At 62.9% G+C, this 111,471-nt stretch carries 110 protein-coding genes, 6 tRNA genes, 1 other RNA gene and 1 pseudogene (2 of these 118 only partly in view); 85 read left to right on the plus strand and 33 right to left on the minus strand.

Going from position 1 to position 111,471, the window contains the following annotated elements; all coding sequences use genetic code 11:
* The 4 genes in view from uvrA to AC8GDA_RS01965 are tightly spaced (at most 8 nt apart) and all read right to left on the minus strand, a layout consistent with a single transcriptional unit that may run on beyond the window.
* Window positions 1–1,627, minus strand: partial view of an excinuclease ABC subunit UvrA gene (gene uvrA, locus AC8GDA_RS01950; RefSeq protein ID WP_506556638.1) — the 5' portion only. 3,794 nt of this gene lie to the left of the window's left edge; only the first 1,627 of its 5,421 coding nucleotides appear in the window; the start codon lies at window positions 1,625–1,627; its stop codon lies off the left edge, out of view.
* Window positions 1,628–1,635: 8 nt separating this feature from the next.
* Window positions 1,636–2,067: a hypothetical protein gene (locus AC8GDA_RS01955; protein WP_506556639.1), complete on the minus strand. Its 432-nt coding sequence runs from the start codon at window positions 2,065–2,067 to the stop codon at window positions 1,636–1,638.
* On the minus strand, window positions 2,064–3,059 hold the full coding sequence (locus AC8GDA_RS01960) for an NAD(P)H-quinone oxidoreductase (RefSeq protein WP_506556640.1): 996 nt from the start codon (window positions 3,057–3,059) through the stop codon (window positions 2,064–2,066). Before AC8GDA_RS01960 ends, AC8GDA_RS01955 begins: the two co-directional genes overlap by 4 nt.
* 3 nt (window positions 3,060–3,062) lie before the next feature.
* Entirely contained in the window at window positions 3,063–4,808 is a 1,746-nt protein-coding gene (locus AC8GDA_RS01965; RefSeq protein WP_506556641.1) for a glutamine--tRNA ligase/YqeY domain fusion protein, read from the minus strand.
* Window positions 4,809–4,863: 55 nt separating this feature from the next.
* On the opposite strand from AC8GDA_RS01965, the gene polA reads away from it, so the two are divergent.
* Window positions 4,864–7,650 carry a DNA polymerase I gene (gene polA / locus AC8GDA_RS01970; protein WP_506556642.1) on the plus strand — a complete coding sequence of 929 codons (2,787 nt, stop codon included), beginning with the start codon at window positions 4,864–4,866 and terminating at the stop codon, window positions 7,648–7,650.
* A 27-nt stretch (window positions 7,651–7,677) separates the two neighbouring features.
* Window positions 7,678–8,592 carry a dienelactone hydrolase family protein gene (locus AC8GDA_RS01975; protein WP_506556643.1) on the plus strand — a complete coding sequence of 305 codons (915 nt, stop codon included), beginning with the start codon at window positions 7,678–7,680 and terminating at the stop codon, window positions 8,590–8,592.
* A gap of 60 nt (window positions 8,593–8,652) precedes the next feature.
* On the opposite strand, the gene AC8GDA_RS01980 is transcribed toward AC8GDA_RS01975, so the two are convergent.
* Window positions 8,653–10,848, minus strand: coding sequence for a PhoX family protein (locus tag AC8GDA_RS01980; RefSeq protein ID WP_506556644.1), 2,196 nt, complete (start codon window positions 10,846–10,848; stop codon window positions 8,653–8,655).
* Between the two features lie 124 nt (window positions 10,849–10,972).
* Between AC8GDA_RS01980 and AC8GDA_RS01985 the strand changes: the two genes are divergently transcribed.
* From AC8GDA_RS01985 to AC8GDA_RS02035, 11 genes are all read left to right on the plus strand, one after another.
* Entirely contained in the window at window positions 10,973–11,773 is an 801-nt protein-coding gene (locus AC8GDA_RS01985; RefSeq protein WP_506556645.1) for a ZIP family metal transporter, read from the plus strand.
* Between the two features lie 83 nt (window positions 11,774–11,856).
* A complete protein-coding gene (locus AC8GDA_RS01990) occupies window positions 11,857–12,150 on the plus strand; it encodes a hypothetical protein (RefSeq protein WP_506556646.1) in 294 nt (97 codons plus the stop codon).
* Window positions 12,147–13,505 (plus strand): hypothetical protein, encoded by a 1,359-nt coding sequence (locus AC8GDA_RS01995; RefSeq protein ID WP_506556647.1) that lies wholly within the window; start codon window positions 12,147–12,149, stop codon window positions 13,503–13,505. The genes AC8GDA_RS01990 and AC8GDA_RS01995 overlap by 4 nt, the downstream gene beginning before the upstream one ends.
* The gene (locus tag AC8GDA_RS02000) at window positions 13,502–14,230 is read left to right on the plus strand and encodes a hypothetical protein (RefSeq protein ID WP_506556648.1); all 729 of its coding nucleotides are present in this window, start codon (window positions 13,502–13,504) and stop codon (window positions 14,228–14,230) included. The genes AC8GDA_RS01995 and AC8GDA_RS02000 overlap by 4 nt, the downstream gene beginning before the upstream one ends.
* A gap of 8 nt (window positions 14,231–14,238) precedes the next feature.
* On the plus strand, window positions 14,239–14,796 hold the full coding sequence (locus AC8GDA_RS02005) for a hypothetical protein (RefSeq protein ID WP_506556649.1): 558 nt from the start codon (window positions 14,239–14,241) through the stop codon (window positions 14,794–14,796).
* A 155-nt stretch (window positions 14,797–14,951) separates the two neighbouring features.
* Complete coding sequence (gene cpaB / locus AC8GDA_RS02010) at window positions 14,952–15,800, plus strand: Flp pilus assembly protein CpaB (protein WP_506556650.1); 849 nt, start codon at window positions 14,952–14,954, stop codon at window positions 15,798–15,800.
* Window positions 15,797–17,179 (plus strand): type II and III secretion system protein family protein, encoded by a 1,383-nt coding sequence (locus AC8GDA_RS02015; protein WP_506556651.1) that lies wholly within the window; start codon window positions 15,797–15,799, stop codon window positions 17,177–17,179. Before cpaB ends, AC8GDA_RS02015 begins: the two co-directional genes overlap by 4 nt.
* Complete coding sequence (locus tag AC8GDA_RS02020) at window positions 17,172–18,683, plus strand: TadA family conjugal transfer-associated ATPase (RefSeq protein ID WP_506556652.1); 1,512 nt, start codon at window positions 17,172–17,174, stop codon at window positions 18,681–18,683. The genes AC8GDA_RS02015 and AC8GDA_RS02020 overlap by 8 nt, the downstream gene beginning before the upstream one ends.
* Window positions 18,676–19,377: a type II secretion system F family protein gene (locus AC8GDA_RS02025; RefSeq protein WP_506556653.1), complete on the plus strand. Its 702-nt coding sequence runs from the start codon at window positions 18,676–18,678 to the stop codon at window positions 19,375–19,377. The genes AC8GDA_RS02020 and AC8GDA_RS02025 overlap by 8 nt, the downstream gene beginning before the upstream one ends.
* Window positions 19,378–19,381: 4 nt before the next feature.
* Complete coding sequence (locus tag AC8GDA_RS02030; RefSeq protein ID WP_506556654.1) at window positions 19,382–20,248, plus strand: type II secretion system F family protein; 867 nt, start codon at window positions 19,382–19,384, stop codon at window positions 20,246–20,248.
* 287 nt (window positions 20,249–20,535) lie between these two features.
* Window positions 20,536–21,306 carry a TadE/TadG family type IV pilus assembly protein gene (locus AC8GDA_RS02035; RefSeq protein ID WP_506556655.1) on the plus strand — a complete coding sequence of 257 codons (771 nt, stop codon included), beginning with the start codon at window positions 20,536–20,538 and terminating at the stop codon, window positions 21,304–21,306.
* A 95-nt stretch (window positions 21,307–21,401) separates the two neighbouring features.
* Here the strand turns inward: AC8GDA_RS02035 and rpmG are convergent, their stop codons facing one another.
* The 3 genes from rpmG to radC are packed head-to-tail and all read right to left on the minus strand — an operon-like array spanning window position 21,402 to window position 22,490.
* Window positions 21,402–21,569: a 50S ribosomal protein L33 gene (rpmG, locus tag AC8GDA_RS02040; RefSeq protein ID WP_506556656.1), complete on the minus strand. Its 168-nt coding sequence runs from the start codon at window positions 21,567–21,569 to the stop codon at window positions 21,402–21,404.
* Window positions 21,570–21,581: 12 nt separating this feature from the next.
* Window positions 21,582–21,815, minus strand: a complete 234-nt coding sequence (gene rpmB / locus AC8GDA_RS02045; RefSeq protein WP_506556657.1) for a 50S ribosomal protein L28 — start codon at window positions 21,813–21,815, stop codon at window positions 21,582–21,584.
* A gap of 60 nt (window positions 21,816–21,875) precedes the next feature.
* On the minus strand, window positions 21,876–22,490 hold the full coding sequence (gene radC, locus AC8GDA_RS02050) for a RadC family protein (protein WP_506556658.1): 615 nt from the start codon (window positions 22,488–22,490) through the stop codon (window positions 21,876–21,878).
* 96 nt (window positions 22,491–22,586) lie between these two features.
* Between radC and AC8GDA_RS02055 the strand changes: the two genes are divergently transcribed.
* From AC8GDA_RS02055 to AC8GDA_RS02070, 4 genes are all read left to right on the plus strand, one after another.
* A complete protein-coding gene (locus tag AC8GDA_RS02055; protein WP_506556659.1) occupies window positions 22,587–23,063 on the plus strand; it encodes an FKBP-type peptidyl-prolyl cis-trans isomerase in 477 nt (158 codons plus the stop codon).
* Window positions 23,064–23,065: 2 nt separating this feature from the next.
* Window positions 23,066–24,004, plus strand: coding sequence for a 4-hydroxy-3-methylbut-2-enyl diphosphate reductase (gene ispH / locus AC8GDA_RS02060; protein ID WP_506556660.1), 939 nt, complete (start codon window positions 23,066–23,068; stop codon window positions 24,002–24,004).
* 29 nt (window positions 24,005–24,033) lie between these two features.
* Window positions 24,034–24,109: transfer RNA gene (locus AC8GDA_RS02065), tRNA-Thr, on the plus strand.
* A 113-nt stretch (window positions 24,110–24,222) separates the two neighbouring features.
* The gene (locus tag AC8GDA_RS02070) at window positions 24,223–24,753 is read left to right on the plus strand and encodes an SOUL family heme-binding protein (protein WP_506556661.1); all 531 of its coding nucleotides are present in this window, start codon (window positions 24,223–24,225) and stop codon (window positions 24,751–24,753) included.
* Between the two features lie 99 nt (window positions 24,754–24,852).
* On the opposite strand, the gene aceE is transcribed toward AC8GDA_RS02070, so the two are convergent.
* On the minus strand, window positions 24,853–27,414 hold the full coding sequence (aceE, locus tag AC8GDA_RS02075; RefSeq protein WP_506556662.1) for a pyruvate dehydrogenase (acetyl-transferring), homodimeric type: 2,562 nt from the start codon (window positions 27,412–27,414) through the stop codon (window positions 24,853–24,855).
* A 101-nt stretch (window positions 27,415–27,515) separates the two neighbouring features.
* On the opposite strand from aceE, the gene AC8GDA_RS02080 reads away from it, so the two are divergent.
* Entirely contained in the window at window positions 27,516–27,983 is a 468-nt protein-coding gene (locus tag AC8GDA_RS02080) for an Lrp/AsnC family transcriptional regulator (RefSeq protein WP_506556663.1), read from the plus strand.
* Window positions 27,984–28,036: 53 nt separating this feature from the next.
* Here the strand turns inward: AC8GDA_RS02080 and AC8GDA_RS02085 are convergent, their stop codons facing one another.
* The gene (locus AC8GDA_RS02085) at window positions 28,037–29,089 is read right to left on the minus strand and encodes a metal-dependent hydrolase (protein ID WP_506556664.1); all 1,053 of its coding nucleotides are present in this window, start codon (window positions 29,087–29,089) and stop codon (window positions 28,037–28,039) included.
* A 109-nt stretch (window positions 29,090–29,198) separates the two neighbouring features.
* On the opposite strand from AC8GDA_RS02085, the gene AC8GDA_RS02090 reads away from it, so the two are divergent.
* Entirely contained in the window at window positions 29,199–29,549 is a 351-nt protein-coding gene (locus AC8GDA_RS02090) for a surface-adhesin E family protein (protein ID WP_506556665.1), read from the plus strand.
* A 51-nt stretch (window positions 29,550–29,600) separates the two neighbouring features.
* On the opposite strand, the gene AC8GDA_RS02095 is transcribed toward AC8GDA_RS02090, so the two are convergent.
* Window positions 29,601–31,004, minus strand: coding sequence for a multicopper oxidase family protein (locus AC8GDA_RS02095; protein ID WP_506556666.1), 1,404 nt, complete (start codon window positions 31,002–31,004; stop codon window positions 29,601–29,603).
* A gap of 65 nt (window positions 31,005–31,069) precedes the next feature.
* Between AC8GDA_RS02095 and AC8GDA_RS02100 the strand changes: the two genes are divergently transcribed.
* The 4 genes from AC8GDA_RS02100 to cysM are packed head-to-tail and all read left to right on the plus strand — an operon-like array spanning window position 31,070 to window position 35,411.
* Entirely contained in the window at window positions 31,070–31,471 is a 402-nt protein-coding gene (locus tag AC8GDA_RS02100; protein ID WP_506556667.1) for a Rid family detoxifying hydrolase, read from the plus strand.
* A gap of 7 nt (window positions 31,472–31,478) precedes the next feature.
* Entirely contained in the window at window positions 31,479–33,524 is a 2,046-nt protein-coding gene (locus tag AC8GDA_RS02105; RefSeq protein WP_506556668.1) for an ATP-dependent DNA helicase RecG, read from the plus strand.
* A 13-nt stretch (window positions 33,525–33,537) separates the two neighbouring features.
* The gene (locus AC8GDA_RS02110; protein WP_506556669.1) at window positions 33,538–34,506 is read left to right on the plus strand and encodes a LysR substrate-binding domain-containing protein; all 969 of its coding nucleotides are present in this window, start codon (window positions 33,538–33,540) and stop codon (window positions 34,504–34,506) included.
* Window positions 34,507–34,508: 2 nt separating this feature from the next.
* The gene (cysM, locus tag AC8GDA_RS02115; protein WP_506557173.1) at window positions 34,509–35,411 is read left to right on the plus strand and encodes a cysteine synthase CysM; all 903 of its coding nucleotides are present in this window, start codon (window positions 34,509–34,511) and stop codon (window positions 35,409–35,411) included.
* On the opposite strand, the gene AC8GDA_RS02120 is transcribed toward cysM, so the two are convergent.
* The 3 genes from AC8GDA_RS02120 to AC8GDA_RS02130 all read right to left on the minus strand — a co-directional run bounded on the left by AC8GDA_RS02120 (window position 35,356) and on the right by AC8GDA_RS02130 (window position 36,806).
* Window positions 35,356–36,138, minus strand: coding sequence for a sulfurtransferase (locus AC8GDA_RS02120; protein WP_506556670.1), 783 nt, complete (start codon window positions 36,136–36,138; stop codon window positions 35,356–35,358). The genes cysM and AC8GDA_RS02120 overlap by 56 nt on opposite strands.
* A 176-nt stretch (window positions 36,139–36,314) precedes the next feature.
* Window positions 36,315–36,647, minus strand: coding sequence for a hypothetical protein (locus AC8GDA_RS02125; protein ID WP_506556671.1), 333 nt, complete (start codon window positions 36,645–36,647; stop codon window positions 36,315–36,317).
* Between the two features lie 83 nt (window positions 36,648–36,730).
* Window positions 36,731–36,806 (minus strand) — tRNA-Arg (locus AC8GDA_RS02130).
* Between the two features lie 50 nt (window positions 36,807–36,856).
* Here AC8GDA_RS02130 and dusA point away from each other — a divergent pair.
* Entirely contained in the window at window positions 36,857–37,921 is a 1,065-nt protein-coding gene (gene dusA, locus AC8GDA_RS02135; protein WP_506557174.1) for a tRNA dihydrouridine(20/20a) synthase DusA, read from the plus strand.
* Here the strand turns inward: dusA and AC8GDA_RS02140 are convergent.
* Window positions 37,897–38,112 (minus strand): annotated as a pseudogene (locus tag AC8GDA_RS02140) (DUF2069 domain-containing protein); the annotation flags it as partial. The gene dusA and the pseudogene AC8GDA_RS02140 sit on opposite strands and share 25 nt — an antisense overlap.
* An 86-nt stretch (window positions 38,113–38,198) precedes the next feature.
* Window positions 38,199–38,810, minus strand: a complete 612-nt coding sequence (gene wrbA, locus AC8GDA_RS02145; RefSeq protein ID WP_506556672.1) for an NAD(P)H:quinone oxidoreductase — start codon at window positions 38,808–38,810, stop codon at window positions 38,199–38,201.
* A 97-nt stretch (window positions 38,811–38,907) separates the two neighbouring features.
* Between wrbA and AC8GDA_RS02150 the strand changes: the two genes are divergently transcribed.
* Genes AC8GDA_RS02150 through rlmD form a run of 6 tightly spaced genes read left to right on the plus strand, consistent with a single transcriptional unit; the run spans window position 38,908 to window position 44,114 of the window.
* Window positions 38,908–39,381, plus strand: coding sequence for a CBS domain-containing protein (locus AC8GDA_RS02150; RefSeq protein ID WP_506556673.1), 474 nt, complete (start codon window positions 38,908–38,910; stop codon window positions 39,379–39,381).
* A complete protein-coding gene (gene surE, locus AC8GDA_RS02155; protein ID WP_506556674.1) occupies window positions 39,378–40,127 on the plus strand; it encodes a 5'/3'-nucleotidase SurE in 750 nt (249 codons plus the stop codon). The genes AC8GDA_RS02150 and surE overlap by 4 nt, the downstream gene beginning before the upstream one ends.
* Window positions 40,106–40,894 (plus strand): protein-L-isoaspartate(D-aspartate) O-methyltransferase, encoded by a 789-nt coding sequence (locus AC8GDA_RS02160; RefSeq protein WP_506556675.1) that lies wholly within the window; start codon window positions 40,106–40,108, stop codon window positions 40,892–40,894. Before surE ends, AC8GDA_RS02160 begins: the two co-directional genes overlap by 22 nt.
* Complete coding sequence (locus AC8GDA_RS02165) at window positions 40,891–41,859, plus strand: peptidoglycan DD-metalloendopeptidase family protein (RefSeq protein ID WP_506556676.1); 969 nt, start codon at window positions 40,891–40,893, stop codon at window positions 41,857–41,859. Before AC8GDA_RS02160 ends, AC8GDA_RS02165 begins: the two co-directional genes overlap by 4 nt.
* Complete coding sequence (locus tag AC8GDA_RS02170) at window positions 41,860–42,678, plus strand: 3'-5' exonuclease (RefSeq protein WP_506556677.1); 819 nt, start codon at window positions 41,860–41,862, stop codon at window positions 42,676–42,678.
* Complete coding sequence (gene rlmD / locus AC8GDA_RS02175) at window positions 42,639–44,114, plus strand: 23S rRNA (uracil(1939)-C(5))-methyltransferase RlmD (RefSeq protein WP_506556678.1); 1,476 nt, start codon at window positions 42,639–42,641, stop codon at window positions 44,112–44,114. Before AC8GDA_RS02170 ends, rlmD begins: the two co-directional genes overlap by 40 nt.
* A gap of 17 nt (window positions 44,115–44,131) precedes the next feature.
* Here the strand turns inward: rlmD and AC8GDA_RS02180 are convergent, their stop codons facing one another.
* Window positions 44,132–44,830: a Bax inhibitor-1 family protein gene (locus tag AC8GDA_RS02180; RefSeq protein WP_506556679.1), complete on the minus strand. Its 699-nt coding sequence runs from the start codon at window positions 44,828–44,830 to the stop codon at window positions 44,132–44,134.
* 157 nt (window positions 44,831–44,987) lie between these two features.
* On the opposite strand from AC8GDA_RS02180, the gene ndk reads away from it, so the two are divergent.
* The 13 genes from ndk to AC8GDA_RS02245 all read left to right on the plus strand — a co-directional run bounded on the left by ndk (window position 44,988) and on the right by AC8GDA_RS02245 (window position 58,602).
* Window positions 44,988–45,416: a nucleoside-diphosphate kinase gene (ndk, locus tag AC8GDA_RS02185; protein ID WP_506557175.1), complete on the plus strand. Its 429-nt coding sequence runs from the start codon at window positions 44,988–44,990 to the stop codon at window positions 45,414–45,416.
* Window positions 45,417–45,447: 31 nt separating this feature from the next.
* Window positions 45,448–46,530: a dual-specificity RNA methyltransferase RlmN gene (rlmN, locus tag AC8GDA_RS02190; RefSeq protein ID WP_506556680.1), complete on the plus strand. Its 1,083-nt coding sequence runs from the start codon at window positions 45,448–45,450 to the stop codon at window positions 46,528–46,530.
* Window positions 46,523–47,770, plus strand: coding sequence for a flavodoxin-dependent (E)-4-hydroxy-3-methylbut-2-enyl-diphosphate synthase (gene ispG, locus AC8GDA_RS02195; protein ID WP_506556681.1), 1,248 nt, complete (start codon window positions 46,523–46,525; stop codon window positions 47,768–47,770). The genes rlmN and ispG overlap by 8 nt, the downstream gene beginning before the upstream one ends.
* Window positions 47,770–49,092: a histidine--tRNA ligase gene (gene hisS / locus AC8GDA_RS02200; RefSeq protein WP_506556682.1), complete on the plus strand. Its 1,323-nt coding sequence runs from the start codon at window positions 47,770–47,772 to the stop codon at window positions 49,090–49,092. The genes ispG and hisS overlap by 1 nt, the downstream gene beginning before the upstream one ends.
* A complete protein-coding gene (locus AC8GDA_RS02205; protein WP_506556683.1) occupies window positions 49,082–49,735 on the plus strand; it encodes a YfgM family protein in 654 nt (217 codons plus the stop codon). Before hisS ends, AC8GDA_RS02205 begins: the two co-directional genes overlap by 11 nt.
* Window positions 49,736–49,737: 2 nt before the next feature.
* Window positions 49,738–50,928 carry an outer membrane protein assembly factor BamB gene (locus tag AC8GDA_RS02210; protein WP_506556684.1) on the plus strand — a complete coding sequence of 397 codons (1,191 nt, stop codon included), beginning with the start codon at window positions 49,738–49,740 and terminating at the stop codon, window positions 50,926–50,928.
* Window positions 50,929–50,947: 19 nt separating this feature from the next.
* On the plus strand, window positions 50,948–52,321 hold the full coding sequence (gene der / locus AC8GDA_RS02215) for a ribosome biogenesis GTPase Der (protein WP_506557176.1): 1,374 nt from the start codon (window positions 50,948–50,950) through the stop codon (window positions 52,319–52,321).
* A gap of 59 nt (window positions 52,322–52,380) precedes the next feature.
* Complete coding sequence (gene hfq / locus AC8GDA_RS02220) at window positions 52,381–52,617, plus strand: RNA chaperone Hfq (protein WP_506556685.1); 237 nt, start codon at window positions 52,381–52,383, stop codon at window positions 52,615–52,617.
* Between the two features lie 59 nt (window positions 52,618–52,676).
* Window positions 52,677–53,780: a GTPase HflX gene (gene hflX / locus AC8GDA_RS02225; RefSeq protein ID WP_506556686.1), complete on the plus strand. Its 1,104-nt coding sequence runs from the start codon at window positions 52,677–52,679 to the stop codon at window positions 53,778–53,780.
* Between the two features lie 17 nt (window positions 53,781–53,797).
* On the plus strand, window positions 53,798–55,132 hold the full coding sequence (gene hflK, locus AC8GDA_RS02230; protein WP_506556687.1) for an FtsH protease activity modulator HflK: 1,335 nt from the start codon (window positions 53,798–53,800) through the stop codon (window positions 55,130–55,132).
* Window positions 55,133–56,008 (plus strand): protease modulator HflC, encoded by an 876-nt coding sequence (hflC, locus tag AC8GDA_RS02235; RefSeq protein ID WP_506556688.1) that lies wholly within the window; start codon window positions 55,133–55,135, stop codon window positions 56,006–56,008.
* A gap of 66 nt (window positions 56,009–56,074) precedes the next feature.
* A complete protein-coding gene (locus AC8GDA_RS02240; protein ID WP_506556689.1) occupies window positions 56,075–57,250 on the plus strand; it encodes an ATP phosphoribosyltransferase regulatory subunit in 1,176 nt (391 codons plus the stop codon).
* A 23-nt stretch (window positions 57,251–57,273) separates the two neighbouring features.
* On the plus strand, window positions 57,274–58,602 hold the full coding sequence (locus tag AC8GDA_RS02245) for an adenylosuccinate synthase (RefSeq protein WP_506556690.1): 1,329 nt from the start codon (window positions 57,274–57,276) through the stop codon (window positions 58,600–58,602).
* 11 nt (window positions 58,603–58,613) lie between these two features.
* On the opposite strand, the gene AC8GDA_RS02250 is transcribed toward AC8GDA_RS02245, so the two are convergent.
* Window positions 58,614–58,700: transfer RNA gene (locus tag AC8GDA_RS02250), tRNA-Leu, on the minus strand.
* Between the two features lie 40 nt (window positions 58,701–58,740).
* Between AC8GDA_RS02250 and rnr the strand changes: the two genes are divergently transcribed.
* The 3 genes from rnr to AC8GDA_RS02265 are packed head-to-tail and all read left to right on the plus strand — an operon-like array spanning window position 58,741 to window position 62,671.
* A complete protein-coding gene (gene rnr, locus AC8GDA_RS02255) occupies window positions 58,741–61,023 on the plus strand; it encodes a ribonuclease R (protein WP_506556691.1) in 2,283 nt (760 codons plus the stop codon).
* A gap of 3 nt (window positions 61,024–61,026) precedes the next feature.
* Complete coding sequence (gene rlmB, locus AC8GDA_RS02260) at window positions 61,027–61,824, plus strand: 23S rRNA (guanosine(2251)-2'-O)-methyltransferase RlmB (protein WP_506556692.1); 798 nt, start codon at window positions 61,027–61,029, stop codon at window positions 61,822–61,824.
* Complete coding sequence (locus AC8GDA_RS02265) at window positions 61,781–62,671, plus strand: NUDIX hydrolase (protein ID WP_506556693.1); 891 nt, start codon at window positions 61,781–61,783, stop codon at window positions 62,669–62,671. The genes rlmB and AC8GDA_RS02265 overlap by 44 nt, the downstream gene beginning before the upstream one ends.
* Here AC8GDA_RS02265 and AC8GDA_RS02270 read toward each other — a convergent pair.
* On the minus strand, window positions 62,617–63,672 hold the full coding sequence (locus tag AC8GDA_RS02270; RefSeq protein WP_506556694.1) for a lytic murein transglycosylase: 1,056 nt from the start codon (window positions 63,670–63,672) through the stop codon (window positions 62,617–62,619). The two genes, AC8GDA_RS02265 and AC8GDA_RS02270, sit on opposite strands and share 55 nt — an antisense overlap.
* Before the next feature lie 130 nt (window positions 63,673–63,802).
* On the opposite strand from AC8GDA_RS02270, the gene rpsP reads away from it, so the two are divergent.
* The 6 genes from rpsP to ampE all read left to right on the plus strand — a co-directional run bounded on the left by rpsP (window position 63,803) and on the right by ampE (window position 67,619).
* Entirely contained in the window at window positions 63,803–64,063 is a 261-nt protein-coding gene (rpsP, locus tag AC8GDA_RS02275) for a 30S ribosomal protein S16 (protein ID WP_506556695.1), read from the plus strand.
* 169 nt (window positions 64,064–64,232) lie between these two features.
* Entirely contained in the window at window positions 64,233–64,706 is a 474-nt protein-coding gene (rimM, locus tag AC8GDA_RS02280) for a ribosome maturation factor RimM (protein ID WP_506556696.1), read from the plus strand.
* Window positions 64,703–65,494, plus strand: a complete 792-nt coding sequence (gene trmD, locus AC8GDA_RS02285; RefSeq protein ID WP_506556697.1) for a tRNA (guanosine(37)-N1)-methyltransferase TrmD — start codon at window positions 64,703–64,705, stop codon at window positions 65,492–65,494. The genes rimM and trmD overlap by 4 nt, the downstream gene beginning before the upstream one ends.
* A complete protein-coding gene (rplS, locus tag AC8GDA_RS02290; RefSeq protein ID WP_506556698.1) occupies window positions 65,491–65,904 on the plus strand; it encodes a 50S ribosomal protein L19 in 414 nt (137 codons plus the stop codon). The genes trmD and rplS overlap by 4 nt, the downstream gene beginning before the upstream one ends.
* A 149-nt stretch (window positions 65,905–66,053) precedes the next feature.
* Entirely contained in the window at window positions 66,054–66,638 is a 585-nt protein-coding gene (locus AC8GDA_RS02295) for an NUDIX hydrolase (RefSeq protein WP_506556699.1), read from the plus strand.
* A gap of 12 nt (window positions 66,639–66,650) precedes the next feature.
* Window positions 66,651–67,619, plus strand: coding sequence for a regulatory signaling modulator protein AmpE (gene ampE / locus AC8GDA_RS02300; protein WP_506556700.1), 969 nt, complete (start codon window positions 66,651–66,653; stop codon window positions 67,617–67,619).
* Here ampE and rsgA read toward each other — a convergent pair.
* Window positions 67,616–68,515, minus strand: a complete 900-nt coding sequence (gene rsgA / locus AC8GDA_RS02305) for a ribosome small subunit-dependent GTPase A (RefSeq protein ID WP_506556701.1) — start codon at window positions 68,513–68,515, stop codon at window positions 67,616–67,618. The genes ampE and rsgA overlap by 4 nt on opposite strands.
* Entirely contained in the window at window positions 68,512–68,802 is a 291-nt protein-coding gene (locus AC8GDA_RS02310; protein WP_506556702.1) for a 4a-hydroxytetrahydrobiopterin dehydratase, read from the minus strand. The genes rsgA and AC8GDA_RS02310 overlap by 4 nt, the downstream gene beginning before the upstream one ends.
* A 36-nt stretch (window positions 68,803–68,838) precedes the next feature.
* Here AC8GDA_RS02310 and orn point away from each other — a divergent pair, with 36 nt between their 5' ends.
* On the plus strand, window positions 68,839–69,408 hold the full coding sequence (orn, locus tag AC8GDA_RS02315) for an oligoribonuclease (protein ID WP_506556703.1): 570 nt from the start codon (window positions 68,839–68,841) through the stop codon (window positions 69,406–69,408).
* Here the strand turns inward: orn and AC8GDA_RS02320 are convergent.
* From AC8GDA_RS02320 to trxA, 4 genes are all read right to left on the minus strand, one after another.
* Window positions 69,363–71,156, minus strand: coding sequence for a hypothetical protein (locus AC8GDA_RS02320; RefSeq protein WP_506556704.1), 1,794 nt, complete (start codon window positions 71,154–71,156; stop codon window positions 69,363–69,365). The two genes, orn and AC8GDA_RS02320, sit on opposite strands and share 46 nt — an antisense overlap.
* A 10-nt stretch (window positions 71,157–71,166) precedes the next feature.
* Window positions 71,167–71,448, minus strand: coding sequence for a type B 50S ribosomal protein L31 (locus AC8GDA_RS02325; protein WP_506556705.1), 282 nt, complete (start codon window positions 71,446–71,448; stop codon window positions 71,167–71,169).
* Between the two features lie 134 nt (window positions 71,449–71,582).
* A complete protein-coding gene (gene rho / locus AC8GDA_RS02330; protein ID WP_506556706.1) occupies window positions 71,583–72,845 on the minus strand; it encodes a transcription termination factor Rho in 1,263 nt (420 codons plus the stop codon).
* Between the two features lie 86 nt (window positions 72,846–72,931).
* Entirely contained in the window at window positions 72,932–73,258 is a 327-nt protein-coding gene (trxA, locus tag AC8GDA_RS02335; RefSeq protein WP_506556707.1) for a thioredoxin TrxA, read from the minus strand.
* A 124-nt stretch (window positions 73,259–73,382) separates the two neighbouring features.
* Between trxA and AC8GDA_RS02340 the strand changes: the two genes are divergently transcribed.
* Entirely contained in the window at window positions 73,383–76,115 is a 2,733-nt protein-coding gene (locus tag AC8GDA_RS02340; protein ID WP_506556708.1) for a PD-(D/E)XK nuclease family protein, read from the plus strand.
* Window positions 76,115–78,829 carry a UvrD-helicase domain-containing protein gene (locus AC8GDA_RS02345; RefSeq protein WP_506556709.1) on the plus strand — a complete coding sequence of 905 codons (2,715 nt, stop codon included), beginning with the start codon at window positions 76,115–76,117 and terminating at the stop codon, window positions 78,827–78,829. Before AC8GDA_RS02340 ends, AC8GDA_RS02345 begins: the two co-directional genes overlap by 1 nt.
* Before the next feature lie 40 nt (window positions 78,830–78,869).
* On the opposite strand, the gene AC8GDA_RS02350 is transcribed toward AC8GDA_RS02345, so the two are convergent.
* On the minus strand, window positions 78,870–79,175 hold the full coding sequence (locus tag AC8GDA_RS02350; protein ID WP_506556710.1) for a hypothetical protein: 306 nt from the start codon (window positions 79,173–79,175) through the stop codon (window positions 78,870–78,872).
* Window positions 79,176–79,325: 150 nt separating this feature from the next.
* Between AC8GDA_RS02350 and ffs the strand changes: the two genes are divergently transcribed.
* The 18 genes from ffs to pstB all read left to right on the plus strand — a co-directional run bounded on the left by ffs (window position 79,326) and on the right by pstB (window position 98,769).
* An RNA gene (gene ffs / locus AC8GDA_RS02355) (signal recognition particle sRNA small type) lies at window positions 79,326–79,424 on the plus strand.
* Between the two features lie 19 nt (window positions 79,425–79,443).
* Window positions 79,444–81,192 (plus strand): DNA polymerase III subunit gamma/tau, encoded by a 1,749-nt coding sequence (dnaX, locus tag AC8GDA_RS02360; protein ID WP_506556711.1) that lies wholly within the window; start codon window positions 79,444–79,446, stop codon window positions 81,190–81,192.
* Entirely contained in the window at window positions 81,189–81,518 is a 330-nt protein-coding gene (locus tag AC8GDA_RS02365) for a YbaB/EbfC family nucleoid-associated protein (protein WP_506556712.1), read from the plus strand. The genes dnaX and AC8GDA_RS02365 overlap by 4 nt, the downstream gene beginning before the upstream one ends.
* A 9-nt stretch (window positions 81,519–81,527) precedes the next feature.
* Window positions 81,528–82,193: a recombination mediator RecR gene (gene recR, locus AC8GDA_RS02370; RefSeq protein WP_506556713.1), complete on the plus strand. Its 666-nt coding sequence runs from the start codon at window positions 81,528–81,530 to the stop codon at window positions 82,191–82,193.
* Window positions 82,190–82,582 (plus strand): MAPEG family protein, encoded by a 393-nt coding sequence (locus AC8GDA_RS02375; RefSeq protein ID WP_506556714.1) that lies wholly within the window; start codon window positions 82,190–82,192, stop codon window positions 82,580–82,582. Before recR ends, AC8GDA_RS02375 begins: the two co-directional genes overlap by 4 nt.
* Window positions 82,583–82,764: 182 nt before the next feature.
* The gene (gene carA / locus AC8GDA_RS02380; protein WP_506557177.1) at window positions 82,765–83,913 is read left to right on the plus strand and encodes a glutamine-hydrolyzing carbamoyl-phosphate synthase small subunit; all 1,149 of its coding nucleotides are present in this window, start codon (window positions 82,765–82,767) and stop codon (window positions 83,911–83,913) included.
* The gene (gene carB, locus AC8GDA_RS02385; RefSeq protein ID WP_506556715.1) at window positions 83,906–87,154 is read left to right on the plus strand and encodes a carbamoyl-phosphate synthase large subunit; all 3,249 of its coding nucleotides are present in this window, start codon (window positions 83,906–83,908) and stop codon (window positions 87,152–87,154) included. Before carA ends, carB begins: the two co-directional genes overlap by 8 nt.
* A gap of 16 nt (window positions 87,155–87,170) precedes the next feature.
* Window positions 87,171–87,647 carry a transcription elongation factor GreA gene (gene greA, locus AC8GDA_RS02390; protein WP_506556716.1) on the plus strand — a complete coding sequence of 159 codons (477 nt, stop codon included), beginning with the start codon at window positions 87,171–87,173 and terminating at the stop codon, window positions 87,645–87,647.
* A 5-nt stretch (window positions 87,648–87,652) separates the two neighbouring features.
* Window positions 87,653–88,303 carry an RlmE family RNA methyltransferase gene (locus AC8GDA_RS02395; protein WP_506557178.1) on the plus strand — a complete coding sequence of 217 codons (651 nt, stop codon included), beginning with the start codon at window positions 87,653–87,655 and terminating at the stop codon, window positions 88,301–88,303.
* Window positions 88,304–88,404: 101 nt separating this feature from the next.
* Window positions 88,405–90,300 (plus strand): ATP-dependent zinc metalloprotease FtsH, encoded by a 1,896-nt coding sequence (gene ftsH / locus AC8GDA_RS02400; RefSeq protein ID WP_506556717.1) that lies wholly within the window; start codon window positions 88,405–88,407, stop codon window positions 90,298–90,300.
* 9 nt (window positions 90,301–90,309) lie between these two features.
* Window positions 90,310–91,137: a dihydropteroate synthase gene (folP, locus tag AC8GDA_RS02405; RefSeq protein WP_506556718.1), complete on the plus strand. Its 828-nt coding sequence runs from the start codon at window positions 90,310–90,312 to the stop codon at window positions 91,135–91,137.
* 4 nt (window positions 91,138–91,141) lie between these two features.
* Window positions 91,142–92,482, plus strand: coding sequence for a phosphoglucosamine mutase (gene glmM, locus AC8GDA_RS02410; protein ID WP_506556719.1), 1,341 nt, complete (start codon window positions 91,142–91,144; stop codon window positions 92,480–92,482).
* Between the two features lie 102 nt (window positions 92,483–92,584).
* Window positions 92,585–93,634 (plus strand): ArsJ-associated glyceraldehyde-3-phosphate dehydrogenase, encoded by a 1,050-nt coding sequence (locus AC8GDA_RS02415; protein ID WP_506556720.1) that lies wholly within the window; start codon window positions 92,585–92,587, stop codon window positions 93,632–93,634.
* 39 nt (window positions 93,635–93,673) lie between these two features.
* Complete coding sequence (gene arsJ / locus AC8GDA_RS02420) at window positions 93,674–94,897, plus strand: organoarsenical effux MFS transporter ArsJ (RefSeq protein ID WP_506556721.1); 1,224 nt, start codon at window positions 93,674–93,676, stop codon at window positions 94,895–94,897.
* Window positions 94,898–94,996: 99 nt separating this feature from the next.
* The gene (pstS, locus tag AC8GDA_RS02425; protein ID WP_506556722.1) at window positions 94,997–96,022 is read left to right on the plus strand and encodes a phosphate ABC transporter substrate-binding protein PstS; all 1,026 of its coding nucleotides are present in this window, start codon (window positions 94,997–94,999) and stop codon (window positions 96,020–96,022) included.
* 82 nt (window positions 96,023–96,104) lie between these two features.
* Window positions 96,105–97,097 (plus strand): phosphate ABC transporter permease subunit PstC, encoded by a 993-nt coding sequence (pstC, locus tag AC8GDA_RS02430; RefSeq protein ID WP_506556723.1) that lies wholly within the window; start codon window positions 96,105–96,107, stop codon window positions 97,095–97,097.
* Between the two features lie 10 nt (window positions 97,098–97,107).
* Window positions 97,108–97,956, plus strand: coding sequence for a phosphate ABC transporter permease PstA (gene pstA / locus AC8GDA_RS02435; RefSeq protein ID WP_506556724.1), 849 nt, complete (start codon window positions 97,108–97,110; stop codon window positions 97,954–97,956).
* A gap of 18 nt (window positions 97,957–97,974) precedes the next feature.
* On the plus strand, window positions 97,975–98,769 hold the full coding sequence (gene pstB / locus AC8GDA_RS02440) for a phosphate ABC transporter ATP-binding protein PstB (RefSeq protein ID WP_506556725.1): 795 nt from the start codon (window positions 97,975–97,977) through the stop codon (window positions 98,767–98,769).
* Here the strand turns inward: pstB and AC8GDA_RS02445 are convergent.
* Both AC8GDA_RS02445 and AC8GDA_RS02450 read right to left on the minus strand, forming a co-directional pair.
* Window positions 98,750–99,793: a glycosyltransferase family 4 protein gene (locus AC8GDA_RS02445; protein ID WP_506556726.1), complete on the minus strand. Its 1,044-nt coding sequence runs from the start codon at window positions 99,791–99,793 to the stop codon at window positions 98,750–98,752. The two genes, pstB and AC8GDA_RS02445, sit on opposite strands and share 20 nt — an antisense overlap.
* Window positions 99,765–100,589 (minus strand): UDP-2,3-diacylglucosamine diphosphatase, encoded by an 825-nt coding sequence (locus tag AC8GDA_RS02450; protein WP_506556727.1) that lies wholly within the window; start codon window positions 100,587–100,589, stop codon window positions 99,765–99,767. The genes AC8GDA_RS02445 and AC8GDA_RS02450 overlap by 29 nt, the downstream gene beginning before the upstream one ends.
* Window positions 100,590–100,690: 101 nt before the next feature.
* Here AC8GDA_RS02450 and AC8GDA_RS02455 point away from each other — a divergent pair, with 101 nt between their 5' ends.
* Both AC8GDA_RS02455 and ppk2 read left to right on the plus strand, forming a co-directional pair.
* Window positions 100,691–101,059 carry a diacylglycerol kinase gene (locus AC8GDA_RS02455; RefSeq protein ID WP_506556728.1) on the plus strand — a complete coding sequence of 123 codons (369 nt, stop codon included), beginning with the start codon at window positions 100,691–100,693 and terminating at the stop codon, window positions 101,057–101,059.
* A 42-nt stretch (window positions 101,060–101,101) separates the two neighbouring features.
* Complete coding sequence (ppk2, locus tag AC8GDA_RS02460) at window positions 101,102–102,016, plus strand: polyphosphate kinase 2 (protein WP_506556729.1); 915 nt, start codon at window positions 101,102–101,104, stop codon at window positions 102,014–102,016.
* 76 nt (window positions 102,017–102,092) lie between these two features.
* Here ppk2 and AC8GDA_RS02465 read toward each other — a convergent pair whose 3' ends face one another.
* Window positions 102,093–102,857, minus strand: coding sequence for a GNAT family N-acetyltransferase (locus AC8GDA_RS02465; protein WP_506557179.1), 765 nt, complete (start codon window positions 102,855–102,857; stop codon window positions 102,093–102,095).
* A 298-nt stretch (window positions 102,858–103,155) separates the two neighbouring features.
* On the opposite strand from AC8GDA_RS02465, the gene AC8GDA_RS02470 reads away from it, so the two are divergent.
* From AC8GDA_RS02470 to AC8GDA_RS02480, 3 genes are all read left to right on the plus strand, one after another.
* Window positions 103,156–103,232: transfer RNA gene (locus AC8GDA_RS02470), tRNA-Pro, on the plus strand.
* Window positions 103,233–103,238: 6 nt separating this feature from the next.
* Window positions 103,239–103,315, plus strand: a tRNA-Arg gene (locus tag AC8GDA_RS02475).
* Window positions 103,316–103,368: 53 nt separating this feature from the next.
* A tRNA-His gene (locus tag AC8GDA_RS02480) sits at window positions 103,369–103,444 on the plus strand.
* Between the two features lie 52 nt (window positions 103,445–103,496).
* Here AC8GDA_RS02480 and AC8GDA_RS02485 read toward each other — a convergent pair.
* Window positions 103,497–103,901 (minus strand): YkgJ family cysteine cluster protein, encoded by a 405-nt coding sequence (locus AC8GDA_RS02485; protein WP_506556730.1) that lies wholly within the window; start codon window positions 103,899–103,901, stop codon window positions 103,497–103,499.
* Between the two features lie 46 nt (window positions 103,902–103,947).
* On the opposite strand from AC8GDA_RS02485, the gene rpiA reads away from it, so the two are divergent.
* Together rpiA and phoU are read left to right on the plus strand one after the other, a co-directional pair.
* Window positions 103,948–104,616: a ribose-5-phosphate isomerase RpiA gene (gene rpiA / locus AC8GDA_RS02490; protein ID WP_506557180.1), complete on the plus strand. Its 669-nt coding sequence runs from the start codon at window positions 103,948–103,950 to the stop codon at window positions 104,614–104,616.
* 78 nt (window positions 104,617–104,694) lie between these two features.
* Window positions 104,695–105,372, plus strand: a complete 678-nt coding sequence (gene phoU / locus AC8GDA_RS02495; protein ID WP_506556731.1) for a phosphate signaling complex protein PhoU — start codon at window positions 104,695–104,697, stop codon at window positions 105,370–105,372.
* Window positions 105,373–105,375: 3 nt separating this feature from the next.
* Here phoU and AC8GDA_RS02500 read toward each other — a convergent pair whose 3' ends face one another.
* Complete coding sequence (locus tag AC8GDA_RS02500) at window positions 105,376–105,657, minus strand: oxidative damage protection protein (protein WP_506556732.1); 282 nt, start codon at window positions 105,655–105,657, stop codon at window positions 105,376–105,378.
* Between the two features lie 15 nt (window positions 105,658–105,672).
* On the opposite strand from AC8GDA_RS02500, the gene AC8GDA_RS02505 reads away from it, so the two are divergent.
* The 3 genes from AC8GDA_RS02505 (at window position 105,673) to AC8GDA_RS02515 (ending at window position 108,279) form a co-directional block, all read left to right on the plus strand.
* On the plus strand, window positions 105,673–106,797 hold the full coding sequence (locus AC8GDA_RS02505) for a CaiB/BaiF CoA transferase family protein (RefSeq protein ID WP_506556733.1): 1,125 nt from the start codon (window positions 105,673–105,675) through the stop codon (window positions 106,795–106,797).
* Window positions 106,794–107,531 (plus strand): enoyl-CoA hydratase/isomerase family protein, encoded by a 738-nt coding sequence (locus tag AC8GDA_RS02510; RefSeq protein ID WP_506556734.1) that lies wholly within the window; start codon window positions 106,794–106,796, stop codon window positions 107,529–107,531. The genes AC8GDA_RS02505 and AC8GDA_RS02510 overlap by 4 nt, the downstream gene beginning before the upstream one ends.
* 178 nt (window positions 107,532–107,709) lie before the next feature.
* Entirely contained in the window at window positions 107,710–108,279 is a 570-nt protein-coding gene (locus AC8GDA_RS02515) for a phasin family protein (protein ID WP_506556735.1), read from the plus strand.
* 68 nt (window positions 108,280–108,347) lie between these two features.
* On the opposite strand, the gene AC8GDA_RS02520 is transcribed toward AC8GDA_RS02515, so the two are convergent.
* Both AC8GDA_RS02520 and AC8GDA_RS02525 read right to left on the minus strand, forming a co-directional pair.
* The gene (locus AC8GDA_RS02520) at window positions 108,348–109,331 is read right to left on the minus strand and encodes a sodium-dependent bicarbonate transport family permease (protein WP_506556736.1); all 984 of its coding nucleotides are present in this window, start codon (window positions 109,329–109,331) and stop codon (window positions 108,348–108,350) included.
* A gap of 17 nt (window positions 109,332–109,348) precedes the next feature.
* Complete coding sequence (locus AC8GDA_RS02525; RefSeq protein ID WP_506556737.1) at window positions 109,349–109,852, minus strand: ribonuclease H-like YkuK family protein; 504 nt, start codon at window positions 109,850–109,852, stop codon at window positions 109,349–109,351.
* 233 nt (window positions 109,853–110,085) lie between these two features.
* Here AC8GDA_RS02525 and AC8GDA_RS02530 point away from each other — a divergent pair, with 233 nt between their 5' ends.
* Both AC8GDA_RS02530 and AC8GDA_RS02535 read left to right on the plus strand, forming a co-directional pair.
* Entirely contained in the window at window positions 110,086–110,757 is a 672-nt protein-coding gene (locus tag AC8GDA_RS02530) for an ABC transporter ATP-binding protein (protein WP_506556738.1), read from the plus strand.
* 11 nt (window positions 110,758–110,768) lie between these two features.
* Window positions 110,769–111,471, plus strand: the 5' portion of a protein-coding gene (locus AC8GDA_RS02535) for an ABC transporter permease (RefSeq protein WP_506556739.1). 515 nt of this gene lie beyond the right edge of the window; the window shows 703 of its 1,218 coding nt (coding positions 1–703); its start codon is at window positions 110,769–110,771; its stop codon lies beyond the right edge, outside the window.

Below are 111,471 nucleotides of genomic sequence, written 5' to 3' on the forward strand. Positions count from 1 at the left end.
CGCGCTCGCCGGGCCCGGGCCCCATGTCGATGATGCGGTCGGCCGCCTCCATCACCGCGGGGTCGTGCTCGACCACGAGCAGGCTGTTGCCGGCGTCGCGCAGGCTGTGCATGACATCCACCAGCCGTTGCAGGTCGCGCGGGTGCAGGCCGATCGATGGCTCATCGAGCACAAAGAGGGTGTTCACCAGGGAGGTGCCCAGGGCGGTGGTGAGGTTGATGCGTTGAACCTCTCCACCCGAGAGGGTGCGGGACTGGCGATCGAGCGTGAGATAGCCCAGGCCCACCGCACGGCAGAACTGCAGGCGGGCCGACATCTCTTTAAAGACCAAGTCGGCGGCTGCGGCCTGCCCCGCAGACAAGGCCATGGTCTGAATGGACTGCAGCCATGCCCAGGCCTCGTCGATCGACAAGGCCATGACCTCGGCCAGGGTCTTGCCCATCAACTGCCACTGCAGGGCCTCGGGCTTGAGCCGGGCCCCTTTGCAGCCGGGGCACTCGGTGTAGGAGCGGTAGCGCGAGAGCAGCACGCGCACATGCATCTTGTAGGCCTTGCCTTCAAGGTACTCAAAGAAGCGGTGCACCCCGTACCACTGCTTGGTCCAGTTGCCCTTCCAGTCGGCATCGCCCTGAAAGACCCAGGCGCGATCGTCGGCGGGCAGGTCCTTCCAGGCGATGTCGGTGGCCACGCCGCGTCGGGCCGCATGCATCAGCAGTTCGGCCTGGCAGTCCTCATAGGATTTGGTCTGCCAGGGCTTGATGGCGCCGGCCGCCAGGCTCAGCCGCTCATCGGGCACCACCAGGCCAGGGTCGATGCCGATCACGCGGCCAAAGCCCTTGCAGGTCTCGCAGGCACCAATTGGTGAATTGAAGGAGAAGAGGGCGGGCCGAGGCTCTTTGAAGGAGAGGCTGCATCCCGCGCAGGCCAGGCTGCTCGAGAAGCGGCTCACAGTGTCGGTCTCCAGGAGCACCATCTGGCATTGGCCTTCCCCGAATCGCAGGGCGGTCTCGATGGCCTCGGTCACTCGGGCCCGCTCGAGAGACTCGTTGCAGACAAATCGGTCGGTGATCACGCGCACCGAGTCGCTGGTTCGGGCATGCACCTTGTTGAAGCCCTGGGTGGAGAGCCACTGCAGCAGGTCGTCTTCCGACAAGGACTCGGGTGCGTCCCGCTCAAAGCACAGGGCGAGCTTCGTGCCCGTGGGCTGCGACATGACCAGGGTGGCAATGCCCTCGGCCGTGTCGCGATGCACAGGAACCGCGCAGCCGGGGCAGATGAGGTCGGCCACCCGCGCATAGAGCAGCTTGAGGTGGTCGGTCAGTTCGGTCATGGTGCCCACGGTGGAGCGCGAGGTGCGGACCGGATTGGTCTGGTCGATGGCAATGGCCGGTGGTACGCCATCGATCGCATCGACCAGGGGCTTGTCCATCCGATCGAGGAACTGTCGGGCGTAGGCGGAGAAGGTCTCGATGTAGCGGCGCTGACCTTCGGCATACACGGTGTCGAAGACCAGTGAACTCTTGCCCGAGCCCGAGACGCCAGTGACCACGATGATCTCCCCGAGGGGGAGGTCTACGGAGAGGTTCTTAAGGTTGTTCTGCCGAGCGCCCCGGACCTGAATGGCCATGGCTGCGGTCAGTGACCGTGCTTGTGGTCGTGGTCGTGCTGGTGGTCGTGCGTGTGGCCATGGCCGTGATCGTGATCGTGGCTGTGGTCATGGGCGTGGCCGTGATCGTGGTGATGATCGTGGGCGTGGCCGTGGTGATGGCTTGGGTCGTCGCAGCAGTGTTGGGCCTGTTCGGCCTGCTCGGCGGCCAGTGGTGCCGCCACCCGTTCAGCCAGGTTTGCATCGGTCTCGGCCTCGAGGGCGTCGATGGAGGGCAGGGGTCGAAAGCCCATGTCCTTGAGGCGGGCCGCTGCAGCATCCGCCGCAGCCTCCCCCCGGGGGAACTTCACGAACTGGCTGCCGCATTCGATGGGGATCTGCTGGGCTGCAAGGAAACGCACAGCACGCATGAGGGCGGCCGGCTGGGTGCAGCTGATGACATGGAGTTTGATGCGGTTCATGGGTTCACGCTCAGGACGATCTTGCCGACATGTTGGGAGGATTCCATCAGGGCATGGGCCTTGGCCACATCGGCCAGTGGGAATTCCGCATGCATGAGGGGGCGCAGGTGGCCACGGGCAAGCTCGGGCCAGAGGTTTTGTTGCATGGTGCGGGCAATGCGGGCCTTTTCCTCATTGGAGCGCGCACGAAGGGTGGATCCCGTGAAGGTGAGCCGCTTGATCATGAGCAGCGTCCAGTCGAGCTTGACATCGGCGCCGTTCAGAAAGGCGATGGACACCATGCGTCCGTCGGCGGCCAGCACGCGAAGGTGCTTGGCGATGTAGTCGCCCCCCACCATGTCGAGCACCAGGTGAACGCCCTGGCCGTTGGTCTCCTCCTTGATGACCTTCTGAAAGTCTTCGCTGCGATACAGAATGGGCCGGTCGGCGCCCAGCTCCCGGCAGGCCTGGGCCTTGTCCTCGCTGCCCACGGTGGTGAAGATGCGGCTCGCACCCGCCCACTTGGCCAGCTGAATGGCGGTGGTGCCAATGCCGCTGGAGCCACCATGGATGAGCACGCGCTGGCCAGCCTGCAGCTGGCCCCGTTCAATGAGGTTGGCCCAGACGGTCATCATGGTCTCGGGCAGGCATGCGGCCTCGCGCAGGCTGATGCCCTCGGGCACGGGCAGGCAGTGCCCCGCCGGTGCCGTCACGAAGTCTGCGTAGCCACCGCCGGGCGTGAGTGCGCAGACGCTCTCGCCCACGGCTGGCTCGCGCACGCCCTCGCCCACGGCGGTGACGGTGCCGCTCACCTCCAGGCCCAAGAAGGGACAGGCATCTGGCGGTGGGGGGTAGCTGCCCGATCGCTGGAGCAGGTCGGGCCGATTCACGCCGGCGTAGGCCACCTTGATGAGCACCTCGCCGGGCCCGGGGGTGGGGATGGTGTCTTCGATGAGGCGAAGGCAGTTGATGTCGCCGCCAGGTTGATGGTCGATGCGTCGCATGCGGGTCATGGGTCAGGCGCCTTTCTGTGGTGAGGAGGACCACGTGTCACGCAGGGTCACGGTGCGGTTGAAGACCGGCTGTGTTGGCTGTGAATCGCGGAGGTCGGCCACGAAGTAGCCGTGCCGTTCAAACTGAAACTGGTCTTCAGGCTGGGCCTCGGCCAGGCAGGGCTCGAGTGCGGCCTCGATCTCGGTGAGTGATGTGGGGTGAAGGTCGTCCTTGAAGTCGCGCTCGAGTTCGGGTGGATCCCCCTCTCGGCGGCCACCCGGATGGGGCTGGGCAAAGAGCCGGTCGTAGAGTCGCACGCGGGCCATCAGAGCATGGGCGGCTGAGACCCAGTGAATATTGCCCTTCACCTTATAAAGGTCTGCGCCGGCTGTGCCGCTCTTGGAGTCTTCGAAGATCTTCACGCGCACAAGCGAGACCTCGCCGTTGGCATCGGTCTCGTAGCCGGTGCACTCCGCCACGAAGGCGTACTTCAGGCGCACACGCCCGCCGGGGGTGAGCCGGAAGAAGCCTTTGGAGGGGTTCACCATGAAGTCCTCGCGCTCGATGAAGAGGCTGTTCGAGAACGGCATGGTGCGTCGGCCCTGGGCTGGGTCTTGCGGATGGTTGGCGGCTTCGCAGTCGATAACCTCGCCATCGGCCAGGTTCTCCACCACGAGTCGAAGTGGGTCGAGCACGGCCACCCGCCGGGGCGCCACCTCGTTGAGGTGGTCGCGCATGCAGCCCTCGAGCACCGAGATGTCGATCCAGCCATCGGACTTCGAGACCCCAATCTGTTCCACGAAACGCCGAAAGCCCTCGGGCGTGTAGCCACGTCGGCGTGCGCCCACCAGGGTGGGCATGCGCGGGTCATCCCAGCCGCAGACCACACCGCTTTGAATGAGGTCGACGAGCTTGCGCTTGGAGAGCACGAGGTAGGTGAGGTTGAGCCGTGAGAACTCGTACTGGTGTGGAAGCGAGGCGGGGTTGAAGAAGCCGGCCTCGGCCACGCGGGCCACCACCCAGTCGTAGAGGGGGCGGTGGTCTTCGAACTCGAGGGTACAGATGGAATGGCTGATGCCCTCGATGGCGTCGGAGAGTGGGTGGGCGTAGTCGTAAAGCGGGTAGATGCACCAGGCTGAGCCAGTTCGGTGGTGCGACTCATGCCGAATTCGGTAGAGCACTGGGTCTCGCAGGTTGAGGTTGGGCGAGGCCATGTCGATCTTGGCGCGCAGCACATGGCTGCCATCGGGGTGCTGGCCTGCCCGCATCTCTCGCAGAAGGCCAAGGTTCTCTTGCGGGCTGCGGCCTCGGAAGGGCGAGTTCTCGCCGGGCTCGGTGAGGCTGCCACGGCGGGCACGGATCTCCTCGGCTGACTGGGAATCGACATAGGCATGGCCCGCCTCGACCAAGGCCTCTGCGAACTGATAGAACTGCTCGAAGTAGTCGCTTGCAAAGTGGTGGTGTGCACCCCAGTCGAATCCGAGCCAGCGCACCGATGCCTCGATGGCATCCACATACTCTTGGTCTTCTTTGGTGGGGTTGGTGTCGTCCAACCGCAGGTGGCAGCGGCCCTGATAGCTGGCGGCCAGGCCAAAGTTCAGGCAGATGGACTTGGCATGGCCGTAGTGCAGGTAGCCGTTGGGCTCCGGCGGAAAGCGGGTGACCACGCCCGCCACACGGCCGCTGGCCAGGTCGTCTTCGATGATGTGCTTGAGGAAATTCTTCGCCTCGGGCAGGGCGGGCGCGTCGGGGTGGCTGGCGGCAGACATGGCGGTTTTCGAGTAAACCCTGATTTTACCGGAGCCAACCCCGCATAATCGGGCCATGAATGTGCCAACCCTTTTGCTGGTGGATGCCTCTAGTTTTGTCTATCGGGCCTTCCATGCCATGCCAGACCTGCGCAGTCGCAGTGGTGCGCCCACCGGGGCCATCACCGGCGTCATCAACATGCTGCGCCGGGTTCGTCAGGAGTGGCCCGCCGATTTCATCGCCTGTGTGTTCGACCCCAAGGGCCCCACCTTTCGGGACGCCATCTATCCCGAGTACAAGGCCAACCGATCGGCCATGCCCGATGACCTGCGACTGCAGATGGCCCCCATTTTTGATGCCGTTCGGGCACTGGGCTGGCCCTTGGTGGTGGTCGATGGCCTGGAGGCCGATGACGTGATTGGCACCCTGGCCACGCAGGCCCGGGCGCAGGGCATGCGAACGGTGATTGCCACTGGAGACAAAGACCTCGCCCAACTGGTCTGCGATGAGGTCACGCTCATCGACACCATGAGCCGCGACGGGGGCCCTGTGAAGGTGACGGATGCGAAGGCGGTGGAGGAGCGCTTTGGCGTGCCGCCCTCGCGGATCGTGGATTACCTCTCGCTCGTGGGAGACGCGGTGGACAATGTGCCCGGGGTGGAGAAGGTGGGCCCCAAGACTGCGGCCAAGTGGCTGCAGACCCACGGATCGCTCGAGGCGGTGATGGCCCAGGCCGATGCTGTGTCGGGGGTGGTGGGCGAGAACCTTCGCAAGGCGCTCGACTGGCTGCCCACGGCCCGCGAGCTCGTCACGGTCAAGTGCGACGCAGACCTCTCTGCCGCGGTGCCCAGTTTTGAGTCGGCCCTGCGGCCCCAGCCTGTCAGCCCCGAGGGGCTGGCGGTCTTGAGAGACCAGTACGACCTGGGCAAGAGCCTGCGCGGTCTCTTGGATGAGACCAGTGTGGGCGCAGCAGGGGGCGGGCTCCGGCCAGCAACCGTGGGTGAGGTCCGTTGGGCAGGCGAGCAGGACTTGCCGGCGCCGGTCTCCGCGGTGGGCCCGGTGTCCTACAAGACGATTCTGAGCACCGAGGATTTGGCCGAGCTGGTGACGGCCTTGGCGGCTGCGCCACTGGTGGCCTTTGACACCGAGACCACGGGGCTCGATCCACGACAGGCCGACCTGGTCGGGCTGTCCTTCTCCTGGGCCGTGGGCCAGGCGGTCTATGTGCCGGTGGGCCATCGCTATGCCGGTGCGCCGGATCAACTGCCCCTGGCCGATGTGCTGGCTGCGCTCAAGTCCTGGTTCGAGGGTGCGCAGCATGCCAAGCTCGGTCAGAATCTGAAGTACGATGCCCACGTGCTGCGTCGGCATGGCATTCGGGTGGCGGGCATTGCCCACGACACCCTGTTGGCCTCGTATGTGCTCGAGGCCCATCGATCGCATGACCTCGCAAGCCTCGCCGAGCGCCACCTGGGCCGCAAGGGCCTCTCGTATGACGACGTGACCGGCAAGGGCGCAAGCCGCATTGGCTTTGAGGAGGTGGCCATCGATGTGGCCACTCAGTACTCGGGTGAGGATGCCGACTTCACTTTTCATTTACATGAGGTCTTGTGGCCCCAGATCTCGGCCGACCCTCATCTGCTGCGGGTTTATTCCGAGATCGAAATGCCCGCGCTCAGCGTGTTGTTGGAGATGGAGTCGGCTGGCATTGCGGTGGCCTCGGCCTTGCTCGACCAGCAGAGCCAGGAGCTGGCCGTCTCGATTGCCAGGCTCGAGGCCCAGGCCCATGAGCTGGCGGGTGGGCCCTTCAACCTGGGCTCGCCCAAGCAGCTGGCCGAGATTCTTTTTGAGCGCCTGGGCTACCCGCCGGTGAAGAAGACGGCCAAGGGTGCGCCCTCCACCGATGAAGACGTGCTCGCCCAGCTCGCCCAGGACTACCCACTGCCCAAGTGCCTGCTGGAGTGGCGTGGCCTCTCCAAGCTCAAGAGCACCTACACCGACAAGCTGCCCAAGATGGTGGACCCGCAGACCGGTCGTGTGCACACCACCTTCTCGCAGGCCGTGGCGGTCACGGGCCGGCTGGCCTCGAGCGAGCCCAACCTGCAGAACATTCCCATTCGCACGCCCGAGGGGCGGCGCATCCGACAGGCCTTTGTGGCACCGCCCGGGCATCGCCTGGTGTCGGCCGACTATTCCCAGATCGAGCTGCGCATCATGGCCCACCTCTCGGAGGATGCCGGGCTGGTGTCGGCCTTCGAGCAGGGCGAGGATGTCCACCGAGCCACGGCCAGTGAGATCTTCGGCACGCCACGCGAGGAGGTCACCGACGAGCAGCGTCGCTACGCGAAGGTGATTAACTTCGGGCTCATCTACGGCATGAGCGCCTTTGGCCTGGCCCAGAACCTGGACATCGAGCGGTCGGCCGCCAAGGTCTATATGGATCGCTACTTCGCCCGCTACCCCGGGGTGGCTCGTTACATGGAAGAGATCAAGCAGCAGGCTCGGGCGCAGGGCTATGTCGAGACCGTCTTTGGCCGACGACTCTGGCTGCCCGAGATTGCCTCACCCAATGGCCCGCGTCGGGCCGGGGCAGAGCGGGCGGCGATCAATGCACCCATGCAGGGCACGGCCGCCGACCTCATCAAGCTCGCCATGATTCAAATGGCCAAGGCCTTGGAGGCCGCAGGCCTGCGCAGTCGCATGCTCCTGCAGGTGCACGATGAATTGATTTTCGAGGTGCCCGAGCAGGAGTGGGGCGCCATCTCGGAATTGGTACCCTCTGTGATGGAATCCGTGGCAAGTCTTCGCGTTCCCTTGGTGGTCTCGGTTGGTTCCGGGGCCAACTGGGATGCGGCACATTGATGTGAACCCCGACCAAAGGAGATCTTGATGTCGCACGATTGGTTGCACCAAGCCCAACAAGAGGTGGACTCCCTCACCCCGCCCAATCCCGAGCTGCTGCCGGGCAGTCGCCGTGGCTTCTTACAGGCCTCTGCTCTGGCGGGCTTTGCCACGGCCGTGGCGCCCACTGGTGCCCTGCAGGCACAGACCATCACCACCGACACCCAAGGCCTGGATGCCGCCATGGTGAGCATTCCCACCAAGACAGGCCCGATTCCCGCCTACATGGCCAAGCCTGCGGGTAAAAAAGGCCTGGCCACGGTGGTGGTCATGCATGAAATTTTCGGCGTGCATGAGCACATCAAGGATGTCTGCCGCCGGTTCGCCAAGCAGGGCTACCTTGCGGTGGCACCGGAGTTCTTTCATCGCCAGGGCGATCCATCCAAGCTCACCGACATGGCCGCCATCTTTGCCAACATCGTGAGCAAGGCCACCGATGCTCAGGTGTTGGGTGACCTTCAGGCCGCCCTGGACTGGTCGGTCGGCCATGGCGGTGTGAAGGGCCTGGCTGGCACCACGGGCTTTTGCTGGGGTGGCCGCATCGTGTGGCTGGCCTCGGCTGCCATGCCCGATCTAAAAGGTGGCGTGGCCTGGTATGGCCGCATTCGCACGACGGTGAATGAGGCCAACCCCACGCACCCCATCGACATTGCCGAGAAGCTCAAGTGGCCGGTCTTGGGGCTTTACGGTGGCGCCGACAGTGGCATCCCGAACTCAGATGTCGATGAGATGAAAACGAAGTTGTCCTTCGGGACGGATGCGGCCCAGGCCTCCGAGATCATTCTCTATCCCGACACGCCCCACGCCTTCCATGCCGACTACCGGCCAAGCTATCGCAAGCAGCAGGCCGAGGACGGCTGGAAGCGTTGCCTGGCCTGGTTCGCGAAGACGCTCAAGGCCTAAGCGCTTCTGGGATAGAACACCTCGGGCTGCCGATCTGGTCGGCCCGAGGTTCCACTCAGACTAAAGGCCGATCAGGCCGCCGTCGTCTCGGGTGATGGCAATGGTGGCCGAGCGCGGCCGCCCGGCCTTTCCGTGTCCCTGGTTGCCAGGCCACTGGCTCTCATAGCGCTCTTGTAGGAGGTCGGCGGCACTGGTGTTCTCGCCCGGGTGTTGGATGTTCACGAACAGGGTCTTGCCATCGGGTGTCTCACACAGCCCGGTGATCTCTGAGCCTTTGGGGCCCACCAGGAAGCGTTTGAGCCGCTGCTCGTTGAGCGGTGCGCCCATGCGGGTGACCTGCTCGGCGGTCTGGCCATCGAGCTCGTTTTGCACCGTGACAAAGCGGCCATCACCGAGCCGGCCCGGCAGGGCGGCCACCATCATGCAGTTGCTCTCGTCGGTCATGGCGCCATCATCGGTCTGGATCCAGCAGATGCCCGTGGCCTGGCTGAACCAGATGCCATCGGGTGACGAGAAGCTGTTGTTGGCCGTGAGGCCCGAGAGGTTGGCGGGGCCCGCATCTTCCTCTGCACCGAATAGGAAGATGTCCCACGAGAAGCGCATGGCATCGGCGCGGCCCTGGTCTTCCATGAAGCGAAGGATGTGGCCATTGGGGTTGCCCGCGCGCTTCTTGCCGTCTTCATCTCGGAAGGCCCGGGGGTTCGCGGCGTTGGTCTTTCCAGGGGTGCGGTTGCGGTCGTTGTTGTTGGTCATGGCAAAGAAGATTTCGCCGTTGGTGGGGTGGCGCGCGCCCCACTCGGGACGGTCCATGGGGGTGGCCCCCACGGCATCGGCCGCAAGCCTGGCATAGACCAGCACCTCGGCCTGGCTGCGAAACCCAAAGTTTTTCTCGGCGGCAATGGCCGGGTTTTTGATATTGAGGGGCAGCCATTGCCCGGTGCCATCTGGCAGAAAGCGGGCGGCATAGAGGCTGCCTTCATTGAGGTAGCGATGGCCCGCCTCCAGGCCGCCCGCAGCGTCGGCCGGGTTCCAGCGGGCCTTGGACACGAACTTATAGATGTACTCGTTGCGGCCATCGCAGCCCATGTAGACCGAGAGCGGCTCACCCTTAATCGGCTTTCCGAAGACTGCAGCCTCGTGGACGAACCGGCCCAGAGACACCCGCTTGATGGGCGCCTTGTCGGCCCGGGTGGGGTCGATCTCGACCACATAGCCAAAGGTGTTGGGCTCTTGCCGATAGTCGTCTGCGGGGCCCTTGCCCGTGCGCGCGGTGTTCCAACGGGCGAATCGACTGTCGGTGGGGTTGGCCGTGTGCCAGCCCTGTGAACGGTTTCGGCCACCGTCCTTCACGGGCTCGGTGGTCACGCCGTAGCGGCGTAGGGCAATCTGGCTTCGGGGGTCGGGTGCCTCACCGCCGTCCGTCATGCTGAAGTAAGGGTAAAAGTTTTCCTCGCAAGTGAGGTAGGTGCCCCAGGGGGTGCGGCCCATGCCGCAGTTGTTGATGGTGCCGCGGCAGCGCTGGCCAGAGGGGTCGTACCGGGTGGCCAGGAGTGCTCGGATGGCGGACAGGTCCGCGGCCGGGCCGGCCACCAGGGCGGGCGTCTCTGGGGTGATGCGGCGGTTGAGCCGTGAGCCACGCACCATGTTCCAGCCGGCAGCGCCCTGCCGAATCTCGACAATCGAGACGCCGTGCAGGTTGATCTCTTTGAGGACTTCGGCCACGGGGCGTGTACCGCCATCCCACTGGCCAAATTGATTGAACTTCAGGCCTGTTTTGGTGCCACTGGTCTGGCCGTTTCGGTGCAGGAAGACGGCCTCGGCCGAGCTCTCGTGGTTGACCACCAGCAGGGCGCGGCCTGTGTTCTCGGTGGTGTACTGGCCTGCCTCGGTGATGAAAAAGATGTCCATGCCGTCGTGCTGATCACCCACGCGCTGGCTGAAGTCGTCTGTCTCCAGGCCCAGGCCGGTGAAGCTGGGCACCTCGAAGTTCAGGGCATCGCCCGTGGCATGAATGACCTGGTAGCGGTAGCCCGGTGGCAGCACCACGTTGTCGGTGAGCTGTTTGGAGACGGGCTCAAAGGGCAGGGCCTCGGGCTTGGTGCTGCCCTTGGTGGCCGACCACGCGGGATGTGGCCAGCACAGGGCCGAGGCGAGGCTGATCAGACCAGTGCCGCCCACCACCATTTGGCGGCGCAGCCGGCTGGGCGGGGCTTCTTCAAGAATGGATTGGAGGTGTGGTGCGGTGTTCGAGGTCATGGCGGCCGGCGTCATTGAAGGTGTGGGTTGGAGGCGCTATTTCTGACATGGTTCTGTTACCGCCATGTGATGCAAGCCGTTTCGGCGGTTTTCCCCTATGCTTGTGGGCTTTCTGCCGCCCCTCATGACCCTTCTCTACATCCTTCTGGCGTCCCTTGCAGCCACCAGCCTGAGCATTCTGCTGGCGGCCGCGGTGTCGCTTGGCCGACTCTCCTCGATGGTGGATCGGATGGTGAGCTTCTCGGCTGGCATGCTCATGGGCACCGCACTGCTGCACCTGCTGCCCGAGAGCCTGCACCTGGGCGGGGCCGATGTGCATGCCATTACAGCCACCATGCTGGGCGGGCTGATTGGATTTTTTGCGCTCGAGCGGTTCTCGCTTTTTCGACACGACCACCACCATGAGCACGATGGCCATGCCCATCCGAGCGGCCACGATGCCCATGTGGCGGGCAAGGGGGGTTCCACCCTGCTGGTGGGCAGCGCCATTCATGCGCTTGCAGATGGCGTGCTCATTGCGGCGGCCTTCCGGGCCGACACATTCCTGGGGGTGATGACGGCTGCAGCCATTGCCACCCATGAGGTGCCTCAGCAGATTGGCAATTTCTTTGTGCTGCTCAACAGTGGCTTTAGCAAGGTGCGTGCGTTGCTGTTCAACCTTCTCACCGGCCTTGGTGCCGTGGTGGGTGGGGTGGTGGGCTACTTTGCCCTGGCCGAGGCGGGCGGCTGGCTGCCCTATGTGGTGGTGGTGGCTGCGAGTAGCTTCATTTACATTGCGCTTTCAGACCTCATTCCCCAGTTGCATGCCCAGGCCGATTCCCACCACCATGGTGGCCAGACCCGCGCCGTCTGGCAGCAGCCCGTGCTCATGCTGGCCGGTGTTGCCATGGCCGCCCTGGCCACGCGGTTCTTGCACGGGCATTGAAACGGCCTAGTCCAAGGCGCTAATTCTCCAAGGGGCGCTCGCGTCCGAGACTTGCGGCTTCTTTCACAGAGGAGGAGCGCCGCATGTTCAGAGCTTGGATTTCCAAACAAAGGATTCGTCAGTCTGCTCATCGGCCGTCTGGCCAAGGGATGACGGAATACATCATCGTGGTGGCGGTGGTGGCCGTCGCCGCGATCGGGGTCTACAGCCTGTTGGGCCAGACGATTCGAAATCAGACGGCGGGCATCGCGCAAGAGATTGCCGGTAACGATGCTGGTTCGGCCATCAGCGCGGCCAATTCCAATGCCAACACCGCGCGCCTCACCGCCAACAATGCGAAGGGCCTTCGCAACTTCAACGAAGACAATCGCCCGTGAGCAGATCTGGCGAGGCACCTCGTGGCTTTGTGCTGGTGGCGGGGCTGGGCTTGGTGCTCATGTCCGCCATTGGCATGGTGGCGCTTCTTGCAGGGGCAGCCCTTTACGCAGACAAGCAAAAAGGGTCAGACCTCGCCGATGCTGCGGCCCTGTCGGTTGCAACCTGGTACGCGCAGGCGCTGAACTATCAGGCCTACGCCAATCGCGCGATCATTGCCAATGAGGTCATGATTGCCCAGAGCCTGACGGTCTTGGCCTGGATCAAGCACCTGGAGACGCTTACACGCAACACAGGTCAGGTGGCAGCGCTTTTCCCGGCTGTCTCGGGCGTGTCTGCCTGGCTGCAACAGGCAACGCTCTCGGCCAGGGGTGTCACCCAGATGGCAGTTTCTGCGGAGGTTCCCTTTCGCAGCGCCTACACCAGGGCATTGCAGGCCTCACAGGAGGCCATGCAGCTTGCGGCCAATCCGTTTGCCACACAGTCCCTGGTCAATGAGGTGATCTGGTCGGGTGACCCCCGCTTTTTTGGTCAGTACCTTCCGAGCTCAGATGTCTCCCGCTTTTACCGCGCGGTTCGCAGCTATTCGGGCCAGGAACGTCAGCTACAGGCGCAGCATGTGCTCTCGCAACTCGATCGCTTCACTCAGGCCCGGGGTTATGACCAACGCCTGTATCTGCTGCCATCCACAGGCTGCATCCCTACCAGCACCAACACCCTGTTCTCCCGCTTGGTTCGGCGCGGTGGAACAGGCCTCACGTCGGACTGGAGCGAGTGGGAATCGGTGGACACGTTGTCTGTCCACCGATGGCAACGGCGGAGTCGTTGGCGCCGCACCTGCAGTGGCCTGACGGAGTCATTCCCACTCGGCTGGGGGGCTGCCCAGGCAGGCACGCCCGTCGAGCGGAGTCTCATGGACCAGGCGGGAACAGGTGGCAATGGTCAGTCGCTCTCCAGGGCGAGGTCGGAGGGAGCCGCTGTTCACGGTTACCTTGGACTGTCGGCCTATCGAGATTTGTCTGATCAATCGGTGTCTGGGCGTCGAGCGTCTGCCTTTCGAATCCCCGTGCTTGTTCGGCTGGCCGACAACAAGAGGCTCGCGCCATCGGCATCGAATTCGCTCGAGCGCCTGCTGACGCCCGACTCCAGGGCTGATTCCACAGCATCCGGTGCGTTGCTGGGCCAGGCACTCTGGGCCATGTCGGTGGGTGAGGTTCGATTCATCGATCCAACGGCCGGTCCGGTGGAGCACCTTCCGAGTCTTCTCATGCCATTCTGGCAGGCCAATCTCACGTCGGTTCAGCCGCAGGATCAGGGCGCAGCAATCCTGGCGGCTGGAAGGCGCGCTGGCCCATGAGGGCGCCCCAGGGTCAGGCCTTGGTCGAGGGGTTGGTCGTCATGGGCGTCTTGGCGGGACTGCTGTTGGTGGCAACGATTGCATGGCGCATGGGTACCGATGCACAGTTGATCAGTCGGGTTGCACACCGTGACGCCATGGCCTGCCACTCCATGGGAGGCGAGTGCCGGCAGTTCTTGACCTCCCAGTCACCATGGATGGCCGACCCGCACGCTCAGATTCAGAGCCTCACGCTTGCAGAGGGCGCCGACCGGGCAGGCGGTATTCGTCGCCATGTGGACCAACCCATGGCTGAGGTGAGCGGTGTCTACGTGATGGACAGGCTCGCCCGGGCCTTGGGCGGGTTTCGGGATGAGGCGGCCTCCTCCTTGTTTCGGCTGCCCCCAAGCCACCGTCTGGTGCGCACCCATGCCCGGGACAGCCAGTTTGACCCTTCAGCCTCCACGGTTGGTCAGGGCCGAGTCTCTTCCCTCGCCCTTGCTGTCCATGACTGGTCATCCGAGAGCGATGCAGAGACGCTGTCGATGGTTCAGTCCGGGGCTGATCCTCTCCCGTGGCTGGCCGATGCGTGGCGATGGTCGTATGCACCGGTCACGGGGGTGCTGATGCCCACCCTGGAGTGGCTCGGCCTGGAGTCAGGGTCAGAGGCCCTGAGGTCACGATTCCACCAAGCTGATATCGGTGCCTTTCCTTCGACGACGGTCTCGCGGGGGGCAAGTCAATGAGTGTGCCCTTGGCTGCCTTGCTGACCATGAACCTGCTCGTGTCTGCGGGCCCGATGGAAACTGCCCTCTTGAGGTCTGAGCAGGCGGCGTGTTCGGTGCGTGATGCACAAGCGCTTGAATGGAGAAGGCAGGGCCTCGAGCCATTCATCTCGGTTGTACAAGATTGGTGTGTGGCCGCAGTGGTTGGGGCAGGCCGCTATGAGGCGGTGCAGTGGCGAGAGGCCGCCCGGGGCTCCGAGGGGTATCACGTTCGACTACCCATGCAGGCGCTGACCGACCCGATGCCCCCTCGACGGGGGGCGTTCGATCTCGGAATCGATGGTGCCCAAATCACTGTGACCCCAATCTCGAGCGGGCTGTCACTTGTCTTGGAGCACCGGGAGCATATCCGGCAGACCTATGGTGGCCCTCGCGCACAGGCCGAGTCGCTTGAGAGTTTGGCACTCGAGCATCCCTACGCCATCTCAAGGCTCTCCCATGGAGGGCAGCGTGTCACGGTCGTGAGCCTACGCCTCACCACGGGTGAACGCTTTCGGGTTGTTCTTCGTCAGGCTGCTTCGAAGTGAGTCGGCCGAGGGGCTCCAGCATGGTGGAGCACGTTCTTGCGATGGGCCTCGTGTCCGTTGCGCTGATGACCGCACACAGGCTTGAACTTCTGCCAGCCCTCTCGGAGGCCTGGATGCGATTTCTTTTTCTTGTTTCCTTACCAATGGGGTGATGCATGACCAAACTAGAGAAGATCAAGGCCCTCGGGGTCGGCCTTCGTGGCTGGTTCCGCGGGCGACGATGGTTCCTCTTGCCAGGAATTCTGGCAGGCATTGTGGCGGCTGGGGTCTCCTACCAAGATCGCCAGAGCGTCCGGGCAGAGGTCCTTCGTGACGTGCGAGCCGAAGAGAAGCTTGTTCAGGTGGTTGTGGCTGGAGAGCCCCACAAGGCTGGTGAGCCGATTCGACTGTCACGTCTGGCCATGCGTGACCTGCCGCAGGGCTGGCTGTCTGGAACGCCGATCCTTCCCAATCAGGCTGAAGCCCTGGAGGGGCAGCGGATCAGTCGTGACCTGTCGCCCGGCATGCCCATTTGGCAAGAGGATCTTCGGGGTGCCACGGAGACGAGGTCGGCGGATGCGGCCATTCCATCGGGTCACCGTGTGATCGGGCTCTCGACTGACATTGGTGGCATGCAGGGCTTGATCAGACCGGGGCAACTCATCGACCTCTGGCAGGTCGGCATGCCATCACGTCCTTTGCAAACAGATGGCTCTGGCATTGAGGTGATTGGTGTGGAGTCTCCAAGCAACGGAGGCCGTCTGATTGCGACTGGAATTCGGGTCATGGCGGTGGGAGGGCGAACATCCATACCCGATGGAACACATCATGGCACCGGGGGAGGTCTCTCCGTTCTTGTTCCAGCCGCCGCGGTCATGCCCATCATGGAGGCACAGTCCTCCGCGCGGCTCATGATTGCATTGCGTGGCCCCGGAGATACAGTCGCACCGCGCAAGACCAGCAATCGTCCCTCGGCAACTCCATCGGTCGAGATATTGGTCCATCAGAGGGGGCAGGCGTCATGAGCACCAACTTTAAATTCAGTGCGTTCGCATTCCGCCTTCTGGGATTTGTCTTTGGTGTTTTCATCACTGCGGCGAGCGCCAACGCAGCGTCCACCATCCCGGAGTCCCTGCACATTCAAGCTGGTCAAACACAACACGTGGACATTCCCGGGTTACGCCGGGTGGTGGTTGGTGACGGAGCTGTTCTGGGCGTCAAGGCCATCAAAGGCGGAGGCCTTCTTCTGGCCGGAAAGCGCGAGGGAGAGACCAGCCTTTTGCTGTGGGGAGATGGGATGTCTGCCAGGAAGGTCCTGGTACGAGTTCGATCTGGTGAGGCTGCCTGGGTGTCCGAAGACATTCGACAGGCGCTCGGTGGGGACGAGGGCCTGTCCCTCCACAGCATTGGCGACCAGGTGGTCGTTACCGGAACACCGAAGTCCGTTGAGCAGCAGGAGCGCCTCAAGCGCCTTTCAGAGCGCAACCCGAAACTTCTCAACCTCGCCAAATCCGAGGGAACAGAGCAGATGATTGCCATGGAGGTCCGGTTCTTGGAGATCAAAAAGAACGCCATGGAGAAGATCGGGGTTCAGTGGCAACAGAGCATGGCGGGCCCGATGGTGGGAATCGTCGGCGACTTCAAGACCAACAGCCATTTTCGGTCCACCTCAGATGGCGCGCTGAATGGCGGAAGCCCATCCGTATCGCCTAATTTCCCGGGCCTCGATTCCGATGTGTCGAAGCAGAAGGTCTCACCATTCGCGGTTTACATGGGGCTGCAGTCCACCCTGCTGTCCGTGATCAATCTCATGGAGCAGGAGGGTGATGCTGTTGTGCTGGCTGAGCCCATGCTCTCGACTCGAAGCGGGGGCACCGCAAAGTTTCTGGCCGGCGGAGAGATTCCACTGCCGGTTACATCGTCTCTGGGCTCTGGCACTGTGCAGTTCAAGCCGTATGGCATTCGGTTCGAGATTGCCCCTCGGGTCAATGAGCGTGGCGTGATCAGTGCGAACGTGCTGACGGAACTCTCCACTGTCGACCCGGCCATTCGCGTGGGTGATCTTCCCGGGTTCCTGTCCCGAATGACCGAGACACAGGTCAATCTGAAGCAGGGCGAGACTCTTGTCATGTCTGGGCTACTCTCAGAGGAGGGCAGCAAGGCGGTAGACAAGCTCGCTGGGCTCGGTGACATCCCCATTCTCGGGGCGTTGTTCCGTTCAAAGGATTTTCGAGACCGCCGAAGTGAGATGGTGGTCATGGTGACGCCACGGCTCATTTCCCCGCAAGACGCTTTTCACCAGAAGGTGCTTGGAGACGCCATGGGAAAGCTTGAGAAGGCTCGGTCTCGGATTCACGGTGAGAAGGAGGAACCGACTCCGGTGAAGGAGACCACAGATGATTGAGGTTCTTTATCGCCAGGGGGTATCGCCGTTTCGACAGGCTCAGTTTGAAAGACTGCCCATTCGACTCGGCCGCGGGAAAGACGCCGACCTCCGGCTCACGGGGCTTTCTGTCGCCCGAATGCATGCTGCGGTCGACACCGGGCCATCGGGACTCATGATCAGGGATGCAGGGTCTCTGTCCGGTATACAGGTCAATCAGCGCGCGGTGACGGAGTACGGACCCCTGTCGGCTGCCGACGACATTCGCATTGGGACTTGGCAGGTGCAGATCCGTCAGGCGACCCCTGGGCCAGGCCAGACGATGGCCCATGAGCCCAGCGTGGATCGGTTCTTGGAGGGACGGGAGCGTCTTCGGGGCTGCCTCGATGCCAAAAGCCGAGATTGGGGGAGCTTGACAGACGCCAGCCTCAGGCTGGAGGTCTATGCGCTCATTGAACGGGAGTTGAGTGATCTCCTGGAGGGGTTGCCCGAGTCGGAGGCCGAATCGTTGGCTGATCGTTGGGTAGCGAGCTTGGTTGGGCTTGGACCGCTGGAGTCGATCATGCGTGACCAGGATGTGACCGAAATCATGGTGAACGCATTCAATCAAATCTTTGTTGAGCGGTTTGGACGGTGCGAGCAAGTACCCGCAGCCTTCGACAGTCCAGAGGGCTTGCGCAGTGTGATCGAGCGGATTTTCCTGCCCATTGGCCGACGCATTGACGAGGCGTCCCCAATGGCGGATGGCCGCCTTGCGGACGGTTCCAGAGTGAATGCGGTCTTGTCACCTCCGGCCATCGGCGGGCCATGCCTCACCATTCGCAGGTTTACCCAAGGGGTGTACACGGCAGATCGAATGATTGCCGCAGGAACGCTTTCGCAGGACATGGTCGAGTACCTCAAGGATGCGGTCCTGAAGCGGCAGAACATTGTGGTCTGTGGGGGAACGGGCTCAGGAAAAACCACCACACTGAAACTCCTCGCCTCCTTCATCCCGGATGCGGAGCGGATCGTAACGGTCGAGGATGCCGCTGAACTTCAGCTCTCTGCCAAGAACATCATTGCACTCGAGGCGCGAACGGCCAACCAAGAGGGGAGCGGTGAGATCCGAATCAGGGACCTCGTCCGAAATGCGCTTCGCATGCGTCCTGATCGAATTGTGGTGGGCGAGTGCCGTGGTGGCGAGGCGCTCGACATGCTCCAGGCCATGAATACCGGCCATGAGGGCTCTCTCACAACGGTTCATGCCAACACACCTCGGGATGCCCTTTATCGCCTCGAGGTCATGGTCTTGATGGCAGGCTTTGACCTTCCGGTTGCAGTCATTCGTGACCAGATTCAGTCGGCCATCGGTCTGATCGTCCATCAGCAGCGTTGCGGCGACGGTGTTCGACGGGTTGTTCGAATTGAAGAGGTCGCTGGAATCGAGAGCGGCGTGGTGCAGCTGCAGCCCATTTATGAATGGACCGGCTCCGCGTTTCGCTCGGCAGAGTGGTCATGGAACGAGGGGGAGCGCCATGCATGACATCTCCTTGGTCTATGTGCTTTGGGGGTTATCTGTTGCCATGTTGTTCTTCTCCTTGGCGCCGGCGGAGTTCTCATTGCAGCGCCACTGCCATGAGCGGCTTCGAAGCCTTCGCACCCGCCTCAGTGGCCTCTTGGCCGCCCGTCACACGAGAATGGACGAGTTTCACAAGGAACTCCCGCAGGCGACCGAGCTTCTGGCCGGTGCCATACAGGCTGGGTCCTCACTGCGTCAGGCCCTGGTGCAGGTGGCCGCCTTCTCCTCGCCTGTTGTGGCCAGGGAGTTTCGGGAAATCATCCGGCTGACCCAATTTGGTCATTCAATGGATGCCGCATTTGACCGTTGGTCCAGTCAGACCCGTTCACAGCCTGCACTCGATATGTCGTTCTGCATCCGCCTGTCTGTTCAGTCGGGGGGGAGTTTGTCCGAGGCTCTGAAGCGATTCGCAGAGGCGCTACGCCAGGAACTCCTTTTGGCCGAGAAGATGAAGACCCTGACCTCGCAGGGGCGTCTTCAAGCCCTGGTGATGCTGGCGATCCCAGTGCTTCTGGGCCTGACGCTTCTCATGATTGATCCGGAGTCTGCAAGGTTCTTCTTGCAAACCTGGCAGGGGCTCATGGTGATCGTCTTCGTGCTGACACTTGAAACGTTCGGTGCTCTTTGGATAAGACGCCTGGTTCGCGTGGAGATCTGATGTGATGAGCATTCTTTTGAGTCTGCTGATTGGGCTGTCTGCCTTCTGTTTGATGATGGCCGTGCCGGTCAATGAGGGGAGGGTGCTGTCGAAGATTCGAGCGATACGAGCCTCCTCGGCCAGGGAGTCACTCGTGACGCTGGCCAAGATGCTCTCACCCTGGGTGGCCCGTTGGGCCGTCGACCAGCCTGAGTTGCAGATCCGGTTGCTGGTGGCAGGGTGGAGAAAGCCAGTCGACGAGGCGACCTGGCTCGCTTATCGACTCCTGGTGGGCCTTCTATCCGGGCTGACTTGTGCGGTCCTTGCCATGGCCCCCGGTCTTGAGGTGCTCTGGTGGCTGGTGCCGATTTTTTTTGGGCTAGGCGCCCACTTGCCTCTTCAACGGTTGAAGGTGGCGCTCGCCTCTGAGTACCAGGCGGCCGAGAGAGGCTTTCCCGTCTTTCTGGACGGGCTTGCCCTTGCACTTGAAGGGGGTCAGTCGTTTGCGGCCGCTTTGTCTGTTGCGGCCGAGCGTCTCAGCGTGCGCGGCGGTCGGTCGTGGGGTCGGGTGCTTCAGAAGGTGGCCTCTGACATCCGACAAAACCGCGGCAAGACCGAGGCACTTGGCCTGCTACGAATGGCGCTGCCGATTCCTGCTGCTGAGCAGTTTGTGGCCACGGTGCTCTCTGCTGAGCAGAGTGGACTGAGTCTCGGACGAATCCTGAGGGATCAGTCCTCGCAGGCACGGCGATACTTTCAGCTGAGCATGGAGAGAAGAGCCCAGGAGGCCCCGGTCAAACTTCTTGGCCCGCTGATGATTTGCATCTTTCCGTGCACGTTCATCATTCTTTTTTCGCCACTGGCATTTCGGCTTGTGGAGCAGTTCTCATGACCAGGGTCCAAGGGTCGGGTCGAACCACGTTGACGGAGTGGTTGCGTCTGCGTACGACGCTTGAATTCTCCGATGCTCGGGTATGCAAGGCCACGAGGCCTTGGGATCGATTCTGGGGGCTTCTCCGCTTCCGTCGGTGTACTGCATTGGTGTTCCCGGCCTGCAATTCGATTCACCGTTGGTTGCCCACAGGCCCCTTTGATTTTGCATTCTTTGATTCGGAGGGATGCCTCATCCGTGAGGGGCGTTCCCGGCCTTTGGGTGTGTATCGGGAGTCGACGGCGTCGATGGTCGTGGAGGTTCCGCATCAAAAGCCTTGCCATGCCGCAGCCCGACCCTCGGGGGCTTCCATGGTGGAGGGCCTGCTCGTATTGCCGGTCCTGTTGCTTCTGGCCCTAGGGCTTGTGCAGCTTCTGCTCATTGGACTGGCCTCGCTTGTCATTCAATACGCGGCCTCGGAGGGTGCTCGGCAGGGTGCTGTGGAGGGTGGGCGGGCATCTGCAATCGATCGCGGGATTGCACGGGGTCTCGCGCCGCTCTGGTTTGATTCGAACACGCTGGTTCGCAACGTCACGGGTGCGGGCCTGGCGATTGTCGAGAGCATGCCCCGGTACCTGATTGCGAAGGGGCAAGGGCAGGTGAGTTGGTCGATGATTTCGCCCGTGAGAGATGCCTTTGAGGATTGGTCTGATCCAAAGACGGGTGCCATTCTTCCACCTGCTTGGGTTCAGCCATCCACGCTGCAGCCCCGAAGTGGTTCAGCAGCTGTGGTTGGTGGGCTTCCGGTTGGTCGGCGCTCGGGGCTTCATTACATAGATGCCGCGAGCATCAAGATTCACGTGAGCGTGGGCGTGCCCTTGATCGTTCCTTTGGCAGGTCCTGTCATGGCCAAAACACTGCGCCTGGTTCATGCCTGCGGTGCCGCAGACCTGCGGCGGGAGTGCCTTCTGCTGTCGGGGCGAGGAGGGTTCGGGCGATCCATCCCCATGATTGGAATCCGAGCCACGGGAATTGGCGTGGCCCAGTCGGCACTCCACTCAGAGATGGTGGGCCGCTAGAAAGCAAAACCCCCAGCTTGTGGCCGGGGGTTTTTTTCAAAGCTTCGAGGGTTGTGGTTGAAGCTGAGAACCTGGTGATGCCAGATCAGGCGTGCTTACTTGATCTTGGCTTCCTTGTACATGACATGCGCACGGGCCTTGGGATCGAACTTCTTGATCTCCATTTTCTCGGGCATGGTCTTTTTGTTCTTGGTGGTGGTGTAGAAGTGGCCGGTGCCCGCACTGGACTCCAGCTTGATCTTCTCTCGGCCTGACTTTGCCATGGAACCTGCTCCTTAAATGTCGCCGCGGGCGCGAAGGTCGGCCAGAACGGATTCAATGCCGTTCTTGGTGATGGTCCGCACGGCTGCGTTCGACACGCGCAGGCGAACCCAGCGGTTCTCGCTCTCAACCCAGAACCGGCGGTAGTGCAGGTTGGGCAGGAAGCGCCGTTTGGTCTTGTTGTTGGCGTGGGACACATTGTTCCCCACCATGGGTTTCTTACCGGTAACTTGGCAAACGCGTGCCATGACAATTCCTTTAAGGTGTACTCGCGTAATCCGCTAGTGTAGAAAAAACAAAGCATTGGGTCAACCGGAGATGCTCACCACCTGGTGTCCGGCCACCAGCAGGTGGTCCAGGAGCTGGATGTCGAGCTGGCCGAGCAGGCTGCGCAGCGTGGTGGTCAGGCGGATGTCAGCCAGACTGGCCTGGGCCAGCCCAGAGGGGTGGTTGTGAAAGATGATGAGGCAGGCCGCATTGAACTGAAGGGCTCGGCTGACCACCTCCCGTGGGTAGACGCTGGTCTGGGTGAGGCTGCCTCGAAACAATTCTTCTATTCGAATCAATCGCTTACGAGAGTCTAGAAAGGCAGCCCCAAAGATCTCGTGCGGCCTGGCCGCCAGATGGGCCACAAGCCACGGGGCCAAGTCCATTGGGGTGGAGAGGGGGGCTCCAAGGGCGGGGCTGTCCGCTGCCCGACGGGCGCTCTCGGCTGCGGCACCGATGGCGGCCACTTTTGCAGGCCCGAGTCCTGGAATGGCGAGCAGCTGGGCTGCGGGCGCAGCCAAGACCGCGGGAAGCCCTCCGAGTCTCTCGAGCAGGCGATCAGCGAGGTCCGCGCCACTGGCCTGAGCGCTGCCCGAGCCAATCAGAATTCGGAGCAGCTCTCCGTCCGTGAGGCTCGCGGGGCCACGTTGCAGCAATTTTTCTCTGGGCTGATCGGTGGGGGGTCTGGGGGTGGTCGATGTGCGGCTGGCGGCTGGGTGCATGTGGGTGGGTCCGGTGCGTAAAATCTCACTATGCAAAGCCCGCCGACTTCAAACCATTCGCCAAACGTCCACGTGAAAAGCGATTCTCACGTGACGTTTCACTACCGGCTTTCGGATCCGGATGTCGGTCGGGTCTACTTGAGCACCTTTGAGGCCAGCCCGGCCACGCTGCAGCTCGGTGCGGGTCAGTTTGCACCAGGGCTGGAGCGATGTCTTCTTGCCCTGCAGGAGGGGGAGACGCGGTCTTACGACCTTGGGCCCGATGATGCGTTTGGGCCGCGCAATCCGGACCTCCTTCAGCTGGTGGCACGTCAACTCATCGAGGCCCATGCCGATCCAGCGGACCCACTCGAGCCCGGCGACCTGCTCGAGTTCCCCACCCCGGACGGGGGACGGTTCGCTGGCGTGTTCAAGGGTTGGGAGGGCGATGGCGCCCTCTTCGATTTCAACCACCCGTTGGCGGGTCAGCCGCTGCGGTTCGAAGTTCAAATGATTGGGGTGCTGTGACCATGTCGAATTCGAGCGACGTTGAAATTGTTCTGGCCGAGCCACGCGGCTTTTGTGCGGGTGTGGACCGGGCCATCGAGATTGTGGAGCGGGCACTGTCCAAGTTTGGTGCGCCCATCTACGTGCGGCACGAGATCGTCCACAACGACCACGTGGTGAGCGACCTTCGTGCCAAGGGTGCGATCTTTGTGGAAGACCTTAATGAGGTTCCACTCGGAGCCCGCGTGATCATGAGCGCGCACGGTGTTTCTCGAATGGTTCGAGACCATGCCACTGCCCGGGACCTGGAGGTATTCGATGCCACCTGTCCGCTCGTGACCAAGGTTCATGTCGAGGTTCGCAAGCTGGCGGCAGAGGGCATGGAGGTGGTGATGATTGGCCATGCGGGTCACCCAGAGGTGGAGGGAACCATGGGCCAGCTCGACTCCGGAATTTATCTGGTGGAGGACGAGGAGCAGGCCCGGCAGCTCGAGGTTCGTACGCCGGACCGCCTGGCCTATGTCACGCAGACCACGCTCTCGATGGATGACACCGACTCCGTGGTCCGGGAACTCCAAAAGCGTTTCCCTGAGATTCGGGGCCCCAAGGTCAGCGACATTTGTTATGCCACCCAGAATCGTCAAGACGCCGTAAAGCTGATGTCGGGGCAGGTGGATGTGGTGCTGGTGGTGGGCAGCAAGACCAGCTCGAATACCAATCGGCTCCGAGAGGTTGCAGAGCGGCACGGGGTGCCCGCCTATCTGTTGAATGGCGCAGAGGAGCTCAATCCGGCCTGGTTGGATGGCAAGCAGCGCGTGGGCATCACGGCAGGCGCGTCTGCGCCAGAGGCCTTGGTGCAAGGGCTTGTGACCGCGGTGAAAGCCCTGGGGGCTACGGCGGTGAGACGCCTTCCCGGCGCCGAGGAGACCATTCGTTTTCCGCTGCCAAAGGGCTTGGCCTAACTTCCTCTAAAATGGTGCGCGTGTACTGTGCCGGTGTAGCTCAGATGGTAGAGCAGCGCATTCGTAATGCGAAGGTCGAGGGTTCGATTCCTTTCACCGGCACCATCCATGCCCGAATGGAATCCGCCGTGTCCATCAGGGCACCTCTGACTGGCCCCGCACGATGGGGCGCCATATTTCTCCTGCTCGCGCTGTTTATCTCTCCTTTGGGCGACGCCATGGCCGTTGAAGAACCGAAGTACGAAGTCATCTCGGCAGAAGGGCCATTCGAGCACCGGCGCTACGCGGGCTACCTCATCGCTGAAACGGAGTTGTCCGGGGATTTCGACGTGGCAAGCCGCACTGGCTTTCGGCGCGTGGCGGGCTATATTTTTGGGGACAACCAGGCGCCGTCTGGAGAGAGCCGAAAAATTGCCATGACGGCCCCCGTGACGGTCGAGCCCAAGCGCGATGGCTGGCGGCTGCACTTTGTGATGCCCAGCGAGGAGAGCTTGGAGACCTTGCCCAAACCGAACAATCCAAACGTCAAGATTCGCAGGGTGCCCGAGCACCAGATGGCCTCGGTGAGGTTCAGCGGCTGGACAACCGAGTCTGCCGTTCAGGAGCAGACGGAGAAGCTCAGGGCCTGGATGAAGACCAGCGGCCTTGTTGAGGGCGGTGCTCCTCAGGTGGCCCGCTACAACGACCCTTTCACGCTGCCATGGCGGCGCCGCAATGAAATACTGATTCCCTTGAAACCCGCGCCGTAGGATACTTCGCGACGGTTGTCACCCATCTGTCGAACTTCCTCCGGGGTACGTGTTCGAGGAGCGTTCAGGCATATGAAGCGGGGTCGAAAGGTGGCTGGTTCAGTGGTCTGACCGGAAGGCCTGAACAATCGCATCGGCACCAACCCCAAAGTGGTCCCGAAGCGCAGCCCGCGTGTCGCTGCGACCAAAGCCGTCTGTGGCCAACACGCGCATCGTGCGCTGCGGAGGCAAGAAGGCCCGAATCTGCTCTGGCAGTGCGCGCACCCAGTCGGTCACGGCAACAATTGGCCCTTGGCTACTTGCCAGGAGTTCGGATAGATAAGTGTCCTGACCAGCGCCACGCAGCGCTGCTTCTCGAGCCAGTTCGGTGTAGCTGGTGATGCTGTAGAGGTATACGGTGTGTCCGCTCTCGACCAGCCGATCAAAGGCCTGTAGGGCTTCGGTCATCAGCGCCCCCGAGGCCAGTAATGTGCAGGCTGGACCTTCTCCTCCAGACCTCAGCAGGTACCCGCCCCGCACCACGCCGTCGTGATGTTCGGGGCTAAGGCTTGGCTGAGCGTAATTGGCATTGGTCATGGTGATGTAGTAGAAGACGTCCTGCTGGTCGACGAGCATCTCTTGCAGGCCTTGCTGAATCAGCACGGCCAACTCTCCCGCGAAGGCTGGGTCGTAAGACTTGCAATTGGGGACGGTTCCGGCCCACAGCAGGCTTGTGCCGTCCTGGTGCTGGAGGCCTTCGCCGGCAAGCGTCGTGCGGCCAGATGTGGCACCGAGCAGGAATCCCCGGGGGTTTTGGTCCGCAGCCGCCCAAATCAGGTCACCGATGCGCTGAAACCCGAACATCGAGTAGAAGATGTAGAAAGGCACCATCGGCAATCCATGAACAGCATAGCTTGTGGCTGCTGCAGTCCAGCTCGAAATGGCGCCCGCCTCACTGATTCCCTCCTCGAGAATTTGGCCATCTTTGGCCTCTCGGTAACTGAGCACAGATCCAATGTCCTCTGGGGCGTACCGCTGGCCTACGCTGGAGTAGATGCCAACCTGTTTGAATAGATTTGCCATCCCAAAGGTGCGTGCCTCGTCGGCCACGATGGGCACAACCCGGGGGCCCAGATGAGGGTCTTTTAGCAGCGCAGCCAGTTGCCGCACGAAGGCCATGGTGGTGCTCATCTCTTTGCCGCTGGCATGGACTGCAAAACTTGCATGGGTTTCCAGGGACGGAATCTGAACCTTCGGTGCATTGGTCTTGCGCATGGGAAGGCTGCCCCCCAGTGCCGCTCTTCTCGCCAGCAGATACTGAATGTCGAGGCTCTTTGCGTCGGGCTTCAGGAAATGAAGGCCAAGCACCTGGTCATCTGTCAGCGGGAGTCGGAAACGATCACGAAAGGCCAGGAGGTCTTCATCCTCGAGCTTCTTGTTGCTGTGCGTGGTCATGCGGCCCTGGCCGGCCTGCCCCATGCCGTAGCCCTTTTTGGTGTGCGCGAGGATGACGGTGGGCTGACCGCTTTCGGTCATGGCCGCGGCGTAGGCTGCATGAATCTTCACCAGGTCGTGACCGCCACGCTTTAAGCCATCAATCTGCTCGTCGGTCATGCCTTGGACCAAGGCGGACAAGGCTGGGTGCTGGCCAAAGAAAGTCTCGCGGTTGAAGCGCCCATCCTTGGCTGCGAAGGTCTGCATCTGGCCATCGACGGTCTGCGCGAGGGCTTGCCCCAGCGCCCCGCTGGTGTCTCTTGCGAATAGACCGTCCCAATCACTGCCCCACAGCAGCTTGATCACCCGCCAGCCGGCGCCATTGAACAATGTTTCCAGCTCATCGATGATGCGGCCGTTGCCACGCACGGGTCCGTCGAGTCGTTGAAGGTTGCAGTTGACGACCCAGGTGAGGTTGTCCAAGCCTTCACGGGCCGCCAGGGTGAGGGCACTCATGCTCTCGGGCTCATCCATTTCGCCGTCACCAAAGATGCCCCAAACACGCCGGCCGGAGCAGTCCTGGAGCCCGCGGTGGCTCAGATAGCGCATGAACCGCGCCTGGTAGATGGACTGCACAGGCCCCAGCCCCATGGAGGCAGTGGGAAACTGCCAGAAGTCCGGCATGAGTCTTGGGTGGGGGTAGCTGCAAAGCCCTCGTGTACCCGGGGGGGCATCTCCAATGGCCACAGCCTTTTGAGCGGCCAACTCCCGGCGATAAAAGCCAAGGTCATGCTCAGAAAGACGCCCCTCGAGAAAGGCGCGCGCGTAAATGCCCGGGGCACTGTGCGCCTGCATGAACACCAGATCGCCGTGGCGGCCACCGCGCCAGAAGTGGTTAAAGCCCACCTCGAACAGATCGGCGGCGCTGGCGTAGCTGGCAATGTGCCCGCCCAGTTCACCGCTGATGCGGTTGGCCCGAACAACCATGGCCAGGGCATTCCACCGCATCAGTGATGCCAGTCGCTCTTCGACATCGAGATCGCCCGGAAAGGCTGGCTGGTCTTGCACTCGAATGGTGTTGGTGTAGGGGGTCACGGCTGGCGGCCGCCATTCGAGGTGGCCGGCCTGGGCCAATTGATGCAACTCATTGAGCAGAAAGCGCGCGCGGTCAGGGCCAGACTCTGAGACCACAGCCAGGAACGCATCCCTCCACTCCTGGGTTTCTTGGAGATCGATATCGCTGTTCATGCCAAGACGATAACGTTGCTTCGGAAGGATTTGATGCTCTATATGATCAGTAATGCCGATATAATTCAGCAGATAATGCTTCTTAAAATAAAGAATCCAGCATGAAATTCGATCTTATCGACTTGCGCATTCTCTCCGCACTCCAGGAGAACGGGGCTCAGTCCAATGTGGCGTTGGCCCAGAAGGTCAATCTGTCGCCATCGCCATGCCTCGCGCGGGTGAAGCAACTGCACGCGCGAGGGGTCATCCAGAAGACCGTGAGTCTTCTAGACGCTCACGCAGTTGGTCTGCACCTCAATGTGTTCATTAATGTGAGTCTCAAGGCACAGAGTCGAGAGGCCCTGGGGGACTTCGAGAGACGCATTCAGTCACACGATGAAGTGATGGAGTGTTACCTCATGACCGGCGATTCCGACTATTTGATTCGGGTGGTGGTGCCCGACATGCCGGCACTTGAGAAATTCATACTTGAAGAGCTCACACCCATTGCCAGCGTGGAGAAGATTCGCTCAAGCTTTGCCCTGAAGCAGGTGAAGTACAAGACAGCCCTACCGCTTCAGTGGGCCTAAACCCAGGGGATGATCATCCCCGGGGGGGGTGTGCCTAGACAGCACCCCTCCCATTATTTTGGATCCGTGAGGGTGGCCGTGGTTCTTCCCAATAGGCGTTCCCAGAGCCAGGGGAGTCCCTCACGAATGGGCAGTCGGGTGCCGGTCACACGCGTCACATCGATGGCGAGGTCACCGTCCTCGGAGAGCGTGCCCAGCCGAAACTGAAAGATGTAATTCGGCTCTTGGCCCATTCGGAGGTCTTTGATGAGCAGTGCATCTCCATCCATCTCGAGATCAAAGAAGCCATCACTGAAGCGAGCCAGTCGCGCAACGGGCACCTCTCGCATATAGGAGCGATGCAGAACCGCATCGCGCGGGAAGGCCTGCCAGCGAATGGTGTCTGTCTTGTCGAGCAAGGAATGCCAGCCCTCGTAACGCTGGTTGTCCGTCACGGCCACCAGTCGCCACAGCACGGTGTTGAAGGGGGCTGCGGTCACCAAGAGCCTCGCATTGGGCTCGGGCAGTTGTGATCGTGCCTGATGGACAACCCATTGCTGCGCAACCACCGACCACATCAGGTACAGGCTGCTCAGCCCAAGGCCGATCAGCAACCGTCGGGTGCCGCCGGCATCCTCCCGAACCAGTCCCAAAACCACCCCGAGCAGCAGCGGCAGCGTGTAGAGCGGGTCGATGATGAAAATGCTGCCCAGGCCAACCGCCTCTGTGTAGAAGGGCAGCCATAGTTGGGTGCCATAGACGGTGAGGCCATCGAGCACGGCGTGGGTGAAGAGAATGAGCGCGGTGGCGAGGAGCCATTGCGGATAGCCCGCGTGTCGGACGGGCTTGATGGACTGCCAGCCGGTGCGGCGGCCTCCCATCCAGGCCGGCCGCGCCGCGATGAGCACAAGCAGGGGAGCGGCCAGGGCCTGAAAGAAGAAGGCATGGGTCTGAGCCCGATGCTCGGTCATGTTGCGAATGGGATCGCCAAAGTCGAGCACGACATCGAGGTCTGGCAGGGTGCCGACGGCAGCCCCCCAAAGGGCGGCCTTCCAGGCCGGCGTTTTGTTGCGCAGCACGGCCATGCCAACGGCAGCACCCAATGTGGCCTGTGTGAGGGAATCCATCGAACAACTCTACCTATCGCGGAGCCGCGATGGCGAATGGCCTGCCACGGGCGCTACACTCCAGCATGTCGCCGGCACAGTGCCGGCCGTTGAGCGGTCGGAGGGCCCCATGCTGTTCAAAGTGCATGAAGATGACGAGATGACCGAGTATCTGGATTTTGAGTCGATTCAGGAGGTGGGCGTGGGGGTGCTCGTGGTCGAAGAGCTTCAGGACTTTCAAACGCCCCGGGCCACGAGCAGTGGCCTGTCTTTTCAGTCGATGAGGGTTCGCGCGGAGTACGACCCTCAGCGATTCATGCGCAGAACCCTGTGTAAGTTCGCTTGTGCGGACGCCATGGGCGGCGGTGATGTCGTGCTCGAAGACCACAAGCAAACAGACTGGGTTGCGGTTCCCCGAGACTCCACCCAGCACGACAAAATGAAAGCACTCGACAAGGCCCAGAAGCTCGGCTTTTGGTGAATTGTGTCGGCCAGCTCCGGCAGTCGGCCCGTGTTTTCTTGTTTTTCCCTGTCAGGCCTTGACCTCAAAGACGCCCATCAGCCCGGAGTTCTGATGCTCGAGCACGTGGCAGTGAATCATCCAACGGCCGGGCTCATCGCCCCGAAGGGCGATCGAAGTCTTCTCTCCGGGCCGCAGCAGCAAGGTGTCGCGCAGTGGCCCTCGCAATGCCCTGGCCTGCTCGTCAATCTGCTGGAAGACGACCCCATGAAAGTGCATGGGGTGTAGCCAGGCGGTCTGGTTGTCCAGGTTGATGCGGATGGTCTCTCCGCGCTCGATGACAAAGAGGGACTCATGATGGCCATGCCCGTGTTGGTGGTCATGCTCTTTCACGCTCTGCCCGTTGAGGCGCCAGATGGCATCGGGCCTGGCCACGGGGCTTCTCGCACCGCCTTCAATCGGCATGCTCACCGTGCGCATGGAGCGGCCGAGGACTGGAGGTGCCACTGGGTTGGCTGCAAGGGCCTGCGGGGCCCCTCGTGGCTTTGCGGGTGCCGAGGTGCCGGCCACCTGGATGCTGGCCAGCTTGTAGGCCTGTCGGCCATAGAAGTGGTCTTCAACTCGAAGCCCCCCCTTGGCAGGAATGTCGAGGATGAGGTCGGCCCGCTGACCTGGGGCGAGCACCAGGTCTTCCTCCAGCAGGCTCACAGGCGTTGGATGCCCATCGATGGCCACCAGCCAAGGCCTTGCCCCTTTAAAGCGCAGCCCAAAGATGCGGGCATTGCTTGCTGCGATGAGGCGAAGCCGGATGCGCTGTGGCGATGGAAAGAGAAAGTCGCTCTCGATGCTGCCGTTGATGAGCGTCACATTTCCGATGCGGCCCGCATGGGCTGCATCGTGTCGGCTTTGAAAGTCCTTGGTGATCTGGCCGGCGGCATCCACACGTAAATCTGAGAGCACCCAGGTGAGGTCCTGGTCGACATCGATGGGCTGGGCCTCTTCCACCACGAGTGCGCCAACCAGGCCGCGCCCCAATTGTTCGCTGCTGTTGTAGTGAGGGTGGTACCAGAATGTGCCCGCGTCGGGACATCGGAATGCGTACTGGAAGTCTGAGCCCGACTCGACAGCAGGCTGTGTGAGGCCGGGCACGCCATCCATGGCGTTGGGCAGGCGTATGCCGTGCCAATGAATGGTGCTGGGCTCTGGAAGTCGGTTTGCAAAGGCCACCCGCAGCTCGGTGCCTTGTTGGACTCGGATCTCTGGGCCAGGCAGTTGGCCGTTGAAGGCCCAGACCGCCGTGGGCCCCACCGAGGCAGGGCCAATCTGCAATTGCGTGGGCCGGGCTGATAGGCCAATGGCTGTCACCGCGCTCGACGGCGTGCCGGAGGTGCCTTGCTGCGCCCGCAGTGGGTCCGAGGGCAGCAGGCAGGACACTGCCGCAGCACCACCAAGTTGAAGAAGGGATCGTCTTTTCATGGGGCAGGCCATTGGAGGGGGTCCCGTTATGATGAAGGCCTCTTTCATTTTTGAACATCAAAACCATGTCAACTCGCGAGATTGTCTCCACGGCGGGCGCGCCTTCGGCCATTGGCACGTATTCTCAGGCGGTTCGGATGGGCCAGACGGTCTGGCTCTCTGGGCAGATTCCGCTGGATCCACAGACCATGACCTTGGTGGGCGACAACACACCCGAGGGTGTTGCCCAACAGATTCACCAGGCCTTTCGCAACCTGGCGGCAGTGGCTGAGGCCGCGGGCGGCTCCCTTCAGCATGCCGTCAAGGTGAATCTCTACCTCACCGACTTGTCGCACTTTGCCAAGGTCAACGAGATCATGGCCACCTATTTCACGCCACCGTATCCCGCACGTGCGGCGGTCGGGGTGGCAAGTCTGCCCCGGGGTGCTGCCTTCGAGGCTGAGGCGGTGCTGGTCCTGCCAGACTAATCAGCCCATGGCCACGAGCCGAGCCCCTTGGCCGGAAGGCCTTCGCAAGCTGGGGCTCATGCGCCCCATCGACCTGCTGCTCCACCTGCCGCTTCGCTACGAGGACGAGTCTCAGGTGTGGCCGCTGGCCCAGGTGGCCGCAGGGCAGTCGGTGCAGGTGCAGGTGCGAGTGGTGCTCGCCAAGGTGGTCTTCAAACCACGCAGAACATTGATGGTGAGTGTGGAGGACGACACGGCGGAGGCCAGCCTTCGTTTCATCTACTTCAATCAAAGCATGCTGCAGTCCTTCACGCCGGGGCGAGAGATTCGTGTGCTGGGGGAGGCACGCCGATCGTTGGCGGGATTGGAATTCATTCACCCCAAGGTGCGGTCGGGCTGGCTCTCGGCGGAGGCGCTCGAGTCGCAGCCCCTGCTGCCGGTCTACCCGACCACCCAAGGGCTCGCCCAGGCGGTGATCCGTCGCCATGTGGCCCGAGCGCTGCAGACCGACTTGCCCGAGGAATGGCTCTCGCCGCAGACACTGCGGGAGCTGGGGCTCACGCCTTTGCCCCAAGCCATCGAGCGGCTGCACCGACTTCCTGCGGGCGATGCACAGAGAACCACCCGCGAGGCCATTCTGAGGGCCGAGGGCGGGGAGTGGGATCGACTGAGGCTCGATGAACTCCTGGCCCAGCAGGTGGCGCTCCAGCATGCTCGCAGTCGTCGTGCCACGAAGCAGGCCCCTGCACTGATCGATCGAGCAGGACTTGTCGATCAGCTCATGGCTCGACTGCCCTTTGCGCTCACGGCAGCCCAGTTGTCGGCCTGGCGGGGTGTTCAGGCCGACCTCGTGCAGTCACGGCCAGCCCATCGCCTCATTCAGGGGGATGTGGGCAGCGGCAAGACCGTGGTGGCCGCCTTGGCTGCAGCCCAGGCGGTGGGTGCAGACCATCAGGTGGCTGTCATGGCCCCCACTGAAATTCTGGCTGCGCAGTTGTTCTCGAAGATGCATGAATGGTTTGAGCCCCTGGGTGTGGCGGTGGTCTTTCTCAAGGGCGGCCTGCCGGCGGCTGATCGGCGTGGTCGACTCTCGGCCATTGCCTCGGGAGCAGCCCAGGTGGTGGTGGGCACCCACGCCCTGATTCAGAAGGATGTGGTCTTTCATCGCCTGGGGCTCTCGATCGTGGATGAGCAGCATCGCTTCGGAGTGGCCCAACGGCTGGCCCTGCGGGACGGCAGCCCCCATGTGCTGGGCATGACGGCCACGCCCATCCCCAGGAGCCTCGCCATGACCTTTCTGGCGGACCTCGACGTGTCGGTCATTGATGCCCGGCCGCCGGGCCGGCAGCCGATCCGCACACGGCTTTTGTCCCAGTCGCGTCGAGAGGAATTGGTGGAGCGGCTGCTGAGCTTCATTGAGACCGAGGGTCAGGCCTACTGGGTCTGTCCCATCATTGATGAGCAGACCGATGCAGAGCGTGCCCTGGTCGCACTCACGCAGACGGAGGCCTGGCTGCGGCCCCTGCTCGGTGATCGACTCGCGGTGGTGCATGGCCGACTGCCGCCGGCCGAGAAGGCCGCCGAGATGGCCCGGTTCGCATCGGGCGAGGCCGCAGTCTTGCTGGCCACCACGGTGATCGAGGTTGGTGTGGATGTTCCGCAGGCTCGTCTGATGGTGATCGACCATGCCGAGCGATTTGGCCTGGCACAGCTGCACCAATTGCGTGGCCGTGTGGGCCGAGGCCAGGGCCAGAGCACCTGCATTCTGCTCTTTGAGGAGCCACTCTCGGACTTGGCCCGCGCCAGGCTGCGGGCCCTCTACGAGACCGATGATGGCTTTGAGTTGGCCAATCGAGACCTGGCCCTGCGAGGTCCAGGCGAACTGTTGGGCGTGCGACAATCAGGCGAACCCAGCCTTCGGCTGAGCGACCTGACCAGAGACCAGCGGCTGGTGGAATTTTCGGTCGACTGGGGCCGGTCTTATCGGGCCCAGGGGGCCTCCAACCCCACCGCGATTGCAGGCCTGCTCGACCGGTGGGCCTACCGTGCGGAGCACTATCTAACCAGTTTGTAATGAAGGTGTTGGCATGACCTTAACGGAACTTCGATACATCGTGGCAGTGGCGCGGGAGCGTCACTTTGGGCGGGCGGCTGAGGCCTGTTTTGTCAGTCAGCCCACCTTGTCGGTCAGCGTGAAGAAGCTCGAGGGTGAACTGGGCGCACAGATCTTTGAACGAGGTGGTTCCGAGGTGAGCCTCACGCCCATTGGCGAACGGCTGGTCGCACAGGCCCAGCGGGTGCTCGATGAGGTGTCCATGCTGGGGCAGCTCGCAGCCCAGGGCCGTGATCCCCTCATGGGCCCGCTCAAGGTTGGCGTGATCTACACCATTGGGCCTTACCTGCTGCCCAGAATCATCAAGCAGCTCATCCGCAAGCATCCAGAGATGCCCCTCATCCTCTCGGAGAACTACACACTGAAGCTCCTGGAGCAGTTGCGAACGGGCGAGGTGGATGTGGCCATTCTGGCGGAGCCATTTGATGCCAGTGGTTTGGACATCCTGCCGCTCTACGATGAGGAATTCCTGGTCGCCGTGCCCAAGGGCCATGGCTGGGAGGCGCGGGGCAAGGTGCCACCCGATGAACTCAAGGCCGAGACCATGCTGCTCCTGGGTGTGGGCCATTGCTTTCGAGACCAGGTCTTGGAGGTCTGCCCCGAGGCTGCAAGGCTCTCGCAGAGTTCAGCCGGCATTCAGAAGACCTTCGAAGGAAGCTCCTTGGAGACCATTCGTCACATGGTGGCGTCCGGGCTCGGCATCACCGTACTGCCGAAGATGGCCGTGCTCTCGGCCCCGGCCGACCCTTTGCTCACCATGCTGCCCTTTGCGGACCCCATCCCCACGCGACGCGTCTCCTTGGTCTGGCGCAAGAGCTTTGCGCGACTCGCAGCCGTGGAGTGCCTGCGTGACATCGTCATGTCGGTGGATCTTCCTGGCTGCACCAAGCTTGCCCAGCCCTCGAAGGCATCCGGTGCTGCACGCAGCAGGCGGGCTGCATGACCATGTCGATACAGACCATGGCCTCGGTGATTGGCCAGACCCCATTGGTCAGTCTTGCCCGTATTGCGGGCCCGGAACAGGCCGCCCGGGGCAATCTCATTCTGGGCAAGTTAGAGGGCAACAATCCCGCGGGCTCGGTGAAGGATCGGCCGGCCATGTCCATGATCATGAGGGCCGAGGCGCGCGGCGAAATTTCACCGGGCGACACCCTGATCGAGGCCACCAGCGGCAACACCGGCATTGCCCTGGCCATGGCCGCGGCCATCCGAGGCTACCGCATGGTGCTCATCATGCCGGACAACCTCTCCTTGGAGCGGCGGCAGTCCATGAAGGCCTATGGGGCCGAGCTCATTCTGGTCACCCAGAAGCAGGGCATGGAGGGCGCACGTGACCTGGCGCTTGAGATGGAGGCGCAGGGGCAGGGCAAGGTGCTCAATCAGTTTGCCAACGACGACAACTGGCTCGCCCACTACGAGACCACGGGCCCGGAAATTTGGCGCGACACGGCCGGACGCGTGACCCACTTTGTCTCCGCCATGGGCACCACCGGCACGATCACGGGCGTCTCCCGATACCTGAAGGAGCGCAACGCCGGCATTCAGATCATCGGTGCCCAGCCGGCAGACGGCTCATCGATTCCCGGCATTCGCAAGTGGGCGCCGGCCTATGTGCCGCCCATTCGTGAGAAGGCTTTCATCGACCAGATTGAAGAGGTCACCCAGGCCGATGCCGAGGACATGGCCCGACGACTGGCAACCGTTGAAGGTCTTTTCTGTGGCCCCTCGGCGGCAGGTGCCGCCCTCATTGCACTGCGGGTGGCGGCTCAGATGGAGAACGCCACCGTGGTCTTCATTGTGTGTGACCGGGGCGATCGATACCTGTCGATGGGGATTTTTCCAGGCTAGGCTTCAGGCTTGGGCTGAGGGCCACACGCGAATCGAAGACGAAGCAGTCGCCCACCCAGTGGCGACCGTCGGTCTCCTCGAAATACTTCAGAATGCCGCCGTCCAATTGATAGACATGGGCAAGCCCCATCGACTGCATGAAGAGCGCTGCCTTCTCGCAACGGATGCCACCGGTGCAGTAGCTCACCACCGTGGCACCCTTGAGGCCGTCTTGGTGCGCACAGACCGCCGCGGGGAATTCCGTGAACTTCTCCAGCCGCCAGTCGATGGCCCCCTCGAAGCGACCGTGGTCGACCTCGAATCCATTGCGGGTGTCGAGCATGAGAACGGGGCGTCCATCGTCATCGTGGCCCTGGTCGAGCCAGCGGGCCAAGGTCTTCGCGGAGATGGCCGGCGCCCGACCACCCCAGGGGGCAATGGTGGGGTGGTTCATTCGAATGATCTCTGCCTTCACCTTGACCTTGAAACGCTTGAACGGCTGGTCATCTGACCAGCTGGCCTTGGCCTCAAGGCCCTCAAAGCCAGGGAGTCCACGAAGCAGGTTTAGAAATGCTTGGGCCGCCGCTTCGGGCCCGGCCCAAAAGCCGTTGAGCCCTTCGGGGCTCAGAAGAATCGTGCCGCGAATGCCAAGTTGATCGCCCTGCACCTTGAGCGCATCCAGGTGGGTGGCAGGCTCTTCGATGGGGTGGAACTGGTACGCCGCGAGATTAAGAATGGGTGCCTGCATGTCAGCCTAGGGTTACAACCATTAGGGTTAACACAAATGTTCACCCCGCCACTTCCATTTTACGGTCTTGCCTAGTGGGGGATGGCTGATCAATCTTGATCAGCTTGTGGTTGCGGCGGGGAGAAGATTCTTCCCCGCCGTTTTTTTTGAATGCCTCACGGCAGGGGTTCCAAGCATCACGGCCGCGGCGCCCGCGGGCTTGGCTTGTAGGCCGCACAGTGCTGGTCGTAATAGTTCTGGACGAACTCTCTCTTGATGATGCCCCGATTGCTGAGCTTCTTGCCTCGAACAAAGACCACGTTTTCCACGTACTCCTTGAGTTCAATCTTGGTCATCTCGGGGTAGTACCAGCGATAGCGACCCTCGAGTGCCTTGGCCCAAGCGTTGTAGTCCTGGTTGGCCCCCTTGGCGGCGGCCGCGCATGTGGCCATGTCGATGGTGCCCATGGGCGATGTGTCCGGAATGCGCTGGGCTGCTGCGGTCGAGCAGGCTGCCAGGCTGGCCAACATCAGGCTGAGTCCTCTCATGCCATGCATGGGTGCGGGGTGTGGTTCATGAACTGGTCTGGTCTTGGCTGCTCTTGGATTGGGGCTGGCGCCTCCGGCACGAATCGAACGTGCGACCCTCTCCTTAGGAGGGAGATGCTCTATCCACTGAGCTACGGAGGCCAGGCACAACACTTCAGGGTCTATCTTAAACTCGCACCATGACGACGCCCATCCCCGCCGATCCACTCGCACAGGCGCGTCGACTGTCGGTCGCACCCATGATGGACTGGACAGACCGTCACTGCCGATTCATTCATCGGCTTGTTGCGCCGCAGGCCCTGCTCTACACCGAGATGATCACCACCGGTGCCATCCTGCATGGGGATCGGCCCAGGCTGTTGGACTTCAATGGCTCGGAGCATCCCGTGGCCTTGCAGCTCGGTGGCAGCGAGCCGAGCGATCTGGCCCAAGCGGCTCGCATCGGACAGGACTGGGGGTATGACGAGATCAATTTGAACTGTGGCTGCCCAAGTGAGCGAGTTCAGCGTGGGGCCTTTGGGGCCTGCCTGATGCGAGAGCCACAGTTGGTGGCCGACTGTGTGTCGGCCATGCGTGAGTCCGTCTCGGTTCCAGTCACAGTCAAGCACCGAATTGGTGTGGATGCGGAGGACGACCTTGATTTCGTGATGCGCTTCGTGGAGGTGCTCGTCTCTGCGGGCTGCGGTGTCTTCATTGTTCATGCCCGCTCGGCCATTCTCAAGGGCTTGTCGCCCAAAGAGAACCGAGAGATTCCGCCCCTGCGTCCCGATGTGGTGCGATTGCTCAAGCAGGCCTTTCCACAGGCCAGCTTCATTGGGAATGGTGGCCTCACCACGTCCGATGAGGCCCTGGCCTGGATGGCGCCGGATGGCGGTCGGCCGGGCGTCGATGGCGTCATGCTGGGCCGTGCGGCCTACCATGACCCCTGGATTCTTCAGCAACTCTCGCGACGGATTTGGGCGCAAGCCGATGGGCACAGTCCGGTGCCGCGCAGCCGCGAGGACATCTTGCCGGCCTTGGAGGATTACTTTCAGATGCAACTGGCCAGGGGCGTTCCCGGCAAGGCCATGGGCCGGCACTGGCACGGGCTGCTTCATGGGCAGCCTGGCGCACGTCACTGGCGCCGGGCCATCTCCGAGGGTGAGTCGCCAATGACCATTTGGCGACGATATGCCTTGGCCGAGAGCCAATTGGCTGCTGCCACCAGGAGCGAGAGCACCAGCCAGCCGGCGGCCAGCCACTGCTCTGTGGGCTGAAGGCTCGCCACTCGCACCAGGGCCTCACAGGCGTAGAACCAGATCATCAGTGATAGCCATTGCATGCTTCGGCGACGGCTTTGAATCAGGCCAGGCAGCACCAGCAGCAGTGGCAGGGTCTTGAGCCAGAGCAGTGAACCTTCACGGATCGGGTCCCAGGCGGCCTCCCAGGCCACGCCGTAGATCACCATGACGACCACGAGCACTGCATGAATGGGGCCCCAAGGCGCGGGCAGCAGCCCGCCCCTGGGGGTTGGGCTTGGGGTGTCGGATGGGTTCAAGGTGCTCGGGCTGCCTTCAGTGCCGCGGCCACTTCGGCGATGCGGCGGCCTTGGGCCTTCGCGAGCCTGCGCTCCTCGTCGGTGACCGGCCGCCGGCCGTCGGCGCCCGCCACATGGGTGGCACCGTAGGGCGTGCCCCCGGATTGCGTGGCGGACAACTCAGGTTCGGAGTAGGGCAGGCCGACCAGCAGCATGCCGTGGTGAAAGAGCGGCATCATCATCGTGAGCAGGGTGGTCTCCTGCCCGCCATGCAGGCTGCCAGTGCTGGTGAAGACGCCCCCGGGCTTGCCGGCCAGGTCTCCGGCGAGCCAGTTCTGGATCGTGCCGTCGAGGAAATACTTCATGGCGGCCGACATGTTTCCGAATCGGGTTGGCGAGCCGAGCAGGAGTCCATCGCAATGGCGAAGGTCGTCTGGCTCGGCATAGGGTGCGCCCTCGGCGGGCACCGGTGGTTCGGTGGCCTCAGGGGATGCAGACACACTTGGCACGGTGCGAAGCACTGCCTCACAGTTCGGGATTGTTTCCACCCCTTCGCAGCAGGCCTCGGCCAAGGCACGGGTGGCGCCATGGCGGCTGTAGTACACAACAAGAATTCGAGTGGAAGTCATTGCCTATCATAGCCATGAAAACACCGACGCCAAGCGGTGCTAGCATGGTCGCGAACAACAATGATGCAAAGCCGCCAAGCGCGGCAAAGGGGGCGCCGTGAAGGTTCGAGAGATTCTCAAGGTCAAAGGGAACATCCTTTTCACCGTTGGTCCGGACACCCTGTTGTCAGACGCGGTGATCACCCTGGATGAGCAAGACATCGGATCACTGGTGGTCATGTCAGAGGGCCGGCTCGCAGGCATGCTGACCTTTCGTGAGGTCAATCGTGTCATGGCCAAGCGACTTCGAGAGAACCTGGCGGGCCCCACGCCCACCATGGCCCAGATTCTGGTCAAGGAAGTGATGAATGCCTCCCCCACTGTGGCCTCACCAGAGATGACGGTCGATGAACTGCGGGAGGTGATGAACGCCTGTGGGGAGCGTTACCTGCCGGTCATGGATGGCGTCGAACTGTTGGGCGTGGTCTCTTTCCATGATGTTGCTCGCGCGGTGCTCGAGGCTCAGAATTTTGAGAACCGGATGCTCAGGGCCTACATCAAGGATTGGCCTGGCGAAGAGAATCCATCTTGAGAATTCTGGTCTCCAACGACGACGGCTATTTTTCTCCCGGCATTCAAGCCCTGGCTGAGGCCATGCGTGGCTTTGGCGAGGTCACCGTGGTGGCGCCAGAAGCCGACCGGAGCGGCGCGAGCAATTCACTCACACTGGATCGGCCGCTCTATGTTCGGCAGTCGGCCAACGGATTTCACTACGTCAATGGCACGCCCACCGACTGTGTCCACGTGGCCATCACGGGCTTTCTGACGGAACGTCCAGACCTGGTGGTCTCCGGCATCAACAATGGCCAGAATGTGGCCGAGGACACCCTGTATTCCGGCACCGTGGCTGCGGCGATGGAGGGCTTCCTGCTCGGCATCCCGTCGGTGGCCTTCTCATTGGCCGACCGTGGATTTGGCCATCTTGACACCGCGGTGCATGTGGCCCAGCGGTTGGTGGCAGGCCTGATTCAACAGCCTTTCTCGGCACCCAAGCTGCTCAATGTCAACATTCCGAATGTGCCCCTGGGCAGCCTCAAAGGCTACCGGGTGTGTCGGCTTGGCCGTCGGCATGTGGCCCAGCCCGTGGTCCGGGTGGCCTCTCCGCGTGGAGAGCCCATGTTCTGGGTGGGTGCGCCGGGTGCCATCAAGGAGGCCGGGCCCGGAACCGACTTCCATGCCCTGGCCAATCAAGAGGTGGCCATCACGCCCCTGCGTGTCGACCTGGGTGACACCCCTGCAGCAGAGGAACTCTCGGAGTGGCTCGAAGCCCTTCCCTAAAGCCGGGTGACCGCCGGGTTGCCCCGGAGCCCAAGCCGCTCGAGCCCAAATGGGGTGGCCGTCGCCCGGCCCCGCCATCCGAACCCCCGTCCGAGAACCAGGGCCTGGCCAGCGAGCGGCTGCGTGCACGGATGGTCGAGCGCCTTCGGCAAGCTGGCATCGCAGACGAGGGCGTCCTTCGTGCGATGGGTGAGCTGCCTCGGCATCGGTTTGTGGATCCCGCATTGGCGAGTCGAGTCTATGAGGACACGGCCCTGCCCATTGGCTACCAGCAGACGCTCTCGCAGCCCTTTGTGGTGGCGCGTTCGCTTAGCCTGGCCCGTGCATATTGTCGGGCGTCGGGCGGTGTTCAAAGGGCCTTGGAGGTGGGCACGGGCTGCGGTTATCAGGCGGCCGTCATGGCCAGCCTCTTTCCCACGGTTGCATCCATTGAGCGCATCGAGGGCCTGCATCAGGATGCTCGCCGAAACCTTGCACCGCTTGCCCTGTCGAATCTTCATCTCTTGCTGGGCGATGGTCTTCAGGGCTGCGAGGCCATGGCGCCCTTCGAGGTCATGGTCCTGGCCGCGGGCCTGCCTGACATGCCACGCGAATTGTTGAGACAATTGGGCACGGGCGGCGTGATGGTGGTGCCGTTGGGCTGGCCCGACCAGCGACTGGTCGTGGTGCGCCGTGGGCTGGATGACCAGACGGGTGCGCCTGTTTTTGAGCGGTTCGAATTCGATGCAGTGCAGTTTGTGCCGATACTGAAAGGTGTTCAACGATGATTGATGCAGTGCTGCGACGACATCGCGGACCCACCTGGGCATGGCTGGGCTTGTCTCTGGCCTTGTTGGCTGGGTGCGCCCAGTTTCAGGCGCCGTCACCGATTGAGTCTCGCAAGGTCGGGGCTGCCAAGCCCGCAGACCAGCGCACTGCGAGTGGTCGCGCTTTGGCCGACTTGGCTCCGGTTCCAGAGGGCTTTTACCGTGTTCGGCGCGGCGACACGCTGGTGGGCATCGCCCTCGAGCACGGCGTGGACTGGCGTGAACTGTCTCAGTGGAATCGGATCGACAATCCCAACCTGATCGATGTGGGGCAGGTGCTTCGCGTTCGCGAGCCCAAGCCAGAGCAGCCTGCATCCTCCAACACGCTTGCGCAGTCTGAGCCGATTCAGAGTCGCCCCTCCACCATGCAGATTCGTCCGCTGGAGGGTCGCCCGGTGGCCTCAGGCATGTCCTCCGATCAGCCACCCGCAGCCAATGAAACCATCACGGAGGTGGCGCCCTCTGTTCAGCCTGGATTGCCCACCGCACCTGCAGATCCCACCATGGTGGCGAGTGCCCCCACCAGCCTGCCGGAGCAGGCGGCAACGCCCCTGGTGACTAACCTGCGCTGGGGATGGCCGGCCAATGGCCAAGTCATCACCGGCTTTTCAGACGGTGGCAGCAAGGGCATTGCCATTGCCGGTGCGCCGGGTGAGGCAGTCTTCTCTGCTGAGCAGGGTCGGGTGGTCTACAGCGGCAATGGCCTGCGGGGCTACGGGAACCTGGTCATCGTGAAGCATCCAGACGACTTCATCACCGCCTATGCCCACAACCGCAGCATCCTGGTGAAAGAAGGCCAGACCGTGAAGCGAGGTCAGAAGATTGCAGAGTTGGGCATGTCGGATGCCGACAAGCCCATGCTGCATTTCGAGGTTCGCCGAGGCGGCAAGCCGATCGATCCGATGTCGGTCTTGCCGTCGCGCTAATTGACGCCCGTTCTCGTTTTCGACCTGGAGACGATCCCCGATGTGGCGGGCATTCGTCGGCTGGGCCTGGCACCCGAGGGCCTGGATGATCGAGAGACGGTGGCCCATGTTCAGGCGGAGCGCGCTGCCAAAGGGCAGGGCGAGTTCCTGCCGCTCTACCTGCAGCGCGTGCTCACCATTGGGTGCGCCTTTCGCGACCAAGAGGGCTTTCGCGTCAAGTGCCTGGGGGATGTCTTCGGGGCGGAGGATGCCGACGAATCCCAGCGCATCCGACAATTCTTCAATGCGGTGGAGCGGCACGTCCCCCAGTTGGTGACGTGGAACGGCGGCGGCTTTGACCTCCCGGTGTTGCACCATCGGGCCATGCTGCATGGCATCGTGGCCCCCCAGTACTGGGACCAGGGCGACCACAACCGCGACTTCAAGTACAACAATTACCTGAGCCGCTACCACAGCCGTCACCTCGATCTCATGGATGTCCTGGCCAACTTCAGTGGTCGGGCCAACGCACCACTCGATGCCATGGCCCAGCTCTGTGGATTTCCTGGCAAGCTCGGCGAAGACGGTGCCAAGGTCTGGGATGCCTTTCTCGATGGCCGCGCCGATGGCGTGGCGGCCTACTGTGAGACCGATGTGGTCAACACCTATCTGCTCTATGTGCGTTTTCAGACCATGCGGGGCCAACTCTCCGCCGAGGCCGCCCGCGAGGAGATGCGCCTGGTTCGTGCGTCGCTCTCGGCCAAGATTGGTCAGCCAGGAGAACTGCTCGAGGGCAATCATTGGACACGTTTCTTGGACGCCTGGACCACGGATCTCTGAGCATGGGCCGCAGAACCATTGGAGCGCCCAAGCCGCTGCGGCGCATGGGGCCGCTTCGAATTGAGTCGGTTGACCTGGAGGCCCAGGGCATCGCGCGGCACGAGGGCAAGGTCGTCTTTGTGGCGGGCGGGCTCACCGGCGAGGATGTGATGGTCGAGGTGCTTCGCGAGCGACCGAGTTACATCAAGGCCCGGGCGGTGGAATGGCGCTCGCAATCTCCCGATCGGGCCACGCCGCCCTGTCCGCATTTCGGGGTGTGCGGTGGCTGCAGCATGCAGCATGCGACGCCCTCGGCCCAGGTGGCCATCAAGCAGCGTGTCCTCGAGGACAACCTCTGGCACATCGGCAAGCTTCGGCCCGCAGAGGTGCTCTCGCCAATCCGGGGGCCATCCTTGGGCTATCGGGCGCGCGCGCGGCTGTCGGTTCGGTGGGTCGACAAAAAAGGTGGGCTGCTCGTGGGCTTTCGCGAACGGGCCAGCAGTTATGTGGCGCAGATGGACACCTGTCGAGTCCTGCACCCTCGGGCGGCCAGACTGCTGCCCCTGCTGCGGGACTGCTTCGCGAGCCTGTCGACGGCCAGAGACATTCCGCAGGTCGAACTCGCCGTGGGCGAGGCGGACGTGGCGGCCGTGCCCGGCGATGTCCTGGTCTGGGTCATCCGACACCTGGTCGCCTTGCCGCCTGGGGACGAGGCCACGCTTCAGGCGTTCGCCGATGTCCACGGGGTTGTCTTCTGGTCTCAGGCGGGTGGCCCGGCCACGGCCATGCCGCTGTGCTGGCCGGGCAAGTCCCGTGCAGACCCTGCAGCGATGCCTGGCCTGTTCTACGCCCTGCCGGCCTTCAGCATTCGGATGCCGTACTCGCCGGTCGACTTCACCCAGGTGAACTTTCAGATCAATCGCGTGCTGGTGTCCAGGGCCATCGGCCTGTTGGAGGTCTCGGATGCCCATCGCGTGGCAGATTTCTTCTGTGGCCTGGGCAATTTTTCGCTGGCCCTCGCGCGCCGGGCAGGTTCGGTGGTGGGCTATGAGGGGAGCGCCGCGCTCATTGCGCAGGCCGCACGGGTGTGCGAGGCGCATGGCCTGCAGGCACGGGCTCGGTTCGAGGCGGTGAACCTATTCGAGATCGACCTTGCGTGGCTCCAAGGCCAGGGTGAGTTTGACCGCGTGCTTCTGGACCCACCCCGTGAGGGCGCGCAGGCCCTGTGCGAGGCCTATGCCGCCTGGTCTCTCGAAGGCGGAGGGCCGGATCGCATGGTCATGGTGTCTTGCAATCCGGCCACCCTGGCTCGAGATGCGGCCATTCTGGTGCATCAGGGGGCCTGGTCACTGGACCAGGCGGGCATTGTGAACATGTTCCCCCAAACGGCTCATGTGGAATCGATCGCCGTCTTCAAAAGAAAACCGGCCGAGGGCAGCGCCGCACGGCCGGTTTGAGCGGTTGGTGCAGAGACTTACTCGCGACTGCCACCGCCAAAGAGCGACACCAGCAGCACGACCAGGTTGCTGAAGATGTTGTAGACGCTCAGGTAGACCGACAAGGTGGCACTGACATAGTTGGTTTCACCACCGTTGACGATGCGCTGAAGGTCGACCAGCAGGAAGACCGAGAAGATCACCACGGCCAGCAGAGAGATGGTGAGCATCAGGGCCGGCATCTGCAGCCAGATGTTGGCAATCGAGGCCACGATCAGCAGGAGCACGCCCAAGAACAGGAATTTGCTCATGCTGCTGAGGTCCTTCTTGACGACCGTGGACAGTGAGGCCATGCCAAAGAAGATGACACCGGTTCCACCCGCGGCCACGGCGATGATCTGGCCGCCGTTGCCCATTCCAAGGGCCACGCTCAGGATGCGGGAGAGCATCAGGCCCATGAAGAAGGTGAAGCCCAGCAGCAGGTAGACGCCCACCACGCTGTGCTTGGTGCGCTCAATGCCATAGAAGAAGGCAAAGGCAATTCCCATGAAGAGCAGCATGCTGATGAGCGGGCTGCCCTCGAACAGCGAGAAGCCCACTGACATGCCCACCCAAGCGCCCAGCAAGGTGGGCACCATGGTGGCGGCCAGCATGAGGTAGGTGTTGCGCAGGACACGGTTCTGACCCGCGCTTTGGACGCGGCCAGTGGACTGCAGGTCATTCAGTTGCGGGATCATTGCGAAAGTTCTCCTTTAAGAGATGTGATTCCAGCCTCTATAATCTCAGGTTTAGTTGACAAATCAAGGCATTTTGCTTTGATTACAACCCAAGCCCATGGGTTTTAGACGGGGTTTGGGTCAAATAATTCCAACCGTTTTCAAGAAAGTGACTGTCATGCCAGTGGAGCGCACCCTGTCCATCATCAAGCCCGACGCCGTGGCCAAGAATGTCATCGGCGAGATCTATTCACGTTTTGAGAAGGCGGGCCTGAGGGTGGTCGCTGCCCAGATGATGCATCTGTCTCGGGCGCAGGCCGAGGGCTTCTATGCCGTCCACCGTGAGCGTCCCTTTTTCAAAGACCTTGTCGACTTCATGGTTTCTGGGCCTGTGATGATCCAGGTGCTCGAGGGCGAGGGGGCCATCGCCAAGAACCGCGACCTGATGGGCGCCACCGACCCCAAGAAGGCCGCGGCAGGCACCATCCGAGCCGACTTCGCAGACAGCATCGATGCCAACGCCGTGCACGGCTCCGATGGCCCCGAGACGGCCCAGCAAGAGATCGCCTTCTTCTTCTCCGGCTTGTCGGTCCACCATCGGGGGTAAGGCGCTCGGGCCCGGTCCGGCGGGAACGCTCATGGTGAACCTCTTGGACTTCGGGCCCCAGGCCCTTCGTGATTGGGTGGTGTCGATCGGGGAAAAACCCTTTCGGGCCACCCAGCTTCAGAAGTGGTTGCATCAGTCATGCGCCACCGATTTCGAGGACATGACCAATCTGGCCAAGGCGTTCAGGGGGAGCCTGGCGGACATCGCCGAGATTCGCTCGCTGCCGGTCTTGGCGGACCAAACTGCCGCCGATGGCACCCGGAAATGGCTGCTCGATGCCGGACAGTCCAATGCCATCGAGACCGTCGTTATTCCCGAGGACGATCGCGGCACCCTGTGCATCTCTTCTCAGGCCGGCTGCGCCGTCAACTGCCGTTTCTGCTCCACGGGCCATCAGGGGTTTGCTCGAAACCTCACGACCGCTGAAATCATTGGTCAGCTGCACATGGCCAACCGGCTGCTGGAGCGGCCAGTGACCAATGTGGTGATGATGGGCATGGGCGAGCCGCTGCTGAATTTCGATGCGGTCTTGCCGGCGCTCGAACTCATGCTCGATGACAACGCCTACGGTCTGTCGCGCAGGCGGGTGACAGTCTCGACCTCGGGCGTCGTGCCCATGATGGATCGACTTGCCCAGGCCTGTCCGGTGGCCCTGGCGGTGTCGCTTCACGCCTCCACCGATGCCCTTCGCAACGAACTTGTGCCCCTGAATCAGAAGTACCCGTTGGCGGAGCTCATGTCGGCCTGTCGCCGATATCTCGAGGTCGCTCCCCGAGACTTCATTACTTTTGAATACGTGATGCTCGAGGGCATCAACGATTCAGCGGAGCAGGCCTGGGCACTGATCGACCTGGTCACTCGCGAGGCGGTGTCCTGCAAGTTCAACCTCATTCCTTTTAATCCATTTCCGGGCTCAGGCCTGAAGCGCTCGCGGCCGGAGACGATCCGCATGTTCGCGAACATTCTCACGGAGGCCGGCTTTGTGACGACCATTCGCCGAACCCGCGGCGATGACATCGATGCGGCCTGTGGCCAGCTCGCGGGTGCAGTCCAAGACCGAACCCATGTCCAACAGCGCATCCAAATCCAACGCGAGGTGAGCCGTCATGTCTAGCCAGCCTTTTGCCTGCGGCCCTGCCGAGCGACGCATCACGCAGCAGGTGCATGTCACCTGGGGAAGCAGCCATGTCTCAATTGGCGGGGGTGCGCCCGTGGTGGTGCAGTCCATGACGAACACCGACACGGCCGATGCCATCGGCACGGCCATACAGGTCAGAGACCTGGCCTTTGCAGGCTCGGAGCTCGTTCGCATCACGGTCAATACGCTGGAGGCAGCCGAGGCGGTTCCGGCCATCCGCGATCAGCTCGACAAAATGAACTGCCAGGTTCCCTTGGTCGGCGACTTCCACTTCAACGGGCACAAGCTGCTGGCCCAGGTGCCTGCATGCGCCGAGGCGCTCTCCAAGTATCGAATCAACCCAGGCAATGTTGGCCGCGGCAGCAAGCGCGACACGCAGTTCGGCGCCATGATCGAGGCCGCCCAGCGGCATGGCAGGCCAGTTCGAATTGGCGTGAACTGGGGCAGCCTCGACCAAGACCTGCTGGCCCGGCTCATGGATGAAAATGCGGGCCGGCCCGAGCCCTGGGATGCGCAGGCCGTGATGCGTGAAGCCTTGGTGACATCCGCCATCGAGAGCGCAGAGCAGGCGGTCCAGTGGGGCATGGGCCGCGACCGAATCACCCTGTCGGCCAAGGTGTCTGCGGTTCAAGACCTGATCTCTGTCTATCGCGCCCTGTCTCGGCGCACCGACTTCCCACTGCACCTGGGCCTCACCGAGGCTGGGATGGGCAGCAAGGGCATTGTGTCCTCCTCCGCGGCCATGGGCGTGCTGCTGCAAGAGGGCATCGGCGACACCATTCGGGTCTCCCTCACGCCAGAGCCTGGTGGCGATCGGCGCAAGGAAGTGGTGGTGGCCCAAGAGATGCTTCAGGTCTTGGGCCTGCGGGCCTTCACGCCCTTGGTGATTGCCTGCCCGGGCTGTGGCCGAACCACCTCGACGTTCTTCCAGGAATTGGCCGACAAGGTGCAGGTCTATCTCCGGGATCAAATGCCGGTCTGGCGCAGGCAGTACCCGGGTGTGGAGTCGATGAATGTGGCGGTCATGGGCTGCGTGGTCAACGGGCCTGGCGAGAGCAAGCACGCCAATATCGGCATCTCGCTGCCGGGCACGGGCGAGCAGCCCGTGGCGCCGGTCTACATTGATGGCGAGCGGGGCCCCACACTCAAGGGCGATCGCATTGCCGAGGAGTTTCAGGCGCTCATCGAGGATTACGTGGTGAGGCGCTACGGCTGATGGACAAACTGGTGGGCGTGAAGGGCATGAACGATCTGCTCCCGGAGCAGATGCGCCAGTGGGAGCGGCTGGAGGCCGCCGTGGCCGAGACCTTTCGGCTCTATGGCTATGCCGCCATCCGAACCCCGATTTTGGAGCCCACCGCCTTGTTCGTGCGCGGCATTGGCGAGGTCACCGACATCGTCGAAAAAGAGATGTACACCTTCACCGATGCCCTCAATGGTGAGCAGCTCACGCTTCGGCCCGAGAACACGGCAGCCGTGGTGCGCTCGGTGATTGAGCACAACCTGCTCTACGACGGCCCACGGCGCCTCTGGTACTTCGGCCCCATGTTTCGCCACGAGCGTCCTCAGAAGGGGCGGTATCGGCAGTTCTATCAGTTTGGCGTGGAGGCCCTGGGCATGGCTGAGCCCGAGGTCGATGCCGAGCAGCTGCTCATGATCTGGCGTCTCTGGGATCGCCTCGGCATTGCGCCAGCAGACCGGCCTCAACTGCAATTGAACTCCCTGGGCTGCACCGAGGAGCGGCTGGCCCACCGTGCGGCCTTGGTCGAGCACTTCACGCGCCATGCGGGCCTACTCGATGAAGACGCCAAGCGACGCCTGCAGACCAATCCCTTGCGCATCCTGGACACGAAGAACCCGGCCATGGCCGAGGTGGTGCAGGGCGCGCCCACCCTCGATGCGTTTTTGGGGGAGGCTTCGCGCACCCATCAAGACCGTGTCTGCCAGGCACTCGCCGATGCGGGTGTTCCGTTTGTCATGAACCCTCGCCTGGTGCGCGGGCTCGATTACTACAACCTCACCGTGTTCGAATGGGTCACGGATCGACTCGGCTCGCAGGGCACGGTCTGCGGGGGCGGACGCTACGATGGGCTGGTGGCCCAGATGGGTGGCAAGCCAGCGCCGGCCTGCGGCCTGGCCCTGGGTGCAGAGCGACTCCTCGCGCTTCTGGAGGAGGTAGCGCCCATGGCGCCTGCGGCCCCCTTGGATGTCTATCTGGTGAATTGGGGCGACGAGGCTGCCGCGGGTGGCCTGCGGGCCATGTCGGTGGCCGAGACCTTGCGCGCCCAGGGGCTGCGGGTGCTCATGCACACCGGTGGCCAGACTGTGAAGTCTCAAATGAAGAAGGCCGATGCCAGTGGCGCAGCCTTCGCAGTGATTCTCGGAGAGGCCGAGCGTGCGGCTGGCCTCGTGGCGGTCAAGCCACTGCGTGGCGACCGAGAGGGCGGGCTGGCCCAGCAGACGTTGGCGCCATCCGAGGCCGCTGGCCTGATTCGACGTGAATTGGTTTCTCAAGGAGGCAGTGACCGTGCGGGATGATCTCGAGCAACAGGAACAAATGGACGCCCTGCGGGGCTTCTGGCGTGAGAACCGTCGCTGGATTCTCTCGGTGTTCATTGTGATTGGTGGTGGCTGGGCGGGTTACCAGGGCTTCCTCGCCTGGCAGGGCAGTCGGGCCGTGGCGGCCACGCAAATGCTCGAGCGCATGGAGGCTGCGCTGGCTGCCGACAAGCTCGAGGAGGCCGAGGCCCATGGCCTGCTCCTTCTGAAGGAGCATGGCAGCTCCACCCATGCGAGCCTGGCTGCCTTGCGGCTTGCACGTGTTCATGTGGCCAGCGGTGCCCTCGACAAGGCACTGCCCATGCTGGCCCATGCAGCCAAGAGCTCCGATGACTCCATCGCCTGGATTGCCCGCGTGCGTGCAGCCACGGTGCTCATGGACCTTGACCGATTGCCAGACGCCCTTCAGCAGTTGGAGGGTGAGCCGCCCGCGGCCGCACTGGGCATGGTGCAGGATCGTCGAGGCGATGTGCTCTCGCTCATGAAGCGTTGGGATGAGGCCCGGTCTGCATGGGAGGCTGCACAGAAGGCCCTGCAGGCCAATGCCGAAGACGCGCGAGGCGCTGAGTTGGTGGCGCGTAAACTCGCGTCATTGGACGCCTTTGCCCAAACAGGACAATGAATATGCTGAAGACTTGCTCGTGGCGCTGGATTGCAGTTCCCCTCTGTTTGGGCCTGGCGGCCTGCTCGAGTGGCAGCAAGCCCAAGCCCGCGAAGCTCACAGACATCTCGCCCAAGATCACCATTCAAACCGTCTGGACAGCCGATGTCGGCCGTTCCCCGCGCATCGGTGCAGGCCAGGGTGCGTTCTCGCCCGTGGTCTCCGAGGGCCTGGTGGTCTCCGCGAATCGGCAAGGGGTGGTCCACGGCATCGAGAAGGCTTCGGGCCGGGTGGTCTGGCGCACCGACCTGAAGGGTCCGCTGGCCGCAGGCGTTGGCACGGGTGGTGGGTCGGGCGAGGGCAGCTTCGCCGTGGTGACCGTGGGTGGAGATTTGATTCTGATTGATGCCAAAGGCGAGGTGCGCTGGCGGGTGCCCATGGGTGGGGTGGGCCTGGAAAAGCCTGTGATCTCAGGCGGTCATGTGGTGGTGCGGCTGGCCGACAACCGGGTGGCCGGATGGGACTTGGCCACTGGAAACCGGCGCTGGGTCTTGCAACGCACACTGCCCACACTGGTGCTGCACGGACAGTCCGGCCTGCGAAGCCTGCCGACCGCAGATGAGGCCTCTGCGGCTGAACTTATGGGGCCAGGCGATCTCCTCGTGGGCCTGCCTGGGGGTCGTTTGGTCTGGGCGAGCGGCACCAATGGCGCCATTCGATGGGAGTCCCAGTTTGTGACTCCGCGCGGCAGCAATGAGGTGGAACGCATCTCCGACATTCTGGGTGCCCCCATCCTTCAGTCCGATCGCATTTGCGTGGCGGCCTATCAGACCCAGGTGGGCTGCGTCTCCGCCGAGACCGGCCGGCCGATCTGGCAGAAGCGTTTCGATGCCGCCCTGCCGGCTGCAGTGGGCTCTGGCCTTCTGATCGCGGCCGACAGCAGCGACCGCATCCAGGCCTTCGACCTCCAGTCGGGCGACCTGCTCTGGCGCCAGGAGGGCCTCTTCCTGCGTGAAGTCACCGGGCTTGCGGTCGACGCCCGAGCGGCCTGGGCCGTGGATGCCGACGGCCACCTGCATGCCATGTCGCTCACCACCGGTGAGTTCATCGGGCGCATCCGGCTCGATGGCCCCTTGGCAGGTCCGATCCGGCTCGGCAAAGAGGGTCTTCTGGTTCAAACGGCCAGTGGCCGACTCAGCTTCCTTCGCCCCTGAGGTGACCGCCAGCAGCCCGGTGGCCGCCAAGCCTGTGGTGGCCCTGGTGGGCCGCCCGAACGTGGGCAAGTCCACCTTGTTCAATCGCCTCACGCGCTCTCGAGATGCGCTGGTGGCGGACATGCCGGGGCTCACCCGAGATCGTCACTATGGCGAGGGTCGACTCGGCCCGAGGCCCTACCTGGTCATTGACACGGGCGGCCTCGAGCCCGTGGCCAAGTCAGGCATCTACGCCCAGATGGCGCGGCAAAGTCTGCAGGCTGTGGCGGAGTCTGACGTGGTGGTCTTTATGGTCGATGGCCGGGCCGGCGTGACCCCCCAAGACCTTCAAATTGCCGAGCAGTTGCGTCGGAGCGGTCGGCCGACGGTGCTGGCTGTGAACAAGCTCGAGGGCCTTACGGGAGAGGGACGCACAGGGGAGTTCTATGAGCTGGGGCTCGGTGAGCCACTGCCGATGTCGGGCGCCCACGGCGATGGTGTTTACAGCCTCATCGAGGCCGCACTGGGTCGGCTGCCGGCGCCGGTCGAGGAGGCCGCTGGCGAATCCACCGACGATGACATCGACCCGACCCTGGGCATGCCAGCCAGTGGGCTGCGTGTGGCCATTGTGGGCCGCCCCAATGTGGGCAAGTCCACCCTGGTGAATGCCCTCCTGGGAGAGGAGCGGGTCATTGCATTTGACATGCCCGGCACCACCCGAGATGCGATTGAGATTCCGTTTGAGCGGCAGGGTGTTCGGTATCGTCTGATCGACACCGCGGGACTACGACGCAAGGGGCGTGTCTTCGAGGCGGTGGAGAAGTTCTCTGTGATCAAGACCCTTCAGGCCATCGAGAATGCCCATGTGGCGGTCTTGCTGCTCGATGCCCAGCAGGACATTTCTGATCAGGACGCCCACATCGCCGGCTTTGTCACCGAGTCTGGCCGGGCCCTGGTGGTGGGCATCAACAAATGGGATGGTCTCGACCCCGTGGCCCGAGAGGAGGTCAAGCGGGTGGTGCAGCGCAAGCTTCCTTTTCTGTCTTGGGCCCGTTTTCATTACCTCTCAGCCCAAACGGGTCACGGCATCGATGGCCTGATGAAATCGGTGGTCTTGTCGTATCAGGCGGCCACGCGAAAGCTCTCCACCCCCAAGCTCACGCGGGCACTTCGAGAGGCGGTCGAGCGACAGCAGCCGCCACGAAAGGGGCGTGTTCGGCCCAAGCTTCGGTATGCCCACCAGGGTGGCCAAAACCCACCCATCGTCATCGTGCATGGAAATTCCCTGGACGCCGTGAGCGACGTCTATCGCCGTTATCTGGAGTCACAGTTCCGGCAGCGTTTTGACCTCGAAGGCACACCCCTTCGAATTGAATGGAAGAATTCCAAAAACCCCTACGCACCGAAGGAATGAACCAAGGGAATCAAAGCGCTATAGTGAAGTCATAACTAAAACACCCCTGGAGTCTGTTCATGACCAAGAATGTAGGACAAGCCCTGCAAGATCCCTTTCTCAATACCCTGCGCAAAGAGCACGTCTCGGTGTCGGTCTATTTGGTGAATGGCATCAAGCTGCAGGGGCACATCGAGTCCTTCGATCAGTACGTGGTGTTGCTCAAGAACACCGTGACCCAAATGGTCTACAAGCACGCCATCTCCACGATCGTGCCCTCGCGCGCGGTCAACTTCACTGCTGAGCCCGACGCCTGAGCGACCTCTCCAACCTGGCCGTCTCGCCAGAGGCGGCGGTCTCCAAGCACCCCAAGACGGTGGTGGTGGCCCTGCAGATCGGCCGGGATGAACCGCCAGACCTTGGTGAGATCCAGGCCTTGGCCGAATCCGCCGGTGCCAAGGTGGTGCAGGTCGTCATGGGCCGGCGAGACCGCCCCGACCCCGCCTTTTTTGCCGGCGGCGGAAAGGTGGAAGAAATTGCCGCTGCATGCCTGGCTCACCAGGCCGAACTGGTCATCTTCGACCACGAGTTGAGTGCCGCCCAGCAGCGCAACCTCTCACGGGCCATCGGTCGGCGGGTGATCGATCGGGTGGCGCTCATTCTCGACATCTTCGCCCTGCGGGCCCGCAGCCATGAGGGAAAGCTGCAGGTGGAATTGGCCCAGCTCGACTACCTTTCGGCCCGTCTCGTACGGGGTTGGACACACCTCGAACGCCAGCGTGGTGGCATCGGCATGCGCGGGCCGGGTGAGACCCAGCTCGAGACCGACCGGCGGCTCATCGGCAACCGGGTTCGGCAGCTCAAGGCACGGCTGGCCGTTCTTGCCAAGCAGCGCTCCAACCGCAGGCGTGCGAGGGCCCGGGCGGGAACGTTGAACGTGTCTCTGGTGGGCTACACGAACGCCGGGAAATCCACCCTCTTCAATGCCCTGACCCATGCTGGCGTGCTGGCCGTTGATCAATTGTTTGCCACCTTGGACACCACCAGCCGTCGCGTCTTTCTGGCGCCAGAACAGTTCATGGTGTTGTCCGACACCGTGGGCTTCATTCGGCAGCTTCCGCACACCCTGATCGAGGCCTTCCAGTCCACACTCCAGGAGGCGGCCGACGCCGACCTGCTCATTCACGTGATGGATGCTTCAGACCCCGAACGGTTCTCCCAGCAAGACGCCGTGGAGCAGGTGCTCCGGGAGGTCGGTGCCGCAGATGTCCCTCGCGTAGAGGTCTTCAACAAGATCGATCTAGCGGGATTAACCCCACGGGTGGAGCGAGACCCCCATGGTAGGATCTCCCGGGTCTGGCTGAGCGCTGCAACCGGCGAGGGCCTTGGTGGCCTGCGGTCTGCGGTGGCCTCTCACGGATGGCCAGCGTTTCCAGCAGAGGAGTCCAGCGCCGCAGTTGCGGAACGGGCATTTATATGACGACAAGAACACTTCAAATGATCAGAGGCTTTTCCCAGTTGATGTCGCTTGGTGATCCCCGTTGGGGGAAAGACCCGGGCCCAGGTGAGTCTGGCGCAGACGGCCAGAACGATGGGGCGGGCCAGCAGCGTCCATCTGAACCGCGTCGGCCGAGCAACGGCGGCGGGCAGCCGCCCGACCTCGACGAGGTCTGGCGCGACTTCAACCGCCGGCTCAGCGGGCTCTTCGGTGGGAACAAGGGGGGCGGTGGCCCCAAGTCGCCTTGGGGCGGTGGCAATCGAGGCGGTGGCGGTGGCGGTGGCCTTCCATCCTTCCAGTTCAGCGCAGGCGTTCTGGGCGCGGGCTTTGGTGTGCTCATCCTCCTGTGGCTGGCCAGTGGCTTCTACATTGTTCAAGAGGGCCAGAGCAGCCTGGTCCTGCGGTTTGGAAAATATGAATACAGCACGGGTGCCGGCTTCAAGTGGCGTTTCCCGTCGCCCATCGAGAGCCATGAGCTTGTGAACATTGCCCAATTGAGGCAGACCACGGTGGGGTTCCGAGGCGAGCGTGCAGGCCAGAGCAGAGATTCGCTCATGCTCACCAAAGACGAGAACATGATCGACATGCAGTTTGCGGTGCAGTACCGGGTGGGCCAGCCCGAGGCTTACTTGTTCAACAACGTGCGCCCGGATGACATCGTGCTGCAGGCCGCCGAGACCGCCATGCGCGAGGTGGTCGGCCGCAGTCTGAGCGACTCCGTTCTCTATGAGAACAAAGAGGCCATCGGCCGTGAGGCCCTCACCATCACGCAGCGCATTGCCGACCGCTATCAGTCCGGCATCACCATCGTGAACATCACCATTCAGAACGTGCAGCCGCCTGAAGAAGTGCAGGCCGCCTTTAGTGACGCGATCAAGGCGGCCCAGGATGCTGAGCGGGTGAAGAATGAAGGCCAGGCCTATGCGAACGATGTGATCCCAAGGGCACGTGGTGCGGCAGACCGATTGGCCGAAGAGGCCGAGGGCTACCGAGAGCGCGTGGTGGCTCAGGCACAGGGTGACTCCGAGCGCTTCCGTCGAATCGTGGCGGAGTACACCAAGGCCCCTGCCGTGACCCGGGAGCGGATGTACCTCGAGACCATGCAGGAAGTCTTCTCGAATGTGAGCAAGGTCATGGTGGAGTCCCGTTCCAATAGCAATCTGCTCTACCTGCCGCTCGACAAGATCCTGCAGCAGACCTCGCAGGCGTCTCAGGCCGCGGCAACTGGCGGTGATGCCCCCGCAGCGCCAGCCACGGCTCCGGCGCCTGCGCCAGAGCCTCCTCGCACGGCCGCACCCCCGAGCCTGCGTGACCGTCTTCGGGAGGCCCGTTAAATGAATAAGATCTTTGCGGCGGTATCCGCCCTGGTGGCCCTCGGCCTCGTTTTCTTGTCCTGTGTCTTTGTGGTGGATCAGCGGCAGTTCGCGCTGGTCTTTGCCTTGGGTGAAATCCGCTCGGTCATCAGCGAGCCGGGCCTCCACTTCAAGCTGCCTCCCCCCTTCCAAAATGTCGTCTTCGTGGAGAAGCGCATCCTCACCATCGACAACACCGATGCGGATCGCTTCATCACCAGCGAGAAGAAGAACGTGGTGGTCGACACCTATGTGAAGTGGCGTGTTGAGGATCCGAAGGTCTTCTACACCAGCGTGGCTGGACGGGTGTCCAGTGCCGAGGACCGCATCTCCAGAGCCTTGCGGGATGGCCTGAACAATGAGATTGCAACCCGGACTGTCAACGAGGTCGTCTCCGGAGCTCGTGAGAAGGTCATGGAAGGCATCCTTACTCGCGTCTCTGAGGACGCCAAGCAGATCGGTGTGCAGATTGTGGATGTTCGGCTGCGCCGCGTCGACTTCGCGGAGGAGATTCGTGATTCGGTCTTCCGCCGGATGGAGTCCGAGCGCAAGGCCATTGCGAGCGAGCGGCGTTCTGAGGGTTTTGCAGAGGCCGAGAAAATTCGGGCCAATGCAGACCGACAGCGCGAGGGCATCCTGGCCCAGGCCTACCGCAAGGCGCAGACCATCAAGGGTGATGGCGATGCCCGAGCGGCCGCAGCCTATGCCGCCTCATTCGGGCAGAACCCCGAGTTTGCGGCCTTCTATCGCAGTCTGCAGGCCTACCGCGAGAGCTTTAACAAGCGCTCCGATGTCATCGTGGCGGATCCGCAGTCGGAGTTCTTCCGCTACTTCCGCGCTCCGAACGCGAAGCGCTAGCGCACCCCGTCGCAGCCCTGACCGCCGCCCCGATGTCTGGGCGGCGCTGTCGGGGATAATGTCGTCATGACCGCCTGGATTCTCCCCGATCAGATTTCCGACCTCCTCCCTCCCGAGGCGGCCGTCTTTGAGCGCCTGCGTCGCCGGCTCATCGACCTCTACAGCGGCTACGGTTACCAGCTCTTCATGCCGCCCTTGGTGGAATACGCCGAGTCGCTGCGCGTGACCGGTGCACACGACTTAGAGCGGCGCAGCTTCAAGCTCACCGATGCTGCATCGGGCCGGCTGCTCGGCCTTCGGGCCGACATCACGCCGCAGGCCGCCCGGGTGGATGCCCACTTGCTGGGCGAGTCCGGCCTCTCCCGGCTCTGCTATGCCGGGCCGGTGGTGCATGCAGAGGCTGCGAGCCTCTTGGCCCATCGTGAACCTTTCCAGGTCGGCTGCGAGTTGTTTGGCCATGCGGGCCTGGAGGCGGACCTTGAAATTCAAGAGCTGGCCCTGGCCTCGCTCGATGCCGCAGGCCTGGCCTCGGTTCACCTGGACCTCACCGATCGCAGCATCTTTCTGGCCCTTCGGGCCCAAGACCCTGGCCTTGCGCGCCATGAAGACCGTGTGTTGGACGCGCTGCGTTGGAAGGATCGAACGGCCTTGCGGAGCCTGTCGGCTGGCCTTGCACCCGAGACCTTGCGACTCTGCGAGGCCCTCATGACCCTGTATGGTCCCGCCACCGGTGCAGGGGGTGTGATCGAGCGGGCACGGGCGGCTCTGCCTCAGACCGATGCCATTGCGGCGGCCATCAATCGACTCGAGGCCGTGGCTCAGTCCGCCCTGTTTGTGCGCCATCCCAGTTGCCAGCTCACCATCGACCTGGCCGACCTCGCGGGCTGGCGCTATCACAACGGCATCATGTTCTCGATCCACTGCCCGGGTGTGCCCGATGCTGTGGTGCGTGGTGGCCGCTACGACGGCGTGGGCGAGGCCTTTGGCCGGGCGCGTCCGGCCACCGGTTTTAGCCTCGAGCTGCGAAGCCTTGCCGCCCTGTCCGTGCAGTCGGGTCAGGTGCAGGCCAATCCGGCCCCTGTGGCAGCACCTTGGCAGGACGACGCTTCCTTGCAAGAGGCCATCACAGCCTTGCGGCAGCAGGGTCGCGTGGTCGTACAACTCCCGAGCGCGGGCCTAGAGACTTGGTCGGGACCATGCTTGAAGCGGGTTTCAGGCCAGTGGGCCTTGGTGGATATTTAGAAGAAAGAAGAAGGATGACGGCCATGTCGAATTCGACAACGACCAAGAAGCGAGCGGGCCGCAATGTGGCCATTGTGGGCACCCAGTGGGGCGATGAAGGCAAGGGCAAGATTGTCGACTGGCTCACGGAGGATGTGCAGGGGGTGGTTCGTTTTCAGGGCGGGCACAATGCCGGCCACACCCTGGTGGTCAATGGAAAAAAGACCGTCCTGCGCCTGATTCCGTCGGGCATTCTTCACCCAGGCGTGACCTGCTACATCGGCAATGGCGTGGTGCTCTCGCCCCAGGCCCTGCTCTCCGAGATCGATGAGCTTCAGTCCAGTGGCCTCTCCGTGGAGGCAAGGCTTCGGATCAGCCTGGCCTGCCCACTCATCCTGCCCGTGCATGTTGCATTGGATCAGGCTCGCGAGGCCGCCAAAGGCGAGGGGAAGATTGGCACCACAGGCCGAGGGATTGGCCCGGCCTACGAGGACAAGGTGGCCCGTCGTGCGGTTCGACTCATCGACCTCAAACGTCCCGACCGTCTTCTGGCCCTGCTCGAAGAGAGCCATCGACTTCACAACCATGTCCTGGCTGGTTTTCTGGGGGCTGCCACCGTCTGTCCCAAGGAGACCCATGCCCAGTTGATGGCCCTGGCACCGAGGCTTCTGGCCATGGCGGCCGACGTGCCCGACCTGCTCGATCAGGCGATGAAGGCTGGCCAGCACCTGCTCTTTGAGGGTGCGCAGGGCTCTTTGCTCGACATCGACCACGGCACCTATCCCTTCGTGACCAGCAGCAATTGCGTGGCAGGCGCCGTGGGCGCGGGTGCCGGCATTGGCCCTGGTCAGGTGGACTATGTGCTGGGCCTCACCAAGGCCTATGCCACTCGTGTGGGTTCAGGTCCTTTTCCAACAGAGCAGACCAACGAGATTGGCCAGCACCTGGCTGAAAAGGGAAATGAGTTTGGTTCGGTCACAGGCCGGCCCAGACGCTGTGGCTGGTTCGATGCTGCAGCCCTTCGTCGAGCCATTCAGATCAATGGAGTGTCTGGCCTTTGCATCACCAAGCTCGATGTCTTGGATGGCCTCTCATCGATCTCACTCTGTACAGGCTATGACACGCCCGATGGCCCTGTGGGCGTGCTGCCCTTCGGCGCCGATGCGGTGGAGGCCTGCAAGCCCATTTACGAGACATGGCCGGGCTGGTCGGTGTCGACTGCGGGCATTCGCCGTTGGGAAGATCTGCCACGCGCAGCCCAGGATTATCTGAACCGACTCTCGGAGGTAACCGGCGCACCGATCGCCATGGTCTCCACTGGGCCAGACCGGGACGACACGATTTTGATGGAGCACCCATTCCAGGTCGGCTAAGGGTGCGAGAATGGTGCCCAGAAGAGGACTCGAACCTCCACAGTGTTGCCACCGCTAGGACCTGAACCTAGTGCGTCTACCAATTCCGCCATCTGGGCATTGAACTTCAGGCCGCCCACTTTAACGGGAAAGTCTAATTTGTCAAAACCTCGCAGCGGTCGTCCAGGACGGCCAGATGCAACCCCCTCGACCGAGGGCGGTGATAACACCGAGCCGAGTTTCACAGGACGGCTGATCGGCCACCGAGATGGTTTTGGGTTTGTTCGCCCTGACACCGGGGCCGATGATGTCTTCGTCTCGCCGAGAGAGATGCTCAAGGCGATGCACGGCGATCGCGTGCAGGCGCGTGTGCAGACGACCGACCGGCGTGGCCGGCCAGAGGCTGTCATTCTGGAGGTGCTGGAGCATGCGACACGCCAACTCGTGGGCCGACTGGTCCATGAGCGGGGCATCATTCTGGTGGCCCCTGAAGACCAACGCATCAAGCACGACGTGCTCATTGGTCCATCCGATGTCGGTGGTGCAGAGCCTGGCCAGGTGGTGATGGTGGAGATCGTCGATCCGCCCACGCGCTACACGCCTCCAGTGGGTCGCGTGGTGGAGGTGCTGGGCTCGGTGGACGACCCGGGCATGGAAGTTGAAATCGCCGTTCGCAAGTTCGATGTCCCCCACCGCTTCTCCGAGGCCGCCGAGCGCCTCGCCGAGAAACTCCCAGAGAAGGTCCGAACGGCAGACCTCAAGGGCCGTGTCGACCTGCGCGACGTCGAAATGATGACCATCGACGGAGAGGACGCGCGCGACTTCGACGATGCGGTCTATGCCGAGCCCTTGGGTCGTCGTGGCTGGCGCCTGCTCGTGGCCATCGCCGATGTCAGCCACTATGTTCAGCCAGGTGATGCCCTCGATCGCGATGCCTTTGAGCGGGCCACATCGGTCTACTTCCCGCGTCGGGTGCTCCCGATGCTGCCCGAGAAATTGTCCAATGGACTCTGCTCCCTCAATCCGCAGGTGGAGCGGCTGGCCTTGGTCTGCGACATGGTGGTCTCGCCCGATGGCCTGGTGAAGGCCTACCAGTTCTATGAGGCGGTCATCCTCTCATCGGCCCGCCTGACCTATGACCAGGCCTGGGCGGCCTTGGCCGACCCCGAGGGTGCAGAGGCGCGCGTGCTGGGCCCTCGGCATGGGGTGTTGATGCACCTTCATGCAGTCTTCCAGGCCTTGGTCTCGCAGCGGGAGGCCAGGGGTGCGATCGAACTCGAGACGGTGGAAACCGTCATGAAGACGGATGCCCAGGGTCGCATCGCCAATATTCTTCCGCGACTTCGCAATGACGCCCACCGGCTCATTGAGGAGTGCATGCTTGCAGCCAACACCAGCGCGGCAGACCTTCTCATTCGTCACAAGGCGCTGGGCCTGTTCCGCGTGCATGAGGGCCCGACACCCGAGCGCCTCAAGGCCTTGCGCGAGTTCTTGAAGGTGCAGGGCCTTCGGCTCGGCGGTGGAGAGGACCCGCAGCCCGCCGATTATGCAAGGCTCTCCCGAGAGATTCGCCAGCGCCCCGATGCACGACTGCTTCAAACGTTGTTGCTGCGATCGATGCAGCAGGCCATCTACAGCCCGGACAATGCGGGCCACTTCGGGCTGGCCTATCCTGCCTACACCCACTTCACCTCGCCCATTCGGCGATATCCAGACCTGCTCGTTCACCGTGTGATCAAGTCTGTGCTGACGGGAAAGCCTTATCAGCCCAAGTACGGTGAGGGGGCCGCCCGCGCGACCGACCAGGAACTCATCGACCGCTGGCGCACGATTGGCGATCATTGCTCGGCCTGTGAACGACGGGCGGATGAAGCCTCACGCGATGTAGAGGCCTGGCTCAAGTGCCAGTTCATGAAGGACCGGGTGGGCGAGCAGTTGCCCGGCACGGTCACTGGTGTGGCGCCATTTGGCCTCTTCGTCACGCTGGACAGTCTCTATGTGGAAGGCCTGATCCATGTCTCCGAACTCGGGGGCGAGTACTTCCAGCACAACGAGGTCATCCATGAATTGCGCGGTGAGCGCACCGGGCGGCGCTTCCGCCTCTACGACCCGCTGGTCGTACAGATCTCTCGGGTTGATCTCGACGCCCGACGCATCGAGTTTCGTCTGGTGCCCTCGATGGTGCGTGCGGTCAAGCGCAGCAAGCTGGTCTCGGATGAAGACCTCTCCAATGAAGCCCTGCTGGGTGACGAGGCCACAGATGCCCTGGGCCTGGTCGAGGCTCGCCCGTCCCCACGGAGCAAGTCAGCCCGAGGTGCCAAGGGCGGCAAGGGCGTGCGCGCGGCCGCCACTGCCTTGAAGTCCAAGCCAACGCAGGCCAAGGCGGCCCATCCCAAGGCTGCAAAGGCGGGCAAGCGCTCGGGTCGAAAGCGCCGAGGTTGATCCATGGCTGACACTGAGGAGGCCGTTGCCCTATTGGGCTTTCATGCCGTGCGGGCTCGGCTGCGGGCTGCACCGCAGACGATTGATCGAATTCTCGTGGATGCCCAACGCCGGGATGGCCGGCTCAAGGCGCTCCTCGAGGAGGCCAGGCTGGTGAACTGTCGGGTCACACCCGTGGAGGTGTCTGCCCTGGATGAATGGGCCAAGGGTGAGCGCCATCAGGGCGTGTTGGCCCTGGCCCAGGCGCGCAAGGCCCCAGATGATCTCAAGGGCTTGCTCCAGCAGCTTCGTGCGCAGCCCGCGACAGCGCAAATGATTGTTGCCTTGGATGGCGTGACCGATCCCCACAACCTGGGTGCCATTCTGCGCACGGCAGATGCTGCGGGTGTTCTGGCGGTGATCTCACCCAAGGACCATGGCGCACCGCTCAATGAGGTCGCCGTGAGGGTGTCGGCGGGGGGCTCTGATCGGGTTCCCTATCTGCGTGTGCCCAACCTCGCACGTGCGCTCGAGACCCTCCAGGAGGAGGGGTTTCAGGTGCTGGGGCTCGACTCTGATGTGGGCGCATCGCTTTACGACGTCGACCTCCGTGGCCCGATCGCCTTCGTGCTCGGCGCAGAGGGGTCGGGCCTGCGCCGTCTCACCCGTGAGGGCTGTGATGCCTTGTTGAGCGTGCCGATGGTGGGGTCTGTGGAGAGTTTGAATGTCTCGGTCGCCGCGGGCGTTGTCTTCTTCGAGGCCCTGCGCCAGCGGCGGCTTGCTCCGCGTTCGTCGTCGGATGGGCCTGCAGTCGTCCGCTGAATCGCCACGTCCGACTGGGCCCCTGGGCCTGGCGGGCGAGCAACTGCAGTTGCCCCAGTTCGGCAGCCCACCCACACTTCACGATCTTCACGGCCGTTTTCACCCCTGGTGGCTCATGGACCCAGAGGGCCAGCGCCATTGGATGGGCTGGGCAAGCCCATTGGTGTCGTCATGTCTGCCGGCATCAGCCACTGTGGCCTGGTCGGCATTGGCGTCATGGTCGCTCGAGTTGCGTGAGGTCTTGCGTGGCCAGTCAGACTTCGCCTGGCGAGGCGAGGACCATCGCATGGTGGGGGGCGACGGTCAGATCATCTGGGGCCCCGATGGCCAGCCACTGGGGCTCGAGCGAAGTCTTTTTCGGCCGCTCGGCCTGCTGGCGCAGTCGGTTCAATTGAATGTGCAGGATGCCGACGGAACCCTCTGGGTCGCCCGTCGAAGCCTCTCCAAGGCCATCGACCCAGGCTGCTGGGATGCGGCGGTGGCCGGTGGCCTTCCCCGAGGGGAGTCTCCACGCGAGGCCATGGTGCGCGAGGCCTGGGAGGAGGCTGGTTTATCGCCCGCCTTGGCGGAGCAGGCGCACTTTTGTGGGCCGGTTCGGGCCGTTCGGCTGCTTCCGACGCAGGTCCACCTGGAGCGGGTCTGGACCTTCTCGCTCACGGTGCCCGACGGCTGGGTGCCAGCGCCTCAGGACAGAGAGGTCATGGCCGTCGATCGATGGTCGATGGCATTGGTCTGGCAGGCCTGGCAGGAGGGCCGCTTCAATCACGAGGCGGCGGTGGCCACCGCCACATCTCAAGCACCCTTGGTGCTGAGTGCCTCAGAAAGTGCCAAGACCGAGACCGCGTAAAAGTAGCTTCGGTTGTAGTGCGTGATGGCGAAGAAGTTGGGTGTGGCCATCCAGTAGAGCTGGCCCAGGTCGGGCTCGGGCAGTGCAATCACGCTCGCCGGGGTGTCTGGCGGCAGGCTTGGGGTGTCGTCGATTGCGCCGGCCGCGATGATGTCCCGAACCGTGTGCTCTGCGGTGAGGCCGCTGACGGAAATGCGCCCGATGTCCTCTGGGCGGTCTTGGAGGTCCGACAGGGTTCCCAGGCCCACGTGCGTCTTGAGGCCTGGCACCCAGCCATGCTCGCGCAGGAAGTTCGCCACGGAGCCAATGGCGTCGGCCGGGCTTTGAAGGAGTTGCACCCGTCCATCACCATCGAAGTCGATGGCGTATCGACGCCAACTGCTGGGCATGAACTGCGGGATGCCCAGGGCACCGGCAAAGGAGCCCTTGAGCTGTGAGAGGTTGAGCCCTTGTTCGTGCGAGAGCAGCAGCAGTGCATTGAGCTCATCCCGAAAAAAACTCGAACGACGCTCGTTGAGAAAGCCGAGGGTGGCCAGGGTGTCGAGGGTGGGGAAGCTGCCCATGATGCGGCCGTAACGGGTCTCGATGCCGATGATGCCGGCAATCACTCGAGGTGGTACGCCGAACTGGTCGAATGCGCGCTTGAAGGCCGGCGCATGGAGCCGAAGGAACCGGTTTCCATCTTGAACGAGCTTGGGGTTGAGGCTTCGCTGAATGACTCGGTAGACCGACCGGGCTGGAGCGGGCCCGTCCGAGGGCGGCGGATTGATGAGCCGCAGGGCAGCGTCTTGGGGCTTGGTGTGTTGGAATTGTCGAATGAGCCAGCCCATTTGAATGCCGTGGGCCCGATGGACCTGCTCGAGCTGCGCCATCACGGCGGCCCGGGGAAGCCATTCAGGAAGGTGCAGGCGGGGACGGGCGGTCTTGGGCTTGGCCGGTGTGCTGGCCTTGGCACCAGATGCATCCTGCCCCTTGGCCTGAAGGCCAAGGCCCATGAGCATCAGGCCGGTGAGCCCTTGCAGCAGGTGTCTGCGGCTAATGGCGGGGCTCCTTGTCTTTCGAGCGGTGAGGCTGATAAACTTGAGAGCTTTTCATGGCAATGCCGAGACAATATAAAAGGGATTCAAGATCATGGTCGTAATTCGCCTGGCCCGCGGTGGCTCCCACAAGCGCCCGTTCTATCACGTGGTGGCAACCGATTCGCGCAACCGCCGCGATGGTCGATTCATTGAGCGGCTTGGTTACTTTAACCCGATTGCGCGCGGCAACGACGTTCGCCTGAATTTCGAAATTGCGCGCGTCGACCACTGGCGCAGCAACGGTGCGCAGGTGAGCCCCCGCGTGGCGCAACTGCTTAAAGATTTTGCCGGCCAGGCCACCGCAAAGGCCTAAATCCGCCAAAGGCACTGTCCAGGGCGCCTCGCCCGGCAGTGACCCGGGCGATTCCTTTCTTGCCCGGCGTGTTGCTCGCCTCGTGGAGGCGAGCCTTCAGGGGGCAGTCGCACCTGCCCCAGACCTCCCTCTGTGTGACCCCCCGCCCTCGTTCGTGGCCCTTGGCCTGTTGCTCGCGCCAATTGGCCTCAAGGGCGCCCTGCGGATGAAAGCGTTTCATGCGGGCGATCCGCGCACCTCGGCCTTGATGCACCTTGAAGAGGCCGTCCTTCGAATGCCCGATGGCAGCCATCGGCGGGCCACAGTGGACTCGGTCGAGCCCAATGGCAAAGACTTCCGAATTCAACTCCGCACAGTCGACACGCCCGAGATGGCCCAGCGCCATGTGCGGGCTGAGATTGGTGTGCCGAGGCAGGCCCTGCCCGAGGCGGCGCCCGATGAGACCTACTGGACAGACCTGCTGGGCTGCCGAGTCTTGAATCGCAGTGGCACGCTACTGGGTGAGGTCGATCGCATGGACACCAACGGCGTCCACGATTGGCTGATCGTTGGCCGGCATTGGATTCCCTTTGTCGAGGCCTATGTGGATGATGTCGACCTTCCCAGTCGCACGGTGCGGGTGGATTGGCAGGCCGACTGGTGACGAACGCCATCGTTCGATTCGATGTGGTCACGCTCTTTCCTGAGTTCGTTCAGGCCTGGGCGTCCTCCGGTGTGTGTGGCCGGGCAGTCTCTCGGGGGCTTGTGGATGTCTCGCTCTGCAATCCCCGGCAGTTCACCTCCGACGTACACCAGACCGTGGACGACCGACCCTACGGGGGTGGCCCCGGCATGGTCATGATGGCCGAACCACTCCGGGACGCCGTGGTCGCCTGTCAGTCGGCAGCGCTCGCCGCAGGTTGGGCGGTCGGCCCCGTTGTCTTGTTCTCCCCGGTGGGGCGTCCATTGCACCAGGATTGGGTCGAGGCGGCACTGGCGCCTGTTCGAGACGGCCATGCGCGACGCCAGTGGACCTTGGTCTGTGGCCGCTACGAGGGCATCGATCAGCGGTTCATCGATCAGTTCGTCGATGAGGAGATCAGCCTGGGCGACTTCGTGGTCTCAGGGGGGGAAATTCCCGCCATGGCCCTCATGGATGCCCTGACCCGGCGCCTGCCGGGGGTGCTGGGCGATGACGCCTCCTCGGCCCAGGATTCCTTCATGGCCGGCCTGCTGGACCACCCCCATTACACCCGCCCAGAGACCTTTGAGGGCCAGTCGGTGCCCGAGGTGCTTTTATCCGGACATCATGGCAAAATAGCGGATTGGCGTGCTGCGCAGGCCACCCGACTCACCCAATTGAAGCGGCCCGATTTGCTGGCCGATGAAATGGAGAAGCCGGGCGAGTCGATCACTTCACCGCGCGCAGCCCAGGAGAAAAGAACACCATGAACATCATTGATCAAATCGAACAAGAAGAAATTGCACGTCTTGCGAAAGACATTCCTGCCTTTGCCCCTGGCGACACCGTGGTGGTGAGCGTGAGCGTGGTCGAGGGCACCCGCAAGCGGCTTCAGGCCTACGAAGGCGTGGTGATTGCCAAGCGCAACCGCGGCCTCAACTCCTCGTTTATCGTGCGCAAGATTTCGGCCGGAGAGGGTGTGGAGCGTACGTTCCAGCTCTACTCGCCGCTGATCGCGAAGATCGAGGTCAAACGTCGCGGAGACGTTCGCCGGGCCAAGCTCTATTACCTGCGCAACCGCTCGGGCAAGTCAGCCCGTATCCGCGAGAAGCTCCCCGCACGTCGCTCACCGCGTGAGGTTGCAGAGGCGCACGAGGCGTCCCAGGAGTCTCAGGCCTGACACCTCGGTTCGATCCCGAGGCCTCTGAGCCCCGGCCCTTCGAGCCGGGGCAACCCATCCCAGCGTCTGAGCTCCGATCAGACAACATTGCCCGGTGGTGTCGGCTTGCAAAAGCCAACGCACCGGGCTTTCCCATTTGGCAGCCCGAGGTGCTCGCCGATCGGCGTGAGCCCCCTGACGGCGCCACCGAGTGGCGCGCTGCGGCCGTGCTCATGGGGCTTCGTGCCACGGTGGAGCCCGACACCGGCCTGCCGGGCTGCAGCCTGGTGCTCACGAGGCGTCTGCCCAGTCTGAAACACCACCCAGGACAGATCAGCCTTCCCGGGGGCGCCTGCGAGCCGAGCGATGGCTCGCCAGAAATGACGGCATGCCGAGAGGCCGAGGAAGAGATTGGCCTGCCCCGTGACCATATCGAGCCACTCTTTCAACTGCCTGTGTATCGCACCGTGACGGGTTTTGAGGTCACCCCCGTCATTGGCCTGTTGCCGCAGGCCTGCGTCTATCGCCCCGACCCCAGAGAGGTGGCCCAGGTCTTCGAGGTGCCGATGTCCTTTCTCATGAACCCGCGTCATCATCAGCGCCGGGGGCTCAGGATAGAATCAGGGCCTATCGAGTTCTTTGCCATGCCCTACGAGCAGCATTTCATCTGGGGCGCCACCGCAGCCATGCTTCGCAACCTGTATCACTTTTTTTATGCAACCTGGAACCAGTCTGATCACTCGTCCATCCGCTGAGGGCCTCTTGTCATGACCTTGCTGAGCCTCCTGGTGGCCCTGCTTCTCGAGCAGGTGCGGCCCATTCGTCAGGCCAATTGGATCCAGTCCTGGGTGGTCGGAAAACTCGAGGAAGTCCGTGGCCTCGTCGACCCCAACGGCCCGCGCTCCATCTGGGCGGCCTGGCTGCTGGTCGTTGCAGGCTCGGCCATCTTTGGCCTGGTGGTGGGCCGCGTCCTGGGCTTTGTGCACCCATTGCTCGAGTTGCTCTTTGCGGTGGGTGTCCTGTATCTCACCCTTGGCTTTCGGCAGTTTAGCCATCGATTCCACGACATTCAGGCGGCGTTGCGGGCCGACGACCTCCCCGAGGCCCGGCGTCTGTTGTCGCTCTGGACCATCGACATGCATGCCGACCCGGTGGCCCGTGCGGCGGCAGAGTCTGGAGACGAGTCTGCCGTGGTGCGGGAGTCGATTCGGCTGGCCTTGGTCTCGGCCCAACGGCATGTCTTCGGTCTCATTTTCTGGTTCGTCGTGCTGCCTGGCGTATCGGGAGCCCTGGCCTATTGGCTCACGGTGCAGATGCTGCGGGCCTGGGGTGAAGACACCGCCGACCTGTTCGGCCAGACAGCCCGCGCAGCCTACCGATGGGTGGACTGGCTGCCGGTGCGGGTCACGGCCATGATCTTCGCCGTGGTGGGCAACTTTGAAGACTCCGTTGCCATGTGGCGTGCCCGCGCAGTGGGATCGCCGATGCTGTCCGACGACACCGATCGCGTACTCGTTGCCTCGGGTGCTGGGGCCATTGGTGTGCGGCTCACCATTCCAGATGCACCCACGGGCTCCGACGACTATGAGTCGTATGCCGACGGCGTGTCTACAGAACCAGAGCTTCGTGAGGCCAGCATTTACAGCATGAACTCGGCGGTGGGCCTGGTCTGGCGAGCGGTGATCATCTGGTTCTTCCTGGTGCTGCTCTTCTACCTCGGCCGCTGGCTGAGTTAATGGGCCAGGCGCTCGCGCTCGAGCGCCGTCAGCAGGCCTTCCCATTGTTCTAATCTCGCGCCCAGGCCATGCGCCGAAGCGGCCTCGCGAATGGGGCAGCCGGGCTCATGGCGGTGGCTGCAGTTGGCGTAACGGCAGGCACCGTCCTGCGCCAGAATCGTCTGAAACTCGGGAAAGAGCCCCACGAGGTCGTCCTGCTCGAGGTGGCCGATCCCAAACTTTTGAAATCCTGGCGTATCGATGATGCGCCCGCCCGCCCACTGGTAAGCCTGGCTGCTGGTGGTGGTGTGGCGGCCGGTCTGCAGGGCCTCGGAAATGGCCTGGGTCTGGGCCTGGGCCGAGGGAACGAGCCGATTGAGCAGGCTGCTCTTGCCCATGCCGGACTGCCCCATGAGGGCCACCGAAAGCCGCTCCCCCGGGAATGCATTTGAGATCTTCGCCATCAGACCATCGAGCCCGCCCGCCTGAATGTGTGTCTCCACAACCGGCCAGGGGCAGTCCATGCCCTGCGGCATGAGGGCCTGGAGCTGGGCCCTGGCCACAGCGGCCCCTTCGGCCTGGTCTGTCTTGTTGAGCAGCACCCAGGTTGGAATGCGCTGGCTCATGAGACTGGCCAACACGCGCAGCAGAATGTCCGGCGAAAAGATTGGGTGACCACTGACCACGACCCAGGCCAGGTCGATATTGGCCGCAAGGCGTTTGGCCTTGTCACCCTCTTGGCGCAGCAGGGTGTTGGTCCGAGGGCCGATCGACTCCACCGTGGGTGGACTGTGCGTGCGATTGAGCGCCACGAGATCGTTGGTCAGTGGCGTGAGGCCACGGCCGCGAAGGTGACAGAGGTGACGGGATCCGTCGTCTGTCTCGACCCAGGCCTGCCGGCCATGGCAGCTGATCACACGAGCAGTGTCAGGATGCGGTCCGCGCACTCGAAGTCTTTGGTGGTGATGCCCTGCTGGTCATGGCTTCGGAGCGACACACGCAGGCTGCTGTAGCCAAAGCAGATGTCGGGATGATGGTCGAGTTCGATGGCCAATGCAGCAATGGACTGAACCCAGCCACAGATGACCTCATAGGCCACGGAATGCCGCTCAAGGACGAGGCTGCCATCCACATAGGCCCATTGGGGCCGTCGTTCAAGGGCCTCGAGAATCTCGTGGTCGCGAAGAGGGGTGCTGGCGTTCACGGGAAGATCATGTCACAACCGTGCGATCATCCGCGAATGGCCCAAGTGCAAAATGAGAATCACCTGGTCTGGGTGGACATGGAGATGAGTGGGCTTGATCCACTCACCAATCGAATTCTGGAGGTGGCCGTGGTGGTCACGACATCCGATCTCTGCCTTGTGGCAGAGGCCCCGGTGCTTGTGATTCATCAGATCGATGCCCACCTCGATGCCATGGATGACTGGAATAAGGGCACCCATGGTCGGTCGGGTCTGATCGACCGTGTGAAGGCCTCTGTCCTCACCGAGGAGGAGGCTGAAGTCCAGCTCCTGGCCTTCCTGGCTGAGCATGTGCCTGCGGGGAAGTCCCCTCTATGTGGCAACAGTGTCCACCAGGACCGTCGCTTCATGCATCGCTACATGCCAGCCTTTGAGGCCTTCTTTCACTATCGCAACCTGGATGTCAGCACGCTCAAGGAGCTCTGCCGTCGTTGGCGTCCGGAGGTCTACAAGGGCTTTGTGAAGAAGGGTGCCCACACGGCCTTGGCCGATGTGCTGGAGTCGATCGAGGAGTTGCGCTATTACCGAAGCAACTTCTTGGGCTTGTCGGTCAGCAGCAGCACATAGCGTTCACGGCTGTCTCGGTCGGTGGCCCGACTGCCCGACCAGAGCACCGTGTCATCGGGTGCGGCCGGTGTGGTCCGGACGGTGAGCGGGCAGGCTGCCGAGGCTGTGCCGATGCGAGACGACACGGTGGCCAGCACGAGCAGCCGAGCGGAGGTGTCGCCTTCGGGTACGGAGATGCAGGCCCTGGCATCCGATGCCTGGTAGCCCAGCCGGACCCAGGCGGCAGAGACTGCCGCATTGAGTTCATCAGAGACGGGCCGATGGCCGCGATTGATTTCCAGGGCAGGCATCCAGAGGGTCATCATGAGAATCCAGGCCAGGCCAAGCCCGCCGGAGGTCAGGGCCACGGGCCGCCAGAGCTGCTGTCCGGTGCGACGAATGCGCCAGATCACGAGGCTCACCCAAAGGCCACTTACTGCTGTGCCAAAGAGCACCTCTGCGGCGCTGGGCTCTGCTCGGGCCAGGCCAGGGGCAAAGTAGTCCAGTCTGCTGGCCAGGTTCTCTGGGAACTGAAAGACCATGGCAGACCAGTAAAGCCAGATGAGCAGACCCAGGGCCGAAAAGACCACCACGGCAAACCAGTCGAGCAGGCTGGTCAGGCTGCGGGGGATGGAGAGCAGGCCGAAGGCGGCCAGGGCTGCCAGGCTGGCCACCGGCAGCAGGCGGCCAGGCTCGGACAAGCCCAGGCCAGTGACACCCACTGCGACCTGCATCGCCAGCAGGATGAGCAATGTCTGAATGTGTGCGAGGGCGAGCAGTCCATGCCGCTTGGCCTGGATGATGAGGACCAATGCAATCGGCCAGAGCGGCCACCAGGTCCAGGCCCAGGTGTTCATGGCGCGCCAGAGCGACTGTGTATTCGACCAGACCTGGGCATCCCACCAGAGGCTTGTTCGCTCCGCGCCATCGACTGCCAGCGCCGCCGCCGTCCAGGCCAGGAGCAAGGCCAGGAGCACCAGGCCCCCCGCCACCAGGAGATCGCGCCGAACCAGGCGGATGGGATGGACCAACCAGGCCAGCGCAAGAACGGCCAGGCCATGGGCCAGCGCCGTCTCCAGGCCGTCGGTGAGCAGGAGGGCTGCGAGCAGCAGTCCGATCAAACGGCCCGCATGGGTTGGACGCTCTGGGGCGATGGCAATCGCCCAGATGAGCGAGGCCTGCAGGAAGAAACTGAGGCTGGCCGGGCCGGCCTCATGCCAGCGGGTGGCTGTGCCCAGGCAGGCCAATGCCAGCAACACGGCGCAGTCGCCGAGCGTTCTGCCATAAGCGCTGGCATCTGGCCCAATGCCCAGGGGGTCGATGGGCCGTGCCTCCCGGCGAAGGGCCAGGCGCATGGTGCCGCGCCAGAGCGCGTAAAGGCCTAGGACCAGCCAGCCCGCCTGCACCAGCCGCACCAGGTCGTCGAGCACGGTGGGTGACAAACCTCGGCCCAGCAGGGCCATGTGCAGGGCCTCGAAGGGGAGAATCAGAAGGGCTGCCAGCCATGCCGCCAGTGGGCCATACCGAAGGTGAAGGTCGCCCGCCAGGTCGGGCAACAGAGACAGCCCACCCGCGCCGGTCAGGCCATCGAGCACGCTTCTGGAGAGGGCCACCCCAAGGATGTCATCGCCGCGCCAGGGGCCATGGCCAAACAGCCCCGTGAGGGCATAGACGGTGATGAGACTGAGGAGGAGCCAGCCCCGGATGGGGCGTGCAGCACTGGCTGCGAGACCGGGGAGTGGCCTTGCCTCTCCCCAGCGCGCCAGCAAGTCGCGAAGCTTAAGCCTTGGGGCCGGAACTCGATCCGCCCGTGCCACGCTTGGAACCGAACTTCTGACGGAATTTCTCGACGCGGCCTGCCGTGTCCATCATCTTCTGGGTGCCGGTGTAGAAGGGGTGGGATTCCGAGCTGGTGTCGAGCTTGTAGAGCGGGTACTCCTTGCCATCCTTCCACTTGATGGTCTCGCGGGTTTGGACCGTGGAGCGGGTGACAAAGCTGAAGTCGTTCGACATGTCGACAAACACGACTTCACGGTAGTTGGGGTGGATGCCCTCTTTCATGGTCTTCTCTTTTTCTAAGTTGCAGCCGATATCGGGTGAGGCCCGATCCCGATCCCGACCCGTATCGCGGTCCGTATCAGTCAGGCCATTCACACGACCGTTCTGCCGGTGGATGAATAACCCGGCATTCTACCTCAGCTGCCGCGTTTCATCATGTCAAAGAATTCGCCGTTGTTCTTGGTCTGGCGGATCTTGTCGAGCAGGAATTCCATGGCCTGGATTTCGTCCATGTCGTGTAGGAGTTTGCGAAGGATCCAGATCTTCTGAAGCAGCTCTGGCTTGATGAGGAGTTCCTCTTTTCGGGTGCCGGAGCGGTTGATGTTGATGGCCGGATACACCCGCTTCTCAGCCAGGCGGCGCTCCAGGTGCACCTCCATGTTGCCCGTGCCCTTGAATTCTTCGTAGATGACTTCATCCATGCGTGAGCCGGTTTCGATCAGGGCCGTGGCAATGATGGTGAGGGAGCCGCCCTCTTCGATGTTCCGAGCCGCGCCAAAGAAGCGTTTGGGTCGGTGCAGGGCGTTGGCGTCCACACCACCGGTGAGCACCTTTCCTGAGGTGGGCACCACCGTGTTGTAGGCGCGGGCCAGCCGCGTGATGGAGTCGAGCAGGATCACGACGTCCTTCTTGTGCTCCACCAGTCGCTTGGCCTTCTCGATGACCATCTCGGCCACCTGAACATGGCGTGTGGCGGGCTCATCGAAGGTCGAGGCCACGACTTCACCGCGCACAGAGCGCTGCATCTCGGTGACCTCCTCGGGCCGCTCGTCGATGAGCAGCACAATGAGCACGACCTCGGGATGGTTGGTGGTGATGGCATGGGCAATCGTCTGCATCATCACCGTCTTGCCGCTCTTGGGCGAGGCCACCAGCAGGCCGCGCTGCCCTTTTCCGATGGGCGAGACCATGTCGATGATGCGCCCGGTGATGTTCTCTTCGCCCTTCATGTCTCGCTCAAGACGAATGGGCTCGTCCGGGAAGAGGGGCGTGAGGTTTTCAAAAAGAATCTTGTTCTTCGAGGCCTCCGGCGGCTGGCCGTTGATCCGATCGACCTTCACCAGTGCGAAGTAGCGCTCGCCGTCTTTGGGGGTGCGAACCTCGCCCTCCACCGAGTCGCCGGTGTGCAGGTTGAAGCGGCGAATCTGGGACGGTGACAGGTAGATGTCGTCGGTGCTCGCCAGGTAAGACGCCTCGGGCGACCTGAGGAAGCCAAACCCGTCGGGCAGGACCTCCAGGACACCGTCGCCAAAGATCTGCTCGCCGGTCTTGGCCTTTTTCTTGAGGATGGCGAACATCAACTCCTGCTTGCGCAGGCGACTGGCATTCTCGATTTCGAGGGAGCCAGCAAGTTCAACCAACTGGGTGACGGGGAGTGCTTTGAGTTCGGAGAGGTACATGTCGCGGAGGGAGGGCTTCTAGGTGGGGAGGGCGGTGAGGGGGGGGGCGGCCCAGCAGGGGTGCTGGGCCGATGAAACGGAGTTGCTTAGAGGTGGCTGTCGATCCAGGCGGTGAGCTGTGACTTGGCGGCTGCGCCAACCTTTTGGGCCACCACGGCACCGTTCTTGAACAGAATCATGGTGGGGATGCCTCGGATGCCGTGCTTGGCAGGGACCGCGGTGTTCTCGTCTACATTGATCTTGGCCACCACCAGTCGGCCGGCATAGTCTGCGCCGATCTCTTCCAGGATGGGGGCCACCATCTTGCAGGGGCCACACCATTCGGCCCAGAAGTCGATGAGAACGGGGAGGTCGGATTTCAGGACATCTGCCTCGAAGCTGGCATCGGTCACGGCTTTAACGTTTTGGCTCATGGGTTGTTCAACAGGTGGTGAAGGGTTGAGGTTGTGTTTGATCGGAGGGTCAGGCACCGGGCGGCGCGAGGCGGGATCAAAGACTGATCCGCAAATTGATCAGCGCTCAGAATAGCATAGGGCCATGCACGCTGCTCAAACGGCCATTCAACAACTCGCAGTTGCGCTGGGCCACTGGCGAGACCTGGCAGCGCACCCCAGCCAGCACCGCTCGATGGATGCGGTCTGCCTGGATGCCGCGGTTCATCGCATCGCCCAGGCCCCGTGCCCGGGCCACGTGGCGGTGGTGAGTGCAAGCCCGCCATTGCTCCAGGCCATCCGCCGCAGGCTCGCCCTGGGCCGAGGGGCCGTGTCCTCGGCCAGTCTGGGCATTGCACCCTGGCCACTGCCGGCCTGCCTCAGCATCGACGACAGCCTGGAACAGGCCATCATTCGACGGGCCTCCGGCTCGGCCGATGTGCCCCGCACCCAGCAGGCGCGCGTTTCCGAGTTGGCCAGCGCGGTGGCCAACTCACCGGTGCTGTCGGCAGGCCTGGCACCCACGGCACGGTCTGCCTGGCAGTTGGCCTCAGAATGGGCCGCGCTCTTCAACCGATGGGATTGGCTCATGGCGGCCTGGTCACTGGGCGGTGAGCCCGATGCACAGCCCGTCGACCTCTCCGACGTCTCCCTGCTGGCCACCCTCTACGAGGCCTGTTGGGATGACAACGACCCGGCAACCTGGTTTGCATCGCACCCGCCGCGAGCGGATGAAGCCCAAGACATCCTCTGGTGCGGGGTTCACCCCGCCGATCCGCTCGACCACGCCCGGCTGGCAGTGGCCTGGCCCGGTCGCTGGCAGGCGGTGGCCGTGGAGCCCAATCAACAGGCAGGCCTGCTCGCAGTGGCCTGGCCCGACATCCAAGACCTTAAGGCTGGGCGGTCACCGCAGCCGGCCGACTGGGACCCACCCGCCTTGCGCAGCCAACACTTGTCGGCATCCCTGGAAGCGGGCGCATTCACGCTCGACTGCACGTGCCTGGAGGGTGCCCGCATGGAGGCCTGCGCGGGCCTTGCCGTCGAGACTTTGCTGGCCTGGTTGCGCGAGGGGCGGGCAGATTTGGGTGTGGTCCCTGCAGACCGACAAATGGCTCGGCGTGTGGCGGCGGGCTTGTCAGCCCATGGCATCTTCATCGACGACCTCTCCGGCTGGTCACTCGACACCACCCTGGCCGCCACGGCCTTCGATGGCTGGCTCGACCTTCTCCTTCACCGCATCACGCGCGATCGTTTCCTGGGCTGGGTGCAGAGCCCTCTGGTCATCGCAGCCCTTGAGCGCACTGGGCTCATGCAGGCCGATGCTGCCGAGGCCATCGACCGTCGACTGCGCCGCCAGCCATCTGGCCGTTTGAACCTAGATGCCGTCTGTCCAGCGCTGAGCACCCCTTGCAGGCGCTGGTCTGCGGCGTTGGCCCAGGCGGGCACCATGGGTGCCTGGCTGGCCTGCATTCAAGACAGCCTGCGCGAGACGGGTCTGGAGGCGGTGCTGCTGGAGGACGCCGCCGGCTTGCGCCTGATCAGCGGCATGGCTGAGTTGGCGGTGGCCTTGTCCGATGAGCCGGTCACCGTGGCCAACACCCAGGCGGCCCTGGCCGACACGCTTCGTCAGGCTCGGCTGCCCATCCGCGCCGACGGCGCCTCCATTCGAATGCTCAGCCTGGCGGAGGCGGCCCTCTCCGAGATCGACGGCCTCGTGCTCCTCGGGGCCTCCGATGGTCGTTTCCCAGCACGGCCACCCAATCGCCTTGTCACCCGCAGTCGGCGAGACCTTCTTTTTTGCCTGCCTGCGCAAGCCCTCGAGCAGGCCCGATTCGTCTCGAACCTGGCCGAGGTGCTGGCCTGCGGCGTGCCCGTGGTGGCCATTGCCCAGCGGGATGCGGAAGACCAGCCCGCCACCTGGGCCAGTTGTCTGGCGCGGCTCCACCTGGTGGCACCGAGCACACGGCCCCGCCTGGCACACCCGCTGGCTGCAACGCGCTTGCTGCCTCTGCCACCGCCCGCGCCACCGGCAGTGATGCTTGCAGGCCTGCCCTCGGAGGTCAGTGTCTCGACCCTCCAGTCGCTGGCGAGTTGTCCGTATCGGTTTCATTGGCAGGCCGTGCTGGGCCTGTCGTCGTTGTCGCCGCTCAAAGATCTCTCGGGGCCACCCGACCTTGGACTTCTTTTGCATCGGCTCTCTGAGGCGGTGGGAGATCCGGCCATGCAGGCACCGCGCCATCCCGAGGCGGCCTTGCCGCAGGCTTGGTCCGATTGGCTCGAGGCCACGCTGCGCAGCATGGCCCAGGGCCGAGGCTGGTCGGCAGACCTTCTCGCGCAGGCCCGGCCACTGCTCCCCGGGTTCGCGCAATGGCTCGCCGAGACGGCCTGCAGCCACAACCTCGTGGGCCTGGAACAGGAGTGGATTGCAGACCTTCCCAAGAGTCGCGTGCGCCTGCGAGGCCGCTCCGACCGCCTCGATGCCCACCAGGATACGGGCGGGCTGCGGCTGGTGGATCTCAAGATCACATCGGCCGACACACTGCGTGCTCGGCTGCGACGCGACAGCGGCGCCCTGCAGATCGAGGCCTACAGCTGGCTGTTGGAGGCTGCTGGCATGGGCCGGCCAGAGGAGCAGGGCTGTTTGAGCGTCTCCTGGTCGGGGGCCCGTTGGGTGGCCTGCGACCATCAGCCCGAGCTCATGGCCACGGCGGACAAAGCCCTGGCTCGGCTCGCGCAGGGGGAGCCTGTGCGGGCGCTCGCCGGCGAGGGCGATGGCACCGACTGCGAATACTGCCCCGCAAAGGGCTGCTGTCGAGTGCAAGACTGGGGCGCTGTCTGATGGACACCCAACTGGCCACAAATCCCATGCGATCGGTGGTGGTCGAGGCGTGTGCCGGCAGTGGCAAGACCTGGCTGCTCACCGCCCGGGTGGTTCGGGCGCTGCTGGAAGGGGCCTCGCCCGGCGGAATTCTGGCACTCACCTTCACCGACAAGGCGGCCGCAGAAATGCGCAGCCGCATTCGCGAGGCCTTGTTGTCGCTGTGTCACCTGCCATCAGAAAGGCTGCGTCTTGTGCTCTCAGACTATGGCCTCTCGGGAGAGGCCCTCGAGCGGGCCATGGCCTCGGCACCCCGGGCCTACGAGCTGTTGTTGGTGGCCGATCAGCAGCCCACGATTGGCACCTTTCACGCGTGGTATGCGCAGCTGCTCTCTTATGCACCCTCGCCCATGGCCAGCCTGGCCACCCTCGGGCTGGCGCCTTACCCCAGCATGGTGAGGGCCGAGGCCTGGGCCAGTTTCGTGGCCACCACGGCCGCCGATCCCACACACCCGCTGGCGCAATTGGCCGAGCACCTCGGCTTTGACACCGCCCGGCAGGCGGTGCTCAGCGCGGCAGCAGACTGGCGAGCCGCCTTGCAGGCCGATGCAGACCCCAGTGGGGAAGACCTCCTCACCGCCAGGGCCCAGGCCAATGAAGACTTGGCGAGATGGGTGTCGCAGACTGCACACACCGCCGAAGCATTGGCGCCTTTCTTTCAAGAACTGCCCAAGCGAGACGCGCATGCACAGGCGCTTGCGGCCTGGCGCCAGTCCGATGCCCGAGCCCTCGCAACACTCTTCTTGCGAGACGCCACGGAGGGTCAGGCGCGTCAGATCATCAAGCATCGGTTCGTGCGCAAGGCCGATCGAACCGCCTGGGGCCCTCAGGCCATCGACATCGAGCAGGGCATTGTCCGGCTGGTGGAGGCCCTCAATGAGGCCCTGGAGCAGGCTGATCGCCGCATTCAGGTGGCCCGCCATCGCATGCTGTGCCGGGCCAGTTTGGACTGGCAAGACCACTGGGCGGGCTGGGTGGCTCGCACCGGGGAGACTGACTACGACGGCCTCGAGGCAGCCGTGGTGCGGCTCATGGCCTCCGAGGAGGCCCCCGCGTTGTTGAGCCGGCTCGACTGCCGTTACGAGCAGATCTTGGTCGATGAGTTCCAAGACACCAACCCCGTGCAATGGGGCTTGCTGCGAGCCTGGCTTGAGCCGCATGTGGGGGCAGAGGGTGTCATGCCCGGTGCGCCGAAGGTCTTCATGGTGGGCGACCCGAAGCAGTCCATTTACCGGTTCCGAGGCGCAGACCCGAAGGTCTTCATCGCGGCGCGCGAGTGGCTGGTTGCGCACTACCGTGCGGCCTGCATCGAGACGGACACCACACGTCGGTGCGCACCGGAGGTGGTGAACTTCATGAACCGCGCATTGCCCGACTGGGGTGGCAGCCGCTATCGCGCCCACAGCAGCCACCCATCAGCCCTGCCGGGCTGTGTGGCCCACCTGCCCATGCCCAGTCTCGAATCCTCCGCCGAGGCGGAGGCCGACAGGGGCAACGATGAGGACACTGAGGGGGGCAGCGAAGGGGCCACCGAAGGGGGAAACGACGAGACGCGTGATTGGCTCGCCTCGCCCGAGCGGCCCCGCATGGCGTCCGCCTGGCGGGCCGAGGGCCTGCGCATCGCCGATGCCATCTTGGCCTGCCGGGCGGCCAATCCCTGGCTCGATTGGAGTGGCATTCGCATCCTCACCCGCAGCCGCACCCACATGGCGGCCTATGAAGAGGCCTTGTCCCTGCACGGCATCCCGCATCAGAGCGACCGGCGCGGCGGGCTGCTCGAGCAGTCGGAGGTGCAAGACATCCTCGCCTTGTGTCGTTGGCTGGCGCACCCCTGGTCGAATGCAGACCTGGCCCATGTGCTGCGCTCGCCATTTTTCTCTGTCACGGATGCGAGCCTGCTGCACCTGGCCGCCATGGCCCAGCGCGGTGGCCATCCCTGGTGGGAGACCCTCCAGGCCGTGCCCGCCGTCACAGATCCATGCCTCGACGGCGTGGCCGCTCGCCTTTGCACCTGGCGCAGCTGGATGTCCACCCTGCCTGTTCACGACCTCCTCGACCGCATCCTCACGGATGCGGGCCTTTGGAATCGGCTGCTGGCCTATGGGCCTCAGCGCGTTGAACAGGTGCGGGCCAACATCGAGAGCCTCTTGGCGCTCTCGCTGGAGTGGGATGCTGGCCGCTCCCCAAGCCTTGCCCGGTTCGTGCAGGACATGTCGGCCCTCCTGGCCCGTGCCGACCAAGAGGCCCCCGCAGTGGTGCAGGCGAGCTGCGGCCCCTCTGCCGTTCAAATCCAAACCCTGCATGCAGCCAAAGGGCTCGAGGCCGACCTCATCATCCTGGCGGGCCTCACCGATGTCGGCGGCCAGGACAAGGGCATCCATTGGCTCGCCGAGTTCACGGCCGACCGCTCTCAGCTCGTGGGCGTCTCCACCTGGCGCAAGGGCGATGCCAACACGCCGGGGGTGTTACATCGGCGCGAGGAGCAGTTGGGCCTGGCCCAAGAGGAGGCCTTCAACCTCTTTTATGTGGCCATCACGCGGGCGCGTCGCATGCTGCTCTTGAGTGCTGCCAAGGCCTCGGAGTCGCACTGGTTTGGCCGGGTGATCACCCAGTGCGATGCCTGGACGGGCAAGGCCCCAGTGCTGCCACCCCCGTCGTCGGGAAGGCCGGCATGACCACACCCGACTCGCTCCCCATTCGGCTGGGCCAGGCCTTTCATCGGCTCATGGAGTTTGCAGAACATCTTCCGGCCCGGACCATGCCGGAGGCGGACTGGCAGCGTGGCCGCTGGGGTCGGCTGCTTGCACCGTATGCCCTGCCCCGAGAGGCCTGCGCCGAGGTCGGTGCCTGCGCGGTGCAGATCGTGTCTGACCCCGACATGCGGGGCCTGCTCGGCCTGGACACCCCGCAGGCCATGGCCTGGGCCGAGCGCGAGTGGCCGGCTGCATCGGGCGGCTGGATTCGACCCGATCGGGTGGTCTGGCTGCCGGACTGCCAGTCGGTGCGCATCATCGACTTCAAATGGCGTCTTCTGCCAGCCGAGGAGGCCGACTATGCCGCGCAGTTGCGTTCTTATCAGGCTGTCATCTCGCCAGGCGCCACAGCGCACATCCTGACGGCCGATGGCGGTCACTGGATGCTGGCCGAAGAGGGCTTGGTACACTGCCCCTCGGCGGGCCGCCCCGCATTGTGAGCCTGTGAACCTGGTCAGGTCGGGAACGAAGCAGCCATAGCGGGTCCTCACAAGTGCCGGGGGTCCGGCTCGCCCCCTTTTGCCCCAGAAGAGACCATGTCCCAAGCCCTATTCGAAGACCAAGCATCGTCAGATCAGGCCCCCATGGCCCTGGCGCGCAAATGGCGACCAAGGCAGTTCGGGGCCGTGGTGGGACAAGACCATGCCGTGCGCGCACTCCAGCACGCGCTTGAGACCGGCCGCCTTCACCACGCCTACCTGCTCACTGGTTCCAGGGGTGTGGGAAAGACCACGCTGGCGCGCATTCTGGCCAAGGCCCTTAACTGCGAGTCGGGCGTGGTGCGCGAGCCCTGCGGCGCCTGCGGCAACTGCCTGGCCATCGACCGTGGCCGATTCGTCGATTACATCGAGATCGATGCGGCCTCGAACCGTGGCGTCGCTGAAATTCAACAACTGCTCGAACAGGCCCGTTTTGCGCCCACGGCGGGCCGCTTCAAGGTGTACGTGATCGACGAAGTGCACATGCTCACCGGGCATGCCTTCAATGCCATGCTCAAGACCCTCGAAGAGCCACCGGCCGATGTGAAGTTTGTGCTGGCCACCACCGACCCACAAAAGATTCCCGTCACCGTCCTGTCTCGCTGCCTGCAGTTCAGCCTCAAGAATCTGCGTCGGGAGGCCTTGGTGGCCCACCTCTCGCATGTGCTGTCCTTGGAATCGGTCTCGGCCGACCCAGAGGCCCTCGCGGCCATTGCCAATGCAGCCCAGGGCAGCGTACGCGATGCCTTGTCGCTCACCGACCAGGCCATTGCATTCGGTGGTGGCTCGCTCAGCAGCTTGTCAGTCACCCAGATGCTCGGCCTGGTGCAGCGTGAATCGCTCCTGGCTTTGGCCTTGCTGATCGCGAAGTCCGATGCCGCAGGCGCCATGGCCCAGCTCGACCAACTCCTGGAGTCTGGCGGCGCAGCCGATGCCATCCTCGGCGACCTTGCAAGGCTCTTTCATGAGGTGTCGGCCCTCCTGGTGCTCAAGGGCGAGGCACTCGAGCAGGCCGACCCCAGCCTGCAGGCCCTGGTGGGCCTGATGGATGGCCAGTCGGCCCAACTGGCCTATCAGATCGTCGTGCTGGGCCGACGCGACCTTGGCCTGGCCCCCGATGAAAAGACCGGCCTGGAGATGACCGTTCTTCGGCTGCTGGCCTTTCAACCTGAACAGGTTCAGGCGGCAGCCCCGGCGGCCAAGGCCGCTGCCCTGCGGGTGTCCGCGCGTGCGCCCGTCGTTCCGCCGCGGCCCCTGGCGGCCGAGGCGCCTGCAGCCTCGCCAGCGGCAGCCCCGCCACCCGCGGTCAAGCCCCTCTTCAAAAGAGAAGACCTCACCCCAGTCAACTGGCCCACACACGCCAAGTCTCTGCAGGCCACTGGCCTGACACGACAATTCCTTCAGCAGTCTGGCTTCTTGGGGCTGGACGCATCACGGCCCCATCAACTGCGTTTTCAGGTGCCCGTGGAGGCACTCTCGGAGTCGAACCTGGTGGCGCGGGTCACCCAAGTCTTGTGCGCCGCGCTGGGTGAAACCGTGAGCCTGTCGGTCACGGTCGGGCAGACCGGCGAGGCTCCCACGGCGGCCGCCAAGGCGGCAGCCCGGGCTGAAGAACTCCAGCGTCGCGCAGAACTTGCCATTGCGGAGTCACCGCTCGTTCAGGCCATCATTCGTGAATTCGATGGCACCATTGTTCCGGGTTCGATCCGCTGGGTTGGACCAGACCCAGATGAGCCCGCAGCCTCGGCCGATGCCAGCCTGCCAACCACCCCCTCCTCACCACCGAATCAGGAGTCGTCCTCATGATGAAGAATCAACTGGCCGGGCTGATGCGCCAGGCGCAACAGATGCAAGACAAGATCAAGCAGGCCCAAGACGCGCTGGCCACCCTCACCATCGAGGGGCAGGCCGGTGCTGGCCTCGTCAAGGTGGTGGTCGATGGTCGGCATGCCGTGAAGTCGGTGGAGGTCGATCCCAGCCTCATGACGACCGACCCAGATGACCGTGAAACCCTGCAAGACCTTCTGGTGGCGGCCCTGCAGGATGCCCATGCCAAGGTGGAGCAGGCCAGCCAGGAGCGCATGTCGGCGGCCACGGCGGGCATGCCGCTTCCGCCGGGTTTTCGGCTCTAATTCTCGTTCGTGTCCAAGCCGGCCCCGGCCAGGGTTCCGCCCGCGCTGCTTGCGCTCACTGAAGCCTTTGCGCGACTGCCCGGTGTGGGCCCCAAGACGGCCCAGCGCATGGCCCTGCACCTGCTGCAGCACGATCGCTCGGGCGCAGAACTTCTGGGTCGGTCGCTGCTAGAGGCAGCTGAGCGCCTGCGGCATTGCGAGCGCTGCAACAGCCTCACAGAATTGCCGGTCTGCGAGACCTGCGACGACGACAGCCGCGACCCCCGCCTCCTGTGTGTGGTCGAGAGCCCGTCAGACCTGCTGGTCTTGGAGCAGAGCCAGTCCTTTCAGGGCCGCTACTTTGTGTTGATGGGGAGGCTCTCGCCCTTGGATGGCATTGGCCCCCGAGAGATTCACCTGGAGCGTCTGCTGGCCCGCGTGTCATCAGACCCGGCCCTGCAAGAGGTGGTGGTGGCCACGAACTTCACGCCAGAGGGTGAGGCCACCGCCCACGCCATTGAAACCTTGCTTCGGTCTCACCCGCTCTGCCCGCCGCTGCGGCTGAGTCGCCTCGCGCGGGGTGTGCCGGTTGGCGGAGAATTGGAGTACGTTGACCTCGGCACGGTGGCGCAGGCCTTTCGGGATCGACGGGCCATCGATGCCGACACCCATGACTCGAAAGGAATGCTCGAATGACAACGGAACTGGGAATGACCACGGCCTTCTGGTGCCTGCTGGTCTTGGCGGTGCTGCCCATTGTGTGTGCGGGCATCTCCAAGGCCGGTGGCGACGCCTACGACAACCATGCACCGCGGGCTTGGCTTGCTCGGCAGGAGGGCTTTCGCGCCCGGGCCGTGGCGGCCCAGCAGAACAGTTGGGAGGCATTCGCGCTCATGACGGCAGCCGTGCTGGTGGCCCATGCCTCGGTCGGGCCGAGCGATGCGGCCAACCAACTCGCCGTGGCGGTGGTGGTGGCGCGGCTGGCCTACATTCTTTGCTATGTGGCCAATTGGGCCATGGCCAGAACCCTGGTCTGGGTGGCCGGCTTCTTCATGACCTTGTCGATTTTCCTGGTGGGCGCCTAGTCCACTGCGCAGCCCCGGCGATGGCCCTCCGGTGGGCCCTGCCAGGGGCATCGCCACGGTCCGCACCTGGGCCCAGGCGTTGACCCCCGTATAATTCGGAAAATCCAAAGGAGTTCAATTTGCAGCTGACTGAACTGCTGGCCGCGGGCGCACCCGATTCGGCTGGCTCCGGCGCGGGCCCTGTGCGGGCACATCCGCCAGCCGTCCTGGCCCTGGCCGACGGCACTGTCTTTGAGGGCATTTCCATCGGGGCACCCGGTGCCACGGTGGGTGAGGTGGTCTTCAACACCGCCCTCACGGGCTACCAAGAGATTCTCACCGACCCCAGCTACTGCCGTCAGATCGTCACCCTCACGTATCCCCACATTGGCAACACGGGCTGGAACGACGAAGACAACGAATCCAGTGGGGTGCAGGCTGCAGGCCTCATTACCCGAGACCTTCCACCGGTGGTCTCTAACTTTCGTTCCACCCAAGATCTGCCCTCGGCCCTGAAGGCCTCTGGCTGTGTGGCCATCAGTGGCGTGGACACGCGGGCCCTGACAAGGCGCCTGCGCGACGGTGGGGCCCAGTCGGGCTGCATTCTGACGGCCAGGTCAGTGGGTGACACCCTCGACCCAGCAGAGGCCCTGCGCCGGGCGCGGGAGTGGGCTGGCCTGCTCGGCCAAGACCTTGCCCAGGTGGTGACCACCAGCAAGCCCTACGACTGGCAGTCCGGCAGTTGGGTCCTCGGCGAGGGCCATCCTGCGAGGCCCGCCAAGGGCTTTCGTGTGATCGCCTTCGACTACGGCGTAAAGACCAACATCCTTCGCCTGCTCGCCGACCGCGGCTGTCAGCTCACGGTGGTGCCAGCCAAGACCAGTTTCGAAGAGGCCATGGCCATGGGCGCAGATGGCCTGTTCTTGTCCAACGGCCCTGGCGATCCGGCCCCCTGCGACTACGCCATCTCGGTGGCCCAGGCGGCCATGGCGGCCAAGGTTCCCCTGTTTGGAATCTGTCTGGGCCATCAGATCATGGCGTTGGCGGCCGGTGCCAAGACCTACAAAATGAAGTTCGGTCACCATGGGGCGAACCATCCGGTGAAGGAACTCGCCACGGGTCGGGTCTTCATCACGTCGCAAAACCATGGCTTTGCGGTGGATGACAAATCCCTGCCGGACCATCTCGAGGTGACCCATGTCTCGCTCTTCGATGGATCCATCCAGGGCCTATCTCACCGGAAGGCGCCCGCCTTCTGCTTTCAGGGCCACCCCGAGGCGAGCCCGGGCCCGCACGACATCCTGCCCCTGTTCGATCGTTTCTTCGATGCCATGAGGGCCGCACATGCCTAAGCGCACCGACATCAAGAGCATTCTCATCATCGGGGCAGGCCCGATCGTCATCGGCCAGGCCTGTGAGTTCGACTACTCCGGGGCCCAGGCCTGCAAGGCCCTGCAGCAGGAGGGCTTCCGGGTCATCCTGGTCAACAGCAATCCGGCCACGATCATGACCGATCCAGGCACGGCCGACACCACCTACATCGAACCGATCACCTGGCAGATGGTCGCCCGCATCATCGAAAAAGAGCGTCCCGATGCTCTGCTGCCCACAATGGGTGGCCAGACGGCGCTGAACTGCGCCCTCGACCTCGCCCGCCACGGCGTGCTGGAGAAGTTCAAGGTCGAGCTCATCGGCGCCCGTGAGGAGGCCATCGAGAAGGCCGAGGACCGTCTCAAGTTCAAGGAGGCCATGACCAAGATTGGCCTGGACTCGGCCCAGTCGGGCATTGCCCACACCATGGACGAGGCCTGGGCTGTGCAGCGGCGCATTGCCGAGCTCACCGGCGGCGTGGGCTTTCCCATGGTCATCCGCCCGAGCTTCACGCTGGGTGGCACGGGTGGTGGCATTGCCTACAACGCGGAGGAGTTCGAGACCATCTGCAAGCGTGGCCTAGAGGCCTCGCCCACCAGCGAGCTGCTCATCGAGGAATCCCTCATTGGCTGGAAAGAGTTCGAGATGGAGGTGGTTCGCGACCGCGCAGACAACTGCATCATCGTCTGCTCCATTGAGAACCTCGATCCCATGGGCATTCACACCGGTGACTCCATCACCGTGGCACCGGCCCAGACCCTCACCGACAAGGAATACCAGTTGATGCGAAATGCCTCGATTGCGATTCTGCGAGAGATTGGCGTGGACACCGGGGGGTCGAATGTCCAGTTCTCCATCAATCCGGCCAACGGCCGGATGATCGTCATCGAGATGAACCCCCGGGTGTCTCGGTCGTCTGCGCTGGCCTCCAAGGCCACCGGCTTCCCGATTGCGAAGGTGGCGGCGAAGTTGGCGGTGGGATACACCCTCGATGAACTCCAGAACGAGATCACCGGTGGGGCCACGCCAGCCTCCTTTGAGCCATCCATCGACTATGTCGTGACAAAGGTGCCTCGGTTCGCCTTTGAGAAATTCCCAACCGCCGACAGCCACCTCACCACCCAGATGAAGTCGGTGGGCGAGGTCATGGCCATGGGCCGCACCTTCCAGGAGTCCTTTCAGAAGGCCCTGCGTGGCCTGGAGGTGGGCGTCGATGGCATGAACCAGATGACCACCGACCGTGAGGTCATCGAGGAAGAATTGGGCGAGCCTGGCCCGGAACGCATCTGGTATGTGGGTGACGCCTTTGCCCAGGGCTTCTCGGTGGCGGAGGTTCAGGCACTCACCCACATTGATCCCTGGTTCCTCGAGCAGATCAAGGAGATCATCGACATCGAACTGGCCCTGGAGAAGAAGACCATGGCCGACCTCGATGCCGAGCTTCTGCTGGCGCTCAAGCAAAAAGGTTTTTCGGATCGTCGACTGGCCTACCTGCTCGACACCACGGAGCATGCTGTGCGCAAGCTTCGTCACAGCCTGCAGGTCAGGCCTGTCTACAAGCGGGTGGACACCTGTGCGGCCGAGTTCGACACCAGCACCTCTTACTTCTATTCCACCTACGAGAAGGACTGCGAGGCCCGGCCCACCGACCGAAAGAAAGTCATTGTGCTGGGCGGTGGCCCCAACCGCATCGGCCAAGGCATTGAATTCGACTACTGCTGTGTGCACGCCGCCATGGCCCTACGGGATGATGGCTTTGAGACCATCATGGTCAATTGCAATCCCGAGACCGTCTCCACCGACTACGACACCTCCGACCGCCTCTACTTCGAGCCCCTCACCCTGGAGGACGTCCTCGAGATCGTCGATCTTGAAAAGCCGGTGGGCGTGATCGTTCAGTACGGCGGCCAGACCCCGCTCAAACTCGCCAAGGCCCTCGAGGCCGCGGGCGTTCCCATCGTGGGCACCTCGCCCGAGTCGATCGACATCGCCGAGGACCGTGAGCGCTTCCAGAAACTGCTCCAGAAGCTCGAGCTCCTGCAGCCGCCCAACCGCACGGCCCGCAACGAGGAGGAGGCCATTCGGCTTGCCCAAGAGATTGGCTACCCCTTGGTTGTTCGGCCCAGCTATGTCTTGGGTGGTCGGGCCATGGAGATTGTTCATGAGCAGCGCGACCTCGAGCGCTACATGCGAGAAGCCGTGAAGGTCTCCAACGACTCCCCAGTGCTGCTCGACCGCTTTCTCAACGATGCCATCGAGGTCGATGTGGACTCCCTCTCCGATGGCAAGCGCGTGGTGATTGGCGGGGTCATGGAGCACATTGAGCAGGCCGGTGTGCACTCGGGCGACTCCGCCTGCAGCCTGCCACCGTATTCGCTCTCTGAGTCACTGATTGCCGAGCTCAAGCGCCAGACGGAGCTCATGTCCAGGGCCTTGAATGTGGTGGGCCTCATGAATGTGCAGTTCGCCATTCAGAACCAGCGGGTCTATGTGCTGGAGGTCAATCCAAGGGCGTCGCGCACGGTGCCCTTTGTCTCGAAGGCCACGGGTGTGCCCTTGGCCAAGGTGGCGGCCCGGGCCATGCTGGGCAAGAGCCTGGACGACCAGGGCGTGACGACCGAGGTGGTGCCGCCGTATTTCTCTGTCAAGGAGGCGGTCTTTCCCTTTGTGAAGTTCCCGGGTGTGGACACCATCCTGGGCCCGGAGATGAAATCGACCGGCGAGGTCATGGGCGTGGCCCCCAGTTTTGTCGAGGCCTTTGTGAAGTCGCAGATTGCTGCGGGCACACAGTTGCCCGACCCGAGCAAGGGCGGCCTTGCCTTCATCAGTGTGAAGGCCGGCGACAAGCCGCAGGCCGTTGGGGTGGCACGCATGCTCCACGAGATGGGCTACAAGCTCATCGCCACCCGCGGCACAGCTGCGGCCCTCTCGGCCGAGGGTCTCCCGGTGGTCACCGTGAACAAGGTCACCGAAGGGCGTCCCCACGTGGTCGACATGATCAAGAACGGCGAGATCAGCTTTATCATCAATACCGTGGAGGAGAAGCGAACGGCCATGGCCGACTCGCGCTCCATCCGCACCACCGCCCTGGCCCAGCGTGTCACCACCTACACCACCCTGGCGGGCGCCCGGGCGGCGGTGGAGGGCATGCGGTCCATGGTCGATGCCAGCTTCGAGGTCTATGATCTCCAGGGCCTGCATCGGCGGCTGCACCCTCACTGATCAAAGGACAAACAACATGGCATCTACGCCCCTTACGGTTCATGGCGCAGCCTTGCTCAAGGAGGAGTTGCATCGCCTCAAGCATGTGGAGCGACCCTCGGTCATCAACGCCATTTCTGAGGCCAGGGCCCAGGGCGACCTCTCCGAGAACGCCGAGTACGACGCGGCCAAGGAGCGCCAGGGCTTTGTCGAGGCTCGCATTGCGGAGCTTGAGTCGAAGCTCTCCACGGCCCAGGTCATCAACCCCAGCGACCTCGAACAAGATGGCCGTGTGGTCTTTGGCGTGACCGTATCGGTCGAGACCATCGAGACCGGCGAGGTGGCGGCCTACCAGATCGTGGGCGATGACGAGGCCGACCTCAAGCAGAACAAGATCTCTGTCTCGAGCCCATTCGCGCGTGCACTCATAGGCAAGTCGGTGGGCGATGTTGTCACGGTCCAGGCGCCCAGTGGCGCCCGTGAACTCGAGATCCTCGACGTTCGCTACGAGTAATTGGTCTGGCCAAGAACAAGTCCAACCCGGCCTGGATTCAGCGCCACATCACAGACCCTTATGTTCGGCAGGCCCAGCAAAGGGGCTATCGGTCACGTGCAGCCTTCAAACTCCTGGAAATCGATGAGAAAGACCGGCTGATTCGTCCGGGCATGACGATTGTCGACCTGGGCTCTGCGCCTGGGAGTTGGTGCCAGGTTTTGCGTGAGCGCCTGGCCAAGAAGGGCAGCCAGGGCATCGACGGCACCATCCTGGCGCTGGACATCCTGCCCATGGACCCTGTGGCCGATGTGATCTTCATTGAAGGTGATTTTCGGGATGAACAGGTGGAGGCCCAGTTGGCCGAACGCCTTCAGGGCGGCAAGGTAGACCTTGTTTTGTCCGACATGGCCCCCAATCTATCGGGTGTGGGTGTGGCAGATGCCGCTCGGATCATGCATGTTTGTGAACTGGCCTTGGCCTTTTCGAGTCAACATCTCAAGCCCCAGGGGGCACTCCTGGTGAAGACCTTTCAGGGCAGTGGCTACAGCCAGCTGGTGACGGCCTTTAAAAAGGTCTTCCACCGGGTGAGTTCCCGAAAGCCGGCGGCCTCCCGGGCGGAGTCTTCGGAGCTGTTTTTGCTGGGTAGGGATTTACGTCCCGAGGCTTGCGATTGAGGCCAGTTGATATATCCTAGTGTCTTAGTCAAGTATTCGAGGGCGCCGGGGTTTTGGTGTAGCCTCGATGTTGAAGAAGTGTCATCAGAAAGGATGATGAGTTGAACAATACGTTTTCGAAGGTTGCCATTTGGATGGTGATTGGCCTCGTGCTCTTCTCCGTGTTCCGGCAGTTCGACGGCGGCCAGCGCATGGGCACCGAGGTCTCTTATTCCCAGTTCATGGAAGAGGCCCGGCAGGGTCGCATCCGTTCAGCCAGCATCGACGGTCGCATCGTCAGGGCACAAACAACCGACGAGCGAATCATCACAGTCAATGCGCCGCAAGACCTCTGGATGGTCTCCGACCTCATGAAGTACGGCGTGTCGGTCTCGGCCAAGGCCGAGGAGCAGCCATCCCTCCTGATGAGCATTTTCGTGTCCTGGTTCCCCATGCTGCTGCTCATCGGGGTTTGGATCTTCTTCATGCGTCAAATGCAGGGCGGTGGCCGTGGTGGTGCCTTCTCCTTTGGCAAGTCCAAGGCCCGCATGCTCGACGAGAACAACAACAACATCACCTTTGCCGACGTCGCCGGCTGCGACGAGGCCAAGGAAGAGGTCACAGAGATCGTGGAGTTCCTCCGCGACCCCTCCAAGTTCCAAAAGCTGGGTGGCCGCATCCCGCGCGGTGTGCTCATGGTGGGCTCACCTGGCACCGGCAAGACCTTGCTGGCCAAGGCCATTGCGGGCGAGGCCAAGGTTCCCTTCTTCTCCATCTCGGGCTCCGACTTTGTTGAGATGTTTGTCGGTGTGGGTGCCGCCCGCGTGCGCGACATGTTCGAGAACGCCAAGAAGCAGGCGCCTTGCATCATCTTCATCGACGAGATCGATGCCGTGGGCCGTCAGCGCGGCGCAGGCCTGGGCGGTGGAAACGACGAGCGTGAGCAGACGCTCAACCAGATGCTGGTTGAAATGGATGGCTTTGAGACCAACCAGGGCATCATCGTGATTGCTGCCACCAACCGGCCCGACGTGCTCGACCCAGCCCTTTTGCGTCCCGGCCGCTTCGACCGCCAGGTGGTAGTGCCATTGCCAGACGTGCGTGGCCGTGAGCAAATCTTGAATGTGCACATGCGCAAGGTGCCCATGTCCACCGACGTCAAGGCAAGCGTGCTTGCCCGTGGCACGCCCGGCATGTCGGGTGCAGACCTTGCCAATCTGGTCAATGAGGCCGCCCTGTTTGCTGCCCGTCGCAACGGCCGTCTGGTCGAAATGGACGACTTCGAGAAGGCCAAGGACAAAATCCTCATGGGTGCGGAGCGTCGCTCCATCGTGATGCCCGAGGAAGAGCGTCGCAATACGGCCTACCATGAGTCTGGCCACGCCCTGGTGGCGCGCCTGATGCCCAAGACCGATCCAGTCCACAAGGTCACCATCATTCCCCGTGGCCGTGCCCTGGGTGTCACCATGCAACTGCCGGAAGGCGATCGCTACAGCATGGACAAAGAGCGCATGCTCAGCACCATCGCCGTGCTCTTTGGCGGTCGCATTGCAGAAGAAGTCTTCATGAACCAGATGACCACCGGCGCATCGAACGACTTCGAGCGGGCCACGGCCATGGCCAGAGACATGGTCACGCGCTACGGCATGACCGACAGCCTGGGCCCCATGGTCTACGCAGAGAACGAGGGTGAAGTCTTCTTGGGCCGCTCCATCACCAAGACGACCAACATCTCCGAGGCCACCATGCAAAAGGTCGATGCCGAGATTCGCAAGATCATTGATGAGCAGTATCGGGTCGCGCGCAAGCTGATCGAGGACAACAAAGACAAGATGCATGCCATGGCCAAGGCCTTGCTCGAATGGGAGACCATCGATGCAGAGCAGATCCAGGACATCCTGGAAGGCCGTGAGCCCAAGCCGCCCTCAAGCAAGCCTGGTTCGGGTGGCAGCACGCCCTCGGCCGGAGCCGGCCCAAGCGGCAGCATCGCACCAGACAGCGCAGCAGCACCCGCCTAAGACCCTCCCATGATCTGTGGGCGCTTCGAGCTCGATGCCGAGCGCCCCTGGGTCATGGGAATCCTGAACGTCACCCCCGACTCCTTCTCCGATGGTGGGCGCCACATGGCGCTCTCCCAGGCCTTGGAGGCTGCCCATCGCATGAAGGAGGAGGGTGCTGACATCATCGATGTTGGCGGCGAGAGCACCCGGCCCGGGGCCCAGCCCGTCTCACCCGAGGAAGAGGCCGACCGGGTCCTTCCCGTGCTCGAGGCCCTCGCACCCCTACAGATCCCTCTCTCACTCGACAGTCGCAGGCCCAGTGTCGTGCGGCAGGCACTGGCCGTGGGCATTGATCTTGTGAATGACGTGTCGGGCTTTCAATCGGAAGCGATGCTGGCCTTGTTGCCGGCGATCCAACAATGCCGGGCCATGGCGTGTGTCATGCACATGCAGGGGGAGCCGCAGACCATGCAGTCTGCCCCTCACTACGATGATGTGGTGGCGGAGGTCTATGGCTTTCTGGAGGCCCAACAATCCCGCCTGATGGCCACCGGACTGGCGCGTGACCAAATTCTTCTCGACCCTGGCTTTGGCTTTGGCAAGACCCTGGCCCACAACCGAGCGCTCTTTCGTCACCTGCCGGCCTTGTCCCGTCTGGGCCCCGTACTGGTGGGGGTCTCGCGCAAGCGCATGCTGGCCGAATTGAGCCAGCGGCCGCTGGACCGCCCCCTGAGCCGTCTTGGTGGGAGCCTTGCTGCCGCCGTGATGGCCGCAGCCGCCGGCGCGCGGGTGCTGCGCGTGCATGATGTGCGGGAGACGGTGGACGCCCTGCGGGTCTGGGCCGGCCTAAAATAGCGCGATGACCAGACAATACTTTGGAACCGACGGCATCCGGGGCCGTGTTGGGGAGTCACCCATCACGCCCGCCTTCATGCTGCACCTGGGCATGGCGGCCGGCCGCATCCTCGCCCAGCGCTGGCGATCCCCGGCCGTCCTCATTGGCAAGGACACCCGCATTTCCGGCTACATGCTCGAGGCCGCGCTCGAGTCGGGCTTCTCGAGCGTGGGGGTCGATGTGATGCTGGCGGGGCCCATGCCCACGCCAGCCATTGCCTATCTCACGCGAACCCTGCGCCTGTCTGCTGGTGTGGTCATCAGTGCCTCGCACAACCCCTACGATGACAACGGCATCAAGTTTTTCGATCACCAGGGCGAGAAGCTGCCCGACAGCGTGGAGCTGGAGATCGAGGCGGCCCTGGCCCAAGAGATTGCCTGTGTGGCCTCCAGAGACCTCGGCAAGGCTCGGCGCATCGATGACGCGGCCGGTCGTTACATTGAATTTTGCAAGAGCAGCTTCCCGCAGTCGCTGAGCCTGTCGGGCCTGCGCCTGGTGGTGGACGCCGCCCACGGTGCGGCCTACCACGTGGCGGCCGATGTCTTTCACGAGCTCGGCGCTGAAGTCATTCGCATGGGCCACCAGCCCGATGGCCTCAACATCAATCATCAGGTGGGGGCCACCCATCCAGAGGCCATGGCCAACATGGTGCTGGCGGCGGAGGCCGATTACGGCATTGCGCTCGATGGCGATGGCGATCGCATCATGATGGCTGACGCATCTGGGCGGATCTTCAGCGGGGACGAACTCCTCTACGCCATCGTGAAGCACCGGGTGAGCAAGCGCGGCAAGGTGGCCGTGGGTGGCGTGGTCGGCACACTCATGACCAACCTCGCCCTGGAGCACCGGCTGGGCGCCATGGGCCTGGACTTCCGCCGGGCCAAGGTGGGTGACCGCTATGTCATGGAGACGCTCAAGGAGACGGGCTGGCAGCTGGGTGGCGAGACCTCTGGTCATCTGCTCTGCCTGGATCGACACACGACCGGCGACGGCATCATCAGCGCCCTGCAGGTGCTGGCCGCCGTGGTGGGGCAGGAGCAGACGCTTTCCGACTATGTGGCGGAACTGCAGTTGCTGCCGCAGGTGCTGGTCAACCGCCGCCTGCCGCCTGGCTTCGATTGGCAGGCCCATGCCACCTTTCAGTCGGCCTACCAACGGGCCAAGCAGTCGCTTCAGGGCCAGGGCCGTATTCTGATTCGGCCCTCTGGCACGGAACCCCTCCTGCGCATCATGGTGGAGCACGAAAGCGCAGCGGCCGCCGCCGACATGGCCGAGGGACTGGCTGCCGAATTGCCCGATCAGTAGTCTGCCGCGCAGCCCCTGTGGGTGGGCTCGCTGCGGATTGTCATCGTTTTGTCATGTTGGTCTTCGACACTCATACTTTCAAAATTCTCGAAAGGTTTTGTCATGCGTGTTGGGATCAACGGAATGGGCCGAATTGGCCGATTGGCCCTGCGGGCCGCCATGGGTGCAGCCGAGCGACCCTCCGATGATCCACGTGCTGGTAACCGACTCGAGGTGGTGCACCTCAATGAATTGAAGGGTGGTGCGGCGGCCACGGCGCATCTGCTGACCTTCGACACGGTGCAGGGCCGTTGGCGCGCGCCAATTGCTGCCCAGGTCACAGGCGATGCCATCGATGTCGCAGGCCACCGCATGTCATTTACGAGCCATGCCAACCCAGGTGAGATTGACTGGGCGGCCCAAGGAGTTGACCTGGTGCTGGAGTGCACGGGCAAGTTCCTCACGCCGGAGTCCCTGCAGGGCCACTTCGACCGCGGGGCCAAGCGGGTGGTGGTGTCCGCGCCGGTGAAGGACCCTAGCGTGCTCAATGTGGTGGTGGGCGTGAACCACGACCAGTATCTGCCCTCCGCCCATCGCATCGTGACGGCGGCCTCCTGCACCACGAACTGCCTGGCGCCCGTGGTCAAGGTGGTGCATGAGCAGTTCGGCATTCGGCATGGCCAGATCACCACCATCCACGATCCCACCAACACCAACCTGGTGGTGGATGCGCCCCACAAAGACCTGCGTCGGGCCAGGAGCGCCATGATGAGCCTGGCACCCACCACCACGGGCAGTGCCACGGCCATCGCACTCATCTACCCCGAGCTGAAGGGAAAACTCAATGGCCATGCCGTTCGGGCTCCGGTGCTCAATGCCTCGCTCACCGACTGCGTCTTTGAACTGAGCCGCGCGGTCACGGCCGAGGAGGTCAATGCGGCCTTTGCGCAGGCGGCCGCCACGGGGCCACTGAAGGGCATCCTGGGCCACGAAACCCTTCCTTTGGTGAGTGCTGACTACGCGCGAGACACCCGCAGCAGCATCGTGGATGCACCCTCGACCCTGGTCACCGACGGCACCATGCTCAAGGTCTACGCCTGGTACGACAACGAGATGGGCTACGCCTGCCGAATGGTGGACCTCGCCTGTCATTTGGAGTCCGTGGGCCTCTAAGCCCACGCGCCCCACGACCCCTCTCATCAGCGGCATTCCATGAACCCTGGGCTGGGCGCTCGTCAGTATTTGTTGGTGACCGCCAGCTATTGGGGCTTCACCCTCACGGATGGCGCCCTGCGCATGCTGGTGTTGCTGCATTTTTTCAAGCTTGGCTACTCACCCTTCACGCTGGCCTTCTTGTTTCTGCTCTATGAGGCCGCGGGGGTCTTGGCCAACCTGATTGGCGGCTGGCTTGCGACCCGGCATGGCATCTCGCGCATGCTGGCCGTGGGCCTGGCCACGCAGATCTTGGGCTTTCTCGTGCTCTCCATGGTCTCGCCAGACTGGTCGGCCTGGCTGTCGGTGGCCTGGGTGGTGCTCGCCCAGGGCATCTGTGGTGTGGCCAAGGACCTCACCAAGACGGCGAGCAAGTCGGCCATCAAGCTCACGGCCGGCGATGCATCGAGCCGCCTCTTCCGCTGGGTAGCCTGGTTCACGGGCAGCAAGAATGCAATGAAGGGCGTTGGATTCTTCCTGGGTGGCCTGCTGCTCGACCTCGTTGGCTTTCAGGGTGCGCTCTGGCTCATGGCGGGTCTGCTGGCGCTGGTGCTGGTCGGGGTCTTGCTGCTCCTACCCCCGTGGATGGGTCAGTCCCAGAAGGCCTCCAAGTCGGCCCGAGAGCTGTTCTCCAAGTCACGTGCACTCAATCTGTTGGCGGCGGGCCGCGTGGTCCTGTTTGGCGCACGGGATGTCTGGTTCGTGGTGGGGGTGCCTGTCTTTCTCTACGCCCAGGGATGGGCCTTCACCGAGGTGGGCGCATTCCTGGCGGCCTGGACGATTGGCTATGGCCTGGTGCAGGCCATGGCGCCGCAGTTTGTTCGAAAGAGCGCCGATGGGCTCTCGAAGGAAGTGCCCGCCGCCCAGTGGTGGGGCTTTGGCCTGGCCTTGGTGCCCCTGGCGATCGCCGCTGGTGTCTGGCAGGGCATCACGCCGGTGGGGCCATGGGTGGTGGCAGGCCTTGCCGTGTTTGGTCTGGCCTTTGCCATGAATTCCTCGCTCCACAGCTATCTGGTGCTCGCCTATGCCGGCTCCGAGAAGGCAGCCGAAGACGTGGGCTTCTACTACGCGGCCAATGCCGTGGGCCGATTCCTGGGCACGCTGCTCTCGGGCCTGCTCTACCAGGGCTTTGGCCTGATGGGATGCCTGATCGGCAGCGCTGCCATGCTGGCCATGGCCGTGTTGTGCACCGCGGGGCTGCCCCGACAGCACGCCACGCGTTGACTGTCATCGAAGTGTCACATCCGGTCGGTAGCCTTCGGGTTAACGCTGAAGCTTGGCGTTGTTCCCCTTCTGTTCATTGATTCCAGAAAGAGGCATTTCATGAAAAATATGTTTACAAAAGTTTTGGTCGGCGGCGCCGTCATGGCGTTCAGCCTGCATGCTGCGGCACAAACCATCACCGGTGCGGGCGCCACGTTCCCCTACCCCGTGTATGCCAAGTGGGCCGAGGCCTACAAAAAAGAGACCGGCGTCTCCCTGAACTATCAGTCCATCGGTTCCTCGGGTGGCATGCGTCAGATCCGCGCCAAGACCGTGACCTTCGGCGCGTCTGATGCCCCGATTAAAGGTGCGGATCTCGACAAAGACGGCATGGTGCAATTCCCCGCCATCATCGGCGGCACGATTCCCGTGTTCAACCTTGAGGGCTTCAAGCCCGGCGAACTGCGCATCACGGGCGATGTACTGGCCGAGATGTTCATGGGCTGGATCGTGAACTGGAACGACCCCAAGATCGCCGCGCTCAACCCCGGCAAGAAGCTGCCCGACCAGACCATCACCGTGGTGCATCGTGCAGACGGTTCGGGCACAACCTTCAACTTCACCGACTACCTCACCACCGTCAGCAAGCTCTGGGCCGAGAAGGTTGGCAAGGGCGCTGCTGTGAAGTGGCCCGCAGCCTCCTCGATCGGCGGCAAGGGCAACGAGGGTGTGGCCGCCAACGTGGCCCGTGTGAAGGGTGCCATTGGCTATGTGGAGTACGCATATGCCAAGAAGAACAACATTCCTTACATGTCGCTCCAGAACAAAGACGGCAAGTTCGTTCGCCCGGATGACAAGACCTTCGCTGCTGCCGCTGCTGGCGCCGACTGGTTCAGCGTTCCCGGCATGGGCCTGTCCATCGTGAACCAGCCTGGTGCCGATTCCTGGCCCATCTCCACGGCCTCGTTCATCCTGATGTACAAGCAGCCCACCGACAAGAAGGCTTCGGCCGACGTGCTCAAGTTCTTCGACTGGTCGTTCAAGAATGGCAAGCAATTGGCCATCGACCTCGACTACGTGCCCCTGCCCGACAGCCTGACCGCGCAGATCCGCTCGAAGGTCTGGTCGCAGATCCAGAACCAGTAATTCGTACGTTCCAGTCGTAGCAGTTAGAAACCTGGCCTAGACCTCTAGGCCAGGTTTTTCATCGGTGTTGTCAGGAGTAAGCATGAGTCAGACCCAACAGATGTCACCAGAAGCGACCACGCATCAGCAAATGCTTGCGGTGGTGGCGCGTCAGAAGACGCAGGACTTCCTGTTTCACAAGGTCACCATGGCCTTCTCCCTGCTGGTGTTGGTTGCTTTGGTCGGCATCATCGGCTCCTTGTTGTTCAACGCCTGGCCCGCGTTTCAGAAATTTGGCATCGAATTTGTCTGGCGAATTGAGTGGGACATCATCAACGAAGAGTTTGGTGCCCTCATCGCCATCTACGGCACCATCATGAGCGCCACCATTGCGCTGCTCATCGCAGTGCCCTTGTCCTTCGGCATCGCCCTGTTCCTGACCGAGACCTGCCCCACTTGGCTGCGGCGCCCACTGGGAACGGCCGTGGAATTGCTGGCCGCGGTGCCGTCCATCATTTACGGCATGTTTGGCCTCTTCATCTTCGCGCCACTCTTTGCTGAGTATGGCCAACCGGCCCTTCAGTCGACCTTGGGCCAGATGCCCATCATTGCGCCCCTGTTTGGGGGGGCCATGAACGGGATCGGCATTCTGGCGGCCGGCATCATTTTGGCCTTCATGATTCTCCCCTTCATCGCCGCCGTAATGCGGGATGTCTTCGAAATCACGCCTCCGATTCTTCGGGAGTCTGCCTACGGCGTGGGCTGCACGACCTACGAGGTGGTGCGGCATGTGGTGCTGCCGTATACCCAGAAGGGCGTCATCGGCGGCATCATGCTGGGTCTGGGCCGAGCCCTGGGCGAGACCATGGCCGTGACCTTCGTGATTGGAAACTCCCAAAGGCTGCTGCCCTCGCTGTTCGCGCCAGGCACCTCCATTGCCTCAACCCTGGCCAATGAGTTTGCCGAGGCCGGTGATTTCCACCTCTCCACCCTGTTCGCGCTTGGCTTCCTTCTGTTCGTGATCACGTTCGTGGTCTTGGCCCTGGCCAAGATTCTGATCATCCGAACCGAGCGGGCCAAGGGAACAAGAACCTAAGGTACTGGCGATGAACGTGAACCTTTACAACAAACGCATGTGGGTGAACCGCATTGGTCTGACCCTGTCCATGCTGGCCATGGTGCTGGGCCTCTTCGTGCTGCTCTGGATTCTCTTCATTCTCTTTAAGAACGGGTTCGAGGCACTCGACTGGGCCATGTTCACGCAGTCCACGCCGGCTCCTGGTTCCGAGGGTGGCGGGCTGGCCAATGCCATCGTGGGCAGCCTCATGATGGTTGTCGTCACTGCCGTGGTGAGCACACCGATCGGCATCTTCGCCGGTGTTTACCTGGCGGAGTACGGCGATGAGAGCAAGACGGCAGAACTCACCCGCTTCGTGACGGACATCATGCTCTCGGCCCCCTCGATTGTGTTGGGCCTCTTCGTGTACGCCATTTTGGTTGCGCAGGTGAAGCATTTCTCCGGCTGGGCCGGTAGCCTGGCGCTTGCGCTGATTGCTGTTCCCGTGGTGGTTCGAACCACCGAGAATATGCTGAGGCTCGTGCCAGGCAGCCTACGAGAGGCTGCCTTCTCGCTGGGAGCTCCACGCTGGAAGGTCGCTACCTTTGTGACCCTGCGGGCCGCGAAGGCAGGTGTGATCACGGGTCTTCTGCTGGCCTTGGCCCGCATCAGTGGTGAGACGGCCCCCTTGTTGTTCACAGCCTTGAACAACCAGTTCTTCTCCACAGACATGAACGGCCCCATGGCCAACCTGCCTGTGGTGATCTTCCAGTTCGCCATGAGCCCTTACGACGACTGGATTCGTCTGGCCTGGGGTGGCGCCTTGTTGATCACACTCACCGTGCTCGTGCTGAACATTCTCGCCCGGGTGCTCTTCCGCGAAAAAGTGCAAGCGTAAATTTCAGAGGAATTAAACATGTCCGAAACTGCCGTGTCTGAAACCACCGATGTGTCGACTGTCAACGCCATTGAGTGTCGACGCCTGAACTTTTTCTACGGAAAGTTCCAGGGCTTAAAAGACATTCACCTCGACATTGCCGAGCGCAAGGTCACGGCCTTCATTGGTCCGTCGGGCTGTGGAAAGTCCACCCTGCTGCGCACCCTCAACCGCATGTACAGCCTGTACCCGGGCCAGCGGGCTGAGGGCGAGATCAACCTCTACGGCGAGAACATCCTCTCGCCCAAGCAAGACTTGAATTTGCTGCGCGCCCAGGTGGGCATGGTCTTTCAGAAGCCCACGCCCTTTCCAATGTCCATCTACGAGAACATCGCCTTTGGTGTGCGCCTCTACGAGAACATGAACAAGGCCGAGATGGACGAGCGCGTGGAATGGGCGCTGACCAAAGCCGCCATTTGGGGCGAGGTGAAGGACAAACTCGGCCAGAGCGGCCTGTCGCTCTCCGGTGGTCAGCAGCAGCGGCTGTGCATCGCCCGTTCAGTGGCCGTCAAGCCCAAGGTCATTCTGCTCGATGAGCCCACCTCCGCGCTCGACCCGATCTCCACCGCGAAGGTGGAGGAGCTGGTGCATGAATTGAAGTCGGATTACACCGTGGCGATTGTGACCCACAACATGCAGCAGGCTGCTCGGGTCTCCGATTTCACGGCCTACATGTACCTGGGTGAACTCGTGGAATTTGGCAAGACGGATGAAATCTTCATCAAGCCCCAGAAGAAAGAAACCGAGGACTACATCACCGGCCGCTTCGGCTGATCATCGGCACCAGGGCAGCCTCGAACTGCTGGGTGGCTGCCTGCCAGGTGAACTGGGCGGCTCGCTCCAACGCCGCCTGACGAGGAATGTCAAGGCAGTCGAGGCAGGCTTGGCGCAGATCATTCGATAGCACGCCGGCCCTGCTCGTGCCCACCACATCGATCGGGCCTGCCACGGGGTAGGCCGCCACAGGCAGCCCGCAGGCCATGGCCTCAACCATCACCAGCCCAAAAGTGTCCGTCAGACTGGGGAACACAAAGACATCGGCCTGGCTGTAGACCTCGGCCAGTTTGTCCTGTGGCAGCACTCCAATCCAGTTCACAGCCGGGTAACGAGCCTTGAGACTCGCCTCCAATGGGCCCTCGCCCGCCACCCATTTCTCGCCGGGTAGGTCGAGTGACAAGAACGCCTCGATGTTTTTTTCGACCGCCAGCCGCCCCACGTAGATAAAGATTGGCTTGTCGGGTTTGGGGGGGCTCTGTTCACAGCGCGGATAGAAAATGCCGTGGTCGACACCCCGGCTCCAGTAGGTCACGTTTGAAAAGCGCCATTGGTTGAGGTCGTCGATGATGGCCTGGGTGGGTGCAAGCACCGCCCTGGATGGCGCATGAAACCGGCGAAAGAGGGCATAGAGCCAGCTCACGGGAATGCCCGTTCGGGCGTTCACATACTCCGGGAAGCGGGTGTGAAAGGCCGTGGTGAACTGCCATCCGCGCCGTTTGGCTGCAGCCCTCGCGGCCCAGCCGAGGGGCCCTTCGGTGGCAATGTGCAGGGCGTCGGGGGCCAGCGCTTCAATCCTGGCCTCGATGGTTCGGGAGGTGGTCAGGGCCAGCCGAATCTCGGGGTAGCTGGGGCAGGGCACCGAGCGGAAGGCCTCTGGTGTGATCATGGAGACCCGATAGCCCAGGGCCTGGATCTCCCTGGAGGTGTTCATCAGGGTGCGAACCACACCGTTGACCTGCGGATGCCATGCGTCTGTGACGATGACGAGATGCTTATGAGACGGTGTCGATGGACTCTGCAAGCTGCGGGGCTCCTTTTTGCTTCTTGGCCCGATGGGGCCAGTGAATGATCTTGAGCTCGCCCGCGTGGGTTTCAACGAGTGCAGACAGGCTTTCCACCCAGTCGCCGTCGTTGCAGTAGAGAATGCCGTCGATCTCTCGTATTTCGGGGCGGTGAATGTGGCCACAGACCACGCCGTCATAGCCTCGGCGGCGAGCCTCCTGGGTCAGGGCCTCCTCAAAGGCCGTGATGTAAGAGACCGCGTTCTTCACCTTGTGCTTGAGGTACTGCGACAGCGACCAGTAAGACAACCCGAGCCGGTGCCGCAGACGGTTGTAGTGGTCATTGATATTCAAGATTAATGTGTAGGCCGAGTCGCCCAGATAGGCCAGCCACTTGGCATGCTGGATCACACCATCGAAGAGGTCGCCATGGGTCACCCAGAGCAAGCGGCCGTCTCGCATGGTGTGGCGTGCCTCATTGACAATCTGAATGTCCCCGAAGGACATGCCAAGGAAGTCTCGCAGGGCCTCGTCGTGGTTGCCTGCCACATAGGTGACCTGCGTGCCCTTGCGGGCCTTGCGCAGCACCTTCTGCACCACGTCGTTGTGGGACTGATTCCAATACCAGTTGCGCCGCATCTGCCAGCCATCGATGATGTCACCCACCAGATAGAGCTGTTCAGACTCGTTGTGCTTGAGGAAATCGAGGAGGAAGTCGGCCTTGCATCCCTTGGTTCCGAGGTGGATGTCTGAGATCCAGATGGCCCGGTAATGGCTCGGCTGGGGTTCCAGGGGCAGCGGCTCGTGTGGCTTCACGAGTATTCATGTTCCTCCGGACTCTTGACAGGCCCGTGGCAGTGTCATGAATCTTTCGTGACAACTGCAGTCCAGTTCATCTGACCGACTACACTCTCATCATGTTGAAAAGTCTGGGCTCTGTGATGCGCCGTCGGCTGGTCTCGGCGCTCATCTATTCCATCGAGGGCTTCGGGGCCGCCTGGAATTCCGAGGAGGCCATCAAGGTCGAGATGCTGCTGCTGCCCATTCTGGTGGGCCTGGCCATCTACCTGGAGCCGGACGGTCTCGCACGGGCCATGCTCATCGGGGTGCTCATCCTGGTGGTCGTGGTGGAGCTCCTCAATACGGCGATCGAGAAGACCATCGACCGCATCTCCACTGAGCACAACCCACTCTCCAAGCGTGTGAAGGACATGGGCAGTGCTGCGGTGCTCGGTGCCATCGTCAATGCGGTGATGGTCTGGGCCCTGGTACTCACCCGTCACTAGCCTGTCACGCCCCTGTCATTCCACCTCATTACGATTTTTCCCATGCCGACACTCTCTGACCAAGAACGCCAAGACCTCATCGACAGCTACGACGAGGAACTCGAAATGGAGCTCGACGATGACCTGATCTCCGAATTCCTCATGGAGAAGGGCGGCGCCGAGCAGCCCACGGCCCCGGATGGTGCCATCGATCGCCGCACCTACTTTCGCGAGCTCTTCCGTCTTCAGGGCGAACTGGTCAAGCTGCAGGACTGGGTGATTCACAAGGGCCTGAAGCTGGTGGTGGTCTTTGAGGGGCGGGATGCGGCCGGCAAGGGTGGTGCCATCAAGCGCATGACCCAGCGACTCAATCCCAGGGTCTGCCGCGTGGCGGCCCTTCCAGCGCCCAACGTTCGGGAGAAAACCCAGTGGTACTTCCAGCGTTATGTCTCTCACTTGCCAGCGGCCGGTGAGATCGTCTTCTTCGATCGCAGCTGGTACAACCGGGCGGGCGTGGAGCGGGTGATGGGCTTTTGCTCCGATGACGATGTCGAGGAGTTCTTTCGCAGCGTTCCAGAGTTCGAGAAGATGCTGGTGCGCTCGGGCATTGTGCTCATCAAATATTGGTTCTCCATCAGCGATGAAGAGCAGCATGCCCGCTTCACCATGCGCATTCGAGACCCACTCAAGCAGTGGAAGCTCTCGCCCATGGACCTGGAGTCACGTGTGCGGTGGGAGGCCTACACCAAGGCCAAGGAGGCCATGCTCGAGAGAACGCACATTCCAGAGGCGCCCTGGTGGGTGGTGGAGGGCAACGACAAGAAGCGGGCGCGGCTCAACTGCATGGCGCACCTGCTCTCGCAAATTCCTTATGAAGAGGTTCCGCACCCCGAGGTGGTGTTGCCGGCACGGGTTCACAACCCCGATTACTCCCGGGTGCCCACCCCCAAGGAGCTTTTCGTCCCGAACCGTTATTAGAACGGTGAGAAGTAAGGCCCGATCTCCATGAGGTCGAGCCAGCCAAACATCAGATCGTAAAGCTTTGCCTTAAGCATCATTCCGTGGCTCCTGTGAGGCCGAAGTGGCGTGCGTAACGGGGGGTCATGTCTTCAAGGGTCAGCACCATGAGGAAATCTGCGGTGTTGAAGTCTGGATCCCAGCTGGGCTCTCCGCAGACCTTGGCGCCCACGCGCACATAACCTTTGATGAGCGGCGGCTCCACTGCCGCCTCGGCCGCCTCAATGCGCTCCAGGGGCAGGCGATGCTTGGGCACCACCCGTCTGGCCTGCCCATCGCCATGCCTGGTGCAAAGCTGCTGCCAGATGGCCTTGGCGTTGCGGCCGCCATCTCGCATGCTCACGCTGGCGCAGCCCATGAGGTGCCGGTAGCCGTGGAATTTCATGTAACGAGAAATGCCCGACCAGAGCATCATGATCACAGCCCCATTGCGGTGGTCTGGGTGCACGCAGGAGCGCCCGAGCTCCACCATGCTGTCGCGCAGGGGTGCCAGGGCCGAGAGGTCAAACTCTGATTCGCTGTAGTAGCCCCCAAGCTCCGCGGCCTGGCCGGGCACCAGAATGCGATAGGTGCCCACCACATCTTGGGTGGTCTGGTCTCGAACGAGGAGGTGGTCGCAGTAGGGGTCGAACCGGTCGGCATCCAGGCCAGGCTCAGTGGTGTTGAACTCGGCACCAAATTCTTGGCGAAAGACCTCGAATCGCAGGCGCTGAGCCTCCCGAAGGTCGGCGGCCGTCTGAGCGAGCGTCACCATGTAGCGGTCGTCTGACATGGATGTCACGGCCGCAGCCTCGGCCAGCAGCGCAGCGCTACAAAAGGGAGGGTCCTGAAGCCTTGTATCAAGGAGCGGAGACGTGGCTCCGACCGCGTAACGCTTCTTAAACTTTCCAACCAGCAGTCGGGTAACGCGGGCTGCCTTCTTCAGAGGTTTGGCGACCAGGGGTCGGCTCAGAAAACTGTGGCGAATTGGCGCGTTCACGTGGGGTCCTCAACATGCATTGATTGGATGCTGAGGTCTTCAGATGACGAATCGGTGTCGTGCACATGAATAATCTGTGACAGGCCGGCCCCAGGGCGGCCTTGGTATACTTGCCGACTCTCGGGGTGTAGCGCAGCCTGGTAGCGCATCTGCTTTGGGAGCAGAGGGTCGGGAGTTCGAATCTCTCCACCCCGACCATGTCAACTGCCGGTAGCTCAGTTGGATAGAGCAACAGCCTTCTAAGCTGTGGGTCGGGGGTTCAATTCCCTCCCGGCAGGCCAGTTTCGCAGTGGGCCTTGGCGGCTGTTGATGTGCAGTGTGTGTTCGGTTCGTGGTGGCCGTAGCTCAGTTGGTAGAGTCCCAGATTGTGATTCTGGTTGTCGTGGGTTCGAGTCCCATCGGTCACCCCATCCACCCGTCCAGCAACTCCCGGTCCAGGGGCGCTCCTTGCCCTCGGCCGCCTTAGGCGCTCGGAATGAAGCTGTCGTCGCCCTGCTGCTTGCGTTCAAACTTCAGAAATTGGTAATAGCCGCAGGTCTTGCCGTTGGGGAACTCGCGGCAGACCTCCGGCCGGGCCTCGTAGACCGTGCAGCGTCTGGTCTCTGGGTGCAGAAATTGGCAGGTCGAGGCATAGATGGTGTCCTCCCGGTGCCGCAGCACGCGCTCATCGATGCTGTCGTCCTCGGAGGCCCACCGGTAACGTCGGGTGAACCGCTTTTTGGCCTCCGCCTCTGAGACCTGAAAGTGCTTGGCCAGCCGGGCGATGTCCTTGTCCGTGGTGACGATTCGGGGGTAGCTGCAGCAGTAGCCTGGGCACTTGGCACAGTCGTACTTCACGGCGTTCTTGGTGCTGGCTGCTTTGCTCACGGGTCTGCTCCTTTGCCCGGATTGTATAGTGGCAGCCATGGCGAATATGTCTCAAGACCAAATGAAACAGGCGGTCGCCCAGGCGGCTGTTGAGCTGCTGCCCGATGGGCCTCTCATGCTGGGCATTGGCACCGGCTCCACCATGGATCTCTTCATCGACGCACTGGCTGCCTCTGGCCGCTCGATTGCGGGCACGGTGGCCAGCTCGGCCCGCAGCGCTGCGCGATTGTCCGGACACGGCATTGCGGTGCTGCCGGTGTCGAGCCTCAAGCAGCCGCTGGCCCTCTACATCGATGGTGCCGATGAGATTGAGCCGGGCATGGCCATGATCAAGGGCGGGGGTGCTGCACTCACCCAGGAGAAGATTGTGGCGAGCGCATCCAGGTCTTTCCTGTGCATTGTGGATGCCAGCAAGCAGGTGGCCCGGCTTGGTCAGTTCCCACTGCCCATTGAGGTCATTGCAGCTGCCGTGGTGCCCGTGTGCTGGGCGCTGGAGGCCATGGGTGGCCGGCCTGTGCTGCGTGAGGGCGTTCTTACCGACAATGGTCACCCGATTCTGGACGTGCACGGCCTGGCCATTGACGACCCCCTGGCCTGGGAGGATCGGCTCAACGCGTTGCCCGGCGTGGTGACCAACGGTATCTTCGCCCGCCAACGTGCGAATACGGTCCTGGTTGGCCGCCCCGATGGCGTTCTGAGGCTGCCGGCTGCTTGACATTGAATTGTCATATTCCAGACCCATTCGGGCGGTATCCTCTGGGAAGTCATCTCTTTTAGGCCAAGGACCGTCCCAATGAACAAGCAGCACACCCTTCAGCAATTCGACAACGAACTCGAGGAGATCCGCTCTAAGCTCCTCAAGATGGGTGGAGTGGTCGAGGACATGATGAAGGGGTCCATTGTGGGCTTCTCCACGGGCAACACGGCCCAGCTCAAGGAAGTGCTCGAGAAAGAGCGTCAGGTCAATGCGCTCGAAATTGAAATCGACGACATCTGCAATCACGTCATCGCCAAGCGCCAGCCCATCGCGACAGACCTTCGTTTCCTGGTGGCTTCGCTCAAACTCATCCGTGACCTCGAGCGTGCGGGTGATGAGGCCGAGAAGATGGCCCGCAGTGCCATTCGGTTTTATGAGGCCGGCCCGGTGGCGGCCCAGCGCCTCGATTTCACGCCCATGGCCACGCACGTCTCCTCCATGCTGCACAAGGCGCTAGATGCCTACGCCCGTGAGGACGCAGAGGTGCTGGAGGCCGTCATCCGTGAGGACAAGATTGTCGACGACCATTTCCGCAACACCATTCGGCTGCTGATCTCGTATGTGTTGGAAGATGCTCGAACGATTTCACGCTCGATCGACATGCTGTTCTTCGCCAAGGCGCTTGAGCGCATTGGCGATCACTCCAAGAACATCGCAGAGCACGTGGTCTTCATGGTCAAGGGGCGCGACATGCGCCACCAGTCCGACACGTAAACGTTAGGCTGGTGGTGGGGGCGGTGGTGTGAAGCCCGAGGCCATCTCGGCGCCGTCGCCGAAGAAGTGGGCTTCCATCTGCTGCTGCAGGTACTTGCGGGCTCGAACGTCGGACAAATTCAGACGGTACTCATTTACCAGCATGGTCTGGTGCTTGAGCCAATCAGCCCAAGCCTGCTTCGACACACCCTCGAAAATGCGTTTGCCGAGTTCGCCCGGGGCTGGTGGAAAGTCTAAGCCCTCGGCTTCTTGCTTGAGCTTGATGCACTGTACGGTTCTGGCCATGGGCTAGAGTATGCCATGGTGAAAATCCTTGAAGGCGTGAAGGTTGTAGAGGTTTGTCAGATCGCAGCGGGCCCCTTTGCAGGCATGCTGCTCTCCGATTTTGGCGCAGAGGTGATCAAGATTGAGCCGCCCGAGGGCGACGCCATGCGTGCTTGGCCGCCCATCTCGGAGGGGTTGAGCGAGAACTTTGCTGCGCTTAACCGGGGCAAGTCGTCGGTTCGGCTCGACCTCAAGCAGGCAGATCACCTCGAGGAGGCCCGGCGGCTGATGCTCCAGGCCGATGTGGTGCTCGAGAACAGTCGGCCAGGCGTGATGGATCGGCTTGGCCTGGGTGCACACTGGGCGTTGTCGTGTCGGCCAGACCTGGTCTATTGCTCCATTTCGGCCTTTGGCCAGTCTGGGCCGCGGGCGCAGGAGGGTGGTTTCGATGTGACCATTCAGGCCGCAAGCGGCGTCATGAGTGTGACGGGCGAGCCCGACGGTGCGCCCGTCAAGTGCGGGGTGCCCATCTCAGATTTCACTGCAGGCCTCTACGCGGCCTATTCCATCTTGGCCTTGTTGCATCGGGTGCGTGCGGGCGGTCCGGGGGGGCACCTCGACATTCCCATGTTTGCCACCAGCCTGGCCATTGCGGCCTTGCAGACCTCCCAGTTTTTCGGCACCGGTGTGAACCCCCAGGCATTGGGCTCTGCACACCCGCGCAATGCACCCTATCAGGCCTTTCGTGCAAAAGATGGTTATTTCGTGATGGCCGCGGGCAACGACCGCCTTTGGCAATCGGTCTGCGAGATTGTGGACCGCCCCCAATGGCGTGAAGACCCGCGCTTTGTCACCACGGCCCTGCGGGCTGCGCATCAGTCTGAACTCAAGGCGCTGCTCGAGGCCGTTTTTGTCGGCGAGTCGACCGAGGTGTGGCTGGCGGCCTGCCGCCGGGTCGGCATTCCATGCTCACCGATTCAGAATTACGAGCAGGCCTTGTCGGACCCCCAGGCCGAGCACCTGGAACTGGTCTGCCCGCTGCCCTTGCCCGAGGGCGGGGTCTCGAAGACCGTGGGCTGTCCTGTGCGTCTCAATGGAGAGACGCTCCCCGTGGAGTCAGCCGTTCCGCCGCTGGGGCCCGTGGGGGTGGGGGCCTCATGACCCACTCGCCTGAGTTCGTGGTCCTCGAGGTGGAGGGCGCCACGGCATGGATCCACCTGAATCGAGCGCCCTCGGCCAATGCGTTGTCGCACGCCTTTGTGCTGGCCTTGCTCGAGGTATTCCATCGGGCGCAGGCCATGCCCGGTGTGCGGACCATTGGCTTTTGCTCGGCCCTTGCCGATTTCTCCACGGGGATGGACCTCTCCGGTCTGGCGTCTGAGACAGATGAGAGTCTGCGTGCGCGTTTTGAGGCCATCGAAGACCTGCTTGCGGCCGTCTGGTCGAGCCCGTGTCGGACTGTTGCACGGGTGCAGGGACGTGCCTGGGGAGCTGCAGCCGACCTGGTGGTGGCCTGCGACCATCGGCAGATCACACCAGATGCCAGCTTTCGCTTTCCGGGTGCGCAGTTTGGGTTGGTGCTCGGCACGCGACGGCTCGCACAACGTGTTGGTCGAGACCATGCCAGAGACCTGGTCTTGACGGGGCGCACCGTCAACGCCGAGCAGGCCATGGCCATGGGCCTGGCCACAGCCATGGCAACACCGTGGCCTTCACTGGATGCGGTGCTCATCAGTGACGAGACCCAGCGCATGGTGCAGGCGGTCACGAAGGATTCGTTTGGCACCGATGCAGAGGGCTTGGAGAGGGATCGATCGGCCCTGCGTCTGTCCATGACCGGCGACCTTCACGCCCGACTAACAGCCTACCGTGAGAAAGTGTTGCGGCGCACGTAGACGCTGCGGTCGGCGGGCCTGCGCCCCTCATTTTTAAGTTATAAAGTATTGATTTTTAATAACTTATAAAAATATTCCGTCTTGGGCTTGCAATTTGTGCAGTGCGTCATTATGATGTGTCCCATGCAGTAAACAAACACCGACACGACAGATCGATTTCATTCTGAAAGGAAACACAATGACCAACGTTACTCCCGAGCAAATGCTCAACAGCATCAAGCAATCCCAAGCCGCCATGGTTGAAATGGCTGCCCGTTCCATCGAGTGCATGGAGAAGCACCTCGAGCTCAACCTCAAGGCCGCCAAGGCCAACCTGGCCGATGCCACCGAGGCGTCCAGCCAGTTGATGAGTGTGAAAGATTTCCCCGAGCTCTACGCCGTTGCTCAAACCGTCGGTCAGCCCGCTGTTGGCAAGGCCGCCGCCTACAACCGCAACATTTACAACATCAACGCGGAAGCAGCCACGGAGTTCGCCAAGCTGGTGGAGTCCCGCATTGAAGAGGCCAACAAGGCCATGGCCTCGGCCGTGAACGACCTGAGCAAAAACGCCCCCGCCGGTACCGAGGGCATGGTTGCCATGATGAAATCGGCCTTCGCCGCCTCGAACTCAGCCTTCGACGCCATCAACAAGGCCACCAAGCAAGTGGTGGAGATGGTGGAGACCAACGTCGAGGCCGCGACCAAGGCTGGTGAGGCCGCAGTCTCCAGCGCATCGCCCAAGAAATCCGCACGCCGCACTGCCGAGTAATTTGGCAGGCCCAGTGTTGAAAAGGCCCTCTTCGGAGGGCCTTTTTTTTGCCTGCGAGGGTTTCTTGCTTAGAGGGCTGCCAGGGTGTGGGTGAGCCAGTAAAAGCTCGGGATCCCGAACAGAATGTTGATCGGGAAGGTGAGGCCCAAGGAGAGCCCCACATACACGGCGGAATCCGCTTCTGGAATGGCCTCGCGCAGCACGGCGGGCACGGCAATGTAGCTCGCGCTGGCCGCCAATACGGCCAGCAGCGTCGTGTCTCCCACGCTCAGACCCGCCCACAGCCCCAGGGCAATGGCGACCACCGCATGCACCGCTGGAATGCCTGCGGCGTAGACGAGCAAGATGGGGGACTGGCCGCGCAGCCCGCCCAGGTTCCGGGCAGCCAACAGTCCCATGTCCAACAGGAAGAAGGCGAGCATGCCCTTGAAGAGGTCTGCAGAGAAGGGCTTCATGGCCGCGGCCCCTTCGGGCCCCATGTAGTACCCAATGACCATGCTCGCGAGCAGCAACAGCTGCGCGCCATCGGTGAAGGACTCGTGCAGGGTCTGCCGAAGACCACCCGGGTGCGGCGCGGTTTCAATACCCTGCGCACCACCCAGGCGACCCTTGCGCACGAGGTTGGCCATGAGCACCGCAAAGATGATGGCTGGCGACTCCATGATGGCCATGGCCGCAGCCATGTAGCCACCGTGCTCAACGCCCAGGCGGTCGAGGAATTGATTGGCCGTGATGAAGGTGACCGCACTCACCGACCCATAGGTCGCGGCAATGGCGATGGCATTGAAGGGTTGGGTGACCCGGCGCAGTAGCAGAAACCCGAGAACGGGGGTCAGCATGGCCAGCAAAATGGCCAGCCCGAGAATGGTCATCACCTCGGACGTAAAGCCGGTCTCGGCCAGCGAGAGCCCGCCTTTGAGGCCCAAGGCCATGAGCAAATAGAGCGCCAGAAAACGGCTGATGGCGGGAGGAATCTCTAGGTTGGAACGCACGAGGCCCGCAAAGAGGCCCACCAAAAAGAAGAGAACGGCAGGATCGAGTAAGGATGACAAACCTGGGGAGCTCCTGGCTAGGCCGCCCGAAGGCCTGATGTGTGGCTGCTGGCGATTTCCTTGTACCGGTCGGCAGCACAGCTTGCGGCAAAGGCATGAGGCTTGACCCTTGGCGACAAATTACACACGCCACGGATATAACCCACGGCCTGCTGGATCACACAGCTTGAGCCGGCCGCGGGGTCTGGGTTGATGTCGAGGTGCACCTCCACGGGGCGTTGCCCGATGGCATCCGACAGGCGCAGGTAGAGGTCGGCCACCTTGTAGACTTCATTCATGAGGCGCAGGTGCGGCCGGTCGGCCCGCTGGTCGAAGTCTCGCTCGCGCGTGGTCTCACCGAATAACTTGCAACCGCGGTTGCCGTCGATGTGCACCACAATGACCAAGGTGTAGTCCGCGTGCCAGACTTGGCCCTCCAAGAGCCGACAGGAGTCCGCGCCAATGTAAATCCGAGTGCTGGCCGATTGCGCTGCAATGAAACGGGCCACCGCGGGGAGATCGAGCTGCCGGAGAGGGTGCATGTGGGTGTTCACAACGGGTAGGAGACCATGCGAGGAGAGATGATGCAAGTCTGTGCCCTGTTCCATGAATTTTTGATGAATGCCCGCATGGTGCATTGCAAAACACACGCATTTATGTTGCAATGCACTTGCGGTTTCGGCCGCATTGTTGTCTCCTTGCAGATTATTCTGCCTTGCAGCCCCAGCCCAACCGGCTGGGGCTTTTTTTATTTGCGCACCCCGGGAGCTCAGCATTGAACACGCACATTGAACTCAGGGACTTGGTCTTCCAATGGCCCGGTGCAGCAAAGCCCTTGCTGCACATTCCAGCCTGGTCGGTGGGCGCCGGCCAACGGGTGTTTTTGCGCGGTCTCAGCGGGTCTGGCAAGAGCACCTTGCTGTCCATCTTGTCTGGGGTGCAGACCCCAACCTCCGGTGAATGCCACGTGCTCGGCCACCCCTTCCACGCGATGTCCGCTACAGCCCGCGACCGCATTCGGGCCACCGACATCGGCGTGATTTTTCAGCAGTTCAACCTGCTGCCCTACCTGTCTGCATGGGAGAACGTTCTGTTGCCCAGTCGGCTCTCAGGCCGGGCGCCGGTTCATGAGGCCAGCGACTTGCTCAATCGGCTTGGGCTCCCGCCGGCGCTCTGGTCGCGCCCCGCCCATCAACTGTCGGTGGGGCAGCAGCAGCGGGTTGCAGTGGCCCGAGCCTTTCTCTTGGGTCCGCGTCTCCTTTTGGCGGATGAGCCCACATCGGCCCTGGATGCCGTTCACCAGGCCTCGTTTGTGTCGCTTCTGCTTGAACTTGCGCAGGCCTCGAAGGTCACGGTGATCATGGTGAGCCACGACGATCGCGTGAGCAGCAGCTTTGATGAGGTCTGGTCTCTCGGTGAGTCAGGCAGATTGGAGGCTCTTAGATGAGCGGCGGTGCGATGAATATTTGGCTTCGCCTCGCACTGGCCAGCGCTTGGTCACGGCGGCTGCCGGTGCTTTTGGTGCTGCTGGCCGTGGCCACATCCTCCTTGCTCGTCTTGTTCGTTAGCCAATTGCGGGCAGACCTCCGCACCAGTTTTGGTCAGGCCATCAGTGGGGTCGATCTGCTGGTGGCCCCGAGGGGCAGTCCCACCGAAATCCTGCTCTATGGTGTCTTCCAGCTCGGCCGTCCCACCCAAAACCTCGACGCAGCCCATTTGGCGCGGGTGCGCGGCCTTGCGCAGGTTGACTGGGCGGTGCCTGTTCAGCTCGGGGACACCTATCGGGGGCGGCCGGTCTGGGGCACCGAGGCCGATTTTTTCAGCCGGGTTCAGGTTCGCGGACAGCCGTTGCGCCTGGCCCAGGGCAAGGTCTTTTCGGCAGCCACCGAGGCCGTGCTGGGTGCCGAAGTGGCCAGGCGGCTTGAGCATCGCCTCGGCGATCGCCTGGTGCTCACGCATGGGCGCTCAGACGGCCTCTCTCGCGACCATGACGAGCACCCGTTCCAGGTGGTGGGCGTGCTGGCCCCCACCGGAGGCCCCCTGGACCGCGCAGTCTTTGTCTCGACCGAGGGCTTTGAGTCCATTCACCAAGGCTGGTTGTTCGGCGCATTGGCACCACCGAGCAGTTACACCACGCTTTGGGTGGGCCTTCAAAACCGTG

The organism is Hahnella aquatica (SeqCode) (genome assembly GCF_965194505.1).
Lineage (GTDB): Bacteria > Pseudomonadota > Gammaproteobacteria > Burkholderiales > Burkholderiaceae_A > Hahnella > Hahnella aquatica.

Bases quoted from the DNA above. Each gene is read 5' to 3' on its own strand.
- AC8GDA_RS01955 (WP_506556639.1), bottom strand. From the start codon at position 2,067: ATGAACCGCATCAAACTCCATGTCATCAGCTGCACCCAGCCGGCCGCC.
- AC8GDA_RS01960 (WP_506556640.1), bottom strand. From the start codon at position 3,059: ATGACCCGCATGCGACGCATCGACCATCAACCTGGCGGCGACATCAAC.
- AC8GDA_RS01965 (WP_506556641.1), bottom strand. From the start codon at position 4,808: ATGTCTGCCGCCAGCCACCCCGACGCGCCCGCCCTGCCCGAGGCGAAG.
- polA (WP_506556642.1), top strand. From the start codon at position 4,864: ATGAATGTGCCAACCCTTTTGCTGGTGGATGCCTCTAGTTTTGTCTAT.
- AC8GDA_RS01975 (WP_506556643.1), top strand. From the start codon at position 7,678: ATGTCGCACGATTGGTTGCACCAAGCCCAACAAGAGGTGGACTCCCTC.
- AC8GDA_RS01980 (WP_506556644.1), bottom strand. From the start codon at position 10,848: ATGACCTCGAACACCGCACCACACCTCCAATCCATTCTTGAAGAAGCC.
- AC8GDA_RS01985 (WP_506556645.1), top strand. From the start codon at position 10,973: ATGACCCTTCTCTACATCCTTCTGGCGTCCCTTGCAGCCACCAGCCTG.
- AC8GDA_RS01990 (WP_506556646.1), top strand. From the start codon at position 11,857: ATGTTCAGAGCTTGGATTTCCAAACAAAGGATTCGTCAGTCTGCTCAT.
- AC8GDA_RS02000 (WP_506556648.1), top strand. From the start codon at position 13,502: ATGAGGGCGCCCCAGGGTCAGGCCTTGGTCGAGGGGTTGGTCGTCATG.
- cpaB (WP_506556650.1), top strand. From the start codon at position 14,952: ATGACCAAACTAGAGAAGATCAAGGCCCTCGGGGTCGGCCTTCGTGGC.
- AC8GDA_RS02015 (WP_506556651.1), top strand. From the start codon at position 15,797: ATGAGCACCAACTTTAAATTCAGTGCGTTCGCATTCCGCCTTCTGGGA.
- AC8GDA_RS02020 (WP_506556652.1), top strand. From the start codon at position 17,172: ATGATTGAGGTTCTTTATCGCCAGGGGGTATCGCCGTTTCGACAGGCT.
- AC8GDA_RS02025 (WP_506556653.1), top strand. From the start codon at position 18,676: ATGCATGACATCTCCTTGGTCTATGTGCTTTGGGGGTTATCTGTTGCC.
- AC8GDA_RS02030 (WP_506556654.1), top strand. From the start codon at position 19,382: ATGAGCATTCTTTTGAGTCTGCTGATTGGGCTGTCTGCCTTCTGTTTG.
- AC8GDA_RS02035 (WP_506556655.1), top strand. From the start codon at position 20,536: ATGGTCGTGGAGGTTCCGCATCAAAAGCCTTGCCATGCCGCAGCCCGA.
- rpmG (WP_506556656.1), bottom strand. From the start codon at position 21,569: ATGGCAAAGTCAGGCCGAGAGAAGATCAAGCTGGAGTCCAGTGCGGGC.
- rpmB (WP_506556657.1), bottom strand. From the start codon at position 21,815: ATGGCACGCGTTTGCCAAGTTACCGGTAAGAAACCCATGGTGGGGAAC.
- AC8GDA_RS02055 (WP_506556659.1), top strand. From the start codon at position 22,587: ATGCAAAGCCCGCCGACTTCAAACCATTCGCCAAACGTCCACGTGAAA.
- ispH (WP_506556660.1), top strand. From the start codon at position 23,066: ATGTCGAATTCGAGCGACGTTGAAATTGTTCTGGCCGAGCCACGCGGC.
- AC8GDA_RS02070 (WP_506556661.1), top strand. From the start codon at position 24,223: ATGGCCGTTGAAGAACCGAAGTACGAAGTCATCTCGGCAGAAGGGCCA.
- aceE (WP_506556662.1), bottom strand. From the start codon at position 27,414: ATGAACAGCGATATCGATCTCCAAGAAACCCAGGAGTGGAGGGATGCG.
- AC8GDA_RS02080 (WP_506556663.1), top strand. From the start codon at position 27,516: ATGAAATTCGATCTTATCGACTTGCGCATTCTCTCCGCACTCCAGGAG.
- AC8GDA_RS02085 (WP_506556664.1), bottom strand. From the start codon at position 29,089: ATGGATTCCCTCACACAGGCCACATTGGGTGCTGCCGTTGGCATGGCC.
- AC8GDA_RS02090 (WP_506556665.1), top strand. From the start codon at position 29,199: ATGCTGTTCAAAGTGCATGAAGATGACGAGATGACCGAGTATCTGGAT.
- AC8GDA_RS02095 (WP_506556666.1), bottom strand. From the start codon at position 31,004: ATGAAAAGACGATCCCTTCTTCAACTTGGTGGTGCTGCGGCAGTGTCC.
- AC8GDA_RS02100 (WP_506556667.1), top strand. From the start codon at position 31,070: ATGTCAACTCGCGAGATTGTCTCCACGGCGGGCGCGCCTTCGGCCATT.
- AC8GDA_RS02105 (WP_506556668.1), top strand. From the start codon at position 31,479: ATGGCCACGAGCCGAGCCCCTTGGCCGGAAGGCCTTCGCAAGCTGGGG.
- AC8GDA_RS02110 (WP_506556669.1), top strand. From the start codon at position 33,538: ATGACCTTAACGGAACTTCGATACATCGTGGCAGTGGCGCGGGAGCGT.
- cysM (WP_506557173.1), top strand. From the start codon at position 34,509: ATGTCGATACAGACCATGGCCTCGGTGATTGGCCAGACCCCATTGGTC.
- AC8GDA_RS02120 (WP_506556670.1), bottom strand. From the start codon at position 36,138: ATGCAGGCACCCATTCTTAATCTCGCGGCGTACCAGTTCCACCCCATC.
- AC8GDA_RS02125 (WP_506556671.1), bottom strand. From the start codon at position 36,647: ATGTTGGCCAGCCTGGCAGCCTGCTCGACCGCAGCAGCCCAGCGCATT.
- wrbA (WP_506556672.1), bottom strand. From the start codon at position 38,810: ATGACTTCCACTCGAATTCTTGTTGTGTACTACAGCCGCCATGGCGCC.
- AC8GDA_RS02165 (WP_506556676.1), top strand. From the start codon at position 40,891: ATGATTGATGCAGTGCTGCGACGACATCGCGGACCCACCTGGGCATGG.
- AC8GDA_RS02180 (WP_506556679.1), bottom strand. From the start codon at position 44,830: ATGATCCCGCAACTGAATGACCTGCAGTCCACTGGCCGCGTCCAAAGC.
- ndk (WP_506557175.1), top strand. From the start codon at position 44,988: ATGCCAGTGGAGCGCACCCTGTCCATCATCAAGCCCGACGCCGTGGCC.
- rlmN (WP_506556680.1), top strand. From the start codon at position 45,448: ATGGTGAACCTCTTGGACTTCGGGCCCCAGGCCCTTCGTGATTGGGTG.
- ispG (WP_506556681.1), top strand. From the start codon at position 46,523: ATGTCTAGCCAGCCTTTTGCCTGCGGCCCTGCCGAGCGACGCATCACG.
- hisS (WP_506556682.1), top strand. From the start codon at position 47,770: ATGGACAAACTGGTGGGCGTGAAGGGCATGAACGATCTGCTCCCGGAG.
- AC8GDA_RS02210 (WP_506556684.1), top strand. From the start codon at position 49,738: ATGCTGAAGACTTGCTCGTGGCGCTGGATTGCAGTTCCCCTCTGTTTG.
- hfq (WP_506556685.1), top strand. From the start codon at position 52,381: ATGACCAAGAATGTAGGACAAGCCCTGCAAGATCCCTTTCTCAATACC.
- hflK (WP_506556687.1), top strand. From the start codon at position 53,798: ATGATCAGAGGCTTTTCCCAGTTGATGTCGCTTGGTGATCCCCGTTGG.
- hflC (WP_506556688.1), top strand. From the start codon at position 55,133: ATGAATAAGATCTTTGCGGCGGTATCCGCCCTGGTGGCCCTCGGCCTC.
- AC8GDA_RS02240 (WP_506556689.1), top strand. From the start codon at position 56,075: ATGACCGCCTGGATTCTCCCCGATCAGATTTCCGACCTCCTCCCTCCC.
- AC8GDA_RS02245 (WP_506556690.1), top strand. From the start codon at position 57,274: ATGTCGAATTCGACAACGACCAAGAAGCGAGCGGGCCGCAATGTGGCC.
- rlmB (WP_506556692.1), top strand. From the start codon at position 61,027: ATGGCTGACACTGAGGAGGCCGTTGCCCTATTGGGCTTTCATGCCGTG.
- AC8GDA_RS02270 (WP_506556694.1), bottom strand. From the start codon at position 63,672: ATGCTCATGGGCCTTGGCCTTCAGGCCAAGGGGCAGGATGCATCTGGT.
- rpsP (WP_506556695.1), top strand. From the start codon at position 63,803: ATGGTCGTAATTCGCCTGGCCCGCGGTGGCTCCCACAAGCGCCCGTTC.
- rplS (WP_506556698.1), top strand. From the start codon at position 65,491: ATGAACATCATTGATCAAATCGAACAAGAAGAAATTGCACGTCTTGCG.
- ampE (WP_506556700.1), top strand. From the start codon at position 66,651: ATGACCTTGCTGAGCCTCCTGGTGGCCCTGCTTCTCGAGCAGGTGCGG.
- orn (WP_506556703.1), top strand. From the start codon at position 68,839: ATGGCCCAAGTGCAAAATGAGAATCACCTGGTCTGGGTGGACATGGAG.
- AC8GDA_RS02325 (WP_506556705.1), bottom strand. From the start codon at position 71,448: ATGAAAGAGGGCATCCACCCCAACTACCGTGAAGTCGTGTTTGTCGAC.
- rho (WP_506556706.1), bottom strand. From the start codon at position 72,845: ATGTACCTCTCCGAACTCAAAGCACTCCCCGTCACCCAGTTGGTTGAA.
- trxA (WP_506556707.1), bottom strand. From the start codon at position 73,258: ATGAGCCAAAACGTTAAAGCCGTGACCGATGCCAGCTTCGAGGCAGAT.
- AC8GDA_RS02340 (WP_506556708.1), top strand. From the start codon at position 73,383: ATGCACGCTGCTCAAACGGCCATTCAACAACTCGCAGTTGCGCTGGGC.
- AC8GDA_RS02345 (WP_506556709.1), top strand. From the start codon at position 76,115: ATGGACACCCAACTGGCCACAAATCCCATGCGATCGGTGGTGGTCGAG.
- dnaX (WP_506556711.1), top strand. From the start codon at position 79,444: ATGTCCCAAGCCCTATTCGAAGACCAAGCATCGTCAGATCAGGCCCCC.
- AC8GDA_RS02365 (WP_506556712.1), top strand. From the start codon at position 81,189: ATGATGAAGAATCAACTGGCCGGGCTGATGCGCCAGGCGCAACAGATG.
- AC8GDA_RS02375 (WP_506556714.1), top strand. From the start codon at position 82,190: ATGACAACGGAACTGGGAATGACCACGGCCTTCTGGTGCCTGCTGGTC.
- carB (WP_506556715.1), top strand. From the start codon at position 83,906: ATGCCTAAGCGCACCGACATCAAGAGCATTCTCATCATCGGGGCAGGC.
- greA (WP_506556716.1), top strand. From the start codon at position 87,171: ATGGCATCTACGCCCCTTACGGTTCATGGCGCAGCCTTGCTCAAGGAG.
- folP (WP_506556718.1), top strand. From the start codon at position 90,310: ATGATCTGTGGGCGCTTCGAGCTCGATGCCGAGCGCCCCTGGGTCATG.
- glmM (WP_506556719.1), top strand. From the start codon at position 91,142: ATGACCAGACAATACTTTGGAACCGACGGCATCCGGGGCCGTGTTGGG.
- AC8GDA_RS02415 (WP_506556720.1), top strand. From the start codon at position 92,585: ATGCGTGTTGGGATCAACGGAATGGGCCGAATTGGCCGATTGGCCCTG.
- arsJ (WP_506556721.1), top strand. From the start codon at position 93,674: ATGAACCCTGGGCTGGGCGCTCGTCAGTATTTGTTGGTGACCGCCAGC.
- pstS (WP_506556722.1), top strand. From the start codon at position 94,997: ATGAAAAATATGTTTACAAAAGTTTTGGTCGGCGGCGCCGTCATGGCG.
- pstC (WP_506556723.1), top strand. From the start codon at position 96,105: ATGAGTCAGACCCAACAGATGTCACCAGAAGCGACCACGCATCAGCAA.
- pstA (WP_506556724.1), top strand. From the start codon at position 97,108: ATGAACGTGAACCTTTACAACAAACGCATGTGGGTGAACCGCATTGGT.
- pstB (WP_506556725.1), top strand. From the start codon at position 97,975: ATGTCCGAAACTGCCGTGTCTGAAACCACCGATGTGTCGACTGTCAAC.
- AC8GDA_RS02455 (WP_506556728.1), top strand. From the start codon at position 100,691: ATGTTGAAAAGTCTGGGCTCTGTGATGCGCCGTCGGCTGGTCTCGGCG.
- ppk2 (WP_506556729.1), top strand. From the start codon at position 101,102: ATGCCGACACTCTCTGACCAAGAACGCCAAGACCTCATCGACAGCTAC.
- rpiA (WP_506557180.1), top strand. From the start codon at position 103,948: ATGTCTCAAGACCAAATGAAACAGGCGGTCGCCCAGGCGGCTGTTGAG.
- phoU (WP_506556731.1), top strand. From the start codon at position 104,695: ATGAACAAGCAGCACACCCTTCAGCAATTCGACAACGAACTCGAGGAG.
- AC8GDA_RS02500 (WP_506556732.1), bottom strand. From the start codon at position 105,657: ATGGCCAGAACCGTACAGTGCATCAAGCTCAAGCAAGAAGCCGAGGGC.
- AC8GDA_RS02505 (WP_506556733.1), top strand. From the start codon at position 105,673: ATGGTGAAAATCCTTGAAGGCGTGAAGGTTGTAGAGGTTTGTCAGATC.
- AC8GDA_RS02510 (WP_506556734.1), top strand. From the start codon at position 106,794: ATGACCCACTCGCCTGAGTTCGTGGTCCTCGAGGTGGAGGGCGCCACG.
- AC8GDA_RS02515 (WP_506556735.1), top strand. From the start codon at position 107,710: ATGACCAACGTTACTCCCGAGCAAATGCTCAACAGCATCAAGCAATCC.
- AC8GDA_RS02525 (WP_506556737.1), bottom strand. From the start codon at position 109,852: ATGCACCCTCTCCGGCAGCTCGATCTCCCCGCGGTGGCCCGTTTCATT.